Below are 115343 nucleotides of genomic sequence, written 5' to 3' on the forward strand. Positions count from 1 at the left end.
CACATCGGGCGGGTCGGGCTTCTGACGAAGTCCCGTTGCGCATCACGGGGACACGCACGCACACGGGGATGACGGGGAGACGAGATGGGCAACAAGGGCAAGGGCGGCGGCAAGACACCGTTCGAGAGCATGAGCCACGAGGACATGCTCGCCTGGCTGGATCAGGCCGACGCCAACACGGTCATCATCGCCGCGGCCAAGCTCTTGCGGGTGGGTGCGGAGATCAAGAAGGCCGGCGAGGAGCTGAAGACGCGCCCGCAGTGGGTGAGTTGGAAGGGCGAGGGCGCTGATGCGTTCCGCAGCTGGAGCGGAGACCTGGCGAACGCGACGCTGCGCCTGGCGGATTACAGCGAAGGCGCGTCGAAGTGGCTCCAGGAGGCCGCCGGCACGATCGCGAGCGTCCAGGCGTCGATCCCGCGGGACACGCAGTACGGCCAGTCCACCCTGGCCAAGGCGCAGTCGAACCTGGAAGCAGCGAAGTCCACACCCAAGGACCCCGACTCGGCCTCCACCGCCCGCGACTCCACCCGTGACATCCAGACGGTCCTGGCCAAGCGGGAGGCGGAGCGGCAAGAGGCTGCTCGACATATGAAGAAGCTGGGGGAGTCTTACACGCTGTCGGCGCAGCAGATGGACGGCTTGGAGAAGCCGGTGTTTCCGCCGCCACCTGCGGTTGTGATGCCGAATGACCCCCGATTCACGAGTGATGATCTCGCGCGCTCTGGTGATGCCAGTGGCGCAGCTGCGCCCGGCACCACTGCAACAGTCGGGTCTGGTGGACGTGCCGGTGGCTCGGTAAGTCACGGTGATGGAGCGAGCGGGCCGGTTGGTGCTCCCGAGATCTCCACCAACACTCCCGGAGCCCCAGCCAAAGAAGTAGTGCGTCCGCAGCCGCCGACCGGTACGGAGATCGACAGCGTTGCCACCCTTCCAGAGGCGCCAACTAACCCGTCAGGGCCGCCAAGTGTTCCACCGACGGCGGGGGGACGGCCGGAGGGAGTTCCGACCATGCCTCCTGGTGCGGTACCCCCACTGGCCGGGGGCGCACAAAGACCGACCGGGCCTTCGGCGGGGGCAAGTCGCCCTTCTCCTGGGCTCCGCCCTCCAGTAGCCCCTGGGCAGAGTCCCATTGGCACCGGACCTTCCGCGCAGCGCTCCACCGCAGGAGGAGGCATCACAGGTGGGCGGCCAGTGAGTCCGTCTCCGGGGCGAGCCGCTGGGGGCATCCCCCGGGGCACAGTCATCGGCGGTGAGGGTATCTCCGGCCGTGGCCCAACGGGTCAACCTGTCGGCACCGGACGACCTGGGCCCGTCCAAGGCGGAACGGGGAGTAACCGACGCGTCGTTGGACAGACCGAAGGCATTGTTGGTGGTCGTCCGCAGGGACCGGGTGGCGCTAATGCCCGTCCTATCGGTGCTGGTGGATCCACGCCCGCACGTGGTACGGCTCCCTCTGCGCCAGGCGGTGGGACGGGTGGTCGTCGTTTCGCCTCGGAGACTGGAGGCATCGTCGGCGGCCGTCCCCAGCGGCCTGGGACAGGGAGTGCACGTCCCTTCACCCCGGGCGGCTCTGGAGCGGTACACGGTGTTTCGGGCGGCAGCGGGCGCCCTGCGGGCCCTGCAGGTCAAGGCGGCACGCGCAGCGGGCCCTCGGCCTCAGGCGCGGTGCGCCGGACGGGCGAACCGCAACACGGTTCCGGACCGGTCGGGCGTGGCGGCACTGCGGTTCCGCCGGGCTCTCGCTCGGCGGAGTCTCGTCGCGAGGAGCGCCGAGGCGAGCGCCCCGACTACCTCACTGAAGACGAAGAGACCTGGCAGCAAGGCGCACGTCGCGCCACACCGCCCGTCGTTGACTGAACTCGTTAGGACCGCAAGAGGAATGCCGATGCCCATCAGCCAAATGCAGCGTGTCACTCACAGGACCCTGCTGCCGGGAGTACTGGCAGTCCTGCTGGTGGGCATCGCCACCACGCCGTCCCATGCGGAGTCCATCCGTTCCCAGCAGTGGCATCTGACCGCCATGAAGGCGGAAGAGATGTGGAAGATCGCCAAGGGCGAGGGAGTCACCGTCGCAGTTATCGACAGCGGGGTCGACGCCAAGAACCCCGATCTCCGCGGCCAGGTGCTGGCGGGGAAGGACTTCGCGTCAGGCACCCCAGGCGATCAGCACACTGACTACCGTGGCCACGGCACGGGCATTGCCGGCTTGATCGTGGGCACAGGAAGAAGCGGTGGGGGGGATGGTGCTTTCGGTCTCGCCCCTGGGGCGAAGATTCTGCCCGTTCGGGTACACGAGAACGCCTCCGCAATGCCCGAAGCGATCAGGTACGCCGCCGATGCGGGAGCCAAGGTCATCAACATTTCTATGGGCTCAGAAGGAGAGACTTCGGGAGCGCCGCCGCAGGCAGAGAGCGATGCTGTGGAGTATGCCCTTGAGAAGGGGGCCTTGATCTTTGCCTCAGTTGGAAACGATGGTGACTCATCGCTTGAGTTTCCGGGGGCCACTCCCGGTGTGGTTGGCATAGGTGCGATCGGCAAGGACCTCCGCAAGACCGCCGAGTCCCAGTACGGTCCCCAAGTAGACCTGACCGCGCCAGGCATCGACATGGTCCACGCCTGCGGCGGCAAGACAGGCCTGTGCAATTCCCATGGCACTAGTGCCGCCACTGCTATCGCCTCCGCATGCGCAGCCCTCATCTGGTCGAAGCACCCTGACTGGACCAATAACCAGGTGCTCAGGGTCCTGCTCAACACAGCAGGCGCCCCGACAAGCAGCGCGAAGCGAAACGACTACATTGGCTACGGAGTTCTGCGTCCCCGGATCGCCCTGAAGACCCCCGGCGATCCCGGCCCGGCCGACGAGTACCCTCTCTCCGACCTTGCCGCCGCAGAGCCCAAGTCGCCGTCCTCGCAGGCCTCTGAGTCCGCCGGAAGCAGGAGCGAGGAGGACCAGCAGTCCGCCGCCGCTGGACGCGAGGATGAAAGCGACACGGGCCTCTGGATCGCCGTGGGTGTAGGTGCTGCCGCCCTGTTGGGCGCTGCAATCGCCATCCCTGTAGTACGTGCCCGACGCCGCAACACGACGTTCAGCCCTCACTAAGTACAGATACCCAGAGCGCTGGTGGCGGGCACGGATGGGGCATGTGATGCAGTGGGACTACCGTCCCGCTCGACCATCGCTGCGTTGCGGTCGCGCGTTCACAACCGTCGACGACATACGACAAGACACGGGGAGGGGCCACGCATGGCGTGGGAGGAGTGGGATCAGCTCAAGGCCTCGGCGGCCGAGCGCAACTCCACACGAATGCAGCTCAACCAATTGGCGGTAGATCCGGGAGGGGGCGGCGGGACGCAAGGCGATCTTGTCGTAGGTCATAAGGATCTTGAGGCGGTTGGCAAGGCGGCACGTGATCTGTTCGAGGACTTCACGCGCTACAGCGGCCATGCACGTGTCGCCTCGGAGGCGGCCGCAGGTGGGCTCAAGAGTGAGGGATTCGCTCTGGGCGCCGCGCTGGAGCATGTAGCCAAACGCTGGAGCGATCAGACGCAAACACTGTCGGACGCCTGCGCCCACATCTTCAACCATCTGCGCTACACCAGAAACCTGCACGCCGCCGACGATTCGTTCATCGCTGGTGCCATCAGCAGTATCGCCACACTGGACGAGGGTTTCGACGAACGGAAGGGTCACTGACGCCGATGGACCTCGATGCGCTCCTTTTCGGCAACTTCTCGAAGCTCGGTGAAGCAATCACCGACTGGGAGCAGATGACCAAGAAGCTCGCGAACCTCAAGCAGGACGCCGAGAGTAACCTCAAAGGAAAGGCAGATAAGGCGAAATGGGCCGGCGTCAACGCCACGGTCACCCGTGAGTTCGTGGACAAGACCGCAGGCGAGTTCGGTGATGCGCATACGCAGGCGCAGTCCATCACCAGGATTCTCAAGGATACCCGCGCTGAACTCATCGACTATCGCTCCCAGTTGAACGATGCCATCGAGCGCTGCCACAAGAAGCATCTGACCGTCGCGGATACAGGCGACGGAACATTCGTCGTCACCAGTAACACCCGACCTGACTGGGCATCTGACCCGAGCGGCCAGATCAACGCAGCAACCCAGAATGACGTCGACGCCCTAACTGGCGAGATCGAGCGCATCCTCCGTAAGGCCACCGAAAGCGACAACACCGCAGCTCGGGCCCTCACGCTCCTCGTCGATCAGGCCAAGTACGGCTTCTCCGACGCCAAGTACGGGGATCGTGACTCGGCCGCCAAGGCCTTCGCGGACGCCGACAAGATGGCCAAGATCCTCGCGAAGAACCCGCGCGACGTGACGAGCACGGAGCTCGCCTCACTCAACTCCACCCTGGCGCGGTACAAGAACGATCCACTCTTCGCGGAGGAGTTCGCCACGCAGGTCGGACCCAGGAAGACGCTCACCTTCTGGGCCGGTATCGCCGATCCCTACCAGGGCAATTACGACCCCGAACGTGCCGAACAGGCCAAGCAGCTCCAGAAGAACCTCGGAATCACCATCGGTCGGGCCACGCTCTCCGACAGCGACAAGATGCAGAGCTGGGAGAAGGAGATCATCAAGCTCGGCCCCGACCAGCTCGGCATCGACGACGCGAGCAATCCGACCGGCTACGCCGTCATGAGCAACTTGATGCGTTTCGGCGACTATGATGATCAGTTCCTCAACGACTATGGAGAAAAGCTCCTCGCATACGACAAGAAGGTCAACGGCGAGGGAATCAACCTGTGGGTCAACAACGCCAACCAGGGCGACTTGAACTACTGGGGTTACAAGAATGACCGCGGTCGTGATCCCGTCACGGGCTTCCTGGAGGCGCTGGGCCACAACCCGGACGCCTCGACGCAATTCTTCGCCCAGCCCGCTGGCGCGGGTGACACCGTCAACAAAGATTCCGAGATCAACGACCACCTGAAATATCTGACCAAAGAACGCGTCTGGGTATCTGACACCACTCTGGAGGGGGACGACAACTTCGTCGCGGGGCGCAACTCGCTTGGCCGCGCCTTGGAGGCAGCCACGACTGGCTACTCAGCAGACGCTGCCCCGAGGGACTTCGTGGCGGGCGACCTTCGCACCGCGTCCGGGGCAGGCGTCATGGAACAGGTCGCCTATCTATATGGGGGCCAAGACGGGCCGAAGCTGCTGCATGAACAGCCCGAACTCGCCGACAGTCTAGGCAAGATGGCTGGCGCCTACATCGATGACATCAATTACGAACTGTCCGGCATCGGCGACCACAGCAAGGACGAGGCAGATTTCCCTGCCGGGTACGCCGGACGCGCGCAGTTCGGGAATCAAGGAGCCATCAATTTTCTCAGCGTGCTAGGCCAGAACGAGACCTCGCACGGCGTCGTCACCTCAGCCCAGCATCTGTACACGTTGGGCATGTTGGATGCCAATCTGCCCACAAACGACACAAATATCGATCACGCCAGAGACGCCCTTGCGGCCGAAGCTGAGGCGCGAGGAATTCTGGACAATGCTCGCGTCCAGCAAGCAGAAACAACTTACGGAGCCAACGCCGAGGACGCAAACAAGTCACTCGGCAAGTCGACAGAGTGGATCAAGTTCGGCGTAGGAGCCGTTATCGGTGGGGGCGTCGCCGCAATCCCCTTCCCAGGAGCGGCTGGCGCCGGAGTGGCGATTGCGCCTATTGCGGCAGAGACGGCAGGAGAATTCGTTAGCACCTTCATTGGCCAACAAATCGACAAGGAGGCGGACGGGGTTGAGCAGGATCCCCGAGAGCAGGCTCAGATGACAAGCGCAGAATTCTATGACAAGGGGTTCGAGGCTATCGGGGCCAGTTACGATACATACTTCAAGGATCATTCCGCTGCCGCAGAAATGGCAGACGAACAGAACTGGAAGGAAGAGATCAAGACAGGATACCTGGGAACAGGTTCGCATCAGAATGACTACCGCGGCCGACCCGCTTACAAGGAAGACTGACAAATGAACCATATTTCGCCCGTCGGAAGTCAAGTCAATCCCATGAATAAGGTTCTCTGGTGGGCGCTCTCTACTGCTTTGACCCTCGCAGCACTGTCAGGCTGCACCGAAGAAAGCGCCCCGGAGGTAGCTGGGGTTCCCGCTACTCAAATCTGCGCATCAACTCTCGATAGTTCAGCTGCAGCGGCACTGAAGAGAGTGTCAGGCACGGATGAATTCACAGAGCTTGAGGGAGAGAGCCCTGGCGATGGCGCCTCAAATCAGTTCTCACTGAGCGGTGCAGTCGAAGGTATTCACGGCACAGCCTCAGAACGAACGCAATGCACCATCTACAAAGCTGACGACAAGAGCGGGCACCCCTTGATCGAGATTGACTTCGAAGCAGCTGCCAGCCATCCCGGTAGTCGTAGCGCCTTGAAGGCAAATTCGCCAAAGACAACCGTTTATTCAATCGGCGCTTACGCAGCTACGAATGCGAACTTCGGGGCAACCCTTTTCTTCGCCTGTTCCACGAAAGGGCCTGATGGAGGAAAACCGTACGTCAAAGCGAGCATGTACAGCTCAGGTGATCAATTCGCAGAGGAGGACACGGGCAGGGATAGGATGATCATCCTCAACTCCCTCTCGCGTCGCCTCGCAGAAAAACTGGGGTGCGCTAAAGAGGCAAGTCTACCCACCGAGGTCCCGGCTCCTATGTCGCAGTAGCCGCTATCGGCGCACAAGCATGCCGACCCCAGGCGTTCAAACCGTGGAGCGCGGCCTTCTGGATGAGGTAGCGGGAACTACTGAAAGCATCATGGAACGGGAGTGATATGGCAATCGATGTTGCGCAGTTCCGGCGGGACGCACATCGGATCGAGAAGTGGTCGGTCGGGTGGGCGCTGCTGTCGCTGGCGGTGTGGGGGTGGTTCGGCTACCGGTTGCTGATGGACGACGACCAGGGCCTTGGCGGAGACGCCGATGGCGGCCACGCGCTGGTGGGCATACTCGCGCTAGCCGTCATCCCGACGATCATCGCGGCAATGACCATGGTGTACGCCCAGGTCCTGTTCCGCCTGGCGCGCCAAGCCAAGCCAGCGGTCAACTGAGGGGGCCCAGGAAGAACCACAGGGCCGGGCATAGGCGAGTTCAGCAGGCTGCTTCCAGGCTGCCCGATAACGGCGAACCGTTTCGAATCGCCTTTGCTCAGCTGTCGTGCTTTGGCGACGTCGAGGTAGGTGACCTGTTCCGTGCGGTTGTCCTCGGCCAGGGTGCCAAGTCCCCGCAGCAGTTTGGAGTCGCTGTCGTTGTCGCGGCCGGCCGAGTCGGACGAGCAGCCGGTGACGGCAGCCAACAAGGCGACGGCGAGAGCGGCGGCGCCGAAGGTGGAGTTGCGGGTTGCTATGGGCATGGCGAAAGAGCCCATCGACGCCTTCTCCGATATTTGAAGGGCGACAAGCCGTGACCGACTCCCCTCCAGCGATTGACCGCAGGCTGGTCAGTGCCAGTCGAGGTCCTTCTCCGCGGGCCACCTCACGTCTGTGCAGTCGCGTCGCTCGGTGATGTCGTCGACGTAGGCGCGGAAGAGGCTGTTCGCCTGGTCGTTGATGACGCTGTCGTAGGTGTAGCTGAGGGTCAGGGTGTGTAGTGCGGGTTTGCCCTGGCAGGTTGACGAGGCCCACAGGATGTCCGCGCCGTCGTTGCGGCCCGCTGTCCCGGCTTTGAGGAACTGGTTGCCGTCGGCAAGGTCGGCATAGCCGACCGAGCGCGCATCGGAGCCGAAGTACGAGACGGTGCGCATCCACCAGGGGGAGTGCGTGAGCGCGCTGTCCGCGTACTTGAGTCCCTCTCCGGTCAGGTTCCTCATGGCGCGGACGGCTTTGGGACTGACGGCCAGCAGGCAGGGTTCCTCAGTGCTGCGGGACGTTGTGGGGACCTCCAGCGCGCGGTCGGGGAGGCGGCCTTGCCCCGAGCGATTGATGTAGCGGCTGTACCAGGCACAGGAGTCATGCGCGGTCGTCGCAGATTTGAGTGTCCGGTCAACGGGATCAAGTCGGGCGGGAAGTGTGGGGAGGCGGACGTCGCAACCGAGTTCGGCAGCTGCTGTCGCCGTGGCTTTGTGTGCGATGTCGGCCAGCAGAGAGCGGTCCGCGTCGGAGACCTCTTCGTAGTCGGCGCGTGCCGTGACAGTCAGCAGGTCCGGGACCGAATCTGAAGCGGCCGGAGCGCAGTCGGCCCGTACGGTGACGAAGTCAGCGGCGTACACACCGAGGGTGCCGTCGCCGAGCGGCTGGCCTTGGGACCGGTCGGCTCGGAGGGTCACATCCTCTTTGTCCTCGTGCCGGAAGTAGTTGAAGGGTTCCGAGCCTATGTCGTCGCCCACGACGTGCAGCGGGGTCGTATCGGAAGATGTCCGCAGGACGAGGGTCAGCAATTCGTCTGACTTCCCCGGTTCGGGGACGCGATAGACCCGGCGGGTACCGCGCGTCGATCTCCCTGTCGTCCGGCTTCGCCCTGACCATGCCTCCGCGCAGGTCCATCACATCCTCGCCGGACACGAGTCCGCCGCACGCCTCGGCGATCTGCCGTTCGCTGGCGGCGCGGTCACGCGCGTCGTCGTAGGTGAGCCAGAACGCCCAGAGGCTCGCTCCGATGCCCAGCACCGCTGCCCCGCACCACAGCCGGTTGAGCCGCATATGCCGTGGCTGCTCGTCCGGTCGGTCGTACTGACCCATCCGTTCCCCCGCCTTGCGAGCTCCACTGACGGAGCCGTCACCCTTCCTGGATCACGGAGAAAGTATCAGCCATGCTCATGACTAGCGTGGGCAGTCCGGCCGCCGAGCAAGCGGCTTCGAGAACTCCTGCACCGATGACCGCGCGACGCGAGCCCCGGAGAGCTGCGAGGTGCGTGCCCTCGACCGAGCGGTGGGAGGCCTCGCCGCACGGATCCCCCGGTAGGCGGTACGGCCGTGGGCGGGTCGAACACGGTTGTCCGGCTGGGCTTATGAGCGCGGGCCTGATGGCCGTCGGCACAAGGTGGAGACGTTGCGTGCGACTCGCGCCACATGAGAGAGCCCCTGCTGGCAGTGGTCCTCAGTTCGGGATGGGCCTGGCGCGGAGTTCTGTCGAGACTATGACCGGCCGTTGAGGGACGAGGCAGGAGTCCAATGCTCTTCGGTCACCCGACTTGGCTCGGTGACCGACCAAGAAGTCGTGGACGTGATCTTCCTGGGCTGGAGCAGGCCAGCCGATCTTGGTCCAGACTTCAGGTGCTGTCCGTGGCCCGAGGATGCCCCATCCCCGCCAACGTGATCCAGCAGATCTCGCGGGCGGTGTCCAGGAAGTACCAGACATCTCCTCCACCGCTCACCTCGATCTGCCACTGCTCGCACGTCTGTCCATGGTAGGTGCCGTGCGCCAGGCTGCCCTTCAGCTGTGGGCCTTCATGGCGGTCGGGATGCCGGCAGTCGCGGAGTCGGCGACTGCTGCGTTGGCGTGGATGCGTCCGCGAGGGGGAGGCAGACATCCAGTGGTTCGGTTCCTTACCCATCGCACCCGGGCCGGCGGAGCACCCTCCGCCTCGTTCGTCCCTCGTATAGCCACCTTACGGAAAAGGCTTGTTGACCGAATGCCGACCATGCACACTACTGCTCGTCGCATACCGATGGCAGGCCCGTTCGCCTGCATCCTGCATTGGTATGGAGCATCGGGGGATCCGCATGGCACGTCGACACGTCGGCGAGATCATTATCAGCCGAAGAGTGGTCCAGATCGGGCATGAGGTCTATCCGCTCGCGAACATTTCCAGGGTTCAGACTCTGCAACTCGTGTGGGGTGGAAGGCGGGCGACTTGGTACCCGCTACGACCGCTTTTCATCGTCGTTCTCATCGTCTTGGGATTCCTCGCGGCGGCGGAATTCATACCCCCCGAACTACCGCCGGAGGTCGGCCCTGACGCCGAGGAGGTAGCCCGCCGGCTGGTGCCCCCCGTCACCGCTGTCGCCGGGTTGATCGCCGCTTGCCTCCTGGGGCAGTTGGTCTACCGGCTCTTCATCAGAAGGCCGCAGTTTGCCCTGGTCCTGGAGACTGCGGGAACGCAGTACACCGCCTTGTCCGGAACCGATGCCTCCGAGATTCACCGGATCAAGAACGTCATTGTCGGTGCGATCGAGAATCCGCCTTCCCAGCCAACCTCCGTACAAGTGCACGGAGATGTGGTGATGGGCGACAAGGCCGGTCGGGACCAGTACAAGATGAGCGGAAGTGGGAACCGCTCGTTCACCTGAACACTGTCGAAGGGCTGGGAAATGTCTCACTCCGGATATGGGGAAAACATTCACGGGGACGTGGTGCACGGCGACAAGGTAGGTCGTGACCAGTACAAGGCCGGCGACAACGCCCACATCACGGTCAGCAATCAAGAGGGCCCGTCCCGAGCAGAAATCGACGCCGCGATCGTCGAATTGCGTTCGTTCGTGGATGAGTTGGCAGCCCGAGGCCTGGTCGGCCTCGACGGCTCCGTAACGGATCCCGGCGCGGTCGTCGCAGCCGTGCAGTCCCAACCGAGCCGCCTGCGGGCTCTCGGCCGGGCGGTTTCCGGTGGGGCCCGTGACGCCGTCCTCTCCGCTGTTCAGGGAGGCGTGGCCGCGCTGGTCACCGCCTTGGTCCGGCCCATGTCCTGAGGATGCTGGACCCATTGAGGTCCGCGTTACGGGGGAATATCGGGGGAGCACATGGCACGTACCGCGCGACAATTACGTACATCAAGTGTGCCGGGATTCCGCACCTTCACGCTCAGGACCGCAGGAGCGTTTCTCGCCTTCGCCATCGTCCTCGGGTCCGTGACCGGCCTTGCGTGCGTGGCCCGTACGGTCGCCGCGGAGGCGGTCGGGTACCTCGCCGAGGACGCCTTCTTCACCGGTGCCCTCGGTGACGGCCTGAATCTCGGGCGCAACCTCACCGACAAGGGCGGCTCCCGCAAGGGCAGCGAGCAGGGACTGTACGGCGGCAGCGCCGCGATCGACGTATGCGATCCGGACCTGCTGATCGACTTCCTGCTGCTGGCGGGCAACGGCAAGAAGAAGGCCGCCTGGGCCAAGGCCCTGGGTGTCGGCGCCAAGAACAAGAACGTGAGGAAGTTCGTCAAGTCCCTCACCGAAGTCGTCCTCGCCAACGACACCCTCGTCGCCAACCACGGCTACAAGAAGGGCCGTGCCCACCGCTACGACGCCGTCCTCGAAGCGGGTACCGCCGTACTCGTCGACGTGTTCGGGGTGCCACGCGTGAAGTGCAACTGCGGCAACCCGCTGGCGGTGAGCGAGCACGAACCCGGTGATGTGAAAGTCGAGTTCAAGGGCAAAGGCAAGGGCAACAAGGAGTGGAAGGTCAAGAAGGACCAGGTCGTGCGTGTCGAGAAGGCCGAGCAACCGCAGAAGTCCCTCACGGTCGTGGATGTGAAGGACCCCGACGAGCAGGTCGAGATCGACTTGCCCGAGGATCCCGATCTGACGGGCGGCGGCGACGGGGAGAACAGTGAGTCGCCGAGCGCGGAGCTGGTCGAGATTCCGCAGACCAGGGGCTTGTCCGTAGCCGACGCAACGCAGCAGTTGGAGGCCGTGGGCCTCGTCGTCGAGACACGGACGGTGGACGACCCCGATGTGTCTGCGGGGCTCGTCGCCGGCACCGAACCGGAGGGCGGCGGGACCGCAGCCGTTGGCTCCACGGTGACCTTGCTGGTCGCGGCGGAGACGCCGGAGCCGACGGTCCCGGAAACGGTGACCGTGCCCAGCGTGGTGGGCCTGTCCCAGGCACAGGCCGAACAGGAGGTCAACGTCGCCGGGCTGGTCTCCGCCGTCAGCACCGCGCCCGCCTCCGCCGAGCAGGTCGGCCTGGTCATCCAGCAGGAGCCCACCGGAGGCGAGGCCGCGGCAGGCTCCACGGTGACCCTGGTCGTGGGCGTGGAATCGGTGGGCGAGGAATTCATCGGTGGCACCGACACGGGCACCGGATGAATGTCCGGAAGGCCGCTCAGGGTGGGTACCTCCCGTGCGTACCCACCCTGAACGAAGCCAGCCGCGTCAGTAGTTCCCGGCGGCCTTCCGGTCCGCCGCGCTGTACGCCGCGCTCGCCTCACGGACCGCGTTCGCGATGGAGTTCAGGGACTGGTGGATTTCCCTGGCCTTGATGTCCCACTCGCGGTGGAGGCCGTCCGCCGCGGTCTTGGCCTCGCCCTCGAAGAAGGCCGAGAGGTCCCTCATGCGCTTCTGGAGGGCCTCCAGGTCGGTGTCCAGCTTCTTGGCCTGGGAGGTGATGTCCCCTGCGGCCCTCTCCAGTTCCGCGTAGGTGACGAGCATGGTGCCGTTGTCCACTGCCATGGATTCTCCAACTACCCTTCGTGTCCGGTGTGTTGTGGTGCTCCGGGTGTGCTGCGCGCGAGTTACATGCCGGAGAAGGCCGAGGACTTGCCCGCAGCCGAGCCGCCGCCGGACGGGCTGGAGCCGCCTGCGTCGATGCCTGCCAGGGCCTGGTAGATGTCCTCGTCGGTGCTGCCGGCGATGCGGCGGTTGTCGTTGACCGCGTTCTGGAAGCGGACCAGCAGGTTGCCGATGTGCGCCATGCGCTCGTTGATCTCGGTCTGCTTGCGGTCGAAGGACACGGCGCCCTGGCCCGCCCACTTGCCTTCCACACCGTCGATCACGGCCTGGAGCTGCTGCAGTTGCTGCTTCACCGAACCGAAGCGCTCGTTGAGCTCCTGCTCGAACTGCCGCAGTACGTCGTCCGTGACCTTCTGCGTTCCTGCCATCTGTTCTTCCTTCCCGGTGCGGTTGTGGGGCCGACGGGTTGGACCAGGAGAAGCTGCGTGGCGAACGGCGCGCGGCCGCGTTGAGCCGCACGCGGCATGACAGTCACCCTCCCCCGTTCCCCGTGCTCCCCGTTGCTCCCCGTTTGCTACGACCGCAGGTCATTGCGATCGTGGTGACGTGAACGTCACCCATGCATGCGCATCCGTGTCACTCTAGCCACTACCAGTGACAGGACCAACGCGCTTCTCGGCCCTGCTGGCCGCTATCCCGAGGACGTCCTCCTGCGGCTGTCCCTCATCGCCACCGCCCCGCCCCCGATGACCGCGACCAGCACCAAGCTGCCCACCACCACGTAGGTTCCGAGGCGGACCGTCCGCTGCTGCGGGGTTTCACCGAGGGGGAGTTGGGCCACCGTGGGGGCCTCGGCCCGGCCCGCGCCTTCGTTGCTCGGAACCGGGTGGTCGATCGGTTTGTCGTCCTCCGTCAGAGCGCGTACGGGGTCGACGACACCCCAGCCGACCAGGCGGTCATGGCCGGGGATGGAGCGCTCCGCGGTCTGCATGATCTGGGCGGTGATCTGCTTCTGCGTCCAGTCCATGTGCTTGGCCTTGATGAGGGCCGCGACCCCGGCGACGTAGGGAGCGGAGAAGCTCGTGCCGTTGTCGGTGCAGTGACCGCCGTCCGGGACGGTGGAGACCATGTCGACCCCGGGTGCCGCTACGTCGACGAAGTCGCCGGACTGGGAGAATGCCGCGCGCTCGTTGTTGCGGTCCGCGGCGGCCACCGCCAGGACGCCGTCGTATGAAGCCGGGTACGTCTTCTTCACGTTGCCCCCGAGGCCGTCGTTGCCAGCCGAGGCGACGATGACGATCTCCTGGGCCAGGGCGTTCGCCACCGCCCGTTCCAGTTTGCTGCTGCGCGCGATCGGGTTGACCGTGTCCTGGGAGATGTTGATGACGTGGGCCTTGGCGTCATTGGCCGCGTAGTTGATGGCAGCGGCCAGGTTGTCCGTGTCGCCGTGGCCCTCCGCGTCGTTCTGCTGGATCGGGATGATCGTCGCCTTGGGGGCGAGGCCGACGAAACCCGTACCCTTCGCCGGTCGCGCGGCGACGATTCCCGCGACCTTCGTGCCGTGACCCACCACGTCGGAGGTGCCGTCCTCGCGGCCGCGTTCGATCTTGTTGCCGTTGTCGTCCTTGAGGTTCGGCGGCAGGAAGTTGCGGCCGCTCCTCACATTCACCGCCGGGGCCAGTTGAGGGTTCTTGACGTCCACACCTGTGTCGATGACCGCGACGCGCACGCCCTCGCCCGTGGACTGCTTCCACAACTCGTCCAGCAGGACCCGCTGCAGCGCCCAGGGGCGGCCCTCGTACGGTTTGCCCCCGAACTCGCACTGGTCGGCGGCGGCGGTGGCTGTCGGAGCTGGGGGCAGCGCGAGGAACGCGAGGGCAACGGCGCCCGTTCCGGAGAGGAGGCGCAACTGGCTGAGCGTACGACCCACTTCGCCCGCCCGCCCCCTCACGAGCCCTGCGGCTGCCGTGCCGCGCCCGTCGACAGTCGCGGTCCCGTCGGCAGGAACGCCGACCACGCGGCCGGGATCGGCGCCGGTGTCACGTCCTTGTAGCCGAGGCGGTTCTGTGCCCGCTGAGCCTCCTGCAACGCCGCCTCGCGCTGCTCCCGCCTCTCGGCGGCCGAGCCCGAGGAGCCGATGCCCGCGTCGTCCGTCTCGCTGTCGTCGTTGGACTGCATCGCGTAGCGCAGGCCCGTGTCGGTGACCAGGAAGAAGAAGCCGGAGCGGGTCGACGACCCCGTGAACTGGCGGAAGAACTGGCCCGATCCGGGGGTGACGTACGCGCTGCTCGAACCGGTGGGGAGGGGGGCCGGGAAGTCCTTGCCCGCCCAGGTGCTGAGGGTCGTGGCGCCCTGGTTGTCCTCGTCCACCTCACGCAGGACGTTGCACACCGTGTTGCGGCTTCCCTCCGCCGTGCTCGGCGAGTTGACCGGGTTCGGCTCCACACGGGGCCAGGTCTTCTCCGCGCCGAAGGGGTCTCCAGGCGTGATCGCGCCGGTGCTGACGCTCAGCGCTCGGCTCGCCTGTCCAAGCGTGGTCATGTCCTTGCTGCTCAGCAGCAGCTTTGCCATGAAGTCGGAGACCGGCGCGACCCGCCCCTTCAGGACGACGTACTTCTGCATCCTGGTACCGGACGGTGCCTCCAGGACCATCCCCACCCTGTTCGCCTCGCCCGACAACTGGCCCGGGATACCCGCATCCTCGCCGGGCGTGCCCTGGATCTCCGGGAAGGCGATGGTGTCACCCTTGTGCAAGGTCTCCAGCCAGCCGGCGGACACCCGCTGAGGGGTGCGGTCCTCGCCGACGACGGTGCGCAGCAGCAGTTCCTCGTTCTTCAACGGGTACGCCGTTCCTCCGGCGTCGACGACATAGAGGGTGCGGTCGGGGCCCTCGACGTACATCAGCTCACCGCCGCGCAGCCGCTCCGCGCCTTCGGTTCGGTCCATGTCCCGCTGGGCCAGGATGAACGCGGCCTTCTGGATGGCACGGCCGCCGTCACCGAGTCGCTCGCAGACGACCCAGCGCTTCTTCGCCCCGGCTTCCTCGGCGTCGGGCAGACGGTCGGGGGCGTAGGGGATTCCGAGGGTGGGGCCGTGCGGGATCTTGCCGTTGTCGAGCACAGATTCGTCGACGTTGATGACCTTGCCCTTGTCGGGCCGCAGCAGGAGCTTCGCCGACGACATGTTCAGCACCGGGTGCAGCTGCTTCCTGCCGTCGGTCACCAGGATCACGTACCGCGTGGTCGACTTGCTGGAGATGATGACGTGCTCTTCGGGCTTGTCCCAGTCCTTCGGCGCGGCAGGCTTGAACATGCCCCAGGCGCCGAAAGCCGCGAGCAGCACTACGGCGACGATGGCGCCCGGCACGACAGCACGCAGCGGGCGTGGCCAACCCTCCTCGGTGCCATGGGGGTTGGGCTGCAGGAACTGTCCGACCAGGCGCCGTCGCGCGAAGGTGTAGGCGTTGAGCTCGTCCCGCCGTGATGCCATCTTGCCGCTGCCTCTTTCCCCCGAGGTCGATCTGGTCCTGATCCCCAAGACCCTTTGCTTCAACTTGCTTCAAGGCCTGTTGCTCTTACGAAGAGAGCGAGCGCATCTGGTGGTACGCGCCGAACACCGCAAGGCTCAGAGGCAGCAGCGTCAGCAGTACGAAGCTCTCCGCGATCTCCAGGAACCGGCCCCAGAACGGGGTGACCCCCTTGCTGGGGACGACCAGCGCGATCGCGGCGAGCGCCCCGGCGACGACGGCGACCGTGACCGACAGCCAGACCAGCCTGATGTCGAGGGCCGAGCCGTCACCCCGCAGTGCCTCCAGGACCATCCGGCCGGGCGGGTTGAGGGACAGGCCGAGTCCCAGGAGCACCAGCGAGGCGAGGCCCGCCGCGAGCGTGCAGCCCACCTGGACCGTGTGCCGGAAGAGCCGGGCGCGCATCAGCAGGGCCAGGCCCGTGACGAGGGCGAGCAGTTGGGCCCACAGGTCGTCGGAGAACCCGAGCACCGCGGCCGCGCTCGTCGCGACCAGCGCACAACCGCCGACCAGGCCCAGCAGCAGTTCGTGACCGCGTCGGGCCTGAGCGGCGATGCGTTCGGCGTCGATTCCGGTGGCCGCTTCGGTGTCGTCGGCGTCATCTGCGTCGCCGTAGTCGCTGCCTACGGCCGTACGTGGCGGATCGAAGCCGATCGGCAGGCGGGCGAAGCGCGTGGCCAGGCCCGGCAGGAAGGCGAGGGTTCCCAGGGCGAGCGGAGCGCAGACCGCCGCCGTCTCGACGGGCCTCATTTCGGTGAGGATCGCCACGAACGTCAGCAGCATGCCGATGGCCGAGGCGAACACGAAGGCGACGAAGGGGCTGTCGCCGCTCGGTGTGATGATCACGAGCACGACCGATCCCACCAGCACGGCGGCGCACGCGAGCAGGAACTGCAGCTTGCCGATGCCCTCTCCGGCCGGCAGGGCGAGCAGTCCGCTGCCGGCGACTGACAGGTTCGCGAGGGCGCCGGTGCCGAAGGCGACGGACGATGCGCGGTCGCCGTACACCCGGGCGCGTACCCCGGCGATCGCCAGCAGTACGACGCCCGAGACCGCGGCCACGATGCCGGGCAGGCCGTGCATGTCGTGGCGGACATCGGAGCTCCACGCCACGAAGGCCAGCAGCATCAGCAGGACGCAGCCCCCGAAGAGGCCGGCGGCGCGCAGCAGTTCGTCGTTCCAGAGCGCTCGGTCGCGGGTGACGGCGCTGGCGGTGGCGTGCGAGACGTCGTCGAACACCGCCGGCGGAAGTGACTCGGAGAAGGGGCGCAGCAGCAGGAACTCGCCGTCGACGACGCGCTGCGTGGCGAGTGAGCGCGACTCGTCGAGCACCGTCCCGTCGCGGCGCACCAGGTGGTAGCCGACCGGGGCGCCGGGCGCCGGGCTCTGCCCCGACAGGCGCAGGATCTCCGGGTAGAGGTGCGCGAGGGGGATGTCATCGGGCAGTGCCACATCGACGCGGCTGTCGGGCGCCGCCACGATGATCCGGCGGAAGCCGGTGCTGCGGGCGGTCGGCGTGCCTGGGCCCGTATGACCACCGGGGCCCGTATGACCACCGGGGCCCGTATGACCACCAGGGCCCATTTGGACCCCGGGTCCCTGGTTGCCGCGATTGCCGCCGGTGTTTCCCGCCGTTCGAACCGTCGTAGGCACCTACTGCTCCCCCTTGCGGTGCTTCTCGGATCGCGGGCCGCGCCCCTTTCCGGTGGCATTCCGAATGCCCGTGAATGGAGCTGAATCCGTTGGCCGTTAGCGGGTGCGTACACGCGTCGCGTCACCTTACCGCCCGCGATGTCAGTGCTCGTCAGTAGGATCTACTCCAGATCCAGTCCGGATGAAAGTCGGCGCCACGGGGGTGCGGACAGGGGCTCTTCAGACCGTGAGGGGGACGGGTCAGCTTTGAGCCAGATCGTCGTCAAGCGACCGCAGAGGGCCTTGCCTGCCGAGGTGCCGGTCGATCCAGTGCAGTTGCAATCCCCGCCCGAGCTGCCCCGAGGGCAGCAGGAGGGTGTGCTGATGCAGCTGCTGCCCATGCTGGGCATGGGCGGTTCCGTCGTCTTCTTCTTCATGACGCCCAACCCGGTCATGCGCATCATGGGCATGGTGATGATTGCGTCGACGATCGCCATGGGCATCGCCATGCTCGTGCGCTACCGGCGCGGAAATCAGGGCCAACTCGCCGATATGCGGCGGGACTACCTGAAGTACCTGGCCAAAACCCGTCGTTCGGTCCTTCGCACCGCGCGGCTTCAGCGTGACGCCCAGTTCTATCTGCATCCGGCGCCCGAGCAGCTGTGGGCACTGGTCGCCGAGGGCAGCCGCATCTGGGAGCGGCGCATCAGTGACGAGGACTTCGGGCAGGTGCGGGTCGGACTCGGCAGCCAGCAGCTCGCCGCACCCCTGGTCGCGCCCGAGACCGCTCCGGTGGACGAGCTGGAGCCGCTGACGGCCGGGGCGATGAAGCAGTTCCTCAATGCTCACGGCACGATCGAGGGCCTGCCCATGGCGATCTCGCTGCGGGCCTTCTACCACCTCACGATCAGCGGGGACGAGAGCCATGTCCGCGCGTCGGCGCGCGCCATGGTGGCTTCCCTGGCCTCGCTGCACTCCTCGGACGATCTGGTCGTCGCCGTCGCCGCCGGGCACGACACGGCCCCGCACTGGGAGTGGGCCAAGTGGCTGCCCCACGTGCAGACCGAGGGAAGCGACGGCGCGGGCAGCCGCCGACTGATCACGTCCGGGGCGCACGAACTGGAACTGCTGCTCAAGGAGCAGCTCGAAGGCCGCCCCCGGTTCCAGGCCGGCGGCCAGCCGCTCTTGGAACAGCCGCACATCGTCGTCGTACTCGACGGAGAGTCGCTGTCGCCCCTGTCGGCGCTGGCGGCGGCCGAGGGGCTGCAAGGTGTCACGGTCATCGAGGTCGTACCCGGCAGGCTCACCGGCGCACGAGGCGGCCTCTCGGTCGTGGTGCATCCCCAGGCCCTGCGCCTGGAGTCCGGCGACGGCCACGTCTACGAAGGGACGCCCGACCGCCTCAGCCAGGAGGCAGCCGAGGCACTCGCGCTCCAACTCTCGCCCCTGCACATGGCGTCCGGCGGAGACTCGGACGAACCGCTGCTCGCGAACCTTGAGTTCACCGACCTCCTCAACCTGGACGACGCGGAATCGGTGGATGTCAGCCGCAGTTGGCGACCGCGCTCCCGCACCGAGCGCCTGCGGGTCCCGATCGGTGTCGGCGAGGACGGCACCCCGGTGATGCTGGACCTGAAGGAAGCCGCGCAGGAAGGCATGGGCCCGCACGGCCTGTGCGTCGGCGCCACCGGCTCGGGCAAGTCCGAACTGCTGCGCACCCTCGTGCTCGGCCTCGCGGTCACCCACTCCTCCGAGACGCTCAACTTCGTCCTCGCGGACTTCAAGGGCGGTGCCACCTTCGCCGGCATGGCGGACCTGCCGCATGTCGCCGCGGTGATCACCAACCTCGCGGACGACCTGACCCTCGTGGACCGCATGGGCGACTCGATCCGCGGCGAACTGAACCGCCGCCAGGAGTTGCTCCGCCGGGCCGGCAACTACGCCAACATCCATGACTACGAGAAGGCCCGCTCCCTCGGCGGCGCCCTGGAGCCCATCCCGTCCCTCGTCCTCGTCATCGACGAGTTCAGCGAACTCCTCACCGCCAAGCCCGACTTCATCGACATGTTCGTCCAGATCGGCCGCATCGGCCGCTCCCTGGGCGTCCACCTGCTGCTCGCCTCGCAGCGACTGGAGGAAGGCCGACTGCGCGGCCTGGAGACGTACCTGTCGTACCGCATCGGCCTGCGGACCTTCTCCGAGGCCGAGTCGCGCGCGGCCCTCGCCGTCCCCGACGCCTACCACCTGCCGAACGTCCCCGGCTCGGGCTATCTGAAGTACGGCACTGACGAAATGGCCCGCTTCAAGGCGGCCTACGTGTCCGGTGCGCACCGCCCCGCCTCCGCGCGCGCGGCGACGGGGGACGGTCCGTTGGCGGTGGACCGCCGCCCCGCGCCGTTCACCGCGGCCCCCGTGCCGGTGCACTATGTGCAGCCCGATTCCCAGGCGCCGGTGCCGGACCCGCGCGCGGGCCGGGACGACCCGCAGGCCGACACCGTGCTCGACGTCATCGTCCGCAGGCTCACCGGCCAGGGCCCGGCCGCACACCGCGTGTGGCTGCCGCCGCTGGACAACCCGCCCTCGCTGGACGCCCTGCTGCCCGGACTCGCCGGGGTCGAGGGACGGGGCCTGACCCGGCCCGACTATGAGGGCGCGGGGCGCCTCATCGTGCCGCTCGGGGTCGTCGACAAGCCCTTCGAGCAGCGGCGCGACACGCTGTACCGGGACTTCTCCGGCGCGGCCGGCCACATGCAGATCGTCGGCGGTCCACGGTCGGGCAAGTCGACACTGCTGCGGACGATCATCTCCGCGTTCGCGCTGACCCATACTCCGCACGAAGTCCAGTTCTACGGGCTGGACTTCGGCGGTGGCGGCATGTCGGCCGTCGCGGGCCTGCCGCACGTCGGCGGGGTCGCCTCACGCCTGGATCCGGAGCGGGTGCGCCGCACGGTCGCCGAGGTGCACGGCATCCTGACGCGCCGCGAGGAGTACTTCCGCAGCTCCGGCATCGACTCCATCGCCACCTTCCGGAAGTTGCGTGCGCGTGGTGACATCCCGGTGGCGGACCAGCCCTGGGGTGATGTCTTCCTGGCCATCGACGGCTGGGGCAACTTCCGCACCGAGTACGAAGCCCTGGAACAGGCCGTCCTCGACATCGCCGCGCGAGGCCTCGGCTACGGCATCCACCTCATCCTCACCGCCTCACGCGGCATGGAGGTCCGCGCCAACCTCAAGGACCTCCTGATGAACCGCCTTGAGCTGCGGCTCGGCGACACCATGGACTCCGAACTGGACCGCAAGGCTGCCGAGAACGTCCCGGCGGGCGTGCCCGGCCGGGGGCTCACTCCCGAAGCGCTGCACTTCATGGCCGCGGTCCCGCGCATCGACGGCATCCACTCCGACAGCGACCTCTCCGAGGCGGCCACCGCCATGGGCCGGGACGTGTCCCGTCACTGGACGGCACCCGGCGCTCCGGCGGTCCGCCTCCTGCCCCGCCAACTCCCCGTCACGGACCTGCCTGCAGCCCTCGCGGAGCAGCGGCAGGGGCAGGGGCCGGGACAGGGGCAGGGGCCAGGGCAGGGGCCGGGGCGTGGCATCGCCTTCGCCCTCGACGAGAACAACCTGGAACCCGTCTTCCTCAACTTCGACCAGGACCCCTTCTTCCTCGTCTTCGGCGAGGGCGAGTCCGGCAAGTCCAATCTGCTGCGCCTGCTCATCAAGCAGCTGACCGATCTGCACGACGGCGACTCCTGCAAGCTCTTCGTCATCGACAACCGCCGCGCGCTCCTGGGCGCGACACCGGCGTCCCACCTCGCCGAGTACGTGCCCATGTCCAACGCCATGGACCACCACGTGGAGGCCCTGGCCGACCTCATACGGCGCCGCACACCATCGCCCGACGTCACAGCCGACCAGTTGCGGGAGCGGAGCTGGTGGAGCGGTCCGACGGTGTATGTGGTCGTCGACGACTACGACCTGGTGTCCACGTCCAGCGGCAACCCCCTCGCCCCGCTCACGGAACTCCTGCCGTTCGCCCGCGACGTCGGCATCCGCTTCATCGTCGCCCGCAACACGGCGGGCGCCGGCCGGTCTTCGTACGAACCCTTCATGCAGCGGATCAAGGAGCTGGGTGCACAAGGCGTCGTGCTCTCCGGCGATCCGAACGAGGGCGACATCCTCGGCAACGTACGTCCGCGTCCGATGCCGGCGGGGCGGGGGATCTTCGTCTCGCGGAAGCGGGGGAGTCTGTTGGTGCAGACGGGGCTCATGGGGGAGGAGGCTCGGCACTGACGGCGCCGCCCTCGGCCTCGACTGTCATCCGCACCCCCACCCGCACCCCCCACCCGGCCATCGCCCCGGCCTCCGCCTCCAATACGTGCCGTGAACGAAGCCGGGGCAGGCCCAGTCGCCCCGGTGGCATGGTGCGTACGGCGATGACCTTCAGCCGTCGGTCGAGATAGGCGACGTCGATGGGCATGCGCATGCGGAAGGTGTGCACGCTGCCGGCAGGGGTGAGCAGCATCGCCCCGTCGACCGTGTCGCGCCCCAGCAGCCCCTTCGTACGGGCCCGGTACGACGAGGCGATCTCCAGGGGCACCGACACGTCACCCCGCTCGCCGTGAACGATCAGCGCCCCCGGCCCATCACGCCACCGTCGCCCCACCATCGGCCACCTCCACTATTTCCTGTTGTCCGCCGAGTGTTACCCGGGTAGGAAGGCCCCATGACCGGACTCGGCGCAGTATTCCGCCCCCAGCTGGCCCCCGAACGACTCCGATCCGTAGCCCGGCTCGCCGAAGAGGCAGGTCTCGAAGAGCTGTGGCTCTGGGAGGACTGCTTCCGCGAGGGAGGGATCTCCACCGCCGCGGCCGCCCTCGCCTGGACCGAGCGGATCCGCGTCGGCATCGGACTCCTCCCCGTGCCCTTGCGCAACGTCGCGATCACCGCGATGGAGGCCGCCAGTCTGTACCGGATGTTCCCGGGGCGGCCGATCCTCGCCGTCGGACATGGCGTGCAGGACTGGATGGGACAGGTCGGGGCGCGCGTCGAGTCGCCGGTGACGCTGCTGCGGGAGCATCTCGACGTGCTGCGAGCCCTGTTGCGCGGAGAGAGGGTGACCGTCGAGGGGCGTTACGTCAGGCTCGACGACGTCGCACTCGACTGGCCGCCCGCCGAGCCGGTGCCCGTCATCGCCGGCGTCACCGGGCCCCGCTCGCTGAGGCTGGCAGGCGAGGCCGCCGACGGGACGCTGCTCACCGCGTCGACCTCGCCGGAGGGCGTGCGCACGGCGCGCCAGCTCATCGACGAGGGACGGGAGCTGGTGGGACGCTCCGATGCCGAGCCGCACGGGATCGTCGTCTATCTGCTCACCGCCACCGGTCCCGACGGGGCCGCCCGGCTCAAGGCCGAGCTCGCCGAGGAAGGGCTCGCATCCGTGCCCGACCTCGGCGTCGCCGGGGACGCGGGGGCCGTCGCGAAGGCGGTCCAGCGGCTCGCGGACGCCGGCGCGGACACCGTCGTCCTCCAGCCGACGGGGGACGAGCCCGACCCGGAGGGGTTCGTGCGGTTCGTGGCGGAGGAAGTGCGGCCGCTGGTGCCGTAGCAGCGCGGGCGGCCCGCGCCGTCTGCTCGGGCCCCGTTGTCAGTGGCTCCTGCCAGACTCCTGAAAATGAGCGACGACATCGCGGACGTACGCATCCGGGACGTGCTGGACGCCGACCTGGAGGCGTTCCTCGCCTACGAGCACGACCCGGAGGCCGTCCGGCGGTCGAGGTTCACGCCCCGGCCGCGGGAGGCGTTCATGAAGCACTGGCGGACGAGCGTGCTCGGGGACGAGACCTGCCTGGTGCAAACCGTCCTGGCCGGGGACGAGGTGGCCGGCAGCGTCGTCTCCTGGTGGGAGGGCGAGCGCCGCTTCCTCGGCTACTGGCTGGGACGGCCGTACTGGGGCCGGGGCATCGGCACCAAGGCCCTCGCCCTCTTCCTCGCCCTGGAGCGGACCCGCCCCCTCTACGCCGACCCCTTCCACGCCAACACCGCGTCCGTACGGCTCCTCGAACGGCACGGTTTCAGCACGCCGGCACACTCAGACACGGCGACGACGAGCATGTGCTGCTCGTGCTCCCGGCTCAGCCCGAAGGCTGATCACCCCTCGCCCCGTCGATCAGCTCCCGCACGATGTCCATGTGGCCCGCGTGCCGTGCCGTCTCCTCGATCATGTGGACGAGCACCCACCGCAGGGACACCTCCGCGTCCCGCCACGACGGCTGCCCCAGGTCCGTCAGCGACCGCTCGGCGATCATGCGGTCGGCCGCGGCGCGCGCACGGCCGTAGAAATCGACGATCTGCTGCGTCGTCTCGCCCTGGTCGGCTCGCATGTCCTCGTCGCTGTACGGGTCGAACCACAGCGGCTCCACCTCGCCGCCGAAGCTCGACACGAACCAGCCGTACTCCACCGAGCCGAGGTGCTTGACCAGGCCCAGCAGGCTCGTGCCCGTCGGGGTCATCGGGCGGCGCAGCTGCTCGTCGTCCAGCCCCTCCAACTTCCACAGCACCGCGTCCCGGTGCCGGTCCAGGCTCGCCCGGAGCGTTTCCTTCTCGCCCGCCGTGTACGTCGAGTTCGTCATGGCGCCGAAAACTAGCAGCGGCCACTGACAGCGCCCTGCGATCATGCACCGCATGGGACAGGGAGACAGGTCGTTCGAGGAGCTCGTCGCCGAGGGCGCCGCCGTGCCCACCGAGGGCTGGGACTTCTCCTGGTTCGAGGGGCGGGCCACCGAGGAGCGGCCCAGCTGGGGGTATGCCGTCGCGCTGGCCGACCGGCTGGCCGGAGCGAGCGCCGCGCTCGACCTGCAGACCGGGGGAGGGGAGGTCCTCGACTTCGCCCTCGGCCGGGCCCCGAAGGCCCCCGTGCTCACCGTCGCCACCGAGGGCTGGCCGCCGAACGTCGCCAAGGCCACCGCCCTGCTCGCCGCGCGCGGTGTCGCGGTCGTCGCCTCGCCCGAGGACGCCCCGCTGCCGTTCGCCGACGAGGCGTTCGACCTGGTCACGAGCCGGCACCCGGTGCAGGCCCACTGGCCGGAGATCGCCCGCGTGCTGCGGCCCGGCGGCACGTACTTCGCCCAGCACGTCGGACCCCACAGCGTCTTCGAGCTGGTCGAGTACTTCCTCGGGCCCCAGCCCGACGAGGTCCGCGGCGGCCGGGACCCGAAGCGCGAACGCGCCGACGCCGAGGCCGCGGGCCTGGAGGTCGTCGACCTGCGCGCCGAGGAACTCCGCATCGAGTTCCACGACATCGCGGCCGTCGTCCACTTCCTGCGCAAGGTCGTCTGGATGGTCCCCGGCTTCACCGTCGAGGCCCACGAGCCCCGACTGCGCGCCCTGCACGAGCGGATCGAGTCCGACGGGCCCTTCGTCGCGCACAGCACCCGCCACCTCTTCGACGCCCGCAAACCCAGCGCCTGAGCCCGCCCCACGCTCATGCGCCTGAGCCCGCCCCACGCTCACGCGCCTGAGCCCGCCCCACGCTCACGCGTGCGGGCCGACCGTCACCTCCCCGACCACCAACTCCGCCTTTGCCTCCAGCACTTCCCCCACCCGCTCCGCCTGCTCGCCCAGCTCCCGCTCCAGCCGGGCCGTCGGCCGCCGCCCGACCAACTCCACCGTCACCGTCGTACGCCGGCCCTGGCGGCGCTGGTGCCAGACCCCGGCCACCCGGCCGTCCACCAGCACCACCGGAAAGTTCCCGGCCTGGCCGCCCGCAAGCGCCCGCCGGTACGCCTCCCCGGGGAACAGCGACTCACGCGGCTGCGCGGCGATGGCGTACGCGTCGAAGTACGGCAGCAACCGCACCCCCCGCACCCGCCCGTCGGGGAACCCCGTGTCCCCCGCCACCACCCAGCCCGCCGCCTCCTCGAAGGCGACCTCCTCGATCTCCCCGGCCCCCGCCAGCTCTGTGAACAGGGAGACCGCCCAGCCGGCCGGGGCGGCCAGCCACTTGGCGAAGTGCTGGGGCGTGGCCGGGCCGTACGCGTGCAGATAGCGCCGGACCAGCTCCCGCAGGGCCGTCGCGCCCGGGATCGGCGTGGCCGACGGCGGACGGGTGTACGTCACCTTCCGGCCCCGGTTCGGGCCGAAGCACAGCGCGCCCGACTGGCCCGCCCGGTGCATCACCTGACGCCAGCGCGGCCAAAGGTCCTGGAACGCGGGCATCACCAGGTCGCCGGCCCAGGGACCGGTGCGCGCCACGACCTCCTCGCCCAGCTCCTCCACGGTCAGACACACCCCGTCCAGGGCGTCCCCGATCGCCGCCACGATCTGCTCCGCCTGCTCCGGCGTCACCCGGACGTCCGGGGCGAACGCGTTGTGGCCCGTCGGAATCGCGGTCAGCGCACCGCACCACAGGGGCAGTTCGGCGGTGGGGAGCAGATGCACGGTTCCGCGCGGGCCGAACGTCTTCACCAGCGAACGGTCCTCCCACAGCGAGGCCCGCACTTCCGCCCGCGTCACCCCGGCGGCCCGCACCCCCACCGACACCTCGGCCGCCGACAGCACCTGCGCATGCGCGCCCAGCATCGCCCCGACCACCTCGGCGACCGGGGTGCCGGGCACGGCGGGACGGGTCAGGAACTGCCGCTCCAGCCGCCGAGCACTCGCTTCGTCCCATGTAATGGCCCTCGTCATACGGCGACGTTAGACCCCGTATAGGTCAGAAGCTGTCCGCTTTCGCTCGAAGAGTGCACAGGGTGCAAACCGTGCATCCGTACGCGAAGACCCGTCAGTCCCTGCACATCCAAGGAACCCGCACCTTTTCCACATTGTTATGGCGGCTGACTCGATTTCCCCCCATCCCTCGCTTAAGTTCGGACCAAGGTAATTCGCGTACGCAAAGCTGCGCGGTGGCACCGCGCGGTGGAGGGGACTGCGCGGTGCCGTGCCCCCGATGCGGCCCCCTGTTGAACGCGCGTCGCGCCGAGGCTGCTTCCTCCCCGCCGGTCCCTGCGTGTCGTCAATGGGCCGTTCGCGCTCGGGGTCACCCGGGGGAGGGAAGCGCGGACAAGTCGCCAGGCAGGCCTCAAGAGACGCCAAACCCTCCGGATCCGGCCGTATCCCACCCGTTTCCCCTGGGAATCCGCCCCTGTCACGCCATGAATCCGCCATGAAAGTGCCGTTTCGCGGCCACCGCCCCGTCGCCGAGCGATTTCGGAGAGTAGTTGTGGCACGCCGATGCACACAGCAGCACTTACGAAGGGTTATGGTGGAAACCCCCCCTCGGGCCGGTCCGTCTCCCCCCCACGGACCGGCCCGTTTTTTTGCTCACACGGCGGTGCCTTCAAAAGAGCGGGACTGACACCCCCTAAGGGGCGCGGGGAACTGCGCGACCAGCCCCCACCAGCTGCAAGCCGCCCAAGCACCCAAGACACCCCCCACCCAAGGCGCCCCCAACCAACCCGCACCCCAAATCCCGGCCCAAGCCCCGCAGGGGTAGGCTGCGGCCCGCGGGGACCGCATCCGTACGGAGGGGCTGACGAACACGTGAACCTGCGCGACAAGCTGCGCGGCCTGCTGGTCAGGTTGTACGCACGCCGGGTGGAGGGGCACCTGGACCACGCTCAGGTGCCCAAGCACATTGGCGTCATCATGGACGGCAACCGGCGCTGGGCAAAGGCTGCGGGTTCCACCACCGTGCACGGTCACCGCGCCGGTGCCGAGAAGATCGAGGAGTTCCTCGGCTGGTGCAGCGAGACGGACGTCGAGGTCGTCACCCTGTGGCTGCTGTCGACGGACAACTTCGACCGGCCCCAGGACGAGCTCGGCCCACTCCTCGGAATCATCGAGGACGTCGTCCGCACCCTCGCCGCCGACGGCCGCTGGCGGGTGCACCACGTCGGCACCCCCGATCTGCTGCCGTCCGGGATGCAGACCACCCTCAAGGAAGCCGAAGAGGCCACCGCGCAGATCGACGGGATACTGGTCAACGTCGCCATCGGCTACGGCGGCCGCCAGGAGATCGCCGACGCGGTGCGCGCGATGATCGTCGACGCCCATGACAAGGGCACCTCGATCGAGGACCTCGCCGACTCCGTGAGCGTCGACCTGATCGGCAGCCACCTCTACACCGGCGACCAGCCCGACCCCGACCTCGTGATCCGCACCAGCGGCGAGCAGCGGCTGTCCGGATTCATGCTCTGGCAGACAGCTCATGCCGAGTACTACTTCTGCGAGGTCTTCTGGCCGGCCTTCCGCAAGGTCGACTTCCTGCGGGCCCTGCGCGACTACGCGGCGCGCCACCGGCGCTACGGCGGCTGAAACAGCGCGTTCCCAGCGGGAGTGCGAGTGCCGCATTTGGGGCGGAAGTAACAAGGAGTTCACCAGGGCGCCGTCATATGCGTAAGCATGGCACCGCATGTTCGAGGGCATAAGCCAAGCAGGTCGACACCCGAACCACGGGTGTCGTATCTCAGCGGGCGGCGCCGGAGCCGTCCGCCCGGGAGGCCCTTTGCACCAGCCCCACCGTGCGGTCACGGCACGGAAGAAGACGCGGGGGGCCGGTTTTCGGCCCGTGCAGAGCGGCCGACGACCGGTCCAGCTCCACTCCGTCGCTCCCCGACCTCATCCGAGGGGGTACGTCCTTCCGTGGTGACCAGCACAAAGCGCCACAAGCCCGACCGGCGCACCTACGTTCTCGACACCAGCGTCCTGCTGGCCGACCCGAATGCTCTGAACCGCTTCGACGAGCACGAGGTAGTGCTCCCCATCGTCGTGGTGACGGAACTGGAGGCCAAGCGGCACCATCCCGAACTCGGCTACTTCGCCCGGCAGGCGCTGCGCCTGCTCGACGAGTTCCGGGTGCAGCATGGCCGTCTCGACGCCCCGATTCCGATCGGGGACCTCGGCGGCACCGTCCGTGTCGAGCTCAACCACTCGGACCCCAGCGTTCTGCCGACCGGCTACCGCCTGGGGGACAACGACTCCCGCATCCTCGCGGTCGCCCGCAATCTGCAGGCCGAGGGGTTCGACGTCACCGTTGTGTCGAAGGACCTTCCGCTCAGGATCAAGGCCTCGTCCGTCGGGCTCCTCGCCGAGGAGTACCGCGCCGAGCTCGCCATCACGGACTCCTCCGGCTGGACCGGAATGTCCGAACTGACCCTGCCGGGCGAACAGGTGGACATCCTCTTCGAGGAAGGCCATGTCTACGTTCCCGAGGCCGCCGACATGCCCGTGCACACCGGGCTGACGATCCACTCCGAGCGCGGCAAGGCGCTGGGCCGGATCACGCCCGAGGGCAACGTCCGGGTGGTGCGCGGCGATCGGGAGGCCTTCGGCATCAAGGGCCGCAGCGCCGAGCAGCGCATCGCGCTCGACCTGCTGCTCGACCCGGACATCGGGATCGTGTCCATGGGCGGCAGGGCCGGCACCGGAAAGTCGGCGCTGGCGCTGTGCGCGGGTCTGGAGGCGGTGCTGGAGCGCCGTCAGCACCAGAAGGTGATGGTCTTCCGGCCGCTGTACGCGGTGGGCGGGCAGGAGCTCGGCTATCTGCCCGGCAGCGAGGCCGAGAAGATGAGCCCCTGGGCGCAGGCGGTCTTCGACACGCTGTCCGCGGTCACCAGCCGCGAGGTCATCGAAGAGATCACCGCGCGGGGCATGCTGGAAGTGCTGCCCCTCACCCATATCCGCGGACGCTCGCTGCACGACGCGTTCGTGATCGTGGACGAGGCCCAGTCGCTGGAAAGGAATGTCCTGCTGACTGTTCTGTCCCGAATTGGTGCTAACTCGCGGGTGGTTCTGACCCATGACGTGGCCCAGCGGGACAATCTGCGGGTCGGGCGTTACGACGGTGTCGTCGCCGTGGTGGAGAAACTGAAGGGACATCCCCTCTTTGCCCACGTCACGCTGACGCGGTCCGAGAGGTCCCAGATCGCCGCCCTTGTGACCGAAATGCTCGAAGACGGCCAGATCTGACGGGTCTGCTCGGACCTGTAGAGAACTGCCCAACTTCATAGGGGTTACGCGGCAGTTGGCGCCGTCCGGAAAGGCGAAGAGCCTAGCCGGGCGGCGCTTTGGCGTGTGCGGCTTTCCGTAAAACCCCAGGGACAAACGAGGTGTGAGCTTTCACACGCAACACAGAATTGCCTTGCGGCGTCCGGGTGCGGCAGAGTCTCACTCCTGTCAGGCCCCGCATACGACACACCTGTACCCCCAGCGGTACGGAACCACAGCAGCACCACCAATTGCATAGCGCCGTCGTATGCCGCCCGAGTCACCACGCGGTGCTCCCTGTCCGGGAGTTGCCCATCGGGTCCGCGCCTCCCGTGACCCCGCAGTTGGGAGGCCAGAGCCAGGGGCAAGATTGCGTCCGCCAGGGTCACCGAAGCGGGCGATGCTGGAAGGAACCCGTGTGAGTCCGATTTCGGTCAGGGGATTCGCAGTGGCCTCTGCCACGGCGGTCACCGCTGTCGGAAGCGTCGTCGGCGTTGCCTCGGGCAGCACCGCGCAGAACAACGACGCCGAGGCGACGGCAGCCGATTCGACGCTCCTCGCTGACATACCCGCGGGCCAGCAGGCCCAGGTGCAGACCGAGTCCCTGTCGGCGCAAGCGGATGTCCAGGCCATCGCAGCGGACGCGAGCGCAAAGAAGGATGCCGAGGAGGCCGCCCGCAAGGCTGCCGCCCAGAGCGCGATCGAGAAGAAGGACGCCGCCGAGAAGGCTGAGAAGGCGGCTCAGGAAGCCAAGGAGCGCGAAGAGGCCGAGGCGAAGGCCTCCCGGTCCTCCGCCGGCGACTTCCCGGTCCAGAGCTCGTACAGCATCTCGCAGATCCAGTCGATGGCCCGCCAGATGGTGCCGAGCGACCAGTTCCAGTGCTTCAGCAACATCGTGGACCACGAGTCCGACTGGAACTACCAGGCCGTCAACCCCTCCTCCGGTGCCTACGGCCTCTTCCAGGCCCTGCCCGGATCCAAGATGTCGTCCGTCGGCGCCGACTGGCAGACGAACCCGGCCACCCAGATCAAGTGGGGCCTGAACTACATGAACGAGCGCTACGACAGCCCCTGCGGCGCATGGGCTTTCTGGCAGGCCAACAGCTGGTACTGAGCCCGCGCTCAACCCTGTGGAGCCCCTCACCGTCCTTCGGTGAGGGGCTTTCGTTCGTCTCCGACCGGCGCCATGTACGGTCGGATTCAACGACTCCACGGGGGAGTGGTGGGGAGAGACGGGGGAAGAGGACGGATCATGTCGCGAGTGCCAGGGTGGCTGGGTCGGCTCGGTGCCGGTCTGACCGAGATGAGCGAGCGGTTGGACGAGCGCCGCGCGGCGGTGGAAGGGGAGGACCCGGAGCCCCGGCCGGTGCGGCAGACCGCCGTCGCCACCGCGGCGCCCCCCGCTGAGGACCCGCCGCCCGTCGTCGACCACGTGCCACGACCGCCCGACTACGCGCCGACGGCCCCGCCGCCGCGCCCCGACCCCGCACAGGTCGTGCCGTGGGGCGTACGGGTCGCCGCGGAGGCCGGCTGGCGGCTGCTGGTGCTGGCCGGCACCGTCTGGGTGCTGATGCGGGTCATCAGCGCCGTCCAACTCGTCGTACTGGCCTTCGTCATCGCCCTGCTCCTCACCGCGCTGATGCAGCCCTCGGTGGCCTGGCTGACCCGGCGGGGCGTGCCGCGCGGGCCCGCGACCGCGCTGACCGCGATCCTCGGGTTCGTCGTCATCGGGCTGATGGGCTGGTTCGTGACCTGGCAGGTCATGGAGAACATCGACAACCTCTCCGACCAGGTCCAGGACGGCATCGACGAGCTGCGCAACTGGCTGCTCAACAGCCCGTTCCACGTCACCGACAAGCAGATCAACGAGATCGCCGAGAACCTCCGCGAGGCGATCGGCGCCAACACCGACGAGATCACCTCGGCCGGCCTGGAGGGCGTCACGGTCATCGTCGAGACGCTCACCGGCATCCTGCTGGCCGCCTTCTCGACGCTGTTCCTGCTCTACGACGGCAAGCGGATCTGGCGCTGGACCCTCAAGCTGGTGCCGGCCGCCGCCCGTCCGGGCGTCGCGGGCGCCGGGCCGCGGGCCTGGGCGACGCTGACGGCCTATGTGCGCGGCACGATGGTGGTCGCCCTGATCGACGCCGTGTTCATCGGCATCGGCATCTACTTCCTGGACGTCCCGATGGCCGTCCCGCTGGCCGTCTTCATCTTCCTGTTCTCGTTCATCCCCCTCGTCGGTGCGGTGGCCTCCGGCGCGCTGGCGGTCGTGGTGGCGCTGGTGACACAGGGCGTCTTCACCGCCGTCATGACCCTCATCGTCGTGCTGGCCGTGCAGCAGATCGAGGGCCACATCCTCCAGCCGTTCATCCTCGGGCGCGCGGTCCGCGTCCATCCACTGGCGGTTGTCCTGTCGGTGGCGGCGGGCGGCATGGTGGCCGGGATCGGCGGCGCGGTGGTGGCGGTGCCGCTGGTGGCGGTGTCGAACACGATCGTGGGGTATCTGCGGTCGTACTCGCAGGAGGCGGCGCTTCGCTACGCGCCCGAGCCGAGGGGCGCGACGGCGGTGGACGTGGCTCTCGCGCAGCCGCCGGCGGACATGGCCAAGTCGGCGTCGGAGCAATGACAAGGGCCCGTTCACCGTGGAGGTGAACGGGCCCCGCGTTGGGCGGCGAGAGCTACTCCGCCAGAACCGCCTCGGCGTCAAGGGTGACGCCGATCGCCTGGATCACGGACGCGATCTTGAAGGCCTCCTGGACCGTCTCCCGGTCCACCCCGGCCTTGCGCAGCACCTGCTCGTGCGAGTCGAGGCACAGGCCGCAGCCGTTGATGGCGGACACCGCGAACGACCACAGCTCGAAGTCGACCTTGTCGACGCCGGGGTTGCCGATGACGTTCATCCGCAGGCCCGCGCGCAGGTTGCCGTACTCGTGGTCGGACAGCAGATGCCGGGTCCGGTAGAACACGTTGTTCATCGCCATGACGGCCGCCGCGGACTTGGCCGCGGTGTACGCCTCCGGCGAGAGGTTCGCGTTCGCCTCCGGCTCCAGCTCGCGCAGCACGATCGGGGAGCGGGAGGCGATCGCCGTGGCGAGCACCGTGCCCCACAGCTGCTGCGCCGGGAGGTCCGAATTGCCGATGACCGAGCCCAGGTTGAGCTTCAGGTCCTTGGCGTAGTCCGGAATGCGGGACTTCAGGGAGTCGAGGGACATGTCCGTCACTCTCCGGCAAGCAGCTTGACCGGGTCCAGGGTCTCGTCGCCCTTGCTCCAGTTGCACGGGCACAGTTCGTCCGTCTGGAGGGCGTCCAGGACCCGCAGGACCTCCTTGGGGTTACGGCCGACGGAGCCGGCGGTCACCATGGAGAACTGGATCTCGTTGTTCTGGTCGACGATGAAGACGGCGCGCTTGGCGAAGCCGTCCTCGCCCTCGATGCCCAGGTCGCGCATCAGCTCGTGCTTGGAGTCGGCCAGCATCGGGAACGGCAGGTCGCGCAGGTCGTCGTGATCCTTGCGCCAGGCGTGGTGGACGAACTCCGAGTCACCGGAGAAGCCGAGGACCTGGGCGTCGCGGTCGGCGAACTCCTCGTTCAGCTTGCCGAACGCCGCGATCTCGGTCGGGCAGACGAAGGTGAAGTCCTTCGGCCAGGCGAAGACGATCTTCCACTTGCCCTCGTAGGTCTTGTGGTGGATCGTCTCGAACTCCTTGCCCTTCTCCAGCGAGACGCAGGCGGTCAGTTCGAACTCGGGGAACTTGTCACCGACAGTGAGCACACGCTCTCCTTGCAGCGAAGAGACACCTGTTTGGTACAGGTGTCTCCCTTGGGTTGGACCTTACCGATCCTGGCACAGGCTGCATTGATACGGGAAATAGCTACACTCGGTCCGGTTGATCGGAGAGTGCTATCAGTGACCGTAAGTAAGAGGAGACAGCCCAGTCTCGCCCAGCTGCGTGCCTTCGCGGCCGTCGCCGAGCACCTCCATTTCCGGGACGCGGCGGCCGCGATCGGCATGAGCCAGCCCGCCCTGTCCGGTGCCGTCTCCGCCCTGGAGGAGTCACTCGGAGTGACGCTGCTGGAGCGCACCACCCGCAAGGTGCTGCTCTCGCCCGCCGGGGAGCGGCTGGCCGTACGCGCGAAGGCCGTCCTGGCGGAGGTCGCCGCGCTGATGGAGGAAGCCCAGGCGGTGCGGGCCCCGTTCACGGGTGCCCTCCGCCTCGGCGTCATCCCCACCGTCGCGCCGTACCTCCTGCCGACCGTGCTGCGGCTCGTCCACGACCGCTATCCGCACCTCGACCTCCAGGTGCACGAGGAGCAGACCGCGAGCCTGATCGACGGCCTCGCCACGGGCCGCCTGGACCTGCTGCTGCTCGCCGTCCCCCTCGGTGTGCCCGGCGTCGCCGAACTCCCGCTCTTCGACGAGGACTTCGTGCTCGTCACCCCGCTCGATCACCGGCTCGGCGGCCGCGAGGGCATCGCGCGCGAGGCGCTCAAGGAGCTGAACCTGCTGCTTCTCGACGAGGGACACTGCCTGCGCGACCAGGCCCTCGACATCTGCAGGGAGGCAGGCCGGGCGGACGCTCCCGTGACCACGACGGCGGCCGGGCTGTCCACGCTGGTGCAGCTCGTCGCGGGCGGGCTGGGAGTGACCCTGCTGCCGCGGACCGCCCTCAAGCTGGAGACGACCCGCAGCAGCCAGCTCCTCACCGGGTACTTCGCGGACCCGGCACCCACCCGCCGCGTCGCCCTCGCCATGCGTGCCGGAGCGGCGCGGGCGAATGAGTACGAGGAGCTCGCGGTGGCCCTGCGCGATGCCCTGCGGCCGCTGCCGGTACGGGTGTGGCGACAGGGCCGCTGATGTGTTCGGGCGAACCCGGGTGCCAATTGCTCAAATGGACGTCCGACAAAGCGCCTTGAAAAGCGGAAGACTTCATCTTCCGTCAGGTAGTGCGACTCTCGGAGAGACGGCCGCCCACACTGGTACACATACTCCCTCAGTGCTACGCACCACGCGTATGTGCGAAATTCGCGTATCAAGGGGAGTGATGGCGGGCATTCGGGATTCCCTTGACCGGGACGGCTACGAGCGACTGTCGGGGGCCCTCTCCGAGGTCGCGACGGGCTTGTGCACGGGGGAACTGCGGGTGTCGGGCCGGCCCGGGGGAACCTTCCACTTCCGCGACGGGCTGGTGGTCGCCGTCGAGAGCCCGGGTGCACCGGGGCCGGACGTCCTGCTGCTGCGCTCGGGGCGGGTCACCGGTGAGCAGTGGGCCGAGCTGATGCGCGAGCCGGGGGCCGGGCGGTGGCCCGAGAACGGGCTGGTCAGCCATGGGTACGCGGGGTCGGTGCAGCTCCGGGTCGTATCGATGATGGCGATGCAGGACGCGGTCTTCGCGGTCCTCGCCGGCCGGGTGGAGGGGTGCGAGGCGCTCGGCGAGGGGCACCCGCTCGCGCCGGTACCGTACGGCGAGACGCCGGCGCGGCTGCTTCAGGAGGCCACCAGGAAGCTGGCCGCGCTGGCGGCGTTACCCCGGGCCGTGCTGCCCGACGGCGCGCGGCTGGTACCGGCGCCGGCAACCGACGACGAGCTCCGGTGGCTTCCGCCCTCCCAACGGGAGCTGCTGTCCCACGCCGACGGCCGCCGCACCGGCCGCGACATGGCCTTCAGAACCGGCCGCAGCGTGTACACGGTCACCGTCGAGCTGTCCCGCATGCTCCAGGAAGGGCGCCTGACCTTCCCCTCCGGACATACCCCCGTGACGACGGGCGTCCCGTTGGCCGGGCTGCTGCCCAGGGTGCCGGACACGTCGACCCGACCGGCCGCCTGTCGCACGCCACACATACCGCCCCAAGTGCTGTCCGCACTGTCGTCAGCTGTGGCCAAGTCGTCAGAAGCCGCCTCCCGAAACCTGGACACCCCCACCTCGGTCCCGGACACCACCCCCATCCCGGCCGTCGTGCCGGACCCAGCGGCTTCCCGGAATCTGCCTCGGCGGCGGCCGGGGGCCAGTGGCATCACCGAGACTCTCGGACCCAGCAGGAACGGGACGAGTTGGAAAGGGTTCTTCCGTCTGCGCAGTCGCATCCGCCCGTCCGAGACCGGTGTCTGAGGCGTCGCGGACGAAGAACCGTCGCGAGAAAGAGAGACGGCGCCGGCCGTGGGATCGGACACGCACCGCCCGGCGCCAGGGAGTTCACCACATGGATCACGAAGCATTGGCCCTGGAGATCCGCGGCCTGCGCGAGCAAGTGACCGGCATCACCGACACGGCCGTGGCAGCCGCCGACGGCCTGCTCATCGCGGCGGACACAGCGGAGACCATCGACGCCGAGAGCCTCGCCGCCATCGCCGCCGCCGGCTTGGGCATCGCCCGGCGCGCGGCCGAGGCGACCGGCCGGGGCACGCTCCGCAAGACCGTCGCCTACGGCAGCCACGGCTGCGCCGCCTTCTACGCAGTCGGCGACACCGCCCTCATGGTCGTCCTCGGCGACGAGGGCATCGACCTCGACCGGCTCCATCAGGAGACGCAGCCCGCCCTGCGGCGTATCGGTGCCCTCCTGGCCGCGACGGCACCAGTAGACGGAAGGGCGTGATCCCATGGCCTCGAAGCGGATGAACGCCGGTTTCTCGGACCGGGTCATGTCCCTGGTGAAGGCGCTGCGCAGCGAGACACCCGACTGCGTCGCCTCCGGTGCGGTCGATATGTCGACCGGGATGCTGCTGTCGTACGAGACGGTGGAGTCCCACCCGGCGGAGGTTCTGGACCTGTTGGCGGGGGCGACGCTCGACCTGTTCCAGGGGCGTACGGTCGTGACGATCGAGGACATCTTCAAGGAGCGCCGCGGCATCGAGACCGACCAGCACTACTTCCAGGAGATCCTGGTCAACAGCGAAAACCTGACGCACCTGTTCCTGCGCATGAACGATCAGCAGGACGTCGTGGCCGTCGCCGTGTGCCGCAAGACCGTCAACGTGGGCATGCTCTTCGCCCAGGCCAGACGCGTGATGCGGGAGCACGGCGGGCTGTGACGGACGTACGGTGCGGTGGTCCGCCCCCGCGGGAGCGGACCACCGCACCGGGTCCTCACCCGGTCCGGCTACTCCGTGCGCAGCCCGTCCGGACGCATCAGCCGCAGCAGCGGCGGCAGGCTGAGCAGGGTCACCGCGAGGACGACGCCGGCGCCGATGCCGGTCATCGCCAGCACGCTCGCCCAGTCGACGCTCACCGCCGTGCCGACCATCTTCAGCAGGACGGCGCCCAGCGTCAGCCCCACGACCGACGCCAGCAGCAGCCCCAGCGCGATCGGGATCGCCGTCTGCCACAGCACCGAAAGGCTCAGGGTGCGGCGCCGGGTGCCGAAGGCGACCAGGGACGACAGCAGCTTCTTGCGTTCGCGCAGCTGCTCCAGCTGGGAGACCAGCAGGCTCGCGCCGATCAGCAGCAGGACGCAGGTGGCGCCGACGAACAGCCCGTTGCGGACGGCGCGGAACTCCAGGGACTGCCGACTGGAAGCCATCGTGAACACGTTCGCCAGCGGGTCCAGCCGCGCGGCGCTGTTGCGCGCGTGGTCGGTGGCGTCCGGCACCGACGGGTCCAGCGAGAGGAACACCTCCTGGGACAGGCCGGACTCCGCCCCCTCGGGCAGCGCGCCCGGGGTGAACAGCAGGCCGCCGCGCGCGTAGCCGGTCGGATCCTCGCGCTGCTGTGCCGTCCTGATGCCGGTGGGCACCTTCCAGGGTGCCGTGTGGCTCGTCATCCCGCTGTAGGCCGGATCGAAGTACAGGGTGTCGCCCGGCTTGGCCAGCTTCTTCGTGTCTTCGTCGTACGCGCCGCCGAGAATCTGGAAGGTGTCCCCGTCCCGGCAGGACGTCACACGAGCCACCTCACGCAGCTCGGCGCAACTGCCGACGGCCACTTCCAGCGAGTTCTCGGGTTCCTTCGCCCGATCTCCGAGGCTGCCCAGCGAAACGGCCGACGCCCGGCGCACGCCCTCGGTCTGCCTCAGCTCCCCGGCGACCTCGCTCAGCGGGACGTCACCGTGCACGGAGACCGTCATCTGGGCCCGGTTCAGGTCGTTGCCGGTCTGCTCGGTGTAGTCGCCCTCGACCCCGGCGAACAGCATCTGCAACGCGATCGCCCCGGCCACCGCGACCGCGATGCCATTGACCATGCGGGCGGCCGTGCCACTGCTCAACTGGAGCCTGCGGACCGCCAGTTGCCAGGAGACCGAGCCGGAGTTCAGCCGGGCCACCACGGCCTCGACGAGCCAGGGCAGCAGCGTGGTGATGCCGACCAGCAGCAGCACGGTGCCGCCGATCACCATCCACTCGTTGAAGTTCCCGTTGTCGTTGCCCTGCCCCACCATCGGGTACAGCAGCGCGAGACCGGCCAGCGGCAGCAGCAGCCGCCACCACAGCCGGCGGCGCGGCGGCTTCGCGGCACGGACCACACCGAGCGGCTCGATGACGACCCCGCGCAGCGCGAACAGCGTCACCAGGACGGCCGCGGCCGGTACGGCGACGGCGACCAGCAGGGCGAGCGCGAGCGACGGGTTGAGGTCGCTCGTGAACACGCTGATGTTGCGCACCTGCATCAGGGTCGCCAGCTGACGCCCCGCCAGGAAGAATCCGGTGCCGAGGACGAGCCCGAGCAGCGCCCCGGCGAGCGCCTCGCCGGCGGCGACCCGGCGCGCCATCCCTCCGTCCGCGCCGACCAGCCGGAGCGCCGCGAGCCGACGGTCCCGGCGCTCGCCGCCGAAGCGTACGGCCGCGGCGATGAACACTCCGACCGGCAGCAGCAGCACCACGAAGACGATCATGACGAGCAGGATCAGGATCGGATCCATCTCCTCGTCCTGAACCCCCGAGGAGGGCCCGAAGTAGTCGATGCGCTCGACGTAACCGCCGGCAAGGTTGTCCGCGAGCCCCGAGGCGCCCGCGTAGTAGGCGAGTTCGGCGGGCCCGACGAGCCCGGCCTGTTCGATGGTGCCGGTGATCCGGTAGGGGATGCGCTCGCGCAGCAGCTTGCCGGAGTCGGACTCCAGCAGCTTCTTCAGCGCGGGCGAGGCGATCATCTCGCCCTTCGCGGGGAACTTCTCGACACCCGGCGGCAGCGGCGCCCGCGCGCCCTCGGGCTCCAGGAGTCGGCCGCGTACGTCCTTGTCGCGGAACGTGGTCTCGGAATTGGCGATGACCAGCGTGTTGTCCGCCTTGGGCAGCACCTCGCCGCTGTACGTGAAGTCGTCCCGGGCGGCTCCGCGCCGGTCGCGCTCGGTGAGCGCGCTCGGCACGGCGGTCGTGAGCAGCAGCAGCGCCACCCCGAGTCCGACCCCGACGGCAGTCAGCAGGGCACGGACCCAGCCCTCACGTCCGCCGGCGAAGGCGAACCGGACCCCCATGCCCAGATCCCTGACCCACTGACCCGTGCTCATACGACCCGCTCCATGTCCCGGGACTTGCCGTCCCGTACGACGATCTCGCGGTCGGAGTATGCGGCGACCCGTGCCTCGTGCGTGACGAGGACGACGGCGGCGTTGGTCGACCGGGCGGCGTCCGTCAGCAGCTCCATCACGCGCTCGCCGTTGAGGGAGTCGAGCGCGCCGGTCGGCTCGTCGGCGAACAGCACGCGCGGGCCCGTGACCAGCGCGCGGGCCACGGCGACGCGCTGCCCCTGACCGCCGGAGACCTCGCCGGGCCGCTTCTTGCCCAGGTCGTCGACCTCCAGCCGCTCCATCCAGGTCAGGGCGGTGCGCTCGGCCTCCTTGCGGGAGGTCCCGTTGAGACGCAACGGAAGGGCCACGTTCTCCACGCAGGTGAGCTCGGGCACGAGCTGCCCGAACTGGAAGACGAACCCGAACTCGGAGCGTCTGAGGGCGCTGCGCTGGGCGTCGTTCATGGTGGCCATCTCGCGCCCGTTGTAGGTGATGGACCCCGAGTCGGGCGGCACGATTCCGGCGAGGCAGTGCAGCAGTGTCGACTTGCCGGAGCCGGACGGGCCCATGACGGCGACGACCTCGCCGGGATGGATGGAGAACTCGGCGCCGTCGAGGGCGACGGTCGGGCCGTAGGCCTTGTACAGCCCGTCGGCCGCGAGCAGGGAACCGGGAGGAGGAGTCACTTGGTCACCACCTCGGCGAGCTTGTCGAGGCGCGCGGCGGTCAGTTCCAGCCAGCGCAGGTCGGCCTCGAGGTGGAACAGGGCGTGGTCGCAGATCAGCTGGTCGGCCAGATCGCCCTTGCGCTTGCGGTCGGTGAGGATGCGCATCATGCGCAGGTGCTCGGCGCGCTGGGTGTCGAGGATGTCGGCGGCGTTGCGCCGGGTGAGCAGGGCGAGGACGACCTTGGTGTACAGGGTCGACTGGAGGTACGGCTCCGGCTTCTCGGGCGTCGCCAGCCACCGCTGTACGTCGGTGATCCCGGCGTCGGTGATGGCGTACCGCTTGCGCTCGGGCCCGCCGCCGGGCTCGATCCCGTCGACTTCGACGAGCCCGTTCTTCAGCAGCCGGGACATCGTCGAGTAGACCTGGCCGTAGTGCAGCGGCCGGTCGTGACCGAACTTCTCGTCAAAGGCCCGCTTCAGGTCGTAGCCGTGACGGGGGCCCGATTCCAGGAGCCCTAGGAGGGTGTGACCGATGGACATGGCCAGGACACTACACGGGGTGTATACGCCCCATGTATACGCGGAGTGTGTAGATCATGGCGGGGGGTGTGAAGGCGCAGGTGGGGGCCGAATGTCACGGTTCTGCTACTGAGGCTCGGGTGGTTTCGCCGGAGGGCGGCCCCGGCGGGGAATCGGCTTGGTCTCACCCGGCAGACGCCCCGCCTCCGCGAGAGCGCGCCGCAGCAGGAACTCGATCTGCGCGTTGGCCGAGCGCAGCTCGTCCCCCGCCCACCGCGCCAGCGCCTCGTACACGGACGGGTCCAGCCGCAGCAGCACCTGCTTGCGCTGCTGCGGCCGACGCTGAGGGGCTGAACCCTCGGAGGGAACCGTCACTGGTAGAGCGTCCCGGTGTTGAGGACCGGCTGCGGGGCCCGGTCACCGCACAGCACCACCATCAGGTTCGACACCATCGCCGCCTTCCGCTCGTCGTCCAGCTCCACGATGTCCCGCTCCGAGATCCGCGCGAGCGCCGCCTCGACCATGCCCACCGCTCCGTCGACGATCTGCCGCCGGGCCGCGACGACCGCCCCGGCCTGCTGTCGCTGGAGCATCGCGGAGGCGATCTCGGGAGCGTACGCGAGGTGCGTGAAGCGCGACTCGATGATCTGTACACCGGCCGCCTCCACGCGCGCGTGCAGTTCGAAGGCGAGCTTCTCGGTGATCTCCTCGGCGTTGCCGCGCAGCGAGAGGCCGCCCTCGTCGTGGGCGTCGTAGGGGTACTCGATGGCGATGTGCCGCACGGCCGCTTCCGTCTGGGTGGCCACGAACGCGAGGTAGTTGTCCACCTCGAACTCGGCCTGCGCGGTGTCCTCGACCCTCCACACCACGACCGCGGCGAGCTCGATCGGATTGCCGTAGGCGTCGTTGACCTTCATTACGGCCGTCTCGTGGTTGCGCACGCGGGTCGAGATCCGCGTACGGGACGTGAGGGGGTTCACCCAGCGCAGCCCGTCCTGCCGGATCGTCCCCCGGTACCGCCCGAAGAGCTGGACGACCCGCGCCTCGCCCGGCGCGACCATGTTCAGTCCGCACATGGCCAGGACCGAGGCGATGAAGACGACGATGCCGAAGATGACCAGCGCCGCCACCCCGCTGCCGCCGGACACGGTTCCGGCGGCGACGAGAGCCCCCACGCCGAGCAGCAGCCCGACCAGGCCGAGCAGCAGGGCGAGCCCGCCGCTGATGCTGCGCGCCGTGAACTCCCGTACGCGTGGCGCGGGTATGTCGGGCACGTCGGTGATGGCGGATGTGGCGTCGCTCTTGTTGTTCGACATGGGTGGTGTCCCCCGTTTCCTTCGGAAGCCGCAGTGGGTATCCACTAGCTTCGGTCTAGCTAAGTGATATCACTTTACCTCGCCCGGGCAACCCTATGCACCCCTCAGTCGTCGGTTCCGGTGGGACAGGTGCTGATTGTCACGTCCGTAAAAGACCGGATCGGCCGGTCTTTGTCACATCGTGCGGTGTTAGCTTTCTGAGCTGACCTGAGCGGCGAACCTGTGTGGCACCAGTGCACACAAGAACGAAGCGGAGCGGAACGGACCCATGGGACGAGCGGAAGAGAGACGAGCACGGCAGCGCGGTGGCCGCCGCGCTGCGCCCCGGCGTTCGTCCGGGACGCCGTCGAACACCGAGGGCAGCCCGTCGACCACCGTCATCGGCGCACCGTCGGCCGCGGCCGGAGGCCGCGCGGCCGCCCGGCGTGCGGCCAAGGGCGGCGGCAAGGGCGCTGACGGCAAGGGCCGAATACGCCGGCTGTTCACGTGGAAGAAGATCCTCGGCACGTTCCTCGGGTTCTGCCTGCTCGCCATCGGTGCCTTCATCGCGCTCTACCTCGCGGTGGACGTGCCCACGGACAACGCCGCCGCCCAGGCCGCGCAGCGCCAGAGCAACGTCTACAAGTACAGCGACGGCAAGACGACCCTGGCCCGCGACGGCGAGGTCAACCGCGAGATCGTGGACCTGTCCAAGGTGCCGAAGAAGGTCCAGCGCACCTTCGTCGCGGCTGAGAACAAGACGTTCTACAACGACAACGGCATCGACCTGAAGGGCACCACCCGCGGTGTGCTCAACACGCTGATGGGCAAGGGCGCGCAGGGTGGTTCGACCATCACCCAGCAGTACGTCAAGAACTACTACCTCAGCCAGGAGCAGACGGTCAGCCGCAAGCTCAAGGAGATCGTCATCTCCCTGAAGGTCGACCGCCAGATGTCCAAGGACGACATCCTCGCCGGCTACATCAACACCAGCTACTACGGCCGCGGCGCCTACGGCATCCAGGCCGCCGCCCAGGCCTACTACCGCGTCGACGCCGAGAGGCTCACCGTCGAGCAGGGCGCGTACCTCGCCGCGCTGCTCCAGGCGCCGAGCCAGTACGACTGGCAGGCGGCGTCCGAAACCGGCAGGAAGCTGGTCACGGCCCGCTGGAACTACGTCCTGGACAACATGGTCGAGGAGGGCTGGCTGAGCAAGGCGGAGCGCCAGGGCATGACGGAGCTCCCGCAGCCGAAGGAGCCCAAGCCCACCGCCGGTCGTGAGGGCCAGAAGGGCTATCTGATCGAGCTCGCCAACCGTCAGCTGGAGGACCAGCTGATGGAGGAGAAGGGTTTGACCCGCTCCCAGGCCGAGGCCGCGGTCGAGGACCAGGGCTGGACCATCACCCTGAACATCGACAAGAAGAAGCAGTCCGAGCTGGAGAAGGCCGTCAAGGCCCAACTGACCAGCAAGCTGGACAACAAGAAGCGCAAGGTCGACGCGAACGTCCAGGCCGGCGCGGTCTCCGTCGATCCCAAGACGGGGAAGATCGTCGCCTTGTACGGCGGCGTGGACTACTTCAAGCACTACACGAGCAACGCGACCCGCACCGACTACCAGCCCGCCTCCACGTTCAAGCCGGTGATCCTGGCCGCCGCTCTGGAGGAGAGCGCCGAGACCCGGTCCGGCAAGCCGATCACCGCGAGCACCGTCTACGACGGCACCAGCAAGCGCCCGGTCCTGGACGCCGACGGCAACAAGGTCGGCTTCGCGCCCGAGAACGAGGACGACCGGGACTACGGCGACATCACCGTCCAGACGGCGATGAACAAGTCTGTCAACTCCGTCTTCGCGCAGCTGGGCGTGGACGTCGGCATGAAGAACGTCATGGACGTGGCCGGCCAGCTCGGCATGGACACCGCCAAGGAACAGGCCGTGCCCGCGCAGACCCTGGGCACCATGGGCGCGAGCCCGCTGCAGATGGCCGGGGTGTACGCAACCCTCGACAACCACGGCAAGCAGGTCACGCCCGGCATCCTCAAGAAGGCCGAGCACAACAGCACCACGGTCGCCATTCCCGACCCGATCGGCGAGCAGGTCATCAGCCCCGAGGCCGCGGATACCGTGACCTCGGTCCTGACCGGCGTGGTCGACGACGGTACGGCCCAGCAGTCCGTGGCGAACAACCCCAAGCGCAACGGCCAGAAGGTCGCCGGCAAGACGGGTACCTCCGACGACAACAAGTCGGCCTGGTTCACCGGCTACACGCCCGACCTGGTCACCTCGGTGGGCCTGTTCGGCGAGGACGCCAAGACCCACGCCCAGACGAAGATGTACGGCGCCGGCGGCTTCGACCGCGTCAACGGCGGTGGCTTCCCGGCGCAGATCTGGTCGGCGTACATGTTCGGGGTGACGGACCCGGACGCCAGGTTCGACCTCGACACCGACCAGGGCGCGGCGGTCCAGCCGACGTGGACGCCGACGCCGAGTCAGGAGCCGACGACCGAGGAGCCGACGGAGGAGCCGACGACGGAGGAGCCGTCGGAGACCCCGACGACGGAGGAGCCGACGGAGGAGCCGACGACCGAGGAGCCGACGGAGACCCCGACGACCGAGGAGCCGACGGACGACCCGACCTCCACGCCGACGGACGACATCACCCTGGACCCGGTCAGACCGGGAAACAACCGGTAGGACAGCGCTCTTCAGGGGCGCGGGGAACTGCGCGACCAGCCACGATGCACCCGCATCCGGCGATCCGCAGTTCCCCTACGGCGCTCAGCTGCGGTTCAACTCGAACCAGACGACCTTGCCGGTGCTCAGCCGCGTGGCTCCCCACCGTCGAGCGAGCCGGTTGACGAGGTACAGCCCCCGCCCACCCTCGTCCGTGGCGCGGGCCTGCCGCAGCCGCGGCAACTGCGGCACATCGTCACCGACCTCGCAGCGCAGCACATCGGTCCTGAGCAGCCGCAGCGTCACCGGCCGCGTGGCGTACCGCACGGCGTTCGTCACGACCTCGCTGACCAACAGCTCGACGGAGTCGGTGAGTTCCTCGAGTCCCCAGCGCGCCAGGGCACGCCGGGCCAGCCGCCGGGCACGGCCCGGTGCGGCGTCCTCCGGCTCCAGGAACCAGTACGCCACGTCGCTCGGCGCGATCCCGTCGAAGCGGGCCGCGAGCAGCGCGATGTCGTCGTCCCGGTCGCCCGGCCCGAGCATGTCCAGCACCTCGTCGCACAGGGCTTCCAGCGGCGGCGGATGGTCCGGCCCGGTCAGCTGGGCGGTCGCGGCGAGCTTCTCGCGCAGCTGTTCTATGCCGGTCCATACGTCGCGCAGGCGGGACTCGACCAGGCCGTCGGTGTAGAGAAGCAGGGTCGCCCCGGCCGGCGCGTCCAGCTCCACGGCCTCGAAGTCCACGCCGCCGACGCCGATCGGCGCGCCCGCGGGCACGCGCAGTACCTCGGCCCGGCCGCCCAGGTGCAGCAGGACGGGCGGGGGATGGCCGGCGTTGGCGATGGTGATGCGGTGCGATACCGGGTCGTAGACCGCGTAGAGGCAGGTCGCCATGCGGTCGGTGCCCAGGCGCTGGGCCTGTTCGTCGAGGTGGTGCAGGACCTCCTGCGGGGGCAGGTCGAGGCCGGCGAGGGTCTGGGCCGTCGTGCGCAGCTGGCCCATGATCGCCGCCGACGTCATGGAGTGGCCCATGACGTCGCCGACCACGAGGGCGACCCGGCTGCCGGGCAGCGGGATCGCGTCGTACCAGTCGCCGCCGACCCGGGCGGTCTCGGCCGCCGGGAGGTAGCGGGACGCCAGCCGTACGCCGGTCGGGCGGGGGAGCGTCTCGGGCAGCATGGTGCGCTGGAGCTCGTCCGCGATGTACGCCTCACGGCCGTACAGCACGGCCTTGTCGATGCCGAGCGCGCTGTGCGTGGCCAGCTGGGCGGCGACGAGGAGGTCGTCGGGCTCGAAGGCGAGGCGGTCCGGGCGGCGCAGGAAGACCGCGGCGCCGATGACACGGCGGCGCCCGCGCAGCGGGGCGAGGATCGCGCGCTGGCCGTCGGGGATGATCAACTCGCCGTCGTCGCCGAGGAGTTCCGGCAAGGCGGCGCGGGCGGCGGGAGCGTCGGCGAACACGGGGCGTACCCCGCGCAGCACCTCGGCGAGCGCGCCGCCGGGCCGCACCTCGCACAGCTCGGCGGTGAGGGCGGACAGTTCGGAGAGCTCGGTCGGCTCCGGCTGCTGCTGTGCGGGGAGGAAGCCGTTCTCGCTGTCCCGGTCCTCGGGGATGCGGTCGGTGCGGCGCAGCCGCAGCACCACGGGGCCGGTGGGCCGCTCGTCGCCGACCGGCAGGGGGTCGCGCAGGTAGACGAGGATCGCGTCGGAGAAGGTCGGCACGGTCGCCCGGCACAGCCCCATCACGATCTCGTCCAGGTCGATGCCGCGGGCGATGCGCCGGGTGGCGGCGCCCACGAAGCGCAGCCGGTCACCGTCGCGCCGCATGGGCGTGGGCCGGCCCGGCTGCACGCCGCCCTGACCGGTGCGCCGCTCGGCGGACGTCTGCGACTGCTCGGTGCCGGGCTGCGGCGGGATGGCCTCCGGAACGGGCCGCGGCCGGTGGGTGTCGGGCTCGGCGGCGACGGAGGGCTGAGAGTGCTCGGGGCCGTTGCCGGCGATGACTGGGGGCTCCTTGCTCGGGCCGGACGGTGCGGTGGTGCCCGGCGTGGAGGGGGTGTCTCCGGTGCGCGCCTGCGCGGGTAAGGCGGTGCCGCCGCCGGGGGTGTGGGGCGGCGTGGAGTGCGTCGTCGACGGTGTCGAGGTACGCACGAGCGCCCCGCGGGACTCCGCGGGGTCGACGCCCGTCTCGGGGCGTTCGAAGGAGGTCGGCTGCTCCGTCACGCCTTTCGAATCCATCCGTCCGGGGCTGCGCGCCGCGCGCACAGTTCGTCCCGCCGAGACTCCGATACCCGGAATACATGCCCCAGGAACGGAATCCCCGCGTGGCCAGAGGCAGTTCCTGTGCTGCCGGTGGAGCGTCTGCCCGTCCAGGCGTCGCCCTGGTAACCCTCGCTCACGTCCTGCCGCCCCTCGGTGACGATCGGTCAAGCCCGGCGCGCACTCCGGTAGTTGCCCTTGTGCGCCCTTGCGGAGGACGATCCTACGTTTGTTGCCCGGGGGCGCATCAAGGGTCTCATGAGGACATGTGCGCGGGCGTGCGATCCCAGTCCTCAGGCAAAGAAGGTACAGCCCAGGAGGGATCCGGGCGCCAGTTCTGCCAGCCGTCGGCGAACGGCGGCCCCCAGACGCGGATCACCTCCACCGCGTCGTGGCCCGCCCGGCGCACCCGCGCGGCCAGCTCCTCGTCCACCAGCCCGTCCCGCTGGGCCTGCGCGAACTCGTCCTCGTCCCGCCAGTGCCAACTGCGGTCCGGGTGCACGGAGATGTCGAGGAAGTGGTCCTCGGAGTCCACTCCGCCCGCCCAACGGGCCAGCGGCTCCTCAAGATTCACGTACCAGTTCTTGAACCGCCATCCGGGATCCCAGAACAACCACACCGACCACGGCTCACCGGGCCGCGCGAGCTTCAGCACACCCGTCCCGAACCACCGGTCGCGCTGCACGGAACGCGGCTTGGTGTACCGGGTCTCCAGGGGCTCCTGGTGCACCGACGTCCCGTCGGCGAGCACCGGTTTCACACACTCCGTGCCCGGAGCGAGCCAGACGGCGAGGACCTCCTGGTCGTCGCGTACGACGGTGACGGGACGCGCGATGTGGAAGCGACGGCCGGCGTTCTCCCGGTACCGCCACAGGATCTGTGTCCCGGGCGTCCAGAACTCCGTCGATCCGCCCGCTTCCACTTCCGTCGTCATCGCTCCACCGTCTGCCATGAACAGATATTAGGTGCCACAGGCATACGACGCTGCGGCGCCCGTCACGGTTCACGCGGCCGTGATCATCGGTTACGGCCGTGTCATCCGCAGGACGTCGAGGGCCTCGTCCAGCTGCTGGAGCGTGAGGTCGCCACGCTCTACGTACCCGCCCTCCAGGACGACTTGGTGAATCGTCCGGCGCTCCGCCAGCGCCTTCTTGGCGACCTTGGCGGCCTCCTCGTACCCGATGTACTTGTTGAGCGGCGTGACCACGGAGGGTGACGACTCGGCGTACTCCCGGGCCCGTTCGCGGTGGGCGACGACGCCGTCGACGGTGCGGTCGGCGAGGAGTCGGGAGGCGTTCGCGAGGAGCCGGATCGACTCCAGGACGTTCTTCGCGATCACCGGAAGCATCACGTTCAACTCGAAGTTGCCGGCGGCGCCGGCGGTGGCCACCGTGGCGTCGTTGCCGACCACCTGCGCGGCGACCATGAGCACGGCCTCCGGGATGACCGGGTTGACCTTGCCGGGCATGATCGACGACCCGGGCTGGAGGTCCGGGAGGCTGATCTCGGCGAGCCCGGTCCGCGGCCCGCTCGCCATCCACCGCAGGTCGTTCGCGATCTTCGTCAGCCCGACCGCGATGGTCCGCAGCTGTCCGCTGGTCTCGACGATGCCGTCCCGCGCGCCCTGCGCCTCGAAGTGGTCGCGTGCCTCGGTGAGCGCCAGCCCCGTGGCGCGGGCCACCTCCTCGATGACGGCGGCGGAGAAGCCGGGGGGCGTGTTGATGCCGGTGCCCACCGCCGTGCCGCCGAGGGGGAGTTCGGCGAGGCGGGGGAGGGAGGCCTGGAGCCGCTCGACCCCGTACCGCACCTGGGCGGCGTACCCGCCGAACTCCTGCCCCAGCGTCACGGGCGTCGCGTCCATGAGATGGGTCCGCCCCGACTTCACGACGTCGGCGAACTCCTCGGCCTTGCGCTCCAGGGACGAGGCGAGGTGCTCCAGCGCCGGGATCAGATCACGGGTGACGGCGGCGGTGGCGGCGATGTGGATCGAGGAGGGAAAGACGTCGTTGGAGGACTGCGAGGCGTTCACGTGATCATTGGGGTGGACGTCCCGCCCGAGCCGCTCGGTCGCGAGGGTGGCGATGACCTCGTTGGTGTTCATGTTGGACGAGGTCCCGGACCCGGTCTGGAAGACGTCGACCGGGAAGTGCTCGTCCCACTGCCCCCCGGCGACTTCGGCGGCCGCGTCCTCGATGGCCTCGGCGATGTCCTTGTCGAGCACCCCGAGCCCCGCGTTCACCTTGGCGGCGGCGCCCTTGATCCGGGCGAGGGCCTCGATGTGGGCCCGCTCGATGCGCTGGCCGGAGATGGGGAAGTTCTCGACGGCCCGCTGGGTCTGCGCCCGCCACTTGGCTTCGGCCGGGACGCGTACCTCGCCCATGGAGTCGTGCTCGATGCGGTATTCGCTCATGCCTGTATCAGCGATCGGGGCGGCGGGGATGTTCCGCGCTTGGGCCGCCCGTGTGGCGGTGTCTGTGGCCCGTATGCCGATCGGCCGCTGTGACCGGGGTCTCACCCGGCGCGTGCGGCAGATCGGGCGGCGACCGCGTCGAGGACGGGTGACAGGAAGGGAGGAGGAGTGTGGAGACGGACTTCCACGGTTTCGTCGCCGCTCGGTCGGCCGCGCTGTTCCGGGGCGTCCTCGTCCTGACGGGCAACCGAGACGCGGCCGAGGACCTGGTCCAGGAGACCCTGGAGCGGGCCTGCCGCAAGTGGCGCACGATCTCGGCCAAGGACGCCCCGGACGCCTACGTACGGCGGATCATGGTGAACCTGGCCAAACGACCGCCGGCGCCGCTTCCGCCGTACGGTGCCGCAGGCGGACGGCCCCGACCGGGCCGCTCCCGGCGACGAGTACGGACAGGTCGACAGCAGGGACCAGTTGGTGCGTGCGCTGCAGCAACTGCCCATGCGGATGCGGACGGTCGTGGTGCTGCGCTATTTCCACGACCTGTCCGACGCCGAGATCGCGGCCGACCTGGACATCTCGCCGAGCACGGTGGCCACCTCGGTCGCCGGTGGCTCGAATCCGGCGTCGAACCTCAGCAGCACGGTCACCAAGAGCGACGCCGCCACCTTGCTCTACGCCTTCTCCGACGGGCAGACCCTCCCGATCGAGGGCCGGCACCTGGAGGACGCCAAGGCGTACCTGCCGGGCTCGGTGATCGCGGTGGACCCACACACCCCGAAACCGTCAGCCCCGGCGACACGGTCAACCTGACCCGTCCGACGTTTGAGGACGAGGCCGTTCAGGCCGACGGGGGTCCAGGGGGCGGAGCCCCCTGGATGGGGGTCCCCCTGCTCGAGCGAAGCCGAGAGCTTGGGGGAGGGACGGGTAGGGGCGGCGGGGGCGACCCCTACCCGCCGCACCGCAGGTATTACGCCAGCCCAGGCCCCCGCACCGGAATCGACGTGAACGTCGGCGCCGGCGCCGGATCCTGGAAGAAGTCGTTGCCCTTGTCGTCGACCACGATGAACGCCGGGAAGTCCTCGACCTCGATCTTCCAGACGGCTTCCATGCCGAGCTCCTCGTACTCGACGACCTCGACCTTCTTGATGCAGTCCTGGGCGAGCCGGGCCGCCGGCCCACCGATGGAGCCCAGGTAGAACCCGCCGTGCGCGTCGCACGCGTCCGTGACCTGCTTGCTGCGATTGCCCTTGGCGAGCATGACCTTGGAGCCACCGGCGGCCTGGAACTGTTCGACGTAGGAGTCCATACGACCGGCGGTGGTCGGACCGAAGGAACCCGACGCGTAACCCTCCGGCGTCTTCGCCGGACCGGCGTAGTACACCGGGTGATCCTTCAGGTACTGCGGCATCTCCTCACCCGCGTCCAGCCGCTCCTTGATCTTGGCGTGCGCGATGTCACGCGCCACGACCAACGGCCCGCTCAGCGAAAGCCGGGTCTTCACGGGGTACTTGGTCAGCTCGGCCAGGATGTCGTCCATCGGCTGGTTCAGGTCGATCCTGACGACGTCACCGTCGGCCTCGAGGTGCTCGTCCGTCGTCTCGGGAAGGAACCGCGCCGGGTCGGTCTCCAACTGCTCCAGGAAGACGCCCTCGGCGGTGATCTTCGCGACGGCCTGCCGGTCGGCCGAGCAGGACACGGCGATGGCGACGGGGCACGAGGCACCGTGCCGAGGCAGCCGCACCACCCGCACGTCATGGCAGAAGTACTTGCCGCCGAACTGCGCGCCGATCCCGATCTTCTGCGTCAGCTCGAAGACCTTCTCCTCCAGCTCCTTGTCCCGGAACCCGTGCCCGAGCGGCGAGCCCTCGGCCGGAATCTCGTCCAGGTAGTGCGCGGAGGCGTACTTGGCGGTCTTCAGCGCGTACTCGGCGGACGTACCGCCCACGACGATCGCCAGGTGGTACGGCGGGCAGGCGGCCGTACCCAGCGAACGGATCTTCTCCTCCAGGAACTTCATCATGGAGGCCTCGTTCAGGACGGCCTTCGTCTCCTGGTAGAGGAACGACTTGTTGGCGGAGCCGCCGCCCTTCGCCATGAACAGGAACTTGTAGGCGCCGCCGTCCGTGGCGTACAGCTCGATCTGCGCGGGGAGGTTGGAGCCGGTGTTCTTCTCCTCCCACATGGTGAGCGGAGCCATCTGCGAGTACCGCAGGTTGAGGTTCAGGTAGGCGTCGTAGATGCCCTTGCTGAGGGCCGCCTCGTCGCCGCCCTCGGTGAGCACGTTCTGCCCGCGCTTGCCCATGACGATCGCCGTACCGGTGTCCTGGCACATCGGGAGCACGCCGGCCGCCGCGATGTTCGCGTTCTTCAGCAGGTCCAGCGCCACGAACTTGTCGTTGCTCGACGCCTCGGGGTCGTCGATGATCCGCCGCAGCTGTGCCAGGTGGGCTGGGCGCAGATAGTGCTGGATGTCATGGATGGCCTCCTCGGCCAGCTTGCGCAGCGCCTCCGGCTCCACCTTGAGGAACGTCCGCCCGTCGGCCTCGACGGTGGAGACACCCTCGGAGGTCACCAGCCGGTACGGGATGGTGTCCTCTCCCATGGGGAGCAGATCGGTGTACGCGAACTCAGGCATGGCGCCCATTCCTCACTCGACAGACAGCGCGGCTGACCTCCATTGGCAGCGTCCACCAGCGTAGAACCTGCCACTGACGCCGAGCTTGTGAGGTAAGGCTCAGTTCGGCGGCCGGCAAATGATCCGGACGGGGGCTATCGCGATCTATCGTGTTTGGGTACGCTGCGTTCGTGGACCTTCAGAAGCAGACCGCACCCGCTGCCGCCACCGAACTCCGGGCCTCCGACGCCGACCGGGACCGGATCGCCGACATCCTGCGCGACGCCCTGGCCGAAGGGCGCGTCACCGCCGATGAGCACGCCGAGCGGGTCGAGGGTGCCCTGGCGGCCAAGACGGTCGGTGAACTGGAGGTGTTCATCCGGGACCTGCCGGCCGCACACCGCCGCGCCCCCCATGTCCCCGCCCCCGGCCGCCCCGCCCCGGGCGCGATCCCGGCCGAGCCCGACGACAACGTGGTGGCGGTCTTCAGCAGCGCCGTCCGCAAGGGCCGCTGGCGCGCGGGCCGCCGCATCCACGCGTACGCGATCTTCGGCAGCGTGGAGATAGACCTCAGCGAGGCGCTGTTCGAGTACCAGCAGGTCGTGATCCGGGCGATATCGGTCTTCGGCAATGTCGAGGTCCGCGTCCCGGAGAACGTCTCGCTGCGCGGCACCGGCGGCGGAGTGCTCGGCAACTTCGAGGTGGACCACCTCGACGCGGAGGACCCCGAGGCGCCGGTCGTCCATGTCGACGGCTGGGCCGTGCTGGGCAACATCGAGGGCAGGCCGAAACGGGGCAAGCTCGTCGCGGACATTCTCGACCGCGTCCAGCGCAAGGTCGACAAGGGTTTGCGTAAGCACCTGGATCGTTGACGGTTGCGAATCGGACCCCCCGACTCCGGCTTCCGGGCCGTTGGAGGGCCGCACAGTGGTGCGCAGGACCCCTCGAAATCCAGCGGTTCGGAACTCACTGCATAGGCGCGCGCACAGCGGGTAGACCTTGCTGCATCGTCTCTCGCTCGCGAAGCCGTCGTCAGGAGTAGACCGTGCTGCAACCGCCGCATTCGTCCCTGCAGGTAGCTGCCGTTCCGGCCCAGCGGGTGCCAGTGCGAGACAGGGACCAAGACGCCCCATGGCACACAGAGGCCGTGTGCCGCCGCGACGAGGCCGGCCTGTTCTTCGCCCCCTCCAAAGAACCCACAGCGGCCCGCCTCTCCCGTGAGGAGGCGGCCAAGCGGGTCTGCGCCCGCTGTCCCGTCATGGTCGAGTGCCGCGAACACGCGCTCCTCCAGCCCGAGCCGTACGGCGTCTGGGGCGGCCTCACCGCGGCGGAGCGCCGCGTGGTGCTGGCCCGGCGCCGCCGCCGCGACATGGAGCTGAAGAAGGCGGCGAGGGCGACGAACCGGATAGCGCAGGCGGGCTGACAAGCAAGAAACAGGGCGCCCCCTCCGCACCGGGGGCGCCCTGTTGGCTGCGCAATTCAGCAAGGGGCGTGGGAACGCCCCGGGTTCACTTCGCCCTGTCGAAGTCGATCGCGCTGTAGGCCCGCAGCTTGCTCAGCCGGTGCTCGGAGTCGATCCGCCGCACCGTCCCCGACTTCGACCGCATCACGATCGAGTCGGTCGTCGCGTTCTGCGACCGGTACCGCACACCCCGCAGCAACTCGCCGTCGGTGATCCCGGTCGCGACGAAGAACACGTTGTCCCCGGAGACCAGGTCGTCGGTCATCAGCACCCGGTCCAGATCGTGCCCGGCGTCGATCGCCCGCTGCCGCTCCTCGGCGTCCTTCGGCCACAGCTTGCCCTGGATGGTGCCGCCGAGGCACTTCACGGCACAGGCCGAGATGATCCCCTCGGGCGTACCGCCGATGCCGAGCAGCATGTCGACGCCGGTGCCCTCGCGCAGCGCGTAGATCGACCCGGCGACATCGCCGTCGGAGATCAGCTTGATGCGCGCGCCGGCGTCCCGGATCTCCTTGATGATGCCCTCGTGCCGGGGCCGGTCGAGGATGACGACGGTGACGTCCTCGGGCGTGGACCGCTTGGCCTTCGCGACCCGGCGGATGTTCACGGACACGGGCGCGTCGATGTCGACGAAGTCGGCGGCCTCGGGGCCGGTGACCAGCTTGTCCATGTAGAAGACGGCGGACGGGTCGAACATGGACCCCCGGTCCGCCGCGGCGAGCACGGAGATCGCGTTGGGCATGCCCTTCGCGGTCAGCGTGGTCCCGTCGATCGGGTCGACGGCGATGTCGACCTCGGCCCCGGTTCCGTCGCCGACCCGCTCCCCGTTGAAGAGCATGGGCGCCTCGTCCTTCTCGCCCTCACCGATGACGACGACGCCGTTCATCGACACGGTGTGGACGAGGGTCCGCATGGCGCGCACCGCGGCACCGTCGGCGCCGTTCTTGTCGCCGCGGCCCACCCAGCGGCCCGCGGCCATCGCCGCGGCCTCGGTCACACGGACCAGCTCCAGGGCGAGGTTGCGGTCAGGGGCTTCGCTGGGCACTTCGAGCTCGGACGGCAGATGATGATGATTCTCGGTCATCGACACGCACCTTTCTGATACGACGACGGCCGGATGAGGGTGACGTCCCTGACTCTATCCTCGGGTGCACACAATGAGCAGGGGGCCCCACGGATGAGCGGGCGGGGCACCTGCGACGATAGGGCGCGTGGCAGGTTCGAACGGTAAGCAGAAAACGGTCCGCAACATGGTCCTCTCGCTCGGAGTGACCGTGCTCGCGGCGGCGGTGATCTATGTCTTCGTCCCCCATGACGACAAGGCTCCCGACCTTCCGCGGATCGACTACCGCGTCGAGCTGCTCACAGCCCGTCGCGCGGCGTCCTACCCGGTGGTCGCGCCCCAGGGCCTGTCCGACACCTGGAAGCCGACGTCCGTACGCTTCAAGGGCGCCGACTTCGACGCCTGGCATCTCGGCTTCCACACCGCGGGCGGGGACTACGTGCAGGTCGAGCAGTCGGCCGAGAAGCCGGCGACGTTCCTGGAGAAGGCCACCCAGGGCGGGCGGGCGACCAAGGTCACCGAGGAGATCGGCGACCGGACGTGGACGCGGTACACCGGCGGTCGCTACGACGCGCTGGTGCACCAGGAGAAGGGCGCGACGACCGTGGTGGCCGGCACGGGGTCGTTCGAGCAGCTGACGCAGATGGCGAAGGCCCTGAAGGCGAAGTGACCGTGCGGGCGCGGTGAGCACCCGAGCACGACGAAGGCCCCCGGCTGCGGCGCCGGGGGCCTTCGTCATGTGCGGTCGTGGGGTCGGCCCGACGGGCTCAGACCGTGGTGACGACCTCGTCGTACGCAAGGCGCGGGGAGCGCGGGTACCAGGCGTCGGTGCCCGGCTTGCCGATGTTGACGACCATCAGCGGGGTGTGGTCGTCGTCCAGGAACTCCTTGCGGACGCCCTCGAAGTCGAAGCCGGTCATCGGGCCGGCGGCCAGCCCGGCGGCGCGGACGCCGACGATGAAGTACGCGGCCTGCAGGGCGGAGTTCATCCCGGCGGCGTTCTCGCGGGCCGGGCGCTCGCTGAAGAAGACGTCCTTCGCCTGCGGGAACGCCGGGAACAGGGTCGGCAGCTCCTCGTGGAACTCGTTGTCCGCGGAGAGGATCGCGACCAGCGGGGCGGCGGCGGTCTTGGCCTGGTTGCCCTCGGACATGTGCTGCACCAGGCGCTCACGGGCCTCGGCGGAGCGGACCAGGGTGATGCGCAGCGGGGTCTGGTTGAAGGCGGTGGGGCCGTACTTGACCAGGTCGTAGATCGCCTGGATCTGCTCCTCGGTCACCGGCTCGTCGGTGAACGTGTTCGCGGTGCGGGCCTCGCGGAAGAGCAGGTCCTGGGCGGTGGGGTCAAGAACGAGAGACATGCGTGAACCTTCTCGAGAAGTGCGTGGTGCGTCGTAAACGGACCGGGGACCGGTTGTCGTCTGCGACGTTACGCGAGAGAAGTTCAAGGTTCAACGAAAAGCGGGGTGTGGTGATCCGCTTCACAGCCTCACCAGGCTTGATTCCCTACGACGCGTCCCCGCCGTCCTCGGCGGACTCGGCCTCGGCCTCCTCGGCGAGGGCCGCGTCCAGGCGCGCCCGCGCCCCGTCCAGCCAGCGCCGGCACACCTTGGCCAGCTCCTCGCCCCGCTCCCAGAGCGCCAGGGACTCCTCCAGCGTCGTACCGCCCGCCTCCAGCCGCCGGACGACCTCGATCAGCTCGTCCCGGGCCTGCTCGTAGCCGAGCGCTTCATCCACCTTGCTGGTCATTCGCCCACCCTATGCATCGGCTCGTGCGTCGACTTCAGCGTCGACTCGTACGGAGAACTCACCCTCGGCGACCCGCGCCCGCAGCGCCTCGTCGGCGCTCACCTCGCCCGGGTCGCGGACCACATGCCCGTCGGCCCGCTGCAGTACCGCGTACCCCCGCTTCAGGGTCGCGGCGGGGGAGAGGGCCACCACGCGCGCGTGCGTGTGCGTCAGCTCGGACTCGGCACGGTCGAGGAGGTGACCGAGGCAGCGGCGGCCACGGTCGAGGAGGGAGGCCACGTGATCGGCGCGCTCGTCGATCATCCGGTGCGGATCCTGAATCGAGGGCCGCGCCAGGGCGTGCGCCAGCCCGCGCTCCTCGCGCTCGACGAGCCCCTGGACAGAGCGCCGGGCCCGGTCGCGCAGCATCCGCACGCGCTCGTACTCCTCGCCCACGTCCGGTACGACCTTCTTGGCGGCGTCGGTCGGGGTGGAGGCGCGCAGGTCGGCGACGTGGTCGAGGAGCGGGTTGTCGGGCTCGTGCCCGATGGCGGACACGACCGGTGTACGACACGAGGCGACGGCACGCACGAGCTGCTCGTCGGAGAAGGGCAGCAGATCCTCGACGCTGCCGCCCCCTCGGGCGACGATGATCACGTCCACGTCGTCGATGTCGTCGAGCTCCTTGACGGCCTGCACGACCTGCGGCACGGCGTGCACGCCCTGTACGGCGACATTGCGCACCTCGAAGCGGACGGCGGGCCAGCGGTGCCGCGCGTTCTCCAGGACGTCCCGCTCGGCGGCGGAGGCACGGCCGCAGACGAGCCCGATGAGCTGAGGCAGAAAGGGCAGCGCCTTCTTCCGCTCCGGCGCGAACAGCCCCTCGGCGGCGAGGGACTTCTTCAGCATCTCCAGCCGGGCGAGCAACTCGCCGACGCCGACGGGCTTTATCTCGGTGGCCCGCAGGGAGAGCTGGCCGCGCGGGGCGTACCACTCGGGCTTGGCGAGCACGACGACCCGGGCGCCCTCGCTCACGACATCGGCGACGGCGTCGAAGACCTGCCGGTAGGCCGTCACGCTGACGGAGATGTCGTACGAGGGATCCCGCAGCGTCAGAAACACCACGCCGGCACCGGGCCGGCGCGACAACTGGGTGATCTGCCCCTCGACCCACACCGCCCCGAGCCGATCGATCCACCCCCCGATGAGCCGCGACACCTCGCCGACGTGCAGGGGGGACTCCGGGGTCGTGTTCACAGCCATGCCGCGAGCGTAACGGCCACGACCGACAACACGGCCCAGCCGAGCGGGGCTCGGCACGGGCTTCGACCCACGCCTGCGTGGGTGCCTCACCAGCAGTGCCGTTGCCCACCCCTCACAGCCCGCGTTCAGTCTTGGCACCAACCCGTCACCTGCGCGATCTTCGATGCCCCGAACGCACCCTTACGATGGGACGCATGACTGCTTCGCCTGGCCGCCGTGTCCTGCTCGCCGCCCCCCGTGGCTACTGCGCGGGTGTGGACCGCGCCGTGATCGCCGTCGAGAAAGCCCTGGAGCAGTACGGCGCTCCGGTGTACGTCCGGCACGAGATCGTCCACAACAAGTACGTCGTGCAGACCCTGGAGAAGAAGGGCGCCATCTTCGTCGAGCGGACGGAGGAGGTGCCGCCGGGGAACATCGTGATGTTCTCCGCGCACGGCGTCGCCCCCGTCGTCCACGAAGAGGCCGAGCGCGGCCGACTCGCCACCATCGACGCCACCTGCCCGCTGGTCACCAAGGTCCACAAGGAAGCCGTCCGGTTCGCGAACGAGGACTACGACATCCTCCTGATCGGGCACGAGGGCCACGAAGAGGTCATCGGTACGTCCGGTGAGGCCCCCGACCACATCCAGCTCGTCGACGGCCCGGGCGACGTCGCCAAGGTCGAGGTCCGCGACGAGTCGAAGGTCGTCTGGCTCTCCCAGACCACCCTCTCCGTCGACGAGACCATGGAGACCGTCGACGCCCTGAAGGACAAGTTCCCGCAGCTCATCTCCCCGCCCAGCGACGACATCTGCTACGCCACGCAGAACCGCCAGCTCGCGGTGAAGCAGATGGGCGCCGAGGCAGAGCTGGTCATCGTGGTCGGCTCACGCAACTCCTCCAACTCCAAGCGGCTGGTCGAGGTCGCCAAGCTGGCCGGCTCGCGCGAGGCCTACCTCGTGGACTTCGCCAGCGAGATCGACGAGGCCTGGCTGGAGGGCGTGACCACGGTCGGCGTCACCTCCGGCGCCTCCGTCCCGGAGGTCCTCGTCGAGGAGGTCCTGGAGTGGCTCACCCAGCGCGGCTACGGCGACGTCGAGCTCGTCAAGGCGGCCGAGGAGTCGATCACCTTCTCGCTGCCGAAGGAACTGCGCCGTGACCTGCGCGAGGAGGCGGCGTCGCTGATCGCCGGGCGCACGGGGGCCGCTGACTCCGGTGACTCCGGGGAGTGACTGTCAGTCGTCCGTCGTAACGTAGGGCCATGCAGATCTTCGGCTTGGACATCGGTGGATCCGGGATCAAGGGCGCTCCGGTCGATCTGGACAGGGGCGAGCTGGCGGAGGAGCGCTTCAAGGTGCTCACTCCGCACCCGGCCACACCTGACTCAGTCGCCGACGGCGTGAAGCAGGTCGTCGAGCACTACGGCTGGACGGGCCCGGTCGGGCTCACCTTCCCCGGCGTCGTGACCGACAGCTCCACGATCCGCACGGCGGCGAACGTCGACAAGGGCTGGATCGACACGGACGCGCGCACGCTCTTCAGCGACCGCCTCGGCGGCCACCCGGTGACGGTGGTCAACGACGCGGACGCGGCCGGCGTCGCCGAGATGCACTTCGGCGCGGGCCGAGGCCGCCGCGGCACCGTGATCCTCCTCACCTTCGGCACGGGCATCGGCAGCGCCCTGTTCATCGACGGCCGCCTGGTCCCCAACACCGAGCTGGGCCACCTGGAGCTGCACGGCCACGACGCCGAGAAGCGCGCCTCCAGCAAGGCCAAGGACGACGAGGAGCTGAGCTGGGAGCACTGGGCGCACCGGGTCCGCAAGTACCTCACCCATGTCGAGATGCTGTTCTCCCCGGAGCTGTTCATCATCGGCGGCGGGGTGAGCCGGAAGTCCCAGAAGTTCCTGCACTACATCGAGGGCATCAAGGCCGAGATCGTCCCGGCCGAGCTCCAGAACAACGCGGGGATCGTCGGTGCCGCGATGCACGCGGCGGAGAGAGACGGCTAGCCACCGCTCACCCCTGCCGGCGGCGGGCCGCCGCCCTCCGGGCCACCAGGCGCACTCTCCTGACGATCACCAGGAGACCGGCGATCAGCGTCCCCCCGTAGAGCCACCCGGCCTCCGTGGCGAGGCCGGTCACCAGCCCCATCAGGTGACCGCTGATTCCCCCGCCGTCCGCGGCCACCGGAAGCAGCCCCACGGCGAACGCGATCGGCACGACCACCGGCGCGGTCAGCAGATCGCCCTCGCGCACCCAGAGGGCGGTCAGCGCGCACACCGGCAGGAACAGCACGCTGTACAGCGCGAGCGAGTCGAACAGCAGCGAATCGAGGTAGCCGAGCAGCAGCATCACGGCCCCGCAGAACAGGCCGCTGCCCAGTCCGGTGAGCCGGGGGTTGGGAAACCGGCTCACGGGCTGTGGCGCGGGGGCCGGCAGCGGTCGCCGTACCGCCGCTGCCGCCTGCTCCGAGCGCGGCCGGCGCTGCGGGCCGGGACGCGTGGAGCGGGCGGGCCCACCGGGGGCCATACCTCGCGATGCCCGGGCCTGTGCGGCGCGGGCGGGCCAGCCGGAGGACCGCCGCGCACCACTCCCGCCGCTCTCGTTGCTCCTGGCGCCCGCACTGTTCCCCTCACCCAGGAAACCGCCCTCGCCGCGCCCCGTACGCCTCTCGCCCCGCTCCACACTGTCCCCGTCCGGCGGAAATCCGCCCTAGCCCGGCGTCGACCGGCCCACACCTCGCGCAGACCGGCCCCCGCCTCGTACCCGGCAGGTCACGCCTTGTCTTGCCTCACTGGACCAACCTAGGTCGGTTTATGTGGCGAATCGGCCCTCAGACACGCCCGGGGACGGACGTTGGCCAGGTGTTCGACGGGGCGCCGGGGCGGGGCCCGGTACGCCGTAGACTGGTGGATCGGCCCGTGCATCTGCATCGAAGATCGAAGAAGGACCGGGCCCCAGCCCAGCCCCAGAAGTCCTCTCACGTACGGGAAGTCGCAACGTGTCGCTCACGATCGGAATCGTCGGTCTGCCGAATGTCGGCAAGTCGACCCTGTTCAACGCCCTGACCAAGAACGACGTGCTCGCGGCCAACTACCCGTTCGCCACGATCGAGCCCAACGTCGGCGTGGTCGGCGTCCCCGACGCGCGCCTGACGAAACTGGCCGAGATCTTCTCCTCGCAGAAGATCCTCCCGGCGACCGTCGACTTCGTCGACATCGCGGGCATCGTGAAGGGCGCCTCCGAGGGGGAGGGCCTGGGCAACAAGTTCCTCGCGAACATCCGTGAGTCCGACGCGATCTGCCAGGTCATCCGCGCCTTCAAGGACGAGAACGTCGTGCACGTCGACGGCAAGGTCTCGCCCAAGGACGACATCGAGACGATCAACACCGAGCTGATCCTCGCCGACCTCCAGACCATCGAGAAGGTCCTGCCCCGGCTCCAGAAGGAGTCGCGGATCAAGAAGGACGTCGCGCCGAAGGTCGCGGCGGTCGAGGCGGCGAAGGAGATCCTGGAGAGGGGCGACACCCTCTTCTCGCAGGGCATCGTCCAGGACTCGGGCAACGAGGAACTCCTCCACGACCTGCACCTCCTCACCACCAAGCCCTTCCTCTACGTCTTCAACGTCGACGAGGACGAACTGACCGACGAGGACTTCAAGAACGAGCAGCGCGCCCTGGTCGCCCCCGCCGAGGCGATCTTCCTGAACGCCAAGCTGGAGGCGGACCTCGCCGAGCTCGACGAGGCGGACGCGATGGAGCTGCTGGAGTCGGTCGGCGCCGAGGAGCCCGGCCTCACCACCCTCGCCCGCGTCGGCTTCAACACCCTCGGCCTGCAGACCTACCTCACGGCCGGCCCCAAGGAATCCCGCGCCTGGACCATCAAGAAGGGCGCCACCGCCCCCGAGGCGGCCGGCGTCATCCACACCGACTTCCAGAAGGGCTTCATCAAGGCGGAGGTCATCTCCTTCTCCGACCTGGTGGAGACCGGCTCGGTGGCCGAGGCCCGCGCGAAGGGGAAGGCGCGGATGGAGGGCAAGGAGTATGTGATGCAGGACGGGGATGTGGTGGAGTTCCGCTTCAACGTCTAGCGGTCGACAAACCAGGGGCTCGACTCATCGGGGTCGGGCCCCTGAGTTCTGCGCCGATACCCCACCCCTACCCGCCGCGGACCGCGCGGCGGAGCTTCGTGAGGCGTTCGTGCAGGGTGCGTTCGTCGCCGTGTTGTGTGGGGCGGTAGTAGTCCTTGCCCACCAGGGCGTCCGGGGGGTACTGCTGCTCCAGGACGCCGTCGGGCGTGTTGTGGGGGTAGCGGTAGCCGATGGCGTTGCCCAAATCCGCGGCGCCTGCGTAGCGGCCGTATCGGATGTGGGCCGGCACCTCACCTACGGCGCCCGCCCGGACCTCGGCCATGGCCTCGTCGATTCCGACGATCACCGCGTTCGACTTCGGCGCCAGGGCCAGATGCACGGTGGCCTGTGCCAGGGCGAGGCGGGCCTCGGGCATGCCGATCAGCTGGACCGTCTGCGCCGCGGCGACGGCGGCCTGCAGTGCTGTGGGGTCGGCCAGTCCGACGTCCTCGCTGGCGTGCACCACCAGCCGCCGTGCGACGAACCGCGGGTCCTCCCCGGCCACGAGCATGCGGGCCAGGTAGTGCAGCGCGGCGTCGGGGTCCGAGCCGCGGATCGACTTGATGAAGGCGCTGATGATGTCGTAGTGCTGGTCGCCCTGCCGGTCGTAGCGCACGGTGACCTCGGCGATGGCCCGCTCCACGGCCGGGACGTCGATCACCGTGCCGCCCGTGTGAGCCACTCCGTCGGCGCTCGCCTCCAGCGCGGTGAGCGCGCTCCGGGCATCGCCGGCGGCAAGGCGCACCAGGGCATCCTCGGCCTCGGGCGCCAGCGACACCGAACCGTCGAGGCCGCGCTGATCCGTCACCGCCCGCCGCAGCAGGTCGCGGACCTCGTCCTCGCCCAGCGACTGGAGCTGCAGCACCAGCAGCCGCGACAGCAGCGGCGACACCACCGAGAACGACGGGTTCTCCGTGGTGGCGGCGACGAGTAACACCAGCCTGTCCTCGACCGCCCCGAGCAACGCGTCCTGCTGGGTCTTGGAGAAGCGGTGCACCTCGTCGATGAACAGCACGGTCTGCCGGTTCTGGCGGTCCTGGCGACGGCGCGCGTCGCTGATCACGTCGCGCAGTTCCTTGACTCCGCTGGACAGCGCCGAGAGGGCGACGAAGTACCGGGTGTCGGCGGTGGCGAGCAGGCGCGCGATCGTGGTCTTCCCGGTGCCGGGCGGGCCGTAGAGCAGCACCGACGCCGCGGCGCCGCCCTCCACCAACCGCCGCAGGGGCGCGCCGCGACGCAGCAGGTGCGCCTGGCCGACGACCTCGTCGAGCGTGCGCGGCCGCATCCGCACCGCCAACGGCGCGGTGGCCCGCACGGGCTCGGCGGGCGGGGCGTCGGACGTCGGCAGGTCGAACAGCCCCTGCTCCTCCGTCGTCATCCCTCCACCCGGCCATCACCACAGAGCAGCACATCCAGGTGCCGGAGTCGGCAGCGAGTGTCGGACACGCGCGGTGGCCCTTCCTGTGTGGGTTGGTAGTTCATGCAGGGACCCTATGTCCGCCGTCACACCTACGCGTACAGCGTTCCCCGGGCGACGACGACGGCGGATCCCGCCACCTGGACCGACTCGATCCGCTCCGGCGTCCCCATCGCCCGGGCCCGCATCGTCGAAGGACGGCCGATCTCGACGCCCTGGCGGATCTCGATCCACTCCCCGAACGGGATCAGACCGTGCCGGGCCAGGTGTACCGCGAGCGAACCGGCGGCCGAGCCGGTGGCCGCGTCCTCCACCACGCCATAGGCGGGCGAGAACATCCGCAGCCTCCATCGCGAGCCCGATCCCGCAAAGCAGTTGGCGGCCATGTCGGGCAGCCTGGCGAGAATCCTCTGGTCCGGCTCCAGACCGGAGAGCGCGGCCACGCTGTCCAGGCCGACGAACACGTGCCGCGGCCCGTTGCGGTAGACCTCGACCGGCAGGGTGCAGTCGGACGCCGCCAGATCGAGGCCCGCGAGCAACTCGTCCGCGCGGTCGTAGAGTTCCCACGTCGGGACGGGTTGCCACATGCGAGCCGCGCCGGCCCGGCCGTCGTCGGCACGATCGAGGTCGAACGCCACGGTGCCCATGGCGGTCTCCATCCGGATCGTGTCCGCCTTGTGCGACTCGCCGAGCACGATGGCGGTGCCCAGGGTCGGATGCCCGGCGAACGGCAACTCGTTCACCGGGGTGAAGATGCGGACCCGCACATCACCGTCGTCCTCCGCGGGGAGGACGAATACGGTCTCCGACAGGTGCATCTCCTGGGCTATCTGCTGCATGCGCTCCGGCGAAATACCGGCGGAATCGACAAAGACCGCGGTCGGGTTGCCTTCCAGCGGGACTTCGGTGAAGACGTCGGCCACCGCGTACTCATAGGTACCCATGGGTTCCCGTTCTCGAAGTCGGTTCAGGTATCGGGTCAGTGGGTGTCGAACAGGGCCTGGTACCGGGCGACTGCACGTTCCGTGGTCGCACGCTCGTCGGACGTCGGGTGGAACGGATCGGCGGCAGGGGGCAGTGCACCGAGCTTGAGCAGCGCGGCCATGAGAAGCAGGCGTGCTTTTGTCGCCGTGAGGTTGTTGCCCGCGATGAACGTCGGGTCGGCCCGGTACGCCATGCCTCCGGTGTTGCCACGGCCGGTGCGCACCACCGGCATTCCGGCGAAGAGGGCGACGCTCAATGCCGCGTTCCTCGTCGGGTCGGCCATCCCGAACGGCGACATGCCCTCGCAGACGAAACCGGCCAGTGGCGCCCCGGCGAGATTGGCTTTGATCCGGGCCAGGATCTCGACTTCGTCGTCAGGGGCGGGCGGACCGTCGCTGCCGGTCCCCGACGCCGCATACCGGCTGTACTTGGTGATCGTGACTTCCGGCATGGCGGTGGGTACGAGTCCGTCGGCGTCCTTGGTCGAAACGTCGACCAGGGACACGCCCGTGTCCAATGCGCCGGCGACGCCGGTCACCTGCTCGGGGAGCATGGTGAGGCGCAGATCCGAGCAATGTGTGTGCCTACGGGCCGGGAGATAGGTGAGTTGAGGGGGACCGTAGCCACCCAGGTCGGCCACGACACCGCCATGGCCGCCGGTGACTTCGTAACCCCCTGGCCGGGCGTCGACCTTGGTCACGTCCCGGGCCGTGTAGACGAGTTCATCGACGATCACGCAGGCACCGACGCGGTCTTCGCCCCGTTCGTTCACGGCTACGCCCGACGCGATGTACTTGACGCCGTCCACCACATTGCGGTCGCCGTCGGCGCTCAACGACTGGTGACGGCGTTGAGCGGCATGTCCGACGAGTGGCACCGTCGTATCGACCATCAGTCCGAGCCAGTACAGGGTCTCGTCGACGGTCGGACTTCCCTCGAGCCATTGGGCGCCGGCGTACTCGCCCGTGGCGAGGACGGCCTGGACCTGGTTGGTCGCCTGGGCGAGGTTCGTCAGGCCGGGTTCGCTCTGCAGGTGGTAGGGATAGTAGACAAAGAAGTCCTGCCCATGGCGCTCGGAATCGGGGCCCGCGGTGTATCCGCCCGACGGAGCGGCGCGGAAGAAGTCGAAGTCGGCGATCGACCCCAGCTCGACGGGACTGCCGTGGTCAGCAAGTCCGAACCGCTCTATGTCCTCGTAGAGGCGGCGGGCATCGGGGTAGAACGTCTGTCGAGCGTCTCCCGGTGGTGCGAACGGTGCGGTCGCGGTTTCCTCCCAAGCGGACCCATTCGCTTGCCTGGCCATGTAGGGGAGGGGATAGGGACCGTCGTCGGGGTGGAGTTCGACGACGTACACCGGTGTGGCGTCGTCGAAAGGCTGCTCATTGTGGAAGGAGCCGTCTTTGTCGAGCCAGCCGTCCGGGGGCGCGTACAAATGGGCAGCGTCTCGTTCGAGGGGGTGCGCGCTGAACGCCTCGATGTACACCGTCACAGGCGCCGCGAGCCGCTGAGGGCGCAGGACGTCGAACTGAGAGGGGCGTGGCGGGAGACCGTGACGGCCTCGTGCCTTGTTCGACGTGATCAGGTCCGGTGTGTTCAGAATCGTCGCCGTCGGCCCGGCGAACACCGCGATCCGCGGTCGCGGCGCCCCGCCGGGAGGAATGTGGCCCATCACAGCGGCCGCAGGTGCTCGATGGTGACGCCGTGCCGCTCGGTCAGCCGCTGGGCGACCAACGACCGGTGGCAGGCCTCGGGGTCGCGCTCCACACAGAACAGCGCTGCGAGCCCGCTGTCCGGCAGCGCCGACACGATCGGCGCGAGGTCGGCGCTGTCGAGGATCTCGCTGATGTAGCGGGGGGTGTACTCGCCGGCGAGCTCGCGGCGCGAACGTTTGCCGACCCCGAGGCGTTCGTCCTCGGCGTACAGGAGCTGACGCAACTCGGTGGTCGGAGCGAGTTCACGGTGGTGCTCGTAGGCGATCCCGGCATCGGCGAGGGCCGCCTGCAGCCGGCGTGAGTTCGCCCAGGCGTAGTCGGGTCCTCGGACGCCGCGGCGCGCACGTACGTCGAGCAGCAGGGACACGTCGGCCTGTTGCAGTCGTTCCAGAAAAGACTCGCCGTCGAAGCCATAGACGCCGATGGTTGCCATCTTGGGCACGGAGATCTCCCGTCTGCTTGTTACTCGTGCTCCACCCGACGGTTCTGCCCATTCAGTTCCGGGGACGTGGCGCGGCGATCAGGGCGGTCGTTTCCATGGGCAGTTCGGCGATCCGTGCAATGTCCAGACCGGCCCGGTTCAGCAGCCCTTCGACCCGGTCGAGGGTGCGGTGCTCGCCGCCGGTCGTCATCAGCAGGTGCAGATCCCACAGCGCCGGCAGCACGGTGGAGTCCTCGTCCTCGACGAAACGATCGAGGATCAGCAGCCGCGACGAGGAGTCCGCCATGGCGCGGCGGCAGTTCTCGAAGACCTTGACGACCGCTTCGTCGTCCCAGCCGGCCAGCACTCGGCACAGGATGTAGACGTCCCCGCCCGTCGGGACGTCCTTGAACATGTCGCCCCCGACCAGGTGGACGCGGTCCAGTCCGACGGCGGCGGCCAGGTGCTCACGCGCCTTGGGCATCATGTGTGCGCGGTCGAAGAGCGTGCCCGCGGCATCCGGTGTGGCGCCGAGGATCGTGGCGAGCAGGTGCCCGCCTCCTCCGCCCACGTCCACGACCGTCTTGCCGCCGGAGAAGTCGAAGACCTCGGGCACCTGGTGGAAGAACATGCTTCCGGCGTTCATGGTCTGCTGGAATCGCCTCGCGGTTGCCGCGTCCTGACTGAGGTAGTCGTAGAACGACCGGCCGTAGGCGACTTCGAAACCCGAGCTCGCCGTGCTGATGGCGTGGTGGGCGTGACCCCAGGCGGAGTAGAACTCCTCGCCGTAGAGCAGGCACATGTCGCGCAGGGACTCAGGGCCGTCGAGCAGCGCCGCGCTCACCGTCGTGCTCCGGTAACCGGTCGACTCGCTGCCCTCGAACACGCCCATCGCCACCAGCAGGCGCATCAGGCGGTGAATGCCCTGTTCATTCGCCCCGGTTGATTTGGCGAGTTCGGCGCAGGTGTTCCGGCCGGCCTCTATGTGGTCCGGCAGGCCGAGTTTGACGGCGGTGTAGAGGGCCTGCGCCCGCCACCCGCCGGTGATTATGTCGACCACGTCTCGAGTGGCCTGCACTTCGACTGTCACACTTACCTCCTTGTTCCATCACGGCGAGCCCGCCGGCCACCGCCGAGCGGGCGTCGGCCTGGTCACGGCGGCGGGTAGTGGGGCGCGTACTGCTTCACGATCCACCGGCAGATCGCCTCCACGACGTAGGCCCGCTCGGCTTCGTCGAGCGCATGCCCGGCGGGGATGCCGTGCCAGCGCGCGAGGCACGTGCGACAGCACGTCGCGGTGGCGTGCTGGGCGACGAAGACGGGATGCCCTCGATACGGCGTCTGGCGGCCGTCGTTGTGCGGTTCGGCCGGGGCCAACCTGCGACCGATCAGATCCTCGGCATGCCCCCGGACGGTCACGATCCCGCGCAGGTCGACCACCGCGCGGTCCCTTCCGACCAGCCGGAACTTCGCACGGAAGGGGTGCCGCCCGATCCGCTCCAACCTCTTGTCCAACTCGTCCGTCATCGGTTCGGGGCGCCTTCGAACGCAGTGACCCGTGGTCGATCAGGACTGCCGCTGGTTGATGTTGACCATCCAGGTGATCCCGAACCGGTCCACGAGCGTGCCGGCCTCGTCACCCCACGACTGCTTCGCCAGAGGCAGCGTCACCATGCCGCCGGCCGACAGCTTCTCGAAGTGGTCGCGGATTTTGGCGTCGTGGCCGCCGAGGTACAGCGCGACGTTGTTGCCCGGGTTGAACGGCACCTCCTTGCGGACGTCCCACGCCATCAGCCGGTAGCCGTCCGGGGTGTCGAGCACGGCGTGCATGACCTGGTCGGCGTTGGGCGCGTCCGGCGAACCGAAATCGGCGTACGTGCCCAGCTCCAGTTTTCCGCCGAGGATGTCCCGATAGAACTCCATCGCCTGCCGTGCGTTCCCGTTGAAGGCGAGGTACGGGTTGAGTTGAGATCCCATCTGACGCTCCTTGGCGTGAGTGATTTCGAACGACTTGAACCTGGTCCCTACGTGGGGATCCCGCCGCGATTGATCTTCGGCACCTCGATACTCAATGCCCGCAACTGCTGGAACGGGTTCATGAACTCGCGGTTCTGCTTGATTTTTCCGTCCTCGAGCAGGAACGAGTGTATGAAGTGGTTCTCGTATGTGCCGATCGGGTAGTCCGGGTACCGGATCTCGCCCTTGCCGTCACACTCGACCCAGAACCTGTTGGGGTCCTGTGTCTCGAAGATCTGCACGTTGATCCATTCCCAGTCCGGGAACATGCGCAACGACCACTCGCCGTGCGCCTTCAGTTTCTCGTGGCCCTGCGAGACGACCGGTTCTCCGGTATCAGTGGTGTACAGGCCGGCGCTACCGTCCTCGGCGAACAGCAGATACCGCGTCAGGCGGTTCTCGCCCTTTCGGCTCATGTAATCCGCGACGACCTCACGGTGCCGGCGGCGGAGTTCGACGTCGGTGCCGAATCCCTCGGGCTGTGTACTGGTGTTTGCCATCTCGAATCCCCGTATTCCTTGATGTGACCGTCCAGTTGTGGCCTGTTCTCGGTGCTTGTCACACGGCCCCGCGCCGCCGCCCGTGTCCGGGTGAAGACCCCCGGACACGGGCGGCGGCAGGTTTTCAGGACCGCGTGGCGACCGCTTCCACCTCGAACAGGATGTCGGGCATGGCCAGGCCGGCCACCCCGATCACCGTCTGCGTGGGCGGCTTGTCGGCGCCGCCGCTCGCCACGGCCTGGCCGATCGCCCCGAGCTTGTCGAAGTCGGGCTCCACGACATACGTCCTGAGCTGGACGACGTCGGTGAGGTCGAGCCCGTGGGCCGCAAGGGCCGTGGCGAGGTTGCTGAAGGCCTGCTTGACCTGCTCGTTGAAGTCCTTCGAGACCACCATGCCGTCCGGGCCGGACCCGTACTGCCCCGAGACGAACACCAGCTCCGTGCCTGCCGGGACGTTGGCGGTGTGGCTGTAGCCGAACGGGCCCGGGTCGTGCAAACCGTCGGGATTGACGATCGTGTGTGCCACTTGAATTACCTCTCCTGTGGGACGGGTGTTTCCTGCGGATGTCTCCTCCGACACCTCAATCCGATGGCATCGAGGGTGTCAGTGGAGACGGAGCTCGGGGCGGTAAATGTCCAACCAGGTGCTCAGATCGAGTACTCGCTCCATGCCGTTACGGACGTCGATGGGCATCGCGCCCGAGTCACGCCGCGTAATTTCTTCCAGCCAGCTGCGGTCGACCAGATCGAACACCGGATCGTCGGTCGTGAGGAGCTCCTTGCACTGTTGTAGCAGAGCGCCGGTGTACAGCGGATCGAGAGTGGCCGGATAGGGAGCCTTGGTCCGATTCAGCACCGACTGGGGAAGCAGGTCGGCAGTCGCGGCGCGGAGCAGGCTTTTCTCCCTGCCGTCGAATGTCTTCATCGACCACGGGGTGTTGTAGACGTATTCAACGAGTCGGTGGTCGCAGAAGGGGACCCGGACCTCCAGTCCGACGGCCATGCTGATCCGGTCCTTGCGCTCCAGGAGCATACGCACGAAACGCGTCAGGTGCAGATGGCACATGACCCGCATTCGCATCTCGAAGTCGCTCTCACCGTCGGCCCGCTCGACTTCGGCGACCGCGTCGGCATAGCGGTCGCGAATATAGGTGGGCAGGTCGAGGGCAGCGGTGATATCGGCATTGAACCGATCGGACACCTGGGCCCGTGCGCCGCTGACAAAGACTGCCATCCAGGGAAAGGTGTCCGCGGCCTGTGCCTCCGGCTGGTGGAACCACCTGTACCCGCCGAAGACCTCGTCGGCGGACTCCCCGGACAGGGCGACCGTGGAATGCTCGCGGATGGCTTGAAACAGCAGGTACAGCGAGGCATCCATGTCACCGAGGCTGAGCGGACTGTCCCGCGCGGTGATGACCGCACGGCGCACCGCGGGGTCGGCGATCGCAGCATGGTTGAGCACGATGGGCTCATGCAGGGAGCCGACGTGTGCGGCCACCTCACGCGCGTAGGGGGCGTCCGACGTGGAACGCAGGTCGTCGGCGACGAAGTCGTCCTCCCGCCCGACGAAGTCCACCGCGAAGCTGCGCACCTTCTCGCCGGGCTCGCCGTGCTCCCCGGGCTTGCCGAGCTTGGCGGCGGCGAGTGCCGTGATCACACTGGAGTCCAGCCCACCGGAGAGCAGTGTGCAGCGCGGCACGTCGGAGACCAGTTGACGGCCCACGATGTCCTCGAGCAGCGAGCGCACGTTGGCGACGGTGGTCTGCCGGTCGTCGGTGTGGGCACGGGTCGGGAGGGTCCAATAGCGGTGTTCACGCAGGCCGCCCCGGTCGACGGTGACCACGCCGCCCGGTACCACCTCGCGCATCCCGCACCACACCGCGGCCCCCGGCGTCTGCGTGAAGCTCACCAGTTCGCGCAGTCCGTCGAGGTCGACCGCGCGGTCCGCCAGCGAGTTGGCGAGGATCGCCTTCGGCTCGGAGCCGAAGAGCACCCCGTCATCGGTGCTGGAGAAGTAGAGCGGCTTGACGCCCAGCCGGTCGCGGATCATCACGAGCTTGTCGACCCTGGCATCCCAGACGGCGAAGGCGTACATGCCGTTGAGCCGTTCGGCGACCGCTTCGCCCCACTCCAGGTAGCCATGGAGAACCACCTCGGTGTCGCTGCGGGTCCGGAATTGATGGCCTCGACGGAGCAACTCACTCTTGAGCTCGGTGAAGTTGTAGACCTCACCGCTGTAGGTGATCGTCACCGCACCGTCGTCGGTGTGCACCACCATGGGCTGGGTGCCACCTTCGATGTCGATGACGGCCAGCCTTCGATGGCCGAGCGCCGCATGCCGGTCGAGCCAGGCGCCCTCGGCGTCCGGTCCCCGGCAGGCCATGGTCGCCGTCATCGCGTCCAGGGCCGCGCGCTGCTGAGTCAGATCCCGGTCGAACGAGACCCAGCCCGTAATGCCACACATCGATTTGCCTTCTTCCTCTCGAGTGCACTGTCCAGCGCGCGGTCAGGGTTGGAGGCGGCCAATGCGCCAGCCGGGGTCGGCGCGTTCGTACCGCAGCCTCGGATACAGGTGGTCCGGGGCGGTCTGCCAGAACTCGACCGACGCCGGTTCGAGCAGGTAGCCCAGCCAAGTGGCCGGACGCCGCAGCTCCGAGCCGGCGCGACTCAGCTCCAGGGCCCGTTCCCTGAGCGCGTCCTCGTCCAGCAGCGGCGCGCTCTGCTGCGTAGCCACCGACATCGGGAGCGCACTGACCGGCCGGGCGGCCCACAAAGCGTCGGATTCCGCCTCGGGCAGCGGGTGGGTCGGGCCGCTCACGATCACCTGCCGGTCGACCTCACGCCAGTACCAGACGCCTGATGCCCAGCCCGTCTCCGCCAGGTCGCGGCCCTTGCGGCTGCCGGCGTGGCTGGCGAACACCAGCCCCGTGTCGCGGATCGCGAGCACCGACACCATCCGGGTCGAGGCGTGGCCGCCGGCGTCGGCGGTGGCCAACGCCAGCGAGGCGGGCTTGCAGACGCCGTCCGCGACCGCGCTGTCGAACCAGGCTCGGACCAGCCCCATCGGTTCGGCGGGCGGGGCGGAGAACCCGGTGGGTGCCGCGGAGTTGGCCAGCGCCCTCATGACGACGTCCTCACCGGTCCGAAGGCCGGGCCGGGATCGGCCGCCTGACCGGAGTGGACACCTTCGACGAAGGCCTCGACATCGGCGGCCATGCGGAGAGTCGGCGGGTAGCCGATCAGCTCGGTGGCCCGGTTCGGCGGCAGCGGCGCGGTCAGGTCGGCCGTGGACTCCCACAGCATCACCGCGCCCCAGCGGTCGGTCTGCGGGTCGGAGATCCAGAACTTCGACCGCAGCCCGTGTATCCGCGCCCAGGGCTCCACGCCCTCGTCCCGCAGGTGTGCGCGCAGGGACTCGATGGTCTGGTCGGACGCGGAGAGGTCCCACCAGGAGATGGTGGCTTTCATGCGTTGAGTACCTCCTCGGTCTCCGTCAGCGGTGCCAGCAGCTCTCCCAGGACACGCTCCCCGTCCTGGGTGAGCACCGATTCGAGGTGGAACTGCACCGAGCTGAAGTGCGGCCCGCGCAGGGCATGCACCTCGCCCGTGCCGGCGTCCAGGCAGACCTTCACCTCGCCGACTCCCGGACACTCCAACTGTTCGGCTCGCCCGCAGGCCACGTAGGAGTTGTAGAAGCCCACCCGTTCCCGCGAGCCGAACAGGTCGATCTCGCGCTGGACTCCCTGGTTCGGGACCTCCCGGCGCCTCAGCCCGAGCCCGAGGTGCCGGCTCAGCAGCTGATGGCTCAGGCACACGGCCAGGAAGGGGATGCGCCGGGCCAGCAAGTGCTCGATCGCCGAGGTGAGGTGGGCCATCCTGGGGTGGTCGGCGTCCCGCGGGTCGCCGGGACCGGGGCCCAGTACGACGAGATCGTGGTCGTCGAAGCGGTGCGGCGCGTCGAAGCGCGAGAGTTGCACCGTCAGCCCGATGGCGCGCAGTTGGTGGGCCAGCATCCAGCTGAAGGTGTCCTCGGCATCGATGACCAGCGCCCGGCGGCCGGCCAGCACCGGGTGCGGCTGGGATCGCGAGTGGGCGTCGCTGAGCCAGAAGCGTGCGATCGTCCCGTTGCGCCTGCCCAGGGCTTCCTGGATCAGCGGGTGTTCGTCGAGCCGCTCGTCGGCGCCCAGCGCGGAGAGCAGGCCCGCGGCCTTGGTACGGGTCTCGGCGACCTCGGCGTCGGGGTCGGAGTGCCGGACCAGGGTCGCGCCCACCCCGACCTCGACATGTCCGCTGTCGTCGAGGTCCGAGGTGCTGATGTCGGCGGTGCGGATGAGGATCGCGGAGTCCAGGGTGCGCGCGCCGCCGGCGTCGCGGCCGATGAGGGCCGCGACGCCCCCGTAGTACCCGCGGCCGCGCGGCTCGTAGCGGGCGATCACCCGGCAGGCGTTCTCGAGCGGGCTGCCCGTCACGGTGGGCGCGAACATCGTTTCCCGCAGGATGTCCCGGGGATCGAGGTCGCTGCGCCCCTCGATGATGTACTCGGTGTGTGCAAGCCAGGCCATTTCCCGCAGGAACGGGCCCACCACGCGGCCACCGCCCCGGCAGACCCGGGCCATCATTTTCAGTTCCTCGTCCAGGACCATGTACAACTCGTCGGTCTCTTTGCCGTCCGTGAGGAAGTCCATGACCTCCGACAGGACCGGCCCCGACGGGGGATAGCGGTAGGTGCCGCTGATCGGGGTCATCGCCGCGATGCCGTCCCGCAGGCTGACGTGGCGCTCCGGTGTGGCGCCGACGAAGGTTCGCGTACCGGTGTGCACGAGGAAGGTCCAGTAGGCGCCGGTCTCCCGGGTCAGCAACCGGCGGAACAGGCTCAGTGCGCTGCGCGTGGAGTACCCGGTGATGGTGGTGACGAACGAGCGCTTGATGACGAAGTTCGAGCCCTCTCCGGTGCCTATCTCGTTGGCGAGCACCGCGCGCACCGTGTCGGCGTAGGCGTCGTCCTCGGTGTCGAAACGTCCACCGGCCAGGGTGATCGGCTCGTCCGGCAGGTGTCTCAGCGCCTCGGACGTGGCGATCTGACCCTGGTCGGTCACCGACATCGCGAGCAGCGGTGAGCCGTCCGCGGCGGCAGCGAAGCCGCGCTCGGTGATCTGCTGATGGGGCACCAGGACCAGGGCTTCCTGGCGGGCCTCGCCGGGCCGCCCGACCGGCGGGATGTCCGGCAGCGGGATGTCGGCCAGCCGGGCCGGGGTGCTGACCTGGCCCAGCAGGATCTCCATCCGGTCCAGGCCCAGGGTCTCGGGGCGGTGCAGCAGGGCGAAGGGGCCCGGATTGGGTCCCAGCACGTGTTCGAGCAACTGCCGCGAGTTCATCGGAAGACCTCCTCGGTGGTCGTGACCACCGAGCAGCGAGCGGCCGCGTAGTCGAGGGCCAGCCGGTGGTGCTCGGCGGAGAAGTCGCCAACGGCGTCGGCGACCAGGAACGGCTGGATGTCGTTGGTGAACGCCTCGACGGCCGTCACCAGCACACCGACGTGCGCGTACACCCCGCAGACGATCAGCTGGTCGCGGTTCTGGTCGCGCATCTGCTCCAGCAGGTCCGAGCGGAAGAACGCGCTGTAGCGCCACTTGGTGAGCACCCGGTCCGTCGGCCGGGGCGCGAGCTCCTCGACGATCAGACGATCGAGGGGGTCCACCCTCATGCCCGGGCCCCAGAAGTCCTTCAGCAGGCCGCGTTCCTGCTCCGTCATGCCACCGGGCTGCGCGGTGTAGAACACCGGTAACCCGAGCGCGGCGCAGCGCTCCCGCAGCCGCACGCAGTGGCGCACCAGCGGGTCGCGCACCGACGCGTCGAACGGCGCGAGGAAATAGCGCTGCATGTCGTGCACGAGCAGCGCGGCCCGGCTCGGGTCGAGGGTCCACCGAGCGGTGCTGGTGGGCAGTTCGCCCGTCGTCGGCAGGGCGTAGGCGGGGATCGGCGCTATACCCGGCACGGTTCTTCCTCGGCTCGGTTCATCATCATCTGCGTCTGCCAGGCCGAGACCACCGACACCGCCTGGCGGGGGTTGAGTCGCGGGTCGCACAAGGTCGTGTAGTTGTCACCGATGCGGTCGGTGCCGTATCTGGCGTCGACGCATTCGGTCACGTCATCAGGGGTGGTCTCCAGGTGTATTCCGCCCGGTGTCCCGCCGGCCGTGCGGACGGCGAACTGGAACGCCGTGACCTCCTGGACGATCGTTTCCACGATCCGGGTCTTGCGTCCCTCGGCGGTGGTCACCGTGTTGGCGTGCATGGGGTCGACCAGCCAGATCACCGGGTGTCCGGCGGCGCGCACGGCCCGAACCAGCGGCGGCAGCAGATCCATGGTCGCGTCGGCCCCCATCCGGGCGATCAAGGTGAGGCGGCCCGGCTCCTGTCCGGGGTCGAGCCGCGCGCACAACCCGAGCAGATCGGTGACCGTCATACGCGGCCCGACCTTGCACGCAACCGGGTTGACCACATCCGCCAGCAACGCGACATGAGCCCCCTCGACCTCGCGGGTTCGCTCGCCGATCCACGGCCAGTGGGTGGAGGTGAGCGCGAGCCGGCCCTCCCGGTCCCGGCGCAGCATCGGGATCTCGTAGTCGAGCAGCAGAGCCTCGTGGCTGGTCCACACGGCCGGCTCGATGCGCGCCCGCGGTGTCGGACCGAGGTTGGCCATGACCTGGCTCGCCGCACGGTAGCCCGATAACAGGCGCCGGGGATCGGGCCGCCGTGCGTGCAGGTCCGGCTCCGGACCGTTGACCATGTGCCCCCGGTACACCGGGATTTCGACGCCGCCGACCCACTCGGTGGGCGCCGACCGGGGCTTGGCGTACTGGCCTCCGATCCGGCCCACCCGCACCACCGGCTGATGAGTGATCGCGTTCATGACGCCGGCGAGCACGTTGAGGAGTCCCGTCTTGCGCTCCACGTCCATCGCGGTGCATTCCGCGGGGTCCTCCGCGCAGTCACCCGCCTGCACCACCTGCGCATGCCCGGCGGCAACGCCGGCGAGCAGCCCCCGGAGCCTGTTCAGCGATTCGGTCTCCACGAGCGGGGGAAGGGCCGCCAGTACATCCCTGACCTGCTTGACCTGCGTCGGGTCACCCCACTGAGGCTGCTGCCGCGCAACCGGGGCCTGTGAAACTTCGAGCGAGGTGACGTTCAAGCTTTCTCCAGACCTCGAACATGTCGGCAACTCGCTATCCGTGCATTGACCGATGGCCTGCCGTCAATGGCTAATAGAGAAGTCCATTGAGGCGGGTCCAATAAGGCGGCAGGGGTTGCCCCGAAATGCTTGATCTTGGGTACGGCGGATTGAACTCACACGTGTGGAGCCGGCTCGCCGATCAGTGGTGGGCCGACGGTGCGTCGCCGTGCGGCGGGTACGGGTTGTCCTGGACGTACAGCCACGTACCATTCGGCTGCTCTTGCACGGTGTCGCAGAAATTCCCGCTGAAGCTCTCGCGGGTGCCATCCGGCGCCGTCTGCTCCAGCGTATATTTGCCCATTATGGCCGCGGTGCGGTTACGGACCTTGTCACCTGCGCGCTTCCCTCCCGCCATCACGGTTTGGAGGGGGTTGACCTTGAGTACCGGATCCGACTTGAACCAGTCGAGGTAGAACGCCCGGATGTCCTTGTGGCCTCTGATGATCGATCCGTCGTAATTGACAATCGCCGCTTCGGGCTCATGGAGAGCGATGATTCCGTCGACGTCCTTGGCCACAATCCTCTCGCCCAGGAGCTGCAGCAACTCGGCAGGGGTCTTGGGTGCGCGCGTTCCGCCGGCATCCGCCGCGGTCGTGGTCGTGGTCGATGTGTGCGCGGCCGGCGCTGCACTCGCCGTCTTGGCCTGGGCGGAAATGGCTGACGCGCCGACGAAGCTCCCGGCTGTCAGCACCATCGATATGCCGACGATCGGCAGCGCGCGCTTGATTCTCCTCATGACATCTCCCCCATACTGGAGATGGCAACGAGGTAAATGCAACGCGTCCGCGGCGTCGGACCCCCGGGCCCGCTCTTCAACGGAATACAGAATTCCGTCTCCTGGCGGGTTTGGTCTCCCGGGTCGCCCGCTCCCCGACGGAATCCCGAATTCCGTCTGCTGGCGAGCGCGGTCCTATTGATCCCCCGTTTGCCATCCTGTCCCCTTGATGGCAGTCATATAACAGTCCGAAACTGGCCCCTGTCAAGCGACATAAATGCAGTCGGTGCCGGTGTTTGATTCTCCGACCGTTCAGTCGTAAACCAATGCGGAGCTGTATTTCTTGATCACTGACGCGTTCGGGCTGGTAGTGGCGCGAATTCCACCGAACAATGGTGGCTGTGATCATGAAGGTTTTGGCGGCGCGGCAAAGGCGGGCGGGCGTCGAGGTCGCGAGGGCCGGGGAAGAGTGGACGGGGGCACTCCGGGCGCACGGAACTGCGGACGCCTGGCCGAGGAGCGCCGGGCCACTCGGGTCCCCGCCGCCCGCCAACACTCCAGGGTTGACCGAGGGTGCAGGTGCTCGATGGGGCGTGAGCTAAAGTAAGATTCAATCTACGTAATAATCCATCTACGTTACTCACCCTGGGGGTGCGTCGTGGAGTTCCGAGGCCGGGCCGGAGATCTTGAGCTGCTGGCCGAGCAGTACCGGGCGGTGGCAGAGGGGACCGGGGCCACTCGCGGGCGGGCCGTGATCATGACGGGCCGGCGTCGCGTGGGGAAGTCGCGGCTGGTCCAGGAGTTCTGCGACCGCACCGAAGCGCCGTATGTGGTGTTCCAGGCCACCCGGGGGCGCAACCCCGTGACGGAGCGCGCCGAATTCGCCGCGACCCTCGCGCAGTCGCCGCTGCCGGGGGCGGAGCTGGTCGCCGGCCTCCAGGCGCAGGACTGGAACCAGGCCCTGCGCTCGCTGGCGCTCGCCGTCCCCGATGACTCACCCAGCATCGCGGTGATCGACGAGGTGCCCTGGCTGGTCGAGCAGGACACCGAATTCGAGGGCGCACTCCAAACCGTCTGGGACCGCCACCTGTCCTCCAAGCCCGTGCTTCTGCTACTGGTCGGCAGCGATACGTCGGTGATGGAGGCGCTTCAGTCGTACGGGCGCCCGTTCTTCGGCCGGGCAGCGAAGATGACCGTCCGTCCCCTCAATCTGGCCGATGTGCAGGCCATGACTGAACTCGACGCGGCCGGAGCCGTCGACGCCCAGTTGATCACCGGCGGATTCCCCGAGATCGTGCAGTCATGGCGGCCCGGTATGGGACGTACGGCATTCCTGGAGGCCTCGGTCGCCCATCCGCTCTCGCCCCTGCTGGTGGCCGGCGAACTGTCCCTGCTCGGCGAATTCCCGGAGGCCTCGCACTCACGGGCCGTACTGGAAGCGGTCGGCAGCGGTGAACGCACCTTCAGCGCGATCGCGACCCGGGCCGGCGGCGCCGGCGCGCTGCCGTCCGGCACGCTCTCCCCGCTGCTGGCCGCGCTGCAGGCCAAGCGGGTCCTGGCCGCCGATCTCCCCCTGTCCACCAAGCCGGACAGCAAGAACAAGCGCTACCGGATCGCGGACCCGTATCTGCGGTTCTGGCTGGCCTTCCTGGCACGCGCGATCCCGCTCATCGAGCGTGGCCGCGGTGACCTGGCACTCGAACGCATCGAGCGGTCGTGGACCACTTGGCGCGGGCGGGCGGTCGAGCCACTGATCCGCGAGTCCCTGCTGCGTCTGATGCCCGGTGACGAGTGGCCCGAGACCGAGGCCGTCGGCGGGTGGTGGAACCGTCAGAACAACCCCGAGATCGACCTCATCGGTGCGGACCGCGAGCCGGTGGCCCGGCAGGTGCACTTCGTCGGCTCGGTCAAGTGGCGGGAGACCCAGCCCTTCGGCCGTCATGAGTACGACGCCCTGGTGCGCGACATGCTCGCCGTCCCCGGTACCGGCCCGGGCACTCCGCTGGTCGCGGTCTCCCGCTGCGGGGTGGCCGACGATCTGCCGCTGACCGCGCACTGGGGACCGGAGGACCTCGTACGGGCCTGGCAGCCCCGGTAGCCGCGACGCCGGCGTAACGCTTCGTCAGGCCGGTGTGGAGCGTTGCGCCGTGTTCTGCTCGGGGACGCCGTCGGGGTGCTGGGCGGTGTGCCAGGCGGATCTGCGGAGGTGGCGTTCGGGGTCGCGGAGGCCCGCGATCTCGCCGAGGCCGATGATGTACGGGCGCAGACTGTGCTGGAGTTCGCGCAGGGCCCGGCGGAACTCCGCGTTGTCGGGCCAGGCCGTCTCGTCCTCGTCGGGGTGGGCCTCCTCGAAGGCGCGCAGCCGGGGATGCCAGGTGGCGAGGAACGGCGCCAGCTCGAAGTTGAGGATGTCCAGGACGAGTTCGTGGACGGAGTCGCCCTGGGTGGGCGGAGGCGGGGAGCCCTCGGACTCCAGGGGCTCGCGGTACATGTCGAACAGCGTCTTGAGGGACGTGAGGGTCTCGCGCAGATTGCCGCTTCCGTCCTCCAGCGGACGCGTCGCCACGCGCGTCGCGGCCTGGAAGAACATGCGCAGCGCCGCCTGCCGCATGTCCGTGGTCGTCCTGAACGTCATCTCGCTGCCGGGTAAGACGAGCCGCACCTCGGTCAGCTGGACCGACCTGCGGTAGACATCGGCGCCGAGCACCAGGGCGATGCCGACCACGCCGCCGACCACGACGGAGAGCAGCTGGCCTCCCGTCTGGCTGATCGAGTACGCGGCGACACCGACGACGCCGCCCACCGCAGCGGCCAGCACCGCCCGCCCGGCCGTACGGCCCGCCGCAGCGACGGTCCACCTCCCACGTACCGTCACCTCTCGCGCCCCTTCCCCAACTCACAGCGCCCCACGGACAGTTCATCCGTACTGATGGGGAATCTACCTGGTCAGGTGCTCCGGCGCAGTCCCAGCTGCGCCAGACCGCGACTCGCCAGGCCGGCGATTTCCCGGGGGGACCGGGAGCCGGCCAGCCACTGGTTCTCCTCGGCGGTCAGGCCGTTGCGCAGGCCCGTCCAGCCGGGCGCGTCGGTGAACTGCCGTAGCCGGTCGAGGCCGTTGAGGAGGCGCGGGTCAGGGGGAGTGGCGTCCGACGGCTCGGGGACCTCGGGTGCGCCGGGGACGCCCAGCGCCTTCGCGATCTCGGCGGTCACCCCTCCGTAGCCGGCGGCCAGGTAGACGGGGAGGTCCGCCTCCAGGGCCAGCAGCGCTTCCTCCAGGAGTCCGGGCAGCGTTCCCAGGAAGCCGCCGCGCCTGCCGCCGAGGATCAGGTGCGCGTCGACCTGGCGCATCAGGTAGCGGCGCATGCCGGTGAGCGCGCGCCGCGTGGTCCCTGGGTCGGACTCGGGCACGGGGTCCTCGCCCCGGCCCTCGGCGGGGTCGACCGGCTCGCCGTCGACGCTCAGGAAGACGATCTCGGCGTAGCGGCCGAACCGCTGCCGCTGGTCGGCGAGTTCCGACAGGGGCAGCTTGCGGTGCTCGGTCCAGGCGAGGGTGTTGAGCAGGGGGCGGGAGGGCGGCGCGTACTCCCGCATCCGCTCGATCAGGAAGGGGGTGTAGCCGTCCTGGCGCAGGCTGCCTCCGTACACCGGCGTGCCGCCCGCCGCGACGACGAGGCCCACGAGTTCACCGAGGACCGAGCGGAACTCGGTCTCGGCCAGGCCCAGTCGGTCCAGATCCGCGCTCGTCCCGACCGAGACCCCGATCCGCAGGCCCTTCAAGGAGTCACCCGCAAGGGCATCGGTCGGCAGGCCATCGGGCATGGTCGTCCCTCCGTTCTCACACATCGGTTCCCTTCCAGGGTGACGCCCCGGGTGGCGAACTGCCGCGTGTGGATGTCGATTCATCGATGCGAGCTCCGGTTCGTGGGCTCGTCGGCTCCCTCCGCGTGCAGGTCCAGGCTCACCGTCAAGTGGATCTGCGCGTCCACCCATGCCGGGACGGCCGCCGTCGCCCCGTCGCGCTGGAGGGCGGTGTCGAGGTCGCGGACGAGGCGGGCCGCGGTGTGCAGGCCGGTGCGTTGCAGTGTCGCCGCGCTGTCGGCGAGGCGGGTGCGGGCCGGGGCGGACAGATGACGCAGGCCCTGGTGGGCTGCTTGGGCGAGGGCGGTGAGAGCCGAGGCGAGGGCCGTGGTGATCGGGTCGGCCCGGCGGGGCTCGGCCACGGTGAGCGTGGTGTCGCCGTCGCCCGGGGCGAGGTCGGGGACGATGACGCCCCGGGAGGTCAGTACGGCCAGCGGGTCCAGCACGATCCGGCCGTGGGCGCGGTGCAGCATGCCGCTGACGAAATGCACCTCTTCCTCGCCGAGCGCGGCGGCGAGCGCGTCGAGACCGCCGGGGCACAGGGGGTTGTACGCGGCGCTGACCAGGACGTCGTTGCCCGCAGGATCGCGGACGACTGCTTCCAGGTGCTGCGCGGCGGGGTCGTAGCCGACCGACTCCACGGCCGCCACCTCCACCACCCGCACCGCCTCCGCCGCGACGCGCGGGCGGATCAGCCGGGGCGGCCGCTCGCCCGACGCCCGCAGATGGGCGGCGGCGTCCCGGACCAGCAGGCTGCCGGGCAGATCCCGCCAGGCGGAGCCGAGCGGGGTGACGCTGGTGGCGGCGATACGGCCCCGGGAGATGGAGACGGTCCGGTCGGCGGCGCGTGAAGTGTGCTCGCTGACGACGTTCGCCGTGGCGAGGGTGCGCAGCGGGGAGCCGAGCACGCGGCGGGCGGACAGCTCGTGTCCGGTGAGGGACTGGCCCTCCGTCAGGTCCCAGCGCTTGCGCAGCACCAGCGCGATTCCGGCCTCGGCGTGGGCGAAGTACGTCTCGGCGCCGCGCTCGCCCGCCGTGCCCGCGACCCGGCAGCCGAGCGCCACCAGCCGCACCCGGCGCAACGGAGTCTGAGGCGCCTCCTTGGTGCCCAGCACCCCTACCGGGTCGTGGGCCGCGGCGCGGCGGCGGGCGTGGAGCTCGGCCAGCAGCGCGGCGAACCGCTCCGCCTCGTAGTGGGTGCCGCGCGCGGCGTACGCGTCGATCTGCTCGCGCAGCTCGGCCACCGCCCCGGCGGGCCAGTGCAGACTGGCGGCGGTCAGCGACTCCTGGGCCCGCACGAGCGACCCGGCGAACACCGGCCCCGCCTGCTGTACGCCGTCCAGGAGCAGGTCGTCGGCGAGCGCGAGGGCGGTGCGCAGGGCTTCGCCGGAGCGCTCATTGGTGGCGGTACGGCCGCCGACGCTCACCTCCGTGGCGGGCCGGGGCCCGCTTGGGTGGTCGTCCGCGGGTTCCCTCGGCCGGTCGTCCGCGGCTCGGAACGCCCACACCGCCAGCACCACGACCTCGCCGCGCAATGCGGCCGACGCGTCGGTGAGGGCGTAGCCCAGCTCGTGCGGGACCGGGAAACGGACGGTGCAGGTGGGCAGTTCGACGCGGGGCTCCGGGGCGTCGGCGGTGGGGAAGTGCAGCCGGGCGACGTAGCCGCGGTCCCTGACCCGGCGGGCCGCGACCAGGGCCGGGCGGCCCAGCGCCGCGGCCAGCGCGTCGTCGTCGAACTCGGCCGGCGACCAGTCGACGTGGGTGTCCTTGGCGACCGGCGTGTCATCCGCCTCGGCGTGCTGCCCCGTGTCCGGCCCGGCGCCCCGGTCGCCGGTGGCGCCGCGTTGGTAGGCGAGCACCAGGCCGATGCGGTGCCGGCACACGCCCTTGGCGCCGCAGCCGCAGTCCGCCGCGTCCAGGCCGAGGCCCGGCGGGAGGGCCGTATCCGTCCCGTCCGGGAAGCGGCCGCGTACGGTGCCGTCGTCGGCGACCGTCACCTGTGGGCCGGAACCCGCCGTGAGGTCCTTCTCGGCGCGCTTGACCAGGCCCTTGTTGGCGAGGGAGGCCAGCGTCTCGGGCGTCAGGGCCAGCAGATCGGCACGTACGGTCACCGTCCCTGCCCTCCCCGGCCGACCTTCTCGGCGACGAACTCGGCGAGACTGCCCGGCGTCATCGCGCCCACCGGGGCGCCCACCTGCGCCAGCCGCCCGGCCAGGGCACGGTCGTAGACGGGATCGGCGTCCTCGTCGAGGGCGGCCAGACACAGCACGGTCGTGCCCTGCTCGACCAGGTGGCGCACGGTGCGCACCAGCCGGTACGGGTCGCCGCCCTCGTAGAAGTCGGAGATCAGGGCGACGATCGTGCGCCTGGGGTTGTCGACCAGCGAAGCGCCGTAGTCGACGGCACGGGCGATGTCGGTGCCGCCGCCGAGTTGGACGCCCATCAACAGCTCCACAGGATCGGTCACTTGGGAGGTCAGGTCGACCACCTCGGTGTCGAAGGCGACCAGGTGTGTCTTCAGGCCCGGCAGGCTCCACAGACAGGCGGCCGTGACGGCGGAGTGGATCACCGAGCCGGCCATGGAGCCCGACTGGTCCACCAGCAGCACGAGTTGCCACTGCTCCAGGTGGCGGCGGGTGCGCGAGTGGAAGTGCGGGCGCTGGATGAGGATGCGGCGTTCCTCGGGCTGGTAGTGGGCGAGGTTGGCGCGGATCGTGGTCCGGAAGTCGAAGTCGCGGCCCAGCGGCAGCCGGCTGGGGCGGCGGGAACGGGAGCCGGTGAAGGCACGCCGCACCTCCGGTTGCAGCCGCTCCATCAGCTGCCGGACGACGGTCTCGACGATCCGCCGTGCGGCGGCGAGCACTTGAGGGTTCATCAGGTGCTTGGTGCGCAGCACGGCGCGCAGGAGGGTCTGGCTGGGTTCGACGCGGGCGAGGACGTCCGGGTCGGTGACGATCTCGTCGATCCCGTAACTCTCGACGGCGTCCCGCTCCAGCCGCTCCACCGTCTCCTTGGGGAACAGCCGGTGGATGTCGTCGAGCCAGTCGATCGCGGTGAGCTGGGAGGGGCCGCTGCCGCCCACGCGGGAGTCGGCCGACCCGCCCCGGCGCACCCCGCGGCGGCGCAGGTCCTCGTCACGGCCGTAGAGCCAGTCGAGCGCGGCGTCACGGGCGGCGGCGGAGGCGGCGAGGGGGCCGGTGCAGCGCTCGGCGGGGGAGCCGAGGATGAGGCGCCAGCGCTCCAGGGAGGGGTCCGGTGACGCCGGTGTCGGCCCGGATGCCGGGGTGTTCATCGCGCCGCCCCCAGGCCGTGTCGGTCGAGCAGTCGGGCCACGTTCTCCTCCAGGGCTCGGGCGCGGGCGAGCAGCAACGGGTCGGCGGTCGTGCGCAGCAGGGAACGGGCCGAGCCGTGCTTGCCGCGTCGCTCGAGCAGGCGCTGCGCGATGCGTTCGCGCTCGCGGGGCGGGAAGAAGGCGAAGGCCTGACGCAGCGCGGGCAGGCCGGTGAGGAAGTCGTCCTCGGTCAACGCGGAGACGATGCCGTCCAGTACGTCGATCAAGGGCTCCCCGTCGCCCGTCGCACCGGCGGTGACCTCCTCGCGGGCCAGCGCGAACAGGCCGGCGAGCCAGTCGCCGAGGGTGTCGGCGGCGCGGGACGCGAGGGCCTGTACGGCCGTCGCGGGGTCGTCGGGCACGCCCAGCGCCCAGCGCAGACCTACGGCGGCGCCGCGCAGGTCGGCGGGGGCGCGCGGGTCGCGGCCGATGCGTGCGGCGGCCTCGGCGGCGGCCTCCCGGGTGACCGACAGCAGCTCCGGCGCGTGCAGCAGCGCGTCCCGCGCGGCGGCCAGTGCGCGCAGGCGGGCGAAGTCCACGCCGGTGCCGCCGTGCAGCCCCTCGGCCAGCCAGAACACCCGGTCGGCGGCGCCCGCGACGACGCTGCCCAGCAGTCGGCCGCGGGCCACGCCGAACACCCGGTCGTGCCGCCACAGCCCCAGCGCCGCCGTCAACACCTCGCCCAGCGGGCCGAGTTCCGGGACCTGGCCGACCTGGGCGGCGAGTGCCTCCAGCAGTTCGTCGCAGAGGGGCCCGACGCCGCACAGCACCGCGTCGAACAGCAGCCCGGCGAGCTGCCCGGCCTGCGTGCCCGACGCCCGCGCCCGCTGACCGAGCACCACCGACGCCGCCTCGTCCAGCCGGGCCCCGTACGCCCCCGCCTCGATGAGCGCCGCCTCGCGCCCACCGGCCCGGCCGGGCTCCCAGCGCTCGGTGAACACCGGGTCGGAGCCGTCGGCCGGGCCGGAGACCCGGGTGAACCCGGGGATGCCCAGCACATGCAGGCGATGCAGGACCTGGCTGCGCGTCAGGCCGGCCGCGTCGGTGAGGTCGACGGTGAACGGTCCCTCCGGGGCGGGGTCGGCCAGCCCCAGCCGGGCGAGCTGCTCGGCCACGTCGTGCACGAGCGGGGGCAGGGGGGTGTCGGGGTGCAGCCGGCCCTCGCTCTCACCGGCGCAGGCGGCGACCATCTCCACGACGACGGGATGAGTGCCGGCACTGAGCGTGCCCCGCCCGGTCCAGGGCAGCGGCCGATCCAGATCGTCGCTGATCAGCGCCCCGGCGAGGCCGTCCAGGACGTCCACCCTGGTCTCGTGCGCGTGCCCGCGCATGAGCGTGAGCCCCTGGGTCAGACCGCGCGCGGCGATCAGGTCGGCCGTGGACACCGGGATCCTGCGGGCCCGAAGCCGCTCGGCGACGGAACGCAACAGTCCCTGCGCGGCGGCCTGCGGCCCGGATTCCCAGAGCTGCTGGTAGTAGCCGGGCGACGGCATGCCTGACTGGTACCCGGCGAACGCGTCCAACTGCCGGAAGGAGTACGGCACGAGGAAGCTGCCGCCGAGGGCGCCGGGGGGTGGGGCGGGGATCTCCGGCCAGTCGGACACGGCATCGCCCTGGCCGTCGTCCAGGTATGACAGTGCGCGCAAGGCCGGTTGGTGGAAGCCGCCCGTCACCACCAGCACGGTCCGCTCCCCGGCGCGGGCCACGGCGGCGCGCACCCAGGACGCCATGTACTCCTCGCGCGCACGGTCCCCAAGGTCCGCCTCGGCGTCCCCACGCACCAGCTCGAAGTAGGCGTCCAGGCGTGACTGCAGGCCGTCGTCGTCCGGTTCGGTGACCTCGAACAACCCGTCCCACAGCGCGTCCACCGAGTCCACGGCGAAGTGCGCGCACAGCCGCTCCGTCGCCTCCGCGTACCTCGCCTCGGCGTCGGCGTAGCGGTTGGTCTGCCGGTCGGCGCGTTCGGCGAACGCCGGGTGCCAGGCGGGCAGGTCGATGAAGCGGACCTCGGCGCCCGAGGCATGGCCGTCCCGCAGCGCGACCCACTCCGGGGAGTAGTCGCACAGCGGGGCCCACGAGGTCGCGACGCGCGTCTCGTCCCGGTAGTGGCTGAACACCGCGACCGGCAGCCGGTGCCCGAGCAGCAGCTCGCCCAGCCGGTCGTTCATGTCGGCCGGGCCCTCCACCAGGACATACGCGGGCCGCAGTTCCTCGATCGCCCGGCCGACCAGCCGGGCGCACGCGGGCGAGTGGTGCCGTACGCCGAGGAAGACGGCGCGGCCGACGGCGGGCGGCATCGCGTCCAAGGTCCTCGAAGTCCCCGGCATCAGTCCGCCAGCAAATGCCGCGCGTCGTGCAACGCCTGCCACTGCCCGCCCTTGCGGCGAGAGACCTCCTGCTCCAGGAACCGCCGCAGCCGGGCGAGGTCCTCCGGGCTGTCCTTCGCGGCCGTACCCGCGAGGCTCGCCACGACGTCGGCCGCGCTGCCCGCCTCGCCGCGCAGGAACCAGCCGCGTACCCCCACCGCGTGGGCGACGGACACGGCCTCGGCGGTGCTCATCACCGTCGACATCCGCTCGCCGCGCTCGGCCGGGCCCCGCAGTTCGCGGAAGGTGCCCACCAGGACCTCCAGCACGTCCCGGCGCGGCGCCGCCTCCACCCCGGACTGCCGCAGCAGCGCCGTGGCCTCGGCCTCGACGAGGGCGAGCTCGGTGTCGAAGTCGGGGATGGGGAAGACGGTCTCGAAGTTGAAGCGGCGCTTGAGCGCGGCGCTCATCTCGTTGACGCCGCGGTCGCGGGTGTTGGCGGTGGCGATGACGTTGAAGCCCTGCCGGGCGAAGACCATGCCCTGCGGCCCGTCCAGTTCGGGGATGGCGATGACCCGGTCGGACAGCAGCGACAGCAGGCAGTCCTGCACCTCCAGCGGGCAGCGCGTGATCTCCTCGAAGCGCACGACGCACCCCTCGGCCATGCCGCGCAGCATGGGCGCGGGGACGAGCGAGCGCGGCGAGGGGCCCTCGGAGACCAGCAGGGCGTAGTTCCACGAGTACTTGATCTGGTCCTCGGTGGTCGCCGCGCCGCCCTGCACGGTGAGCGCGGAGGTGCCGCTGACGGCCGCCGCGATCAGCTCGGACAGCAGCGACTTCGCCGTGCCCGGTTCTCCCACCAGCATCAGGCCGCGGTTGGTGGCCAGGGTGACCAGGGACCGCTCCACCAGGGAGACGTTGCCGACGAACTTGCGGCTGACGCCTGCCCGCTCGTCGCCGACGATGAAGCGGCGCGCGGCGCGCAGGCTGAGCTGCCAGCCCGGCGGGCGCGGGTCGCCGTCGGCCGCGCGCAGGGCGGCGAGCTCGTCGGCGTAGCGGACCTCGGCGGGCGGGCGCTGCAACTGCTCCTCGGCGACGGTCACTTCGAGGTCACCTCGGTGAGGTCGGCCAGGATCTCGGAGGCGATGACCGGGTCGAGCCCGGCGAAGCGCAGCGGATAGTCCCGCCTCGGATAGTGGTCTCCGGGGCTGTTGTCGAGCCAGATGGCCTCGAAGACCTGGTCGCCGAGCTCCTCGACCATGCCCACCGCGATTCCCGGATCGAGTTCGATCACCAGGTACCGGCGGTCGTCTATCCGCCGGGAGAACCAGCGCTCCACGCCCGCGTCCTGCGGCTCGCCCCGCTCCCAGCCGCGCTTGGTGAGCCCGAGCAGCTTGCCGACCGGCACGGTCGCCTGCTCGAAGCGGGCCAGCCGGTGGCTCGCGGCCTCCTCCTCGGTGAGCGCGTGCACGGCCCGGCCCAACTGCGGGAAGGGCTGCAGGATCTCGTAGTCGGCGAACAGCTCCGACCAGGCGCCGAGGTCCTCACCCAGGTGCAGCGGATGCGCCAGACGGACGCTCGCCTCTTCGGGCAGCGTCAGCTCGTCGTCGCCGACGTCGGCGAACGTACGGTCCTCCGCCACCCGGAACGCCGTCACCGCGCCGTCCGCCTCGCTCAGCCAGACCAGCCGCCGGACCAGGTGCCACAGCAGCGGGTGCGCCACGAACAGCTCCTGGAACTCCGCGGCCGACCAGGCCCGCCCGCCGACCATCGCCGCCTCCAGCCGCCGCACCTGATCGGCGGCGATGGTACGGACGTCCTTCTTCAGCGCGGCGAACCGCTTGCGCTCGGCCGGCGCGAGCTCGGGGTCGTCCTTGGCGGCGGGCGCGGGCAGGGCCTTGCGGGGCTTGCCGTCGGCGTCGCGCACGTACGGGCGCAGCTGCTCGTCGAAGCCGACCGTGAACTGCCGGGTGCCGTAGTCGATGACCGTGCTGCCGTCGGCGTCGAGCCCGAAGTCCGGGACGAGCCGGTCGCCCAGCTGCTCGGCCGTCAGGCCCAGACCCTCGGCGACCTCGGCGATCTTCTCCTGGGCGCGGACCTTCAGGGCCTTGAACGGCACGCGCTGGGCGATGCCGTGCAGATGCAGCAGCGCCACGTCGGTGCCGATGGTCGCGAGGACGTTCAGCCCCTCGACGGCCCGGTGGTGCGCCCCCTCGCCGGGCCACGCGCGCAGCACGGGCGTGAGGCGGCGCACGATCTCGTCGTCCCCGAGCCAGCCCAGCGCGTGCAGCGCCCAGCTCTCCTTCGGGGGCATTCCGGCGAGCCGCCACTGCTCGAACACGCCCCAGGCGAAGGCGGCGAGGGAGTCGGCGGTGCAGTGCTCGGTCAGCACGTCGAGGCCGGGGTAGACCTCGCCGGGCTTGGACACCGCCAGCACGGTCAGGGCGTGGTGCACCGCGTCGGCGGGCAGCGCACCGCCCTCCTTCAGCAGGATCTGCGGCAACAGCGCGGGGTCGGCCCAGGCACCCACGGCCGGCATACGCGCCGGAAGCGTGCTCTCCAGCGGGTCGGCGGCCAGCAGCTCCTCGACGATGACCGCGGCCTCCGGCCCGCACTCGGCGACGGCCTTCAGCACCGCCTCGCCGCCCCGGGCGTCCGCCACCAGCCGCAGCGCCTGTTCGGCGCCCCGGCGCACGGTGCCGGGCTTGCCCACCGCGTGCGGGACGAGGAACGGGACGGCGGCCAGACCGTGCCGCACCAGCCACGCGCGGGCCGTCGCGTCGGCCGACTTGAGGCGGGCCAGCCAGTCGCACACCAGCGCGGCGACCTCGACACTCAGATACGGCAGGACCGGCACCCCCAGGGTGGAGGGATGCCGGGCGGCGGCGTGCAGCAGCAACGGCAGGGCGTGCATCTCGTGCTTGGCCGCGACCCGCTTGAGAGGGGGCTCACCGTCCCAGTAGTCCTTGGGGGCACAGACGGCCAGCAGCGGTCGTACGACGTCCTCGGGCCTGTCGATGAACAGCTGGACGTCCCGGACGTCCTTCAACTGCTCGCCCCGCTGGAGGGCTTCGATCTCCTTGGCCCAGGTGTAGTCCTTGCGCCACTCGGCGTACCACCACTTGGTGCCGGCCCAGTCCTCCTGCTCACCCGGCAGCCAGGCGACCCGGGCCTGCGGGACGATCGGCGTCTCGTCCGCCACGCGCGCCTTGCGGGCCGTACGCTTCCCCGCCCACGGCGGGCTGACCAGCAGCGCGGGCAGCGCCTGCGGCGGGGCGTCGGCCACTCGGTCACTGCTGGTCAGCATCGGTTCGACGAGGTCGGCGACGGCCGCGGGCAGGTCGGGCAGCACGGCGGCCGTCAGCTTCCGGTGCGCATGGACGTGCGCGGCCAGCAACTGCTGCGCCATCGACGCGTACTTGGCGGAGCCGAGCGCCGCCTTGGCCAGCAGGCGCAGGGCGCGGACCGGGTAACGCCGCATCGCCTCCAGCAGATGCGGGCGGACGTGCTTGTCCTCGACGCGGGCGAGAAGGATGCCGAAGGCGTCGTCCGAGGGGAACTCGACCAGAGCACCGGCGAGGGCCTTGGTCCGGTCGGAGCCGTACGCGACGTCCAGCCCCTCCTCCAGCATCGGCGCGAACGCGGTGCCGACGCCCTCGGCGAGCGTGGCGACGAACGCCATCGACCAGCCGCCCCAGTGCAGATGCAGCCGGCCGCCGAAGTGGCCGAGCTGGTCCGGGGAGCCGATCGAGCACAGCAGCATCTCCCGGAGCAGCGGGTCGTCGACGACCTCGCCCGTGCAGCACTCGGCGACCCACTCCCGCTCGCCGGGCACCAGATAGGACACGACGATGCGACGACGCTCCGCGTCCCGGCACTGCGCGAGCGCGGCGACGGCCGCCCCGTACGAGTCCTCGTCGGCCGCGGCGAGCAGGGCCCGCATCCGGTCCGCGAAGTGGGGGCGCGCCCACTGGCCGTCGACATAGCCGCCGACGGGCCGGAAGCGCAGCCGGGGATCCTGCCGGTTCATGCCGTACTGCTGCCAGTAGGCCTCGATGTCGAAGTACTCCACGACCGCACGAGCGGCGAAGGCCAGGCCGTGGTCCTCGACCCAGGTGTCGACGAAGACCCCGCTGGGGAGTTGGTAGTGCACGGTCAGCGCGGCCAGGGCGGCCGCGCCGAGCGGACTGGGGCTCCCGCTCAGATGCGCGCGGGCCGCGTCGACGATCCGGGCGTCGCTCAGCGAGGAGGAGAGCATCTGCTCGATCCAGTCCGCCTCCTCCTTCAGCCGCCCGGCCACCCGCTCCGCGGCGTCCTTGCGCGGCGCGGCAGGGCCACGCACGATCCCGCCCCTCCGCGGGTGGACCAACCGCCGCCAGGCGGCCGGCACTTCGAAGGTCTCCTCATCGGGCAGGACGACCTCGTCCGACGAGGCGGGCGCCGACTCCACAGCCTGCGCCGAGGCCGAAACCCCGCCGCCGACCGGCGCCGCGACCTCGACCTCGGCCGCGACCTCGACCGAGACCTCCCGATACCCCTTGCGCTCCTTCTCCGCGATCACCTTCGCCAGATGGAGTTCGGCCGCCTCGGCCGAGTCCAGCTCCTTCAGCTGCGTACGACCCTCCGCGCCGACCCGTCCGTAGCGCACGGTGACAGTGGCCCCCTCGGCCTCCGCCTCCCAGAACTTCGCCGACCCGTCCCCGACAAACTCCCAGCGCCGCACGGCCCCTCCCCTTCGCCGACCCCCCGGCCGGTGATCGCTCGATCAACTGGCCGCAACAGTAGAGGGGGCCACTGACAACGAAGCCACGTGCGGGTGGCGACACCCCCCGTCCCCAGGGGTGGCAGGATGCGGGGACGCGACAGGAGGGGCGAGAGGGGCGGGGCGCTATGGGGCGGAGTGAGCGGGAGGCGGTGGCCAGGGGGAGGCGGCTGTTCGAGGCGGCGCAGGCCGTCGTCGACGATCACGCGCGGGCCGTCGAGGCCGTGCACGCGGCCCTCGAACCGATCCATGACGACCTGGCCCGCCGCGAGTTGGACGGCATCCCGGTGGCCCGTCTGAAGGACCTCACCGAAGGCAGGCTGCGCCTGGGCGAGGTGGAGAAGGGCGGCTTCCGTACGGTCGGACAGGTCCTGGACGCCGGTCCGTACCGGTTGCGGCAACTGCCCGGCGTCGGACGGCAGACGGCCGACCAGACGGTGGCCGCCGCCCGGCGGATCGCCGACGCCGTACGCGACACCATCGCCGTACACATCGACGTGGACCGGCCGGAGCCCCGCACCACCGCACTGGTCGTCGCACTCAACGTCCTGGTGGAGGCGGGCCCCGAGGCACGCCGGGCCGTCGGCACGGCCGGCACGCTCGCCAGGCGGCTCGGACCGCCGCTGGCCGACGCGGCGCCCACGGCCGGGCGGCTGCGCATGCTGCTCGCGGGCCGGGCCGGACGGGAACGCGCGCTGGCGGCCCTGGCCGAGGTCCGCACCCTGACCGAGCAGGCCGACCAGGACGAGGTGCCACAACTGCTCGCCCAGGCCTCGGTCGACCTGTTGCGCCGACCGGAGTCCGACGTGGCCGCCCTGGTCGACTTCGAGCTCCGCTCCGCCGAGTACTACGGCCTGCTCGCCGAGCTCTCGGGCCGCGCTCCCGACCCGGCGGCGGCCGAGGGGTTCCTGCCGGACGAGGTGGCCGAGCGGGTCAGGACCCAGCCGCTGGACGACACGCACCGCCGGGTCTCCCTGCGCGGCTACCAGGCCTTCGGCACCCGTTTCGCCCTCGCCCAGCGCCGGGTGATCCTCGGCGACGAGATGGGTCTCGGCAAGACGATCCAGGCCATCGCCGCGCTCGCGCACCTCGCCGGCGAGGGCGAGAGCCACTTCCTGGTCGTCTGCCCGGCCAGCGTGCTCATCAACTGGACCCGCGAGATCGACAAGCGCAGCGCACTGCGCGTGACCCCGCTGCACGGCCCCGACCGGCAGGACGCGTTCGCCGACTGGAAGGGGCGGGGCGGCGTCGCCGTCACCACCTTCGACGCCCTGCGCGGCTTCCCGGTGCCCGGGGGCGGCGAGCTGGGCATGCTCGTCGTCGACGAGGCGCACTTCGTGAAGAACCCCCGGACCCGCCGCTCGATGGCCGTCTCCGAGTGGGCGGAGCGCTGCGACCGCGTGCTGTTCCTGAGCGGTACGCCCATGGAGAACCGAGTCGAGGAGTTCCGCAGCCTGGTGCGGATCCTCCAGCCCGAGCTGGCCGAGAGCGTCGACGACCACGACGGCGTGGCGGGCTCCAAGGCGTTCCGCAAGGCGGTCGCCCCGGTCTATCTGCGCCGCAACCAGCAGGACGTCCTCACCGAACTCCCCGCGCTCCAGCACACGGACGAGTGGGAGGAGCCCAGCGCGCAGGACGAGGAGGCGTACCGCGAGGCGGTGCGCGCCGGCAACTTCATGGCCATGCGCAGGGCGGCGTACGCGCGTCCGGAGCGGTCGGCGAAGCTGGACCGGCTGCGCGAGATCGCCGCGGAGGCCGCCGAGAACGGGCTCAAGGTCGTGGTGTTCTCGGCCTTCCGCGACGTCCTCGGAGTGACGCAGAGCGCGCTCGCAGCCAAGTCGAACGAGCGCCAGGTCTTCGGCCCGATCTCCGGCAGCGTGCCGCCCGCCCGCCGGCAGCAGCTCGTCGACGAGTTCGCGGCCGCGCCCGGCCACGCGGTCCTGCTCGCGCAGATCGAGGCCGGCGGCGTGGGCCTCAACATGCAGGCCGCCTCCGTCGTCATCCTCTGCGAGCCCCAGCTCAAGCCCACCGTCGAACACCAGGCGGTCGCCCGCGCCCACCGCATGGGCCAGGTCCGCTCGGTCCAGGTGCACCGCCTGCTGTGCACGGGCGGAGTGGACGAACGGCTGGTGCGGATGCTGGCGAACAAGTCCCGCCTGTTCGACGCCTACGCCCGCCGCAGCGCGGTCGCCGAGGCGACCCCGGACGCCGTCGACATCTCGGACATCGCCCTGGCCCGCCACATCGTCGAGGAGGAACAGGCACGGCTGGGCACGACCCCGGCCGAGCCCGTGACCGAACGGGCGTGAACGACAAGCGGCCATACGGCCCTACGTCTCACTCCCCTCCCGCCACTCGCCGGCAGACCTCCGCATACGCCCGTACGAGGGGTCGCCCGGCGTCCTCCCGGCGCCACGCCAGTGCGTACCGGCTCGGCGACAGCCCGCGCACCGGACGCGTCACCACGCCACCCAGGCTGATCAACGGAGCGTTGCCCGTGGCCACCAGGCAGACCCCCAGCCCCGCGACCAGCGCCTCGTACGTCTCCTCCGTGCTCGCGATCTCCGCCCCGATGCGCGGTGGGCGCCCGGCCCGCTCCTCCAGGGCCAGCCAGTGGTCGCGCAACGGCCCCGCGCTCGCCGGCAGCGCGAGGAACGGCTCGTCCATCAGGTCCGTGAAGTCGATCTCCGGCCGCGAGGCGAGGCGGTGGGTCTCCGGGAGGGCGACCAGCCGGGACTCCCGCGCGATCACCGTCCAGTCGTAACGGTCGGCGTCCGGCAGCGGCAGCCAGACGAAGGCGACGTCGGCGTCACCGTCCGCCAGCCCGGCGGTGGCGTCCGCCCAGCTCACCTGCCGCAGCAGCAGGACGGTGTCCGGGTGGCCGGCCGTGAAGCGTGAACGGATCGCGGGCAGCAGGCCACCCCGCCCCGGGCTGGTGCTCATCCCCACCACCAGCGTGCCGCGCGCCGCCGCCCGGGCGGCCTCCAACGCCGCCGACCCCTGCGACCAGGCGTCCAGCACCCGCCGGGCGTGCGGCAGCAGCGCCTCGCCCGCCCCGGTGAGCGTCACGCCCTGCGGATCGCGGCGGAACAGCTCCACGCCCAGCTGCCGCTCCAGCGCCCGCACCTGCTTGCTGAGCGCGGGCTGGGAGACGTACAGCCGCTCGGCCGCGCGGGTGAAATGCAGCTCCTCGGCCACCGCGACGAAGTAGCGCAGGTCCCGTACATGAACGTCCATGGTCATAACCATCGGTTATCAGCGTGGGTCTTGGACGGGCAACGCCATTCCGCAGCAGGCTGGTCTACATCACGGCAACAGAGGAGCTGTCATGAACAAGGTGTGGCTGATCACGGGGGCGAGCAGCGGTTTCGGGCGTGCCCTCGCGGAGGCCGCCCTCGCCGACGGCGATGTGGTGGTGGGTGCGGTACGGCGGCCCGAGGGGCTGGCCGATCTCGTGGCCGCGCACCCCGACCAGGTGGAGGCGCTGCGCCTGGACGTCGGCGACACGGGGGCCGCTCAGGCCGCCGTACAGGATGTGATCGCCCGGCACGGTCGGATCGACGTCCTGGTCAACAACGCGGGCCGCACGCACGTGGGCGCCTTCGAGGAGACCACCGAGCAGGAGTTGCGCGAGCTGTTCGACGTGCATGTCTTCGGGCCGGTCGCCCTGACCCGCGCCGTGCTGCCGCACATGCGTGAGCGGCGCTCCGGGGCGATCGTGCAGATGAGCAGCATGGGCGGCCAGATGTCCTTCGCGGGCTTCTCGGCGTACAGCGGAACCAAGTTCGCGCTGGAGGGGCTGTCCGAGGGGCTCGCGGACGAGGTCGCCGAGTTCGGCATCAAGGTGCTGATCGTGGAGCCGGGCTCGTTCCGTACGGCGCTGTTCAAGACCGGGCGGGCCGGCACCAGCACGGACAGCGGCCTGTACCCCAAGGTGAGCCAGACCCGAGGCTTCGTCTCCGGCGGCGACGGCACGCAGGCCGGCGACCCGGCGAAGGCGGCGGCCCTGATCCTGGCCGCGCTGGAGGCCGAACAGACCCCACTGCGGCTGCCGCTGGGCGACGACGGGGTCGACGCGGTGCTCGGTCACCTCGACCAGGTCCGCGCGGATGTCGCCGCCTGGGAGAAGCGGACGCGGGCGACGGCCTTTTAGCGAGCTGCGGTGAACGCCGACCAGGCGGCGGGGCTTACCCGGAGGGTGGGGCCGGTCTCCGGGATGTTCTTGGAGTCGCGGATGTGGATGGTGCCGGGGGAGAGGGCGACTTCGAGGCAGGCGCCGCCTTCGTCGCTGCTGTAGCTGGACTTCCGCCAGGTGTAGGCGACTTCGAGGCACGCGCCACCCTCGCTGCCGCTGTAGGTCGACTTGAACCACTCAAGTGCAGTGCTCATTTGTCTCCTAGCAGGCGATCGAGCAGGCCTTTGGACTCTTGAGGTGTCAGGGCCTGTGATCGCAGCATCGCATACTTGCGCGCGAGGATGGACACCTCATTCGGGGCGGAGACCCACTGGCTGCCGCGCTGGCTCTCGGTGTAGGCCAAGTGCTGGTGGTCCGGTGTCTCCAGGAGGATGAAGGGGCCGGCGAGACCGGCGTGCGTCGGGGTCTTCACCGGCAGGAACTGCAGGGCGAGGCCCGGAAGTTCCGCGCACGCGCGGAGATGGCAGAGCTGATCGCGACGGCCCTTGGGGCCTCCGATGCCGAGGTGCAGGACCGGCTCCCACACGATGAAGCTCATCGTGGGTGCGCCCTTGCGCTGAAGGATCTCCTGGCGCTCGATGCGCGCCTCGGTCATGACCGCGATCTCGTCCTCGTCGTACGCCGGTACCCGCTCGGACAGGACGGCACGGGCGTAGTCCCGGGTCTGCAGCAGGCCGGGCAGAACGAGGCCCTCGTACCAGGAGATGGCGATGGCCTCGCGCTCATGCACCATGTACTGCTCCGCGAACAGCGGAAACTGATCGATCTCCGGCAGGTTCTCGACCCCGGCCACCAATGTGCCCTTGGTGTCCAGAAGCCGATCCAGCACCTCCGCCATGTCCGGCAGCAACGTCCGACGACCCTGCTCGATCGACGCGATCGTCTCCTCGTCCACGAGGACCTCCGCGGCGAGGGCCCGCTGCGTGAGCCCCGCTGCCTTCCTCGCCGTCTGCATCTGAGCGCCCAGCATCCGCATGGACGAGACGTTCTTCTTCCGCGTCTTCTTGGAGTTCATGCTCGGCTAACTCCCCACACACACCGGCCCCGACCCGGTGCGGACCCGTACAAATCCGGTGTACGAGCTCGCGCACTGATCGACGGTAGTGACTCCGCGCAACATTCGTCCCATGAACGCTACCGACGAACTCCCCTGCCAGCGCGACCAGTTCTACGCTCGCGACCGCCGATCCATCCCCGCCGCCAGGCAGTTGACGGCGTGGTCGCTGAGGTACTGGAACCTCGCCGACTGGCACCGCACCGACGACCTCCTCCTCTGCGTCAGCGAGTTGGCGACCAACGCCCTCCTCCACGGCGTCCCACCCGGCCGCGGCTTCCTCCTTCGCGTCCGCTACGACGGCGACGTCATCCGCGTCGAGGTCCATGACAGCGGAACCGGAGTCCCCCGTACCCCCGACGACCCGGACGAGGGAGGCCGCGGCCTGCTGCTGGTCGGCGCGTTGGCCGACAAGTGGGGTGTGGCCGACCGCACCCCCGGCAAAGTCGTCTGGGCCGAGTTCGCCGTGTAGTGGCCCTTGTGCAATTCCTGTGGAGGCCTCAATCTTTCGGCTGACGCACAGGAAAAGCACAGCTGATTGACATGCTCCTGATCACTCGGTCAGCGTGCGTCACCCCCACAAGCGCACCACCGATTGAGGAGGACCCCTCAGATGGCAGTGATGCGTAACTCCCGCAGAGACTCAAGGCGAAGACTCGCCGCGCTCAGCGCAGCGGCCACCGCGACCCTCGTCGCAGGCCTCGTCTCCGCACTCCCCGCCGCGGCCGCCGCACCCGAGGGCCGCATCCAGTACCAGGGCGCGGCCAACGCCGTCGCCGACAGCTACATCGTGACCCTCAAGGCGGACCACGCCCGCTCCGGCTCCAAGGCGGGGCGTGACCTCGTCCAGAAGTACGGCGCCGACGTCGAGCGGACGTACAAGAAGGCCCTGAACGGCTACGCGATCGAGGCCTCCGCGGCCGAGGCGAAGCGGCTCGCCGCCGACCCGGCGGTCGCCTCCGTCGTGCAGAACCGCACGTTCCACATCGACGCGACCCAGACCAACCCGCCCTCCTGGGGCCTGGACCGCATCGACCAGAAGAACCTGCCGCTGAACAGTTCGTACACCTACCCGGACTCGGCCGGGCAGGGCGTGACCGCGTACGTCATCGACACCGGCGTTCGCATCACCCACAGCGACTTCGGCGGCCGCGCCTCCTACGGCTACGACGCCATCGACAACGACAACACCGCCCAGGACGGCCACGGCCACGGCACGCACGTCGCGGGCACGGTCGCGGGCAGCTCGTACGGCGTCGCCAAGAAGGCCAAGGTCGTCGGCGTCCGTGTGCTGAACAACTCCGGCTCCGGTACGACCGCGCAGGTCGTCGCCGGTATCGACTGGGTCGCCCAGAACGCGGTCAAGCCGGCCGTCGCCAACATGTCCCTCGGCGGCGGCGCCGACACCGCCCTCGACACGGCCGTGCGCAACGCCATCGCCTCCGGCGTCACCTTCGCCGTAGCGGCCGGCAACGAGTCGACCAACGCCTCCACCAAGTCGCCCGCACGGGTCACGGAGGCGATCACGGTCGGCGCGACGACCTCGACCGACGCCAAGGCGAGCTACTCCAACTACGGCACGGTGCTCGACCTGTTCGCGCCGGGTTCGTCCATCACCTCGGCCTGGAACTCCGGCGACACGGCGACCAACACCATCTCCGGTACGTCCATGGCGAGCCCGCACGTCGCCGGCGCGGCCGCTCTGTACCTCGCCGACCACCCCACCTCCACCCCGGCCCAGGTCTCCACGGCCCTGACGTCCGCCGCCACGACCGGCGTCGTCACCAGCCCGGGCACCGGCTCGCCCAACCGTCTGCTCTACGTCGGCGGCGGTACGACCACCCCGCCCGGCCCGCGCTTCGAGAACACCGGTGACTACGCGATCAACGACAACTCCACGGTCGAGTCCCCGGTGACGGTCTCCGGCGTCGCCGGCAACGCGCCCTCGGCCCTGGCCGTCGAGGTCCACATCGTGCACACCTACATCGGCGACCTCCAGGTCCAGCTGATCGCCCCGGACGGCACGGCGTACACGATGAAGTCGTACGGCACCGGCGGCAGTTCGGACAACATCAACACCACGTACTCGGTGAACGCCTCGTCGGAGGCCGCCAACGGCACGTGGAAGCTCCGCGTCAGCGACAACGCGAACATCGACACCGGGCGGATCGACGCCTGGGCGCTGCAGTTCTAGCCCTCGTCCTGGCCCTGACTCACTAGTCCTCCTCGTCCTCGCGGTACGGCTCCGGGTCCGTTGACCCAGCCCGCCGCGAGGACGAGGCGTGCCCGGATCGTCGGATTCGTCACCGGCATGACAATCCCCCTGGTTCCCCGCTTACCATTCGCCCAGTCGTACGCCCGTTCTTGCCGCTCGAACCAGGAGCACGGTTCTCGTGTCCATACCTCCGCCTCCCGGACCTCACCAGCCACAAGGGTCCCCGGAGCAGGCCCAAGGGCCGTCCGTGCACGGGCAGTACGCACCTCCGTCGCCCCCGCCGTCGCCGTACGGCTACGGCCCACCCGGCGCCCCGGGACAGTACGGGTACCACCCCTACGGCCCCTACGGCCCCTACGGCCGCCCCGTGCCCGTCAACGGCGTCGCCATCGGCGCCCTCGTCCTCGGCATCCTCTGCTTCGTGCCGGCCGTGGGTCTGGTGCTGGGGCTGATCGCGCTGGCGCAGATCAAGAAGAAGGGCGAGCGCGGCAAGGGCATGGCCATCGCCGGTTCCATCCTGTCCTCCGTCGGGCTGGTCCTGTGGACGCTGGCGCTGTCCACGGGCGGCGCCTCCGACTTCTGGGACGGCTTCAGGGGCGCGGCGAGCGGCGAGGGCACCGCCTACGCGCTCGCCAAGGGCGACTGCTTCGACTCGCCGACGGGCAACCTGGAGGGGGACGCGTACGACGTCGACACGGTGTCCTGCTCCGCCCCGCACGACGGCGAGGTCTTCGCGGTCGTCACCCTGCCGGGCGGCGACTACCCCGGCGACGACGAGGTCAGCCGGACCGCCGACGACAAGTGCTATGCCCTCCAGGACGGTTACGCCATGGACACCTGGGCCGTACCGGACGACGTGGACGTGTACTACTTCATCCCGTCCCGGCAGAGCTGGCGCTTCGGCGACCGCGAGATCACCTGCCTGTTCGGCAGCACGGAGGAGAAGGGCAAGCTGACCGGCTCGCTGCGCAGCGACCCGACGACCCTGGACGTGGACCAGAGCATCTTCCTCTCCGTGACCAACGCCGTCGACACGGCGCTGTACGAGGAGCCCGAGGACTACCCCGAGGATGACCTGGCGGCCAACCAGGCCTGGGCCAAGGACGTCCACGCCGTGCTCGGCGAACAGATCGAGGCACTGCGCGGGCACAGCTGGCAGCCGGACGCGAAGCAGCCGGTCACCGACCTGGTCGAGGAGATGGAGGCCGCCCGCAGGGAGTGGGCGAAGGCGGCCGCGGCGAAGGACGCCGACACCTACTACACGCACTACGACAACGGGTACGAGTACGTCGACGGCCCCACGACCGTCACCGCCCGCAAGGCTCTGGGCCTGGACACCACCGCACCGATGTACGAGGACGACTCCGACAGTGGCGGCGAGGGCTCCGATGCCGGCGGTCTCGATGTGTGAGCCGAGGTGTGAGGGCGGCTATAGCGGGGAGAAAGTGCCTGCGTAAAGCCCTCGGGGGGCACAAGTCATCACATCGAGTGATTCTCTGGCCTTTGCTTGCGTGAGACAACTCATGGTTGCCAGGCTGTTGCTGTCTGTACAACCTGATGGGAGCGGCCAGTGACTTTCGGTGAGCAGCCGGCGTACCTGCGCGTCGCGGGTGATCTCCGCAAGAAGATCGTCGACGGTTCGCTGCCACCGCACACCCGCCTCCCGTCCCAGGCCAGGATCCGCGAGGAGTACGGCGTCTCGGACACCGTCGCGCTGGAAGCGCGCAAGGTGCTGATGGCCGAGGGCCTGGTCGAGGGCCGCTCCGGCTCCGGGACGTACGTCCGGGAGCGGCCCGTGCCCCGCCGGGTCGCCCGCTCGGGATTCCGCCCGCCGAGCGGCGCCACCCCCTTCCGTCAGGAGCAGGCCGACGGCGAGGTGCGCGGCACCTGGGAGTCCCGCAGCGAGCAGGCCGAGGCCAGCGTCGCCGTCGCCGAGCGGCTCTGCATCCGGCCCGGCGACCGCGTGATGTGCACGCGCTATCTCTTCCGGGACGCCGGCGAGGCGATGATGCTGTCCACCTCATGGGAGCCCCTCGCCGTCACCGGCCGCACCCCCGTGATGCTGCCCGAGGAGGGCCCGCTCGGCGGCATGGGCGTCGTCGAGCGCATGGCGGCCATCGACGTCGTCGTGGACAACGTGACGGAGGAGGTGGGCGCGCGCCCCGGCCTCGCGGAGGAACTGCTGACGTTGGGCGGCGTCCCGGGTCACGTGGTCCTCGTCGTCCAGCGCACCTACTACGCGTCGGGCCGTCCGGTGGAGACGGCGGACGTGGTGATTCCCGCCGACCGCTACCGAGTCTCGTACCACCTCCCGGTGAAGTAGCGCGCCCACTGGTGAGGTAGCGCACACCTTCACGGCAGTTGCGGCCGCCCGGGCCTCAACTTCCGCCTCTTGCCTCGCCGTTGGAATCTGGCCGTTTTCGCAGGTCGTCACGGGCGTGCGTGGCATGCCTGTGACCGGAAGCATCGAGGTCTCCGCACGGCGCGTTCGATGCCGTGCGCCCCCTGCGACTTGGCTGGTTGCGTACCTCTTTGTGAAAAGGCGTATTCGCTGCGTAAAGGTTAGGCGTAGGCTCGGGCATATGCGGATTGCGGTTTCCTTATCGGGCGGGGCACGGCACACACCGCGGGCGGGACTCGGTCGGTGGTGCGCGGGAGCGAGCTGCCGGTGCCGGGCGGGGGCGAGCGGCCTGGCGTGGGCGGGAAGGGGCGGTGGGGCGCGATGAGCGACAGCACGATCACTCTTCCCTGGCTCGTCGTCCGCCAGGACGACAACGGCAATCGCTATCGCGTCGGCCGGTACGCGACCCGGGCCGAGGCCCAGAAGATCGCGGACAGCCTCGACAGCCGGGGTCACAAGCAGCTCTACTGGGTCGAGCGGATCTCGCAGAACGGCGACAGCGCGGACAACTGACCGCCCCTGAGCTCCCGTAGGCTCCGGCGCATGACGGAACGGATCGTGGTCGGCGCCGCCCTGCTGGACGGAGAGCGCCTTCTCGCAGCGCGCCGCAGTGCGCCTGTCGAACTGGCCGGGCGCTGGGAGTTGCCCGGAGGCAAGGTCGAGCCCGGCGAGACACCCGAGGTGGCGCTCGCGCGCGAGCTGCGCGAGGAACTCGGCGTGGACGCCGAGGTGGTCGAGCGCGTACCGGGGGCCTGGCCCCTGAAATCCCCCTACGTCCTGCACGTGTGGACGGCCCGCCTCCTCCCCGGAACGGGTGAACCCAAGCCCCTCCAGGATCACGACGAGCTGCGCTGGCTGGGTCCCGGGGAACTCTGGGACGTGGACTGGCTGGACCAGGATGTGCCTGCCGTCCGGGAGGTGGCGGCGCGGCTGAAGCCCTGAGGAACTTCCCGGATTCCTGACGTGTCCTCTACGTTTCGCACGGTACCGGCCCATGAATATCGGGTATGTGCCCATTAACCCTGTGAAACCGGACATAGGTGAACCCGTTGGCCTGGGAAGTGATCGGCGTGATCGACACCGAAGGCGAGTGCGCCGAGTGGAGCTTCCCCGCGGAGGCGGGTGCCGTGCGGGCCGCCCGTGCCGCCGTCCGCGGCAGGCTGTACGCCTGGAAGCTGGACAGCCTCGCCGATATCGCGGCGCTGCTGGTCAGCGAACTCGTGACCAACTCCCTGCGGCACGCCACGGGCCCCATCGGCGTACGGCTGGTGCGCCCCGCCCGCCTCGGTGACGTCCTCCTGGTCGAGGTCTCCGACCCGCTCCCGGACCCGCCCCGCGAACGCATCCCTCATCTCGAGGACGAGAGCGGTCGCGGTCTCCAGCTCGTGGCGCACTCGTCGCGCCGCTGGGGCACCAGACCCGGACGGAACACGGGCAAGACGGTGTGGTTCGAGCTCGCGGTGCCGGACTGACCCCGCGCGCTGCGCCGGGGGTCCACGGGCCCTGTACAACCCGTCAGTAGTCGTCCATCGCCGTGTACGACGCCCCTCGCGCTGTCGAACGAATGGTTCAGGCCAGTGGCAGTTGTCGCGATGCGTGATTCGACTGCGTGTCCGCTGGTTAGAAGTCTGGAAGTGTTTCTGCGGCCGGGACCGAAAACCATCGGGACCGTGCTGTGATCGTGAACACCGTGTTGTGCGGGGCCGTAGTGCTGGATACTGCGGGCAGCCGCCGCCGGTGACCGGTGCCGGGCGCGGTGAGCTGGAGGGGACGGTTCGCGTGAGCGAGATACCAGCGAAGGCCACGGAGTCCGAGGACCCGTCGGACGGCGCGAGGACGAGGGCCGCGGACGAGCGGTCCCACGACACACAGGCCTCGCAAGCCTCTCAGGACACACGGTCCTCTCGGGACACACGCGTCTCGGGGAACACCAGGCATTCCGGCGACGTCCAGACCTCCCGTGACATGCGGAACTCCCGTGACGCGCAAGCCTCCAGGGACACGCGACCGTCCAGCGACACGCAGGCCTCCAGCGACGTCGGCACGGTCCGGGGCGCACTCGCCTCCGACCCGGCGTTCCCGTTCGACGAGCCCCGCCCCGGCGACCCCGTCTGGCAGAGCAGCCCGCCCGGCTCGATCTACGACTACATCAAGGTCGCGTCCTTCTCCATCGGCCCCGACGGCCTGGTCGACCAGTGGAGCCTGCGCGCCGAGCAGGTCTTCGGCATCCCCGCCGAGCGGGCCGTCGGCATGGACCCCATAGAGGCGTTCGTCGACCCGGACCTGCGCGAGCACGGCCAGCGCAAGATGGCCGAGATCCTCGACGGGCGGGAGTGGACCGGCGTGGTCCCCTTCCGGGCGCCGGACGACGCCGACGGCCGGCCCGGTCAGGAGGGCCTCGCCGAGGTGTACGTCATGCCGACGCGGACCGAGGACGGCGAGAAGGCCGCCGTGTGCATCGTCGTGGACGTGCGCACCCTGCGCCGGATGGAGACCGACCTCGCAGCCTCGCAGGCGATTTTCGGTCAATCTCCGTTCGGCTTCGTGCTGATCGACCCGGATTTGCGGGTGCGCCGGGCCAACCAGCGGTTCGCCTCCCTGTTCGGCGGCAAACCCGACGACCACCGTGGCAAGGACGTCCACGACTATCTGGCGCGCTCCGAGGCCGAGCGCGTCGCGGCCACCCTGCGCCGCGTCCTGGAGAGCGGCGACTCCATCACGGACATGCACGTCACCGGATTCCTGCCGGGCTCCGACGAACGCCGCCACTGGTCCGTCAACCTCTACCGGGTGCACAGCGGCAGCGGCCGCCCCATCGGCATCGCCTGGCTCGGAATCGACATCACCGCCCGCCGCGCCGCCGCCCGCGAGGCCGCCTCAGCCCGGCGCAATCTCGCCCTGCTGAACGAGGCCGGTGCCCGCATAGGCAACTCCCTCGATCTGGAGACGACGGCCCGCGAACTCCTCGACGTCGTCGTCCCCGGCTTCTGCGACCTGGCCACCGTCGACCTCTACCAGGGCCTCCTGGCCGGCGACGAGACCCCGCCCGGGCACGCCGACGGCAGCGCGGAACTGCGCCGAGTCGCCTTCGCCAGCGCAGTCTCCGACGCGCCCCTCGTGGGCGGCGGCGCCCCCGTCCCGGTCGGCGCCGTGCACCACTACCCCTTCAACTCGCCCTGCGCGGACGCCCTGCGCACCGCCCGGCCCCGGCATCTGCCCGGCGAGGAGGGCGGCCTCGTGCAGTCCACGCTCGCCGTGCCGATGGTCGCCCACGACACGGTCGTAGGACTGGCGCAGTTCGCCCGGACGAAGGGCAGCGAGCCGTTCGGCGACCGGGACCGGGACCTGGCGGTCGAGCTGGCCGCGCGTGCCGCGGTGTGCATCGACAACGCCCGGCTGTACCGGCGCGAGCACGAGCGGGCGCTGATACTGCAACGGTCCCTGCTCCCGCCCGGCGACCCGGTCGCCTCCGGCCTGGACATCGCGTGCCGCTACCTGCCGGGCAACTCCTCCGCCGACCGGCCCAGCGAGGTGGGCGGCGACTGGTTCGACGTCATCGAACTACCGGGCCACCGCACGGCGTTGGTCGTGGGCGACGTCATGGGCCGAGGTCTACGCGCGGCGGTGGCGATGGGCGAACTGCGCTCCGCCGTCCGCACGTTGGCGTTGCTCGACCTCGAACCGGCGGAAGTCCTCTCGGCGCTGGACGAGATCGCACGCGGCCTCGGCGCCCCCGGCGGCGTCCAGCAGGCCACCCGCGCGGCCCGCCGCCCCCGTGAGGCGGACCTGTCCGAGGTGTACCTGGCGACCTGCGTGTACGCGGTCTACGACTCCGTCACGCGCCGCTGCACCTTCGCGAACGCCGGCCATCTGCCGCCGGTCCTCGTCGAGCCGGGGGAGTCGGCGCTGATGCTCGACGTGCCGCCGGGGATGCCGCTGGGCGTGGGCGGGGAGCCGTTCGAGGAGGTCGAGGTCGAGCTGCCGGAGGGTGCGCTGCTGGCGCTCTACACGGACGGACTGGTCGAGTCCCGCGACCACCCTCTGGACGAGGGCCTCCAGGCCTTCGTGGGAGCGCTCACCGACCCTGCCCGCCCGTCGCCCGACCAGCCCACCTCGACGACGGGGCCGCGCGCCGACACCTATCCCAACCTGGAGGACGTCTGCGACCACGTCCTCAACACCCTCGACTCCCACCACGGCGAGGACGACATCGCGCTGCTGATGGCACGTGTCCAGGGCCTGCCCGCCGACTCGGTCGGCGACTGGACCCTGCCGCGCGAACCGCGCAGCGTGGGCCGCGCCCGCGAGTACGCCCGCGGCCGGCTCCAGTCCTGGGACCTGGAACCCCTCGTCGACACGACGGAACTCCTCGTCAGCGAACTGGTCACCAACGCCCTGCGCTACGGCGAGGGTGAGATCAGACTCCGCCTCCTGCTGGACCGCACCCTGGTCTGCGAGGTCTGGGACTCCGGCCTGGTCCAGCCCCGCCGCCGCCGGGCCCGCGACACGGACGAGGGCGGCCGGGGCCTCCAGCTGGTCGGCCTGCTCAGCGCGGCATGGGGCTCCCGCCGCACGCCACGCGGCAAGACGGTGTGGTTCGAACTACCGCTGCCGGACGGCGAGAACGGCCTCACGGATCCGGCGGAGGCGTTGCTGAGTCTGTTCTGAGTCTGTTCCGAGCCGGAGGGCCGGGTCGGCTCAGGCGTCGGTCGGGGCAGGGCGGCGGTCGTGGCTGCGAGGCCCGCCGAAGCTGGGGGGTGGGCCGCCGGCCGGCTTGTCCGGCATGCTCGGCAGGAGGATGCCGCCGAGGAGCGCTCCGGTGCGGCCGGTGATGTCGTGGCCGGGGACATCGGCGGGGTGGCCGCGCAGGCGGATGTCCTGTTCGGCCAGCTCGTGGGCCTGCTGGGCCAGGGTGTCGGCCGAGACGAGGTCGGCGAGTTCCGCACGCGGCGCCCGCCCGGCCGGCGCGGGCGCCGGGGGAGCGAGCAGTCGCCGGGCCTCGGCCAGCCTGGTGCGTGCCTCGCCGCCCACCGCCGCCCGATGCGTCGCGACGACGTCGTCCGCACCGGTGACCGCACTGCGCGCGCACACCACGGCGGCGGCCGGAATCACCCCGGCCCGCCCCGCGGCGACGGGCGCCACACCCCGCACGATCCGCCGCAGCACGTCGAGCGGGTCGTACGGCCGCCCCGACGTCAGCTCTTCGCGTACGCCGGCCAGGACGAGGTCGGCATGGACGACACGGGCGCGCAGCTCGCCGGGAGGGATGTCCGCGTACGGGCTTCTCACCCACCTGCGCGCTTCCCGCGCCCCCGCGATCTCCACCTCACCGCCGGTCAGCGCTGCCGGAACCATGCCCGCGGCCCGCGCGAGCTCCCCGGCATGCCGTTCGACGCCGTCGATGAAGGCCGCCGCCTGGGCGATGGCGCCCTCGGCGGCGCGCAGCCGGCCCGCGGCCCGTCCGTTGTCTCCGAGGTCGGCCGCCTGGCGGGCGTGGTTGAGCTGCGTGGTGGCGAACACCAGCCGGTCCTTGGCCTGCTCGACATGGCCCGCGAGGGCGGCGGTCGCGGAGGGGCCGTACCGCTCGCCGAGCTCGCCCAGGACCGTGCCCGCGCCCGAGGTCCGCCAGGTCAGCTCCCGGAACCGCCCCTCGGCGACGACCAGGGCATGCCCGAGCCCCCCGCCCAGTCCCTCCTCCAGCCCCCGCGCCTGATCGAACGCGGCGGCCTGCCCGTCCAGCAGCCGCCCCGCCTCCTCGCACCGCCCGACGATCCCGGCCAGTGCATGGCGCCGAGCCGCGGCCTCCTCCGGCACGCCGCCCTCGTACTGCCACCGCATCCGGAACGCGACCGCCAACTCGGCCCGCGCGTCCGCCAGGACCCGTGCGAAGGGCTCCACATGCTCGGCGTCCCCCGCCCCGAACCGCCCCGCGACGAACCCCAGCTCCTCCGCGCTGACCCGCACCCAGTCGTCGGCCGCGACCAGCGAGGCCTGCGCCCGCTCATCCAGTTCCCCGGCGGCAGGCTCCGCGGCCTGAACCGGCGCGCCACCGGGAGTCGTACGATCCCGCGCGCGCCGCCTGCGCCGCACGAACCCGTACCCCGCGAGCACCCCGGCCGCGACCAGGGCCACCACGGGCATCACGAAGTCCACGGCGGAAGTCCCCCCGTCGCCCTCGTCCTCCCCCTGCCCCACCGCACCGGCGACGGGCCGGTCCGCCCCGCCCGCGACCGCGTTTCCGCCGTCGACCGTCATGCCGGGCAACACCAGCCACACCACCCCGACCAGCCCGCCCACCAGGGCGTGCACCACCCGCACGGATATGTGCGAGCGGCCACGCCGCGGCCGGCCCCGGATCAAGGATGACGTCACATTTCGGAGCGTATGAGCAGCAATGCCCTCGCGCGACCGGGATGGGTCACCGGGGCCAGGTCCTCACTCCGCTGCGGAGCGCCTCCTGATCTTCGAGCCGAGCCACACCAGTGGGTCGTACTTGCGGTCCACGGCCCGTTCCTTCAGGGGGATCAGGGCGTTGTCCGTGATCTTGATGCCCTCGGGGCAGACCTCCGTGCAGCACTTGGTGATGTTGCAGTAGCCGAGGCCGTGCTCGTCCTGGGCGGCCTTCTTGCGGTCCAGGCCGGAATCGGCGGCGGCGTCCAGTGGGTGCATGTCCAGTTCGGCGACCCGCATCAGGAAGCGCGGGCCCGCGAACGCCGGTTTGTTCTCCTCGTGGTCGCGCACGACATGGCAGGTGTCCTGGCACAGGAAGCACTCGATGCACTTGCGGAACTCCTGCGAGCGGTCCACGTCCTCCTGCATCATGCGGTACTCGCCGGGGGCCACCCCCTCCGGCGGTACGAAGGCCGGGACCTGACGCGCCTTGTCGTAGTTGAAGCCGACGTTCGTGACCAGGTCCCGTACGACGGGGAACGCCCGCAGCGGGGTGACCGTGATCGTCTCCTCGCGCGTGAACACCGACATCCGTGTCATGCACAGCAGGCGCGGTCGCCCGTTGATCTCGGCGGAACACGAACCGCACTTGCCCGCCTTGCAGTTCCAGCGGACGGCGAGATCGGGTGCCTGGGTGGCCTGGAGGCGGTGGATGATGTCGAGGACCACCTCACCGTCGTTCACCTCGACCTTGAAGTCCTCCAGGCCGCCGCCCTGGACGTCCCCCCGCCACACCTTGAAGCGGGCCTCGTAGCTGCTCACTGGTAGAGCTCCTCCTCGGCGAGGTACTTGACCAGCTCCTCCTTGTCGAAGAGAGCCAGCAGGTCCCGGCGGATGGGTTCGGTGGTCTCCCGGCTGAGATTGATCTGGCCGCCTTCCGGGTCGGTGGCCGCGAGGCCGCCCGTCGGGTCGGCCAGGTCGCACAGCAGGTTGATGTTGCGCCACTTGCGGTCCATCGTCGGATGGTCCTCGCGGGTGTGGCCGCCGCGCGACTCCGTGCGCTCCAGCGCGGCCCGCGCCACGCACTCGCTGACCAGCAGCATGTTGCGCAGGTCGAGCGCGAGGTGCCAGCCGGGGTTGAACTGGCGGTGGCCCTCCACACCGGCTCGACGGGCCCGTACGCGCAGGTCGGCGAGCTTCTCCAGCGCCCGCTCCATCTCGCCCTCACGGCGGATGATGCCGACGAGGTCGTTCATGGCCTGCTGGAGTTCCTGGTGCAGGGTGTAGGGGTTCTCCGGCGGGCGTCCGTCGTCCTCGGCCCCCGACGGTCCCTCCGCCGAGAAGGGCCGCAGTGCCTCCGCGGCCGCCGTGTCGATCTGCAGATCGCTGACCTCGGGGCGTTCGAAGGCCCGCGCGGCCGCGTGCTCGGCGGCGTGCCAGCCGGCCCGGCGGCCGAACACCAGCAGGTCGGACAGGGAGTTCCCGCCGAGGCGGTTCGAGCCGTGCATGCCGCCGGCCACCTCACCGGCCGCGAACAGGCCCGGTACGCCACGCGCCGCCGCCGTGTCCGACTCGACCGCGATGCCGCCCATCACGTAGTGACAGGTCGGCCCGACCTCCATCGCCTCCGCCGTGATGTCCACGTCCGCCAGCTCCTTGAACTGGTGGTACATGGAGGGCAGACGACGCCGGATGACCTCCGCCGGCATACGGGTGGACACGTCCAGGAAGACCCCGCCGTGCGGGGAACCCCGCCCCGCCTTCACCTCGGAGTTGATGGCCCGCGCCACCTCGTCGCGCGGGAGCAGCTCGGGAGGGCGCCGGTTGTTGTCCGGGTCCTCGTACCAGCGGTCGCCCTCGGCCTCCGACTCGGCGTACTTCTCCTTGAAGACGTCGGGGACGTAGTCGAACATGAACCGCTTGCCCTCGGAGTTGCGCAGCACCCCTCCGTCGCCGCGCACCGACTCCGTGACCAGGATGCCCTTCACCGACGGCGGCCAGACCATGCCCGTCGGGTGGAACTGCACGAACTCCATGTTGAGCAGCGGCGCCCCGGCGAGAAGTGCCAGCGCATGGCCGTCGCCCGTGTACTCCCACGAGTTCGACGTCACCTTGAAGGACTTGCCGATGCCGCCCGTCGCGATCACGACGGAGGGGGCTTCCAGGACGAAGAAGCGGCCGGATTCGCGCTCGTACGCGAATACGCCCGACACCCGGCTGCCGTCCTTCAGGATCCTCGTGACCGTGCACTCCTGGTACACCTTCAGCCGGGACTCGTAGTCCCCGGTCTCCTTCTTGTCCTGCTGTTGCAGCGACACGATCTTCTGCTGCAGCGTGCGGATCAGCTCCAGGCCGGTGCGGTCACCGACGTGCGCGAGGCGCGGGTACTCGTGGCCGCCGAAGTTGCGCTGCGAGATCCGGCCGTCCTTCGTACGGTCGAAGAGCGCGCCCCACGTCTCTAGCTCCCAGACCCGCTCCGGCGCCTCCTGCGCGTGCAGCTCGGCCATCCGCCACTGGTTGAGGAACTTGCCGCCGCGCATGGTGTCGCGGAAGTGGACCTGCCAGTTGTCGTGCTCGTTGGCGTTGGCCATGGCCGCCGCGATGCCGCCCTCGGCCATCACGGTGTGCGCCTTGCCGAACAGCGACTTGCAGATCACGGCGGTACGGGCGCCCCGCTCACGTGCCTCGATCGCCGCACGCAGGCCCGCGCCCCCGGCGCCGACCACGACGACGTCCCACTCCTGCCGTTCGACCACGGACATTGGTTTCAGTCCCCACTCAATCTAGAAGAAGCGCGGATCGTCGAAGACCCCGGACGCGACGAGATAGACGTAGAAGTCGGCGAGCGCCACGCTCACCAGCGACGCCCACGCCAGCTGCATGTGGCGGGCGTTCAGCTTTCCGATCCACTGCCACATGCGGTAGCGCACGGGGTGTTTGGAGAAGTGCTTGAGCTTGCCGCCGACGATGTGCCGGCAGGAGTGACAGGACAGGGTGTACGCCCAGATCAGCGCGATGTTGAGGAGGAAGACGAGGGTGCCGAGGCCCATGTGGCCCCACTCGTAGTTCTCGTCGCGGAAGGCGAGCACCGTGTCGTAGGACAGGATCCCGGCGACCAGGAGCGCGGCGTAGAAGAAGTACCGGTGGATGTTCTGCAGGATCAGCGGGAAGCGGGTCTCACCGGAGTACTTCTTGTGCGGCTCAGCCACCGCGCAGGCCGGGGGCGACATCCAGAAGCCGCGGTAGTAGGCCTTGCGGTAGTAGTAGCAGGTCAGGCGGAAGCCGAGCGGGAAGATCAGGATGATGATCGCGGGGGAGATGCCCCACCAGCTCCCGAAGAGGTCCCAGTTCGGCCCGGCGTGCATGGGCTCGCAGTTCTCCGCCAGACAGGGCGAGTAGAACGGGGAGACGTACGGCGCCGCGTAGTAGTCCGCGTTCGCGAAGGCCCGCCAGGTCGAGTACACGATGAACGCCAGCAGACCGGCCGCGGTGACGGCCGGAGCCAGCCACCAGCGGTCGGTCCGCAGGTGCGGGGCGGTGATCGCGGCGCGCGTAGCGGTTCGTACGCCGCCGCTGTTCAGATGGGGTTCCGTACCAGTGGCCAATGCATGACTCCGGTCGGGTCAGGGGTTTAGGGGGCGCGGCGGTCCCGGGCGCCGAGACCCTCGTCATCCGTGTCGATCCACAGAGAGTCGTCGTACGGCGTGTCGGGGATGGTGACGAGCTCCGGCCTGCGCTGCCCGGCGGGCGTCGCGGCGGAATCCCGCAGCAGCGCCACGCTCTCGCGCAGGTGGTCGGCGTCGGTGCGCACACGGCGCATCTCCAGCCCGCCGGTGCCCAGCTGCTGCTCCAGGCGGCCCACGGACCGGGCCAGGTCCTCGAGGCAGCGCTGGACAGCTGTCAGGTCGTCTTGCACGGACATGACGTGACCTCACTTCCGTGGGCCCTTCGGCCCTTGGTGGCAACGTTCATGCGCCTGCGAGTGTTGCGCGTCACACCTGTCGCTGTGAAGGCATGTGCAGCGATTGGCGGATTGCGCGCCTCCGACGCGCGCTCGCACGCGCTCGCATGCGCTCTGTGTGCGCCGGGGGATCTGACGGAGTGCGAGGGGGTGCGTTACTCCGGACGGGTGGGCTTGCCCGCCCCCGCCGCCGTGTCGTCTCCGCCCGGCGAACCCTTTCCTCTTCAGTGGGGGGCCATAGATCTGATCAACTCCAAAATACCGCCAAAAGTGATCAGAACGCACTAATCGGCACCGGCGGGAGCTGCTCCTCGGAGGTACCAGAGATGTCCCACGACGGCGTCGCCACACGCTCGGTCATGCGCTCGGTCGCCTTCCTGTGCGCGGGCGCGCTCGCGATGTCCGTGCTCGCCGGGTGCAGCGACCCCGACCCGGCCGGGAAGCCGCTGGCCGGACAGGACATCGCCTCCGCCGCCCGGGCGCAGATCGCCGACGGCGGCACGCTGCGCTGGGCCGTGGACGCCGTACCGGAGACGCTGAACACCTTCCAGTCGGACGCCGACGCCACCACCACCCGGATCGCGCAGGCCACGCTGCCCTCGATGTTCCGGTCCGACCGCGGCGGACGCCCGGAGCGCAACCCCTCCTACCTGGAGTCGGCCAAGACCGTCGAGACCGAGCCCAAGCAGGTCGTGCTGTACAAGCTCAACCAGCAGGCCGTCTGGAGCGACGGCCGCGAGATCGGCGCCGCCGACTTCGCCGCCCAGTGGCGGGCCCTGTCCGGCAAGGACAGCGCCTACTGGACCGCCCGCAACGCCGGCTACGACCGCATCGAGAAGATCGAGCGCGGGGACAACGACCTGGAGGTGCGGGTCACCTTCGGGCGGCCGTACGCCGACTGGCGCTCCCTCTTCTCGCCGCTGTACCCGAAGGAGGTCATGGGCACGCCGGACGCGTTCAACGACGGGGCGCGCGGCAAGCTCAAGGTCAGCGCCGGGCCGTTCGTCGTGCGGAAGATCGACCGCAAGGACGACGAGGTCCGGCTCACCCGCAATCCGCGCTGGTGGGGCGAGCCGGCCAAGCTGGAAGAGATCGTGCTGCGGGCCGTGCCGCGCGGCGAGCGGGCCGCCGAGCTGGCCGCCGGGGAGCTGGACCTGGCCGAGGTCGACCCCACCGCGGCCCGGCGCATCGCGCTCGCCGCCCCCCGCCCGAAGGCACCGACGGCCAGTGCCGGCGGTACGTCCCTGATGGGCCCGCCGCCGCGCGCCCTGACCGCCAAGCAGCGGCGCGACCAGGCGAGGTTCCGCGGCTTCGAGGTGCGCAAGTCGCTGGAGCCGGCGTACACCCAGCTCGCCCTGAACGGCGGGGACGGCCCGCTCGCCGATGAGCGGGTGCGGCGTGGAGTGGCCCGCGCGCTCGACCGCGAGGAGCTGGCGAAGCTGGTCCTCTCCCCGCTCGGGCTGCCCGCCGAGCCGGTCGGCAGCCACCTCGCTCTGTCCGGCCAGGCCGCCTACGCCGACAGCAGCGGGGCGATCGGCGGCCAGGACACGGCGGAGGCGCAGGCGCTGCTCACGGACGCGGGCTGGGTGCCGGGCGGGCCGGTCAAGGAGGAGAAGAAGGAGAAGAAGAAGGGTGAGGAGGCGGCGGGGAGCGAGGCGGAGAAGCCCGAGAAGGGCTCCGAAGCGGAGAAGCCGAAGAAGGGCTCCGAAAAGGGCTCCGAAAAGGACCCGGCCAAGGAATCCGGCAAGGAATCCGGCAAGGAATCCGAGGAGAAGCCCGAGAAGAGGTCCGACAAGAAGGACTCGGGCAAGGACTCCGAGGGCGACGACGGGACGTACGTCGTCGGCGAGGACAACAAGGGCGACGACGAGAGCCGTGCGGGAGAGCAGGGCAAGCACCTCGCCCAGGACGGCAAGCAGTACGGCAGCAGCCAGCTCCAGCAGGGCGGGGCGCCCGGCGCCTACGCCCCGCGCGGCACCGCCGCACCGGCGGGCGCGGCGGTCCGGCCGCTGGCGAAGGACGGCAAGGCGCTGACACTGAGGTTCGTGGTGCCGACGGGCGAGGGCTCGCAGGCGCTGCGCACGGTCGCGGACCGGATCGCGATCATGCTGGAGCGGGTCGGGATCCGTACCGTGATCAGCAAGGTGGCCGACGAGAGCTACTTCAAGGACCACATCGCCTCCGGCCAGTACGACCTCGCCCTCTACTCCTGGCCGACGTCCGCCTACCCCGCGACCGACGCCCGCCCGATCTACGCCAAGCCGGTCCCGGCCGCCGACGGCTCCCTGAACGTCGAGCAGAACTACACCCGCGTCGGCACCGACCAGGTCGACCAGCTCTTCGACGAGGCCATCGCCACGCTGGACGAGTCCGAGTCCCGCTCCCTGATCCGCAAGGCCGACTCCCGCATCTGGGCGGCGGCCGGCTCGATCCCCCTCTACCAGCGCCCCCAGCTCACCGCGGCGAGGAGAGACGTCGCCAACGCGGGCGCCTTCGGCTTCGGGACGCCGGTGTTCGAGGACATGGGCTTCCTGAAGAAGGGGGCGAATCCGGGGCCTGCGGCTTCGTAGCCCAGCGCCCCTGGGGTCGGCCCAGCGAGCCCTTGCCGCGGAGGGCACGTACCATGGGGTGAGGCCGTGGCATGTACAGCCCGGCAGGGTCCGCGTAACACAGACGTACGCGACGCCCCTTCCTCACACTCCGGGAGTACGCCGCACTATGGCCACGCGCCACGACATCCGCAATGTCGCCATCGTCGCCCACGTCGACCACGGCAAGACCACCATCGTCGACGGCATGCTGAAGCAGGCCGGCGCCTTCGCCGCGCACCAGCTCGAAGGCGTCGACGACCGCATGATGGACTCGAACGACCTGGAGCGTGAGAAGGGCATCACGATCCTGGCCAAGAACACGGCGGTGAAGTACCACCCGAAGGACGGGGGGGACGTCATCACCATCAACATCATCGACACCCCCGGCCACGCCGACTTCGGTGGCGAGGTGGAGCGCGGTCTGTCGATGGTGGACGGTGTCGTGCTGCTCGTCGACGCCTCCGAGGGCCCGCTGCCGCAGACCCGCTTCGTGCTGCGCAAGGCGCTCCAGCAGCGCCTGCCCGTCATCCTCTGTATCAACAAGACGGACCGTCCGGACTCCCGGATCGACGAGGTCGTCAACGAGACCTACGACCTCTTCCTCGACCTGGACGCCGACGAGGAGCAGATCGAGTTCCCGATCGTCTACGCCTGCGGCCGTGACGGCATCGCGTCGCTGACCAAGCCGGAGAACGGCACGGTCCCGGCCGACTCCACCAGCCTGGAGCCGTTCTTCTCCACGATCCTGCAGCACATCCCGGCCCCGACCTACGACGAGGAGGCCCCGCTCCAGGCGCACGTCACCAACCTGGACGCGGACAACTTCCTCGGCCGTATCGCGCTGCTCCGCGTCGAGCAGGGCGAGCTGCGCAAGGGCCAGACCGTCACGTGGATCAAGCGCGACGGCAGCATGTCCAGCGTCCGCATCACCGAGCTGCTGATGACCGAGGCGCTCACCCGCAAGCCGGCGGAGGTGGCCGGTCCCGGTGACATCTGCGCCGTCGCCGGAATCTCGGACATCATGATCGGTGAGACCCTCGCCGACCCCGAGAACCCGATCCCGCTCCCGCTGATCACGGTCGACGAGCCCGCGATCTCCATGACCATCGGCACGAACACCTCGCCGCTGGTCGGCCGTGGCGGCACCGGCAAGGGCGCCGACAACAAGGCGGCCGTCAAGGACCGCAAGGTCACCGCCCGCCAGGTCAAGGACCGCCTGGACCGCGAGCTGATCGGTAACGTCTCGCTCCGCGTCATCGACACCGAGCGCCCGGACGCCTGGGAGGTCCAGGGCCGTGGTGAGCTCGCGCTCGCCATCCTGGTCGAGCAGATGCGCCGCGAGGGCTTCGAGCTGACCATCGGCAAGCCCCAGGTCGTCACCAAGGACGTCGACGGCAAGACCTACGAGCCGGTCGAGCGCATGACGATCGACGTCCCCGAGGAGCACATGGGCGCGGTCACGCAGCTCATGGGCGTCCGCAAGGGCCGTATGGACAACATGTCCAACCACGGTTCCGGCTGGGTGCGCATGGAGTTCGTGGTGCCCTCCCGCGGTCTCATCGGGTTCCGGACCGAGTTCCTGACCCAGACCCGCGGCACCGGCATCGGGCACTCCATCCACGAGGGCTTCGAGCCCTGGTTCGGCACCCTGCAGACCCGTAACAACGGCTCGCTGGTCGCCGACCGCTCCGGTTCCGTCACCGCCTTCGCGATGACGAACCTCCAGGAGCGCGGCGTGCTGTTCACCGACCCCGGCACCGAGGTGTACGAGGGCATGATCGTCGGCGAGAACTCGCGCTCCGACGACATGGACGTGAACATCACCAAGGAGAAGAAGCTCACGAACATGCGGTCCTCCTCGGCCGACTCGTTCGAGGCGATCGTCCCGCCGCGCAAGCTCTCCCTGGAGCAGTCCCTGGAGTTCTGCCGCGACGACGAGTGCGTCGAGGTGACCCCGGAGGCGGTCCGGATCCGCAAGGTGAACCTGGACGCCCGCGAGCGTGCCCGCGCCGCGAGCCGCGCCAAGCACGGCTGATTCTCCGACAATTGAGCCCGGGCTCCCCCTACTAGGGGGAGCCCGGGCTTTTTTGCAAGCCGTTTTCTCCTGGCCGAGACTCGCCCCCATGTCCGAAATGCGGAGATCCTCGCACGATACCCATGTAACACGTCCGTTTCGCGGCCTTCTCGCCGCAAACAGTTTGTCCGGATTTTGGAAGATCTAGGCGTGAGCTGTGACTGAATTGAGATTTAAAGACAGTGGTCGGTAGTTGGCTCATGCCAGATAGTTAGCCGCAGCGCTCGGGTCAATGGGTCTCGCAC

General features: G+C 69.7%; 99 protein-coding genes and 2 pseudogenes (1 of these 101 running past the window's edge). 43 read left to right on the forward strand and 58 right to left on the reverse strand.

Annotation, left to right across the window (positions count from 1 at the left end):
• Window positions 1-25: the 3' portion of a hypothetical protein gene (locus OG254_RS31235; RefSeq protein ID WP_405588247.1), read on the forward strand. 566 nt of this gene lie to the left of the window's left edge; only the last 25 of its 591 coding nucleotides appear in the window; the start codon falls outside the window, past its left edge; the stop codon is at window positions 23-25.
• 319 nt (window positions 26-344) lie between these two features.
• Here OG254_RS31235 and OG254_RS31240 read toward each other — a convergent pair whose 3' ends face one another.
• The gene (locus tag OG254_RS31240; protein WP_405588250.1) at window positions 345-536 is read right to left on the reverse strand and encodes a hypothetical protein; all 192 of its coding nucleotides are present in this window, start codon (window positions 534-536) and stop codon (window positions 345-347) included.
• Between the two features lie 1349 nt (window positions 537-1885).
• On the opposite strand from OG254_RS31240, the gene mycP (OG254_RS31245) reads away from it, so the two are divergent.
• From mycP (OG254_RS31245) to OG254_RS31265, 5 genes are all read left to right on the forward strand, one after another.
• A complete protein-coding gene (gene mycP, locus OG254_RS31245; protein ID WP_405588253.1) occupies window positions 1886-3100 on the forward strand; it encodes a type VII secretion-associated serine protease mycosin in 1215 nt (404 codons plus the stop codon).
• A 144-nt stretch (window positions 3101-3244) separates the two neighbouring features.
• Entirely contained in the window at window positions 3245-3694 is a 450-nt protein-coding gene (locus tag OG254_RS31250; RefSeq protein WP_405588256.1) for a hypothetical protein, read from the forward strand.
• 5 nt (window positions 3695-3699) lie between these two features.
• Entirely contained in the window at window positions 3700-5985 is a 2286-nt protein-coding gene (locus OG254_RS31255) for a hypothetical protein (RefSeq protein WP_405588259.1), read from the forward strand.
• 3 nt (window positions 5986-5988) lie between these two features.
• Complete coding sequence (locus tag OG254_RS31260) at window positions 5989-6690, forward strand: hypothetical protein (RefSeq protein WP_405588261.1); 702 nt, start codon at window positions 5989-5991, stop codon at window positions 6688-6690.
• A 107-nt stretch (window positions 6691-6797) separates the two neighbouring features.
• Entirely contained in the window at window positions 6798-7073 is a 276-nt protein-coding gene (locus OG254_RS31265; protein WP_405588264.1) for a hypothetical protein, read from the forward strand.
• 389 nt (window positions 7074-7462) lie between these two features.
• On the opposite strand, the gene OG254_RS31270 is transcribed toward OG254_RS31265, so the two are convergent.
• Complete coding sequence (locus OG254_RS31270) at window positions 7463-8347, reverse strand: hypothetical protein (protein WP_405588267.1); 885 nt, start codon at window positions 8345-8347, stop codon at window positions 7463-7465.
• 882 nt (window positions 8348-9229) lie between these two features.
• The gene (locus OG254_RS31275; protein WP_405588269.1) at window positions 9230-9490 is read right to left on the reverse strand and encodes a hypothetical protein; all 261 of its coding nucleotides are present in this window, start codon (window positions 9488-9490) and stop codon (window positions 9230-9232) included.
• A gap of 193 nt (window positions 9491-9683) precedes the next feature.
• Between OG254_RS31275 and OG254_RS31280 the strand changes: the two genes are divergently transcribed.
• From OG254_RS31280 to OG254_RS31290, 3 genes are all read left to right on the forward strand, one after another.
• Window positions 9684-10250 (forward strand): DUF6232 family protein, encoded by a 567-nt coding sequence (locus OG254_RS31280; RefSeq protein WP_405588272.1) that lies wholly within the window; start codon window positions 9684-9686, stop codon window positions 10248-10250.
• Between the two features lie 60 nt (window positions 10251-10310).
• A complete protein-coding gene (locus OG254_RS31285) occupies window positions 10311-10646 on the forward strand; it encodes a hypothetical protein (RefSeq protein WP_405588275.1) in 336 nt (111 codons plus the stop codon).
• Window positions 10647-10733: 87 nt separating this feature from the next.
• A complete protein-coding gene (locus OG254_RS31290; protein WP_405588278.1) occupies window positions 10734-11975 on the forward strand; it encodes a DUF6777 domain-containing protein in 1242 nt (413 codons plus the stop codon).
• Between the two features lie 66 nt (window positions 11976-12041).
• Here the strand turns inward: OG254_RS31290 and OG254_RS31295 are convergent, their stop codons facing one another.
• The 5 genes from OG254_RS31295 to eccD all read right to left on the reverse strand — a co-directional run bounded on the left by OG254_RS31295 (window position 12042) and on the right by eccD (window position 17448).
• On the reverse strand, window positions 12042-12338 hold the full coding sequence (locus OG254_RS31295) for a WXG100 family type VII secretion target (RefSeq protein WP_405588281.1): 297 nt from the start codon (window positions 12336-12338) through the stop codon (window positions 12042-12044).
• A 62-nt stretch (window positions 12339-12400) separates the two neighbouring features.
• A complete protein-coding gene (locus OG254_RS31300; protein WP_405588284.1) occupies window positions 12401-12766 on the reverse strand; it encodes a WXG100 family type VII secretion target in 366 nt (121 codons plus the stop codon).
• Between the two features lie 263 nt (window positions 12767-13029).
• Entirely contained in the window at window positions 13030-14247 is a 1218-nt protein-coding gene (mycP, locus tag OG254_RS31305) for a type VII secretion-associated serine protease mycosin (RefSeq protein WP_405588287.1), read from the reverse strand.
• A gap of 38 nt (window positions 14248-14285) precedes the next feature.
• Window positions 14286-15827: a type VII secretion protein EccB gene (eccB, locus tag OG254_RS31310; RefSeq protein ID WP_405588291.1), complete on the reverse strand. Its 1542-nt coding sequence runs from the start codon at window positions 15825-15827 to the stop codon at window positions 14286-14288.
• Window positions 15828-15912: 85 nt separating this feature from the next.
• The gene (gene eccD / locus OG254_RS31315; protein WP_405588294.1) at window positions 15913-17448 is read right to left on the reverse strand and encodes a type VII secretion integral membrane protein EccD; all 1536 of its coding nucleotides are present in this window, start codon (window positions 17446-17448) and stop codon (window positions 15913-15915) included.
• A 315-nt stretch (window positions 17449-17763) separates the two neighbouring features.
• On the opposite strand from eccD, the gene eccCa reads away from it, so the two are divergent.
• A complete protein-coding gene (gene eccCa / locus OG254_RS31320; RefSeq protein WP_405588297.1) occupies window positions 17764-21786 on the forward strand; it encodes a type VII secretion protein EccCa in 4023 nt (1340 codons plus the stop codon).
• On the opposite strand, the gene OG254_RS31325 is transcribed toward eccCa, so the two are convergent.
• A complete protein-coding gene (locus tag OG254_RS31325; RefSeq protein WP_405588300.1) occupies window positions 21761-22162 on the reverse strand; it encodes a DUF192 domain-containing protein in 402 nt (133 codons plus the stop codon). The two genes, eccCa and OG254_RS31325, sit on opposite strands and share 26 nt — an antisense overlap.
• 57 nt (window positions 22163-22219) lie before the next feature.
• Between OG254_RS31325 and OG254_RS31330 the strand changes: the two genes are divergently transcribed.
• A complete protein-coding gene (locus OG254_RS31330; protein WP_405588303.1) occupies window positions 22220-23098 on the forward strand; it encodes an LLM class flavin-dependent oxidoreductase in 879 nt (292 codons plus the stop codon).
• A gap of 66 nt (window positions 23099-23164) precedes the next feature.
• Window positions 23165-23640, forward strand: a pseudogene (locus tag OG254_RS31335) (GNAT family N-acetyltransferase).
• Here the strand turns inward: OG254_RS31335 and OG254_RS31340 are convergent.
• Complete coding sequence (locus OG254_RS31340) at window positions 23625-24122, reverse strand: DinB family protein (protein WP_405588306.1); 498 nt, start codon at window positions 24120-24122, stop codon at window positions 23625-23627. The pseudogene OG254_RS31335 and the gene OG254_RS31340 sit on opposite strands and share 16 nt — an antisense overlap.
• 52 nt (window positions 24123-24174) lie before the next feature.
• Between OG254_RS31340 and OG254_RS31345 the strand changes: the two genes are divergently transcribed.
• Window positions 24175-24960: a class I SAM-dependent methyltransferase gene (locus OG254_RS31345; RefSeq protein ID WP_405588309.1), complete on the forward strand. Its 786-nt coding sequence runs from the start codon at window positions 24175-24177 to the stop codon at window positions 24958-24960.
• A gap of 63 nt (window positions 24961-25023) precedes the next feature.
• Here the strand turns inward: OG254_RS31345 and OG254_RS31350 are convergent, their stop codons facing one another.
• A complete protein-coding gene (locus tag OG254_RS31350; RefSeq protein ID WP_405588312.1) occupies window positions 25024-26178 on the reverse strand; it encodes a winged helix DNA-binding domain-containing protein in 1155 nt (384 codons plus the stop codon).
• 852 nt (window positions 26179-27030) lie between these two features.
• Here OG254_RS31350 and OG254_RS31355 point away from each other — a divergent pair.
• The 4 genes from OG254_RS31355 to OG254_RS31370 all read left to right on the forward strand — a co-directional run bounded on the left by OG254_RS31355 (window position 27031) and on the right by OG254_RS31370 (window position 32104).
• Window positions 27031-27804: an isoprenyl transferase gene (locus OG254_RS31355; protein WP_351189150.1), complete on the forward strand. Its 774-nt coding sequence runs from the start codon at window positions 27031-27033 to the stop codon at window positions 27802-27804.
• 327 nt (window positions 27805-28131) lie between these two features.
• Window positions 28132-29457, forward strand: coding sequence for a PhoH family protein (locus OG254_RS31360; protein ID WP_405588315.1), 1326 nt, complete (start codon window positions 28132-28134; stop codon window positions 29455-29457).
• Window positions 29458-29875: 418 nt separating this feature from the next.
• Window positions 29876-30589 (forward strand): transglycosylase SLT domain-containing protein, encoded by a 714-nt coding sequence (locus OG254_RS31365; protein WP_405588318.1) that lies wholly within the window; start codon window positions 29876-29878, stop codon window positions 30587-30589.
• A gap of 138 nt (window positions 30590-30727) precedes the next feature.
• Entirely contained in the window at window positions 30728-32104 is a 1377-nt protein-coding gene (locus OG254_RS31370; RefSeq protein WP_405588321.1) for an AI-2E family transporter, read from the forward strand.
• Window positions 32105-32156: 52 nt separating this feature from the next.
• Here the strand turns inward: OG254_RS31370 and OG254_RS31375 are convergent, their stop codons facing one another.
• Window positions 32157-32690, reverse strand: coding sequence for an alkyl hydroperoxide reductase (locus tag OG254_RS31375; protein WP_405588324.1), 534 nt, complete (start codon window positions 32688-32690; stop codon window positions 32157-32159).
• A gap of 5 nt (window positions 32691-32695) precedes the next feature.
• Window positions 32696-33250 carry a peroxiredoxin gene (locus OG254_RS31380; protein ID WP_147993465.1) on the reverse strand — a complete coding sequence of 185 codons (555 nt, stop codon included), beginning with the start codon at window positions 33248-33250 and terminating at the stop codon, window positions 32696-32698.
• A 135-nt stretch (window positions 33251-33385) separates the two neighbouring features.
• On the opposite strand from OG254_RS31380, the gene OG254_RS31385 reads away from it, so the two are divergent.
• The 4 genes from OG254_RS31385 (at window position 33386) to OG254_RS31400 (ending at window position 36505) form a co-directional block, all read left to right on the forward strand.
• On the forward strand, window positions 33386-34333 hold the full coding sequence (locus OG254_RS31385) for a LysR substrate-binding domain-containing protein (RefSeq protein ID WP_405588327.1): 948 nt from the start codon (window positions 33386-33388) through the stop codon (window positions 34331-34333).
• Between the two features lie 187 nt (window positions 34334-34520).
• Complete coding sequence (locus tag OG254_RS31390) at window positions 34521-35585, forward strand: MarR family transcriptional regulator (protein ID WP_405588330.1); 1065 nt, start codon at window positions 34521-34523, stop codon at window positions 35583-35585.
• 91 nt (window positions 35586-35676) lie between these two features.
• Window positions 35677-36069: a roadblock/LC7 domain-containing protein gene (locus OG254_RS31395; protein ID WP_405588333.1), complete on the forward strand. Its 393-nt coding sequence runs from the start codon at window positions 35677-35679 to the stop codon at window positions 36067-36069.
• Window positions 36070-36073: 4 nt separating this feature from the next.
• On the forward strand, window positions 36074-36505 hold the full coding sequence (locus OG254_RS31400; protein ID WP_405588336.1) for a hypothetical protein: 432 nt from the start codon (window positions 36074-36076) through the stop codon (window positions 36503-36505).
• A 68-nt stretch (window positions 36506-36573) separates the two neighbouring features.
• Here the strand turns inward: OG254_RS31400 and OG254_RS31405 are convergent, their stop codons facing one another.
• The 5 genes from OG254_RS31405 to OG254_RS31425 form a co-directional block, all read right to left on the reverse strand.
• Window positions 36574-38907: an ABC transporter permease gene (locus OG254_RS31405; protein ID WP_405588339.1), complete on the reverse strand. Its 2334-nt coding sequence runs from the start codon at window positions 38905-38907 to the stop codon at window positions 36574-36576.
• Window positions 38904-39593 carry an ABC transporter ATP-binding protein gene (locus OG254_RS31410; protein ID WP_405588342.1) on the reverse strand — a complete coding sequence of 230 codons (690 nt, stop codon included), beginning with the start codon at window positions 39591-39593 and terminating at the stop codon, window positions 38904-38906. Before OG254_RS31410 ends, OG254_RS31405 begins: the two co-directional genes overlap by 4 nt.
• The gene (locus tag OG254_RS31415; protein WP_147993470.1) at window positions 39590-40114 is read right to left on the reverse strand and encodes a PadR family transcriptional regulator; all 525 of its coding nucleotides are present in this window, start codon (window positions 40112-40114) and stop codon (window positions 39590-39592) included. The genes OG254_RS31410 and OG254_RS31415 overlap by 4 nt, the downstream gene beginning before the upstream one ends.
• 105 nt (window positions 40115-40219) lie before the next feature.
• Window positions 40220-40468, reverse strand: a complete 249-nt coding sequence (locus OG254_RS31420) for a hypothetical protein (protein WP_405588346.1) — start codon at window positions 40466-40468, stop codon at window positions 40220-40222.
• On the reverse strand, window positions 40465-41409 hold the full coding sequence (locus tag OG254_RS31425; RefSeq protein WP_405588350.1) for an SPFH domain-containing protein: 945 nt from the start codon (window positions 41407-41409) through the stop codon (window positions 40465-40467). Before OG254_RS31425 ends, OG254_RS31420 begins: the two co-directional genes overlap by 4 nt.
• A 268-nt stretch (window positions 41410-41677) precedes the next feature.
• On the opposite strand from OG254_RS31425, the gene OG254_RS31430 reads away from it, so the two are divergent.
• Entirely contained in the window at window positions 41678-44080 is a 2403-nt protein-coding gene (locus OG254_RS31430) for a transglycosylase domain-containing protein (protein WP_405588353.1), read from the forward strand.
• A gap of 84 nt (window positions 44081-44164) precedes the next feature.
• On the opposite strand, the gene OG254_RS31435 is transcribed toward OG254_RS31430, so the two are convergent.
• The 3 genes from OG254_RS31435 to OG254_RS31445 form a co-directional block, all read right to left on the reverse strand.
• Window positions 44165-46294, reverse strand: coding sequence for a SpoIIE family protein phosphatase (locus OG254_RS31435; RefSeq protein WP_405588356.1), 2130 nt, complete (start codon window positions 46292-46294; stop codon window positions 44165-44167).
• A 277-nt stretch (window positions 46295-46571) separates the two neighbouring features.
• A complete protein-coding gene (locus OG254_RS31440; protein ID WP_405588359.1) occupies window positions 46572-47267 on the reverse strand; it encodes a DUF402 domain-containing protein in 696 nt (231 codons plus the stop codon).
• 72 nt (window positions 47268-47339) lie between these two features.
• On the reverse strand, window positions 47340-48725 hold the full coding sequence (locus OG254_RS31445; protein WP_405588362.1) for a class II fumarate hydratase: 1386 nt from the start codon (window positions 48723-48725) through the stop codon (window positions 47340-47342).
• A 170-nt stretch (window positions 48726-48895) separates the two neighbouring features.
• Between OG254_RS31445 and OG254_RS31450 the strand changes: the two are divergent.
• Window positions 48896-49039 (forward strand): annotated as a pseudogene (locus OG254_RS31450) (SigE family RNA polymerase sigma factor); the annotation flags it as partial.
• An 85-nt stretch (window positions 49040-49124) separates the two neighbouring features.
• The gene (locus tag OG254_RS31455) at window positions 49125-49535 is read left to right on the forward strand and encodes a sigma factor-like helix-turn-helix DNA-binding protein (protein ID WP_405588365.1); all 411 of its coding nucleotides are present in this window, start codon (window positions 49125-49127) and stop codon (window positions 49533-49535) included.
• Between the two features lie 157 nt (window positions 49536-49692).
• Here the strand turns inward: OG254_RS31455 and OG254_RS31460 are convergent, their stop codons facing one another.
• The gene (locus OG254_RS31460) at window positions 49693-51360 is read right to left on the reverse strand and encodes a fumarate hydratase (RefSeq protein ID WP_405588367.1); all 1668 of its coding nucleotides are present in this window, start codon (window positions 51358-51360) and stop codon (window positions 49693-49695) included.
• A gap of 170 nt (window positions 51361-51530) precedes the next feature.
• Here OG254_RS31460 and OG254_RS31465 point away from each other — a divergent pair, with 170 nt between their 5' ends.
• Window positions 51531-52211, forward strand: a complete 681-nt coding sequence (locus OG254_RS31465; protein ID WP_351189200.1) for a DUF1707 domain-containing protein — start codon at window positions 51531-51533, stop codon at window positions 52209-52211.
• 173 nt (window positions 52212-52384) lie between these two features.
• Entirely contained in the window at window positions 52385-52762 is a 378-nt protein-coding gene (locus tag OG254_RS31470) for a WhiB family transcriptional regulator (RefSeq protein ID WP_147993479.1), read from the forward strand.
• Between the two features lie 85 nt (window positions 52763-52847).
• On the opposite strand, the gene glpX is transcribed toward OG254_RS31470, so the two are convergent.
• Complete coding sequence (glpX, locus tag OG254_RS31475) at window positions 52848-53885, reverse strand: class II fructose-bisphosphatase (protein ID WP_405588372.1); 1038 nt, start codon at window positions 53883-53885, stop codon at window positions 52848-52850.
• Between the two features lie 127 nt (window positions 53886-54012).
• Here glpX and OG254_RS31480 point away from each other — a divergent pair, with 127 nt between their 5' ends.
• On the forward strand, window positions 54013-54534 hold the full coding sequence (locus OG254_RS31480) for a DUF4245 domain-containing protein (protein ID WP_405588375.1): 522 nt from the start codon (window positions 54013-54015) through the stop codon (window positions 54532-54534).
• A 97-nt stretch (window positions 54535-54631) separates the two neighbouring features.
• Here the strand turns inward: OG254_RS31480 and OG254_RS31485 are convergent, their stop codons facing one another.
• The 3 genes from OG254_RS31485 to xseA all read right to left on the reverse strand — a co-directional run bounded on the left by OG254_RS31485 (window position 54632) and on the right by xseA (window position 56852).
• On the reverse strand, window positions 54632-55222 hold the full coding sequence (locus OG254_RS31485; RefSeq protein ID WP_405588378.1) for a malonic semialdehyde reductase: 591 nt from the start codon (window positions 55220-55222) through the stop codon (window positions 54632-54634).
• A gap of 145 nt (window positions 55223-55367) precedes the next feature.
• Window positions 55368-55610 (reverse strand): exodeoxyribonuclease VII small subunit, encoded by a 243-nt coding sequence (locus tag OG254_RS31490; RefSeq protein WP_351189212.1) that lies wholly within the window; start codon window positions 55608-55610, stop codon window positions 55368-55370.
• 9 nt (window positions 55611-55619) lie between these two features.
• On the reverse strand, window positions 55620-56852 hold the full coding sequence (gene xseA / locus OG254_RS31495) for an exodeoxyribonuclease VII large subunit (protein ID WP_405588382.1): 1233 nt from the start codon (window positions 56850-56852) through the stop codon (window positions 55620-55622).
• 185 nt (window positions 56853-57037) lie between these two features.
• On the opposite strand from xseA, the gene OG254_RS31500 reads away from it, so the two are divergent.
• A complete protein-coding gene (locus tag OG254_RS31500; protein ID WP_147993485.1) occupies window positions 57038-58063 on the forward strand; it encodes a 4-hydroxy-3-methylbut-2-enyl diphosphate reductase in 1026 nt (341 codons plus the stop codon).
• A gap of 29 nt (window positions 58064-58092) precedes the next feature.
• Window positions 58093-58842: a polyphosphate--glucose phosphotransferase gene (gene ppgK / locus OG254_RS31505; protein WP_405588386.1), complete on the forward strand. Its 750-nt coding sequence runs from the start codon at window positions 58093-58095 to the stop codon at window positions 58840-58842.
• Between the two features lie 7 nt (window positions 58843-58849).
• On the opposite strand, the gene OG254_RS31510 is transcribed toward ppgK, so the two are convergent.
• A complete protein-coding gene (locus OG254_RS31510) occupies window positions 58850-59248 on the reverse strand; it encodes a DUF6542 domain-containing protein (RefSeq protein WP_405588389.1) in 399 nt (132 codons plus the stop codon).
• Between the two features lie 586 nt (window positions 59249-59834).
• On the opposite strand from OG254_RS31510, the gene ychF reads away from it, so the two are divergent.
• Window positions 59835-60923, forward strand: coding sequence for a redox-regulated ATPase YchF (gene ychF, locus OG254_RS31515; protein WP_405588392.1), 1089 nt, complete (start codon window positions 59835-59837; stop codon window positions 60921-60923).
• Window positions 60924-60990: 67 nt separating this feature from the next.
• On the opposite strand, the gene OG254_RS31520 is transcribed toward ychF, so the two are convergent.
• From OG254_RS31520 to OG254_RS31595, 16 genes are all read right to left on the reverse strand, one after another.
• Window positions 60991-62340, reverse strand: coding sequence for a replication-associated recombination protein A (locus tag OG254_RS31520; RefSeq protein WP_405588394.1), 1350 nt, complete (start codon window positions 62338-62340; stop codon window positions 60991-60993).
• Window positions 62341-62471: 131 nt separating this feature from the next.
• Window positions 62472-63302, reverse strand: coding sequence for a PhzF family phenazine biosynthesis protein (locus OG254_RS31525; protein WP_405588397.1), 831 nt, complete (start codon window positions 63300-63302; stop codon window positions 62472-62474).
• Between the two features lie 56 nt (window positions 63303-63358).
• A complete protein-coding gene (locus OG254_RS31530) occupies window positions 63359-64795 on the reverse strand; it encodes an asparaginase domain-containing protein (RefSeq protein ID WP_405588400.1) in 1437 nt (478 codons plus the stop codon).
• Between the two features lie 236 nt (window positions 64796-65031).
• Entirely contained in the window at window positions 65032-65508 is a 477-nt protein-coding gene (locus OG254_RS31535; protein ID WP_405595299.1) for a DUF488 family protein, read from the reverse strand.
• 61 nt (window positions 65509-65569) lie between these two features.
• The gene (locus tag OG254_RS31540; RefSeq protein ID WP_405588403.1) at window positions 65570-66586 is read right to left on the reverse strand and encodes a methyltransferase; all 1017 of its coding nucleotides are present in this window, start codon (window positions 66584-66586) and stop codon (window positions 65570-65572) included.
• A gap of 62 nt (window positions 66587-66648) precedes the next feature.
• Window positions 66649-67023: a DUF4186 domain-containing protein gene (locus tag OG254_RS31545; protein ID WP_405588405.1), complete on the reverse strand. Its 375-nt coding sequence runs from the start codon at window positions 67021-67023 to the stop codon at window positions 66649-66651.
• Between the two features lie 39 nt (window positions 67024-67062).
• Complete coding sequence (locus OG254_RS31550) at window positions 67063-67473, reverse strand: VOC family protein (protein WP_405588408.1); 411 nt, start codon at window positions 67471-67473, stop codon at window positions 67063-67065.
• A gap of 47 nt (window positions 67474-67520) precedes the next feature.
• Entirely contained in the window at window positions 67521-68012 is a 492-nt protein-coding gene (locus OG254_RS31555; RefSeq protein ID WP_405588411.1) for a PhzA/PhzB family protein, read from the reverse strand.
• 124 nt (window positions 68013-68136) lie between these two features.
• Window positions 68137-68538, reverse strand: a complete 402-nt coding sequence (locus OG254_RS31560; protein WP_405588414.1) for a RidA family protein — start codon at window positions 68536-68538, stop codon at window positions 68137-68139.
• Window positions 68539-68616: 78 nt separating this feature from the next.
• Window positions 68617-70476, reverse strand: coding sequence for an asparagine synthase (glutamine-hydrolyzing) (gene asnB / locus OG254_RS31565; protein WP_405588416.1), 1860 nt, complete (start codon window positions 70474-70476; stop codon window positions 68617-68619).
• 42 nt (window positions 70477-70518) lie between these two features.
• Window positions 70519-71136: a pyridoxal 5'-phosphate synthase gene (locus OG254_RS31570; RefSeq protein ID WP_405588419.1), complete on the reverse strand. Its 618-nt coding sequence runs from the start codon at window positions 71134-71136 to the stop codon at window positions 70519-70521.
• Window positions 71133-71480, reverse strand: coding sequence for a hypothetical protein (locus OG254_RS31575; RefSeq protein ID WP_405588422.1), 348 nt, complete (start codon window positions 71478-71480; stop codon window positions 71133-71135). Before OG254_RS31575 ends, OG254_RS31570 begins: the two co-directional genes overlap by 4 nt.
• Window positions 71477-73387 (reverse strand): anthranilate synthase family protein, encoded by a 1911-nt coding sequence (locus OG254_RS31580; protein WP_405588425.1) that lies wholly within the window; start codon window positions 73385-73387, stop codon window positions 71477-71479. The genes OG254_RS31575 and OG254_RS31580 overlap by 4 nt, the downstream gene beginning before the upstream one ends.
• On the reverse strand, window positions 73384-74007 hold the full coding sequence (locus OG254_RS31585) for an isochorismatase family protein (RefSeq protein ID WP_405588428.1): 624 nt from the start codon (window positions 74005-74007) through the stop codon (window positions 73384-73386). The genes OG254_RS31580 and OG254_RS31585 overlap by 4 nt, the downstream gene beginning before the upstream one ends.
• Window positions 73995-75203, reverse strand: coding sequence for a 3-deoxy-7-phosphoheptulonate synthase (locus OG254_RS31590; protein ID WP_405588430.1), 1209 nt, complete (start codon window positions 75201-75203; stop codon window positions 73995-73997). The genes OG254_RS31585 and OG254_RS31590 overlap by 13 nt, the downstream gene beginning before the upstream one ends.
• 181 nt (window positions 75204-75384) lie before the next feature.
• Entirely contained in the window at window positions 75385-75981 is a 597-nt protein-coding gene (locus OG254_RS31595; protein ID WP_405588432.1) for a YybH family protein, read from the reverse strand.
• A gap of 637 nt (window positions 75982-76618) precedes the next feature.
• Between OG254_RS31595 and OG254_RS31600 the strand changes: the two genes are divergently transcribed.
• The gene (locus OG254_RS31600) at window positions 76619-78058 is read left to right on the forward strand and encodes an ATP-binding protein (RefSeq protein ID WP_405588434.1); all 1440 of its coding nucleotides are present in this window, start codon (window positions 76619-76621) and stop codon (window positions 78056-78058) included.
• A 24-nt stretch (window positions 78059-78082) separates the two neighbouring features.
• Here the strand turns inward: OG254_RS31600 and OG254_RS31605 are convergent, their stop codons facing one another.
• The 7 genes from OG254_RS31605 to OG254_RS31635 form a co-directional block, all read right to left on the reverse strand.
• A complete protein-coding gene (locus OG254_RS31605; protein ID WP_405588437.1) occupies window positions 78083-78835 on the reverse strand; it encodes a hypothetical protein in 753 nt (250 codons plus the stop codon).
• Window positions 78836-78906: 71 nt separating this feature from the next.
• Window positions 78907-79779, reverse strand: a complete 873-nt coding sequence (locus tag OG254_RS31610; protein WP_405588440.1) for a hypothetical protein — start codon at window positions 79777-79779, stop codon at window positions 78907-78909.
• An 80-nt stretch (window positions 79780-79859) separates the two neighbouring features.
• Entirely contained in the window at window positions 79860-81929 is a 2070-nt protein-coding gene (locus OG254_RS31615; protein WP_405588442.1) for a hypothetical protein, read from the reverse strand.
• Complete coding sequence (locus OG254_RS31620) at window positions 81926-83110, reverse strand: VWA domain-containing protein (protein ID WP_405588444.1); 1185 nt, start codon at window positions 83108-83110, stop codon at window positions 81926-81928. The genes OG254_RS31615 and OG254_RS31620 overlap by 4 nt, the downstream gene beginning before the upstream one ends.
• Window positions 83107-85446 (reverse strand): DUF5682 family protein, encoded by a 2340-nt coding sequence (locus OG254_RS31625; protein ID WP_405588447.1) that lies wholly within the window; start codon window positions 85444-85446, stop codon window positions 83107-83109. The genes OG254_RS31620 and OG254_RS31625 overlap by 4 nt, the downstream gene beginning before the upstream one ends.
• Before the next feature lie 29 nt (window positions 85447-85475).
• Entirely contained in the window at window positions 85476-86558 is a 1083-nt protein-coding gene (locus OG254_RS31630) for an AAA family ATPase (protein ID WP_405588450.1), read from the reverse strand.
• Entirely contained in the window at window positions 86555-90178 is a 3624-nt protein-coding gene (locus OG254_RS31635; protein WP_405588453.1) for a DUF4132 domain-containing protein, read from the reverse strand. The genes OG254_RS31630 and OG254_RS31635 overlap by 4 nt, the downstream gene beginning before the upstream one ends.
• A gap of 167 nt (window positions 90179-90345) precedes the next feature.
• Here OG254_RS31635 and OG254_RS31640 point away from each other — a divergent pair, with 167 nt between their 5' ends.
• Window positions 90346-92526, forward strand: coding sequence for a DEAD/DEAH box helicase (locus OG254_RS31640; RefSeq protein WP_405588456.1), 2181 nt, complete (start codon window positions 90346-90348; stop codon window positions 92524-92526).
• A gap of 28 nt (window positions 92527-92554) precedes the next feature.
• Here the strand turns inward: OG254_RS31640 and OG254_RS31645 are convergent, their stop codons facing one another.
• Window positions 92555-93460: a LysR family transcriptional regulator gene (locus tag OG254_RS31645; protein WP_405588459.1), complete on the reverse strand. Its 906-nt coding sequence runs from the start codon at window positions 93458-93460 to the stop codon at window positions 92555-92557.
• A gap of 85 nt (window positions 93461-93545) precedes the next feature.
• Here OG254_RS31645 and OG254_RS31650 point away from each other — a divergent pair, with 85 nt between their 5' ends.
• Window positions 93546-94370 carry an oxidoreductase gene (locus tag OG254_RS31650; protein WP_405588462.1) on the forward strand — a complete coding sequence of 275 codons (825 nt, stop codon included), beginning with the start codon at window positions 93546-93548 and terminating at the stop codon, window positions 94368-94370.
• On the opposite strand, the gene OG254_RS31655 is transcribed toward OG254_RS31650, so the two are convergent.
• Entirely contained in the window at window positions 94367-94606 is a 240-nt protein-coding gene (locus OG254_RS31655; protein ID WP_405588464.1) for a DUF397 domain-containing protein, read from the reverse strand. The genes OG254_RS31650 and OG254_RS31655 overlap by 4 nt on opposite strands.
• Window positions 94603-95427, reverse strand: coding sequence for a Scr1 family TA system antitoxin-like transcriptional regulator (locus tag OG254_RS31660; RefSeq protein ID WP_405588466.1), 825 nt, complete (start codon window positions 95425-95427; stop codon window positions 94603-94605). The genes OG254_RS31655 and OG254_RS31660 overlap by 4 nt, the downstream gene beginning before the upstream one ends.
• Window positions 95428-95539: 112 nt before the next feature.
• Between OG254_RS31660 and OG254_RS31665 the strand changes: the two genes are divergently transcribed.
• The 8 genes from OG254_RS31665 (at window position 95540) to OG254_RS31700 (ending at window position 104750) form a co-directional block, all read left to right on the forward strand.
• Complete coding sequence (locus OG254_RS31665) at window positions 95540-95938, forward strand: ATP-binding protein (RefSeq protein WP_405588468.1); 399 nt, start codon at window positions 95540-95542, stop codon at window positions 95936-95938.
• A 141-nt stretch (window positions 95939-96079) separates the two neighbouring features.
• Complete coding sequence (locus tag OG254_RS31670; protein WP_405588471.1) at window positions 96080-97660, forward strand: S8 family serine peptidase; 1581 nt, start codon at window positions 96080-96082, stop codon at window positions 97658-97660.
• Window positions 97661-97859: 199 nt separating this feature from the next.
• Entirely contained in the window at window positions 97860-99092 is a 1233-nt protein-coding gene (locus tag OG254_RS31675; RefSeq protein ID WP_405588473.1) for a DUF4190 domain-containing protein, read from the forward strand.
• A 159-nt stretch (window positions 99093-99251) separates the two neighbouring features.
• Window positions 99252-100004, forward strand: coding sequence for a GntR family transcriptional regulator (locus tag OG254_RS31680; protein ID WP_405588476.1), 753 nt, complete (start codon window positions 99252-99254; stop codon window positions 100002-100004).
• Window positions 100005-100403: 399 nt separating this feature from the next.
• Window positions 100404-100595 (forward strand): SPOR domain-containing protein, encoded by a 192-nt coding sequence (locus OG254_RS31685; protein WP_405588479.1) that lies wholly within the window; start codon window positions 100404-100406, stop codon window positions 100593-100595.
• 30 nt (window positions 100596-100625) lie between these two features.
• On the forward strand, window positions 100626-101024 hold the full coding sequence (locus OG254_RS31690; RefSeq protein WP_405588482.1) for a (deoxy)nucleoside triphosphate pyrophosphohydrolase: 399 nt from the start codon (window positions 100626-100628) through the stop codon (window positions 101022-101024).
• Between the two features lie 98 nt (window positions 101025-101122).
• Window positions 101123-101554: an ATP-binding protein gene (locus OG254_RS31695; protein WP_405588484.1), complete on the forward strand. Its 432-nt coding sequence runs from the start codon at window positions 101123-101125 to the stop codon at window positions 101552-101554.
• A gap of 307 nt (window positions 101555-101861) precedes the next feature.
• Window positions 101862-104750 carry a SpoIIE family protein phosphatase gene (locus OG254_RS31700; protein WP_405588487.1) on the forward strand — a complete coding sequence of 963 codons (2889 nt, stop codon included), beginning with the start codon at window positions 101862-101864 and terminating at the stop codon, window positions 104748-104750.
• Window positions 104751-104780: 30 nt separating this feature from the next.
• Here OG254_RS31700 and OG254_RS31705 read toward each other — a convergent pair whose 3' ends face one another.
• The 5 genes from OG254_RS31705 to OG254_RS31725 form a co-directional block, all read right to left on the reverse strand.
• Entirely contained in the window at window positions 104781-106454 is a 1674-nt protein-coding gene (locus OG254_RS31705; RefSeq protein WP_405588490.1) for a hypothetical protein, read from the reverse strand.
• Window positions 106455-106517: 63 nt separating this feature from the next.
• Complete coding sequence (locus OG254_RS31710; RefSeq protein ID WP_147993515.1) at window positions 106518-107294, reverse strand: succinate dehydrogenase/fumarate reductase iron-sulfur subunit; 777 nt, start codon at window positions 107292-107294, stop codon at window positions 106518-106520.
• The gene (locus OG254_RS31715) at window positions 107291-109234 is read right to left on the reverse strand and encodes a fumarate reductase/succinate dehydrogenase flavoprotein subunit (protein WP_405588493.1); all 1944 of its coding nucleotides are present in this window, start codon (window positions 109232-109234) and stop codon (window positions 107291-107293) included. The genes OG254_RS31710 and OG254_RS31715 overlap by 4 nt, the downstream gene beginning before the upstream one ends.
• A 21-nt stretch (window positions 109235-109255) precedes the next feature.
• Window positions 109256-110077, reverse strand: a complete 822-nt coding sequence (locus OG254_RS31720) for a hypothetical protein (protein ID WP_351189322.1) — start codon at window positions 110075-110077, stop codon at window positions 109256-109258.
• Between the two features lie 26 nt (window positions 110078-110103).
• Window positions 110104-110394 carry a hypothetical protein gene (locus OG254_RS31725; protein ID WP_405588496.1) on the reverse strand — a complete coding sequence of 97 codons (291 nt, stop codon included), beginning with the start codon at window positions 110392-110394 and terminating at the stop codon, window positions 110104-110106.
• 365 nt (window positions 110395-110759) lie between these two features.
• On the opposite strand from OG254_RS31725, the gene OG254_RS31730 reads away from it, so the two are divergent.
• Both OG254_RS31730 and typA read left to right on the forward strand, forming a co-directional pair.
• Window positions 110760-113003: an ABC transporter family substrate-binding protein gene (locus OG254_RS31730; RefSeq protein WP_405588499.1), complete on the forward strand. Its 2244-nt coding sequence runs from the start codon at window positions 110760-110762 to the stop codon at window positions 113001-113003.
• 148 nt (window positions 113004-113151) lie between these two features.
• Window positions 113152-115059, forward strand: a complete 1908-nt coding sequence (gene typA / locus OG254_RS31735) for a translational GTPase TypA (RefSeq protein ID WP_405588502.1) — start codon at window positions 113152-113154, stop codon at window positions 115057-115059.
• Window positions 115060-115343: the final 284 nt, after the last annotated feature.

This window comes from Streptomyces sp. NBC_01092 (assembly GCF_045039535.1).
Taxonomy (GTDB): domain Bacteria; phylum Actinomycetota; class Actinomycetes; order Streptomycetales; family Streptomycetaceae; genus Streptomyces.

Bases quoted from the DNA above. Each gene is read 5' to 3' on its own strand.
- OG254_RS31670 (WP_405588471.1), top strand. From the start codon at position 96,080: ATGGCAGTGATGCGTAACTCCCGCAGAGACTCAAGGCGAAGACTCGCC.
- OG254_RS31685 (WP_405588479.1), top strand. From the start codon at position 100,404: ATGAGCGACAGCACGATCACTCTTCCCTGGCTCGTCGTCCGCCAGGAC.
- OG254_RS31255 (WP_405588259.1), top strand. From the start codon at position 3,700: ATGGACCTCGATGCGCTCCTTTTCGGCAACTTCTCGAAGCTCGGTGAA.
- OG254_RS31300 (WP_405588284.1), bottom strand. From the start codon at position 12,766: ATGGCAGGAACGCAGAAGGTCACGGACGACGTACTGCGGCAGTTCGAG.
- OG254_RS31365 (WP_405588318.1), top strand. From the start codon at position 29,876: ATGCTGGAAGGAACCCGTGTGAGTCCGATTTCGGTCAGGGGATTCGCA.
- OG254_RS31295 (WP_405588281.1), bottom strand. From the start codon at position 12,338: ATGGCAGTGGACAACGGCACCATGCTCGTCACCTACGCGGAACTGGAG.
- OG254_RS31730 (WP_405588499.1), top strand. From the start codon at position 110,760: ATGTCCCACGACGGCGTCGCCACACGCTCGGTCATGCGCTCGGTCGCC.
- OG254_RS31640 (WP_405588456.1), top strand. From the start codon at position 90,346: ATGGGGCGGAGTGAGCGGGAGGCGGTGGCCAGGGGGAGGCGGCTGTTC.
- OG254_RS31440 (WP_405588359.1), bottom strand. From the start codon at position 47,267: ATGGCAGACGGTGGAGCGATGACGACGGAAGTGGAAGCGGGCGGATCG.
- OG254_RS31610 (WP_405588440.1), bottom strand. From the start codon at position 79,779: ATGCCCGATGGCCTGCCGACCGATGCCCTTGCGGGTGACTCCTTGAAG.
- OG254_RS31500 (WP_147993485.1), top strand. From the start codon at position 57,038: ATGGGACGCATGACTGCTTCGCCTGGCCGCCGTGTCCTGCTCGCCGCC.
- OG254_RS31325 (WP_405588300.1), bottom strand. From the start codon at position 22,162: ATGGTGGGGCGACGGTGGCGTGATGGGCCGGGGGCGCTGATCGTTCAC.
- OG254_RS31330 (WP_405588303.1), top strand. From the start codon at position 22,220: ATGACCGGACTCGGCGCAGTATTCCGCCCCCAGCTGGCCCCCGAACGA.
- OG254_RS31650 (WP_405588462.1), top strand. From the start codon at position 93,546: ATGAACAAGGTGTGGCTGATCACGGGGGCGAGCAGCGGTTTCGGGCGT.
- OG254_RS31445 (WP_405588362.1), bottom strand. From the start codon at position 48,725: ATGAGCGAATACCGCATCGAGCACGACTCCATGGGCGAGGTACGCGTC.
- OG254_RS31535 (WP_405595299.1), bottom strand. From the start codon at position 65,508: ATGGCAACCATCGGCGTCTATGGCTTCGACGGCGAGTCTTTTCTGGAA.
- eccD (WP_405588294.1), bottom strand. From the start codon at position 17,448: ATGGGCCCTGGTGGTCATACGGGCCCCGGTGGTCATACGGGCCCCGGT.
- OG254_RS31280 (WP_405588272.1), top strand. From the start codon at position 9,684: ATGGCACGTCGACACGTCGGCGAGATCATTATCAGCCGAAGAGTGGTC.
- typA (WP_405588502.1), top strand. From the start codon at position 113,152: ATGGCCACGCGCCACGACATCCGCAATGTCGCCATCGTCGCCCACGTC.
- OG254_RS31690 (WP_405588482.1), top strand. From the start codon at position 100,626: ATGACGGAACGGATCGTGGTCGGCGCCGCCCTGCTGGACGGAGAGCGC.
- OG254_RS31370 (WP_405588321.1), top strand. From the start codon at position 30,728: ATGTCGCGAGTGCCAGGGTGGCTGGGTCGGCTCGGTGCCGGTCTGACC.
- OG254_RS31660 (WP_405588466.1), bottom strand. From the start codon at position 95,427: ATGAACTCCAAGAAGACGCGGAAGAAGAACGTCTCGTCCATGCGGATG.
- OG254_RS31485 (WP_405588378.1), bottom strand. From the start codon at position 55,222: ATGTCTCTCGTTCTTGACCCCACCGCCCAGGACCTGCTCTTCCGCGAG.
- OG254_RS31595 (WP_405588432.1), bottom strand. From the start codon at position 75,981: ATGAGGAGAATCAAGCGCGCGCTGCCGATCGTCGGCATATCGATGGTG.
- OG254_RS31345 (WP_405588309.1), top strand. From the start codon at position 24,175: ATGGGACAGGGAGACAGGTCGTTCGAGGAGCTCGTCGCCGAGGGCGCC.
- OG254_RS31275 (WP_405588269.1), bottom strand. From the start codon at position 9,490: ATGTCTGCCTCCCCCTCGCGGACGCATCCACGCCAACGCAGCAGTCGC.
- glpX (WP_405588372.1), bottom strand. From the start codon at position 53,885: ATGACCGAGAATCATCATCATCTGCCGTCCGAGCTCGAAGTGCCCAGC.
- OG254_RS31460 (WP_405588367.1), bottom strand. From the start codon at position 51,360: ATGCCTGAGTTCGCGTACACCGATCTGCTCCCCATGGGAGAGGACACC.
- OG254_RS31350 (WP_405588312.1), bottom strand. From the start codon at position 26,178: ATGACGAGGGCCATTACATGGGACGAAGCGAGTGCTCGGCGGCTGGAG.
- asnB (WP_405588416.1), bottom strand. From the start codon at position 70,476: ATGTGTGGCATTACGGGCTGGGTCTCGTTCGACCGGGATCTGACTCAG.
- OG254_RS31405 (WP_405588339.1), bottom strand. From the start codon at position 38,907: ATGAGCACGGGTCAGTGGGTCAGGGATCTGGGCATGGGGGTCCGGTTC.
- OG254_RS31550 (WP_405588408.1), bottom strand. From the start codon at position 67,473: ATGGGATCTCAACTCAACCCGTACCTCGCCTTCAACGGGAACGCACGG.
- OG254_RS31430 (WP_405588353.1), top strand. From the start codon at position 41,678: ATGGGACGAGCGGAAGAGAGACGAGCACGGCAGCGCGGTGGCCGCCGC.
- OG254_RS31580 (WP_405588425.1), bottom strand. From the start codon at position 73,387: ATGAACTCGCGGCAGTTGCTCGAACACGTGCTGGGACCCAATCCGGGC.
- ppgK (WP_405588386.1), top strand. From the start codon at position 58,093: ATGCAGATCTTCGGCTTGGACATCGGTGGATCCGGGATCAAGGGCGCT.
- OG254_RS31400 (WP_405588336.1), top strand. From the start codon at position 36,074: ATGGCCTCGAAGCGGATGAACGCCGGTTTCTCGGACCGGGTCATGTCC.
- mycP (WP_405588253.1), top strand. From the start codon at position 1,886: ATGCCCATCAGCCAAATGCAGCGTGTCACTCACAGGACCCTGCTGCCG.
- OG254_RS31655 (WP_405588464.1), bottom strand. From the start codon at position 94,606: ATGAGCACTGCACTTGAGTGGTTCAAGTCGACCTACAGCGGCAGCGAG.
- OG254_RS31520 (WP_405588394.1), bottom strand. From the start codon at position 62,340: ATGACGACGGAGGAGCAGGGGCTGTTCGACCTGCCGACGTCCGACGCC.
- OG254_RS31425 (WP_405588350.1), bottom strand. From the start codon at position 41,409: ATGTCGAACAACAAGAGCGACGCCACATCCGCCATCACCGACGTGCCC.
- OG254_RS31545 (WP_405588405.1), bottom strand. From the start codon at position 67,023: ATGACGGACGAGTTGGACAAGAGGTTGGAGCGGATCGGGCGGCACCCC.
- OG254_RS31240 (WP_405588250.1), bottom strand. From the start codon at position 536: ATGTCACGGGTGGAGTCGCGGGCGGTGGAGGCCGAGTCGGGGTCCTTG.
- OG254_RS31435 (WP_405588356.1), bottom strand. From the start codon at position 46,294: ATGGATTCGAAAGGCGTGACGGAGCAGCCGACCTCCTTCGAACGCCCC.
- OG254_RS31625 (WP_405588447.1), bottom strand. From the start codon at position 85,446: ATGCCGCCCGCCGTCGGCCGCGCCGTCTTCCTCGGCGTACGGCACCAC.
- OG254_RS31390 (WP_405588330.1), top strand. From the start codon at position 34,521: ATGGCGGGCATTCGGGATTCCCTTGACCGGGACGGCTACGAGCGACTG.
- OG254_RS31250 (WP_405588256.1), top strand. From the start codon at position 3,245: ATGGCGTGGGAGGAGTGGGATCAGCTCAAGGCCTCGGCGGCCGAGCGC.
- OG254_RS31265 (WP_405588264.1), top strand. From the start codon at position 6,798: ATGGCAATCGATGTTGCGCAGTTCCGGCGGGACGCACATCGGATCGAG.
- OG254_RS31375 (WP_405588324.1), bottom strand. From the start codon at position 32,690: ATGTCCCTCGACTCCCTGAAGTCCCGCATTCCGGACTACGCCAAGGAC.
- eccB (WP_405588291.1), bottom strand. From the start codon at position 15,827: ATGGCATCACGGCGGGACGAGCTCAACGCCTACACCTTCGCGCGACGG.
- xseA (WP_405588382.1), bottom strand. From the start codon at position 56,852: ATGGCTGTGAACACGACCCCGGAGTCCCCCCTGCACGTCGGCGAGGTG.
- OG254_RS31725 (WP_405588496.1), bottom strand. From the start codon at position 110,394: ATGTCCGTGCAAGACGACCTGACAGCTGTCCAGCGCTGCCTCGAGGAC.
- OG254_RS31395 (WP_405588333.1), top strand. From the start codon at position 35,677: ATGGATCACGAAGCATTGGCCCTGGAGATCCGCGGCCTGCGCGAGCAA.
- OG254_RS31715 (WP_405588493.1), bottom strand. From the start codon at position 109,234: ATGTCCGTGGTCGAACGGCAGGAGTGGGACGTCGTCGTGGTCGGCGCC.
- OG254_RS31415 (WP_147993470.1), bottom strand. From the start codon at position 40,114: ATGTCCATCGGTCACACCCTCCTAGGGCTCCTGGAATCGGGCCCCCGT.
- OG254_RS31490 (WP_351189212.1), bottom strand. From the start codon at position 55,610: ATGACCAGCAAGGTGGATGAAGCGCTCGGCTACGAGCAGGCCCGGGAC.
- OG254_RS31570 (WP_405588419.1), bottom strand. From the start codon at position 71,136: ATGAGGGCGCTGGCCAACTCCGCGGCACCCACCGGGTTCTCCGCCCCG.
- OG254_RS31555 (WP_405588411.1), bottom strand. From the start codon at position 68,012: ATGGCAAACACCAGTACACAGCCCGAGGGATTCGGCACCGACGTCGAA.
- OG254_RS31620 (WP_405588444.1), bottom strand. From the start codon at position 83,110: ATGAACACCCCGGCATCCGGGCCGACACCGGCGTCACCGGACCCCTCC.
- OG254_RS31340 (WP_405588306.1), bottom strand. From the start codon at position 24,122: ATGACGAACTCGACGTACACGGCGGGCGAGAAGGAAACGCTCCGGGCG.
- OG254_RS31645 (WP_405588459.1), bottom strand. From the start codon at position 93,460: ATGACCATGGACGTTCATGTACGGGACCTGCGCTACTTCGTCGCGGTG.
- OG254_RS31575 (WP_405588422.1), bottom strand. From the start codon at position 71,480: ATGAAAGCCACCATCTCCTGGTGGGACCTCTCCGCGTCCGACCAGACC.
- OG254_RS31260 (WP_405588261.1), top strand. From the start codon at position 5,989: ATGAACCATATTTCGCCCGTCGGAAGTCAAGTCAATCCCATGAATAAG.
- OG254_RS31665 (WP_405588468.1), top strand. From the start codon at position 95,540: ATGAACGCTACCGACGAACTCCCCTGCCAGCGCGACCAGTTCTACGCT.